Below are 115,343 nucleotides of genomic sequence, written 5' to 3'. Positions count from 1 at the left end.
CTCGCCATCTAAAGATTCAAATCACAGCCGCCAAAAGGTTTGGCTGTTCTAGAAGGCTCTTTAGAGTTCTTAAGAATTCGGCCCCGACGGCACCATCGATCACTCGGTGGTCGCAAGAAAGGGTCAGAGATAAAACCCGGCCAGCTACCACAGCCCCGTTTTCCACAACCGGTTTGTCTTCCACTGATCCGACCGCAAGGATTCCACTTTCTGGTTCGTTGATGATGGCTGTGAACCGACTGATCCCATACATTCCTAAATTGGAAATGGTAAAGGTTCCATTGGAAAATTCTTCGGGTTTCAGTTTTCGTTCGCGGGCACGTTTGGCTAGTTCCTTCACCTCACGAGAAATTTCTAAGATGGATTTCCCATCTGCATTACGGATAACGGGCGTTAATAGTCCTCCATCCAAAGAAACGGCAATCCCTACATCCACTCGACCAAATTGTAAAATAGAATCTCCTTGGAAACTCGCATTGACTTTGGGATGAAGCTTTAGGGCAGCGGCAGTGGCTTTCACTATGATATCGTTTAGGCTCACCTTCACTTGTAATTCTTCATCCAAATGTTTTTGAAATTCCGAAAGTTCTAAACGAAAGGATTCCATTGCTTTTGCATTCACATCCACATTCAAATAGAAGTGGGGGAGATTTTGTTTGGATTCGGTCAAACGTTTGGCAATGGTTTTGCGCATTCCGTTTAGGGTGACCACTTCATCGGCACGGGTTATCGTTTTACTGGCGAAGTGACTAACACCTGAGCCTTTGTTTAAAGTATCCAAAACATCTTTTTTCGTGATCCTTCCCTCAGGTCCCGTTCCTATCACAGTGTGTAAATCGATTCCTTGTTCGATGGCAATGGATTTGGCAAGGGGAGAGGCAAGGACTCGAAGTCCACCTCGGTTTGTCAAATTTACCCCAGTAACCCCAGTGACTCCGACTAACCCGGTAACCGAGTTCATCGAGGTTTTTGTTTCCGTTGGCTGGCCTGCTGTGGCAGTGGGTTCCGAAACGGATGGTTTTGTAGTTTGGGTTTCGGCTTTATTTGCCTGTGGTGTATCCACTTTGGTTTGGCTTGGTGCAGATGCATTTTTTTGTGGAATTCCTGCGAGGAGAGTTGATACGTCTTCCCCTGGTTTTCCAATCACAGCAAGAGCTTGTCCTACTTTTAGTTTGGCGCCTTCGGTATGAAGGATTTTCAAAATCACTCCCGTTTCAAAGGCTTCCATTTCCATCACAGCTTTGTCTGTTTCTACTTCAGCAATGATGTCACCGGGAGAGACGGAATCTCCTTCTTTTTTCAACCATTTCACAATCGTTCCTTCTTCCATAGTAGGAGAAAGTTGGGTCATTTCTTGAATTTTTGCCATTGGCAGTTCTCCTACTGTAATATTTCTCGGATGGTATCGGCAACTCTAGTTGCGTTCGGCAAACTCATACGTTCTAAGTTGGCAGCGTAAGACATGGGTACATCCATTTGTGTGACTCGTTCCACTGGATGGTCAAGGTAAGCAAATGCATTTTTTTGGATGAGGTATGCAATCTGGGCTCCAAATCCGGCCACTGGCCATCCTTCTTCCACAACAACCGCTCGGTTTGTTTTTTTTACGGATTCATAGATGAGATTTTCGTCTAACGGGCGCAAACTTCTGAGGTCTACAATTTCCACAGAGATACCTTCCTTTTCAAGGATGAGTGCTGCTTCTTCGGCAAACCCAAGTGCTCTGGACCAAGTCACAAGAGTGATGTCTGTACCTTTTCTTTTGATTTCTCCAAGTCCTAAAGGAATGGTGTATTCTTGTTCTGGAACTTCCCCTTTAGATCCGTATAACACTTCTGATTCGATAAAAATCGTTGGGTTATTGTCTCTGATAGATGATTTGAGTAGACCGTAGGCATCTTTCGGTGTGGCAGGACAAACGACTTTAAGTCCAGGACAATGTGCATACCAAGACTCGAAGGCTTGGGAATGTTGGGCACCGAGTCTTCCCCCAGCTCCACCGGCACCACGAAAGACAATCGGCATAGGAAATTGGCCCCCACTCATATAATTCATTTTGGCTGCTGAGTTGATGATTTGGTCAATGGCAACAAGGGAAAAGTTCCAAGTCATAAATTCAATGATAGGACGAAGGCCCACCATCGCAGAACCCACACCGATCCCGGCAAATCCATTTTCGGAAATAGGTGTGTCGATCACTCTTTCTTCCCCAAATTTTTCGAGCATGCCTTGGGAAACTTTATAAGCTCCTTGGTAATGGCCAACTTCTTCTCCCATCAGGTAAATCAATGGATCTTTTTCCATTTCTTCTACCATCGCTCGGTTTAATGCTTCTCTATACGTTAGGATGGCCATTTATTTATCCTCCGCATACACATACTTGTGTAATTGGGAAAGGGGAGGTTCTGGTGAGGTTTCTGCATACTCGTAGGCTTCATCAATTTGGGATTGGATTTCTAAATCCATTTTATCTAATTCTTCTGTCCCGATTCCACCTAACTCTAGTTCGTGTCTTGCACGCATGAGGGGGTCTTTCTTTTTATAAGCATCCAATTCTTCTTTGGTTCTGTATTTTGCCGGATCGGACATGGAATGGCCTCGGAACCGGTATGTGGAAACTTCGATAAGAGTGGGTCCTTCCCCACGCCTTGCTCGTTCTACAGCCACTTGGACATGGTCACGAACTTTTCTTACTTCATCCCCTTCAATATGATCCCTTGCCATATCATAAGCATAAGCTCTCACGGAAACATCTTTGACTGCAAGAGCGCGGTATTCGGGGGTTCCCATCGCATAATGGTTGTTCTCGCAAATAAAAACTACGGGAAGTTTCCAAATGGCAGCAAGGTTTAAACCTTCATGAAAGGAACCAATATTGGCAGCACCTTCTCCAAAAAAACAAATGGTGACAGAGTCTTCTTTTTTAAATTTGGAAGCAAAGGCGATACCTGCGGCAAGAGAGATATGGCCTCCCACAATTCCATGCCCACCCATAAAGTGCGCGTTACGATCGAAAAAGTGCATCGAACCGCCGTTACCTTTTGAAATGCCGGTTCCTTTTCCAAATAACTCTGCCATCAAAGGTTTTGGACTTAGTCCTCTGGCCAAAGCATGACCGTGGTCTCTATAAGTGGAAACTATATAGTCTTTAGGAGTGAGGGCAGCAATAGAACCAACTCCCACTGCTTCTTGACCGATGTACAAATGTAAAAACCCACCAATCTTTCCTACACTATAGGCCTTGGCTGCGGCTTCCTCAAACTTTCGTATAAGTACCATTTGTCTGTAGAACTCTTTCAACTCGCTCACTGATTGTGAGTCTTTTGGGATAGAAGAAACCAAAGAGAACCTCCAAAACGACTAAAAAACTACACTATTTAGACGCAGAAGGAAAGCAAAAATCTTGCTCTCAGAAGGATCATAAAAGACAGTTTCCTAAGGACCTTTATGAAAATTACGAATGCGGGAATCGAATTCTTAGAATTCAATGAATTTAAAAATTTTGCTGTTGATTATGATTTGTTAGGTTCTGTATCTCTCAGTGAACCCGTTGTTGATAAAAATGGTAGTATCCTCATCAAAGAAAAAGTTGCCATCAAGGAAAATATTTTAAAGAAACTGGAAGGTATGGAGGGAAACTACATTCCTTCCTTTAAGTTAGCAATGTCCAAAGATTTGATGAGAATGCTTCGGATGGTTCTTTCCAAAGCTATCTTAAGTCGAATAGAAGACAGATCTAACGAATTCATCTATCATTTATATGAACAAAATGCGGAGAGAATGGCAAGTCTCAAAGGAATCATCCAAAACTCCTTTTATTCGAAATCTCTGGCATTATCTTTTTTTCGTATTTTATTAAGTCACAAAGAGTTTTTTAATCATCTTGCCGATTTTGGTCTTTTAAGTTTAGGATCGGTCATTCAAAAACAATATGGTTTTAAAATGGTCAACCGGTTTAGTTTCCTTGCCGGTCTCTGTGCCGATATCTCTGTATCCAAAGAGGGTTTATACAAACAAAGTTTTTTTGGTTCATCATTAACCTCTGCAGTGAATCTTTCTTTGGAGATAGCAAGAAAACTAAACTTACCAGAGGAAGTGATTAGTGCGATTAACAATCATGGCTCGATTGGATTTGAAATTCCAGGTGTCGTTGCTGCTACGGTGAATGTCGAAGATCTTCGAAAACACCAATTGAACCTAGATCTCCTAGCTGGCAGCGGTATGGAAGATGATGCGAGTGATGATGAAGAAGAGGCCGGTGAATATGCAGATGATACAGCCGCAGTTACCTTGGATGCATTGAAAATTGCCCGTTATATTATGGAGAATTTGAAAGTTTCTACAGAGAAAGAACATGTATCAGAAAAACTCCTTGTGATGTTTACTTACAATGCAGAGAAGGGACTTTTCCGAAAAGATCTAGCCGATCCAATGACAAGCAGGTTCAAAGAATTTGACCAAGCCATCAAACGAATCCGCACCATTGCAGAAATTGAAAATAAATGTAAGTTCCAAACTTCTGCCTGGGCCTATCCTAAACCAAAAGCGGCACAAATTCTTTGCCGTGATAAAAATTACCAATGCCCTTGGATCGTAAATGGTTGGGATTTACGAATTATCTCTCCCCAAGATCCTTTTGGTCATATTGGAACTTCGTTAGATATTGGAACCTATCCAAAATGTGCCTTAGAGGAAGAACTTCATGCCAAAATTAAATACACAGAAAGTTAGAGAGGAACGATTCGTATTTTTTGGTTAGATGCTTTGGTGGAGGCTTTTAATGGAAGTTTTAAAGAAGAATTCGATTTTAATTCCTTTTCCTAGAATACAAGAAAACCAACCGAAACTTCGGTTGGTTTTCTTGTAACAGAAAAAGATGATTAGAAACCAGCTGGTTTTTTAATGTCTTTTGTTGCGTCTTTGATCGCGCCTGTTGCTGCTTTTTTAGCTTCTGCTTCTGCCGTTTTTACTGCTGCATCTACTTTTTTCTCTACTTCTGTAGTTACTTTTTTCGCTGCATCTTCAACAGATTCGATTTTTTCTTCAACAACTGGCTCTTCTTTTTTGCAGAAAGCAAGTCCAGAAGCCATAGTCACACCAAGAATTAAAACGAGTAGTTTTTTATTCATTGAAAGTTTTCTCCTAAAATCTTTTAATTCTGCCAAAACTAATAGATTGAGATTTCCATTGAAAGAAATTTCTTAATTTGTTTCGAAAATTATGACTTAGGAACAAATGTAAGAAATTCTTCTACTTCCTTTTTGCTACCAATAATGAGCGTTGTTCTTTCATGAAGTTCCTTCGGGGTTAGGTCGAGGATTCTTTCTCCCTTCACTGTTACCGCCATTCCGCCTGCTTGTTCTGCAATAAATGCCATAGGGGCTGCTTCATACAATAACCTTAGCTTTCCATTGGGGTATTTGGAGGATTTGGTATCGTTCGGATAGAGGAAAATTCCCCCTTTCAGAAGGTTTCTATGGAAATCGGCAACAAGTGATCCTATATAACGAGCTGTTTTTGGTTTTTTTCCACCTTCGATGGATTTGATCTTTTGTAAGTAGGCTTGTACTTCTGGAGACCAATACGAGGCATTTCCTTCATTGGCAGAATAAATATCTCCCGACTCAGGCATTTGCATATTGGGATGAGAGAGTAAAAATTCGCCAACACTCGGGTCTAAGGTAAAACCAGAAACACCTGTTCCCGTGGAAAGTACAAGCATCGTAGAAGATCCGTAAATGATATAACCTGCGCAGCGTTGCAAGTGGCCTTTTTGTAAGAGGTCGCGTTCGTCCCCGGCTTCTTTGGAGTTTGGTTCTAGTCTTTGGTGGATGGAGAAAATCGTTCCGATGGATACGTTGGTGTCGATGTTGGAGGAACCGTCTAAGGGATCGATTGCCATCGTGTACTTCCCGATATTGTATCCACCAGGAATCGGAATGATATGTTCATGTTCTTCGCTGGCAAGGACACAAAGGTGGCCACAAATCTTTAGGGACTGGTTAAAGGCATTGTCTGCATATTGGTCCAGTTTCATTTGTGTTTCACCCTGGACATTGGTATCATCCGTGGCACCGAGAATATCATCCAAAAGTCCGGCTTTTCTGACTTCGCGGCCTACAATTTTGGCTGCATAAACGAGATGGCTGAGGAGAGCTGTAAATTCTCCAGAAGCATGAGGGATTTTGAGTTGCTCTTCTAGAATGAATTGCGAAAGAGAGATGAGTTTTTTTTGTTTCGGTGTTGCGTTCACAGGTTCCCCGAGTCGTTTTTACTCCATTTTGGGGGCATAACGCCAGGGGCAATCCTTTCTCCTTTTGATTGAGCTTTGCTTTACCGATACTAAAACCAGATTCCGATGATAGATCCAACACAAGTAAATCCATCTCCTTCCATGCAAATGACCGATTACCATTCCCGAAGGCTTGGCATCAGTTTTGCCAGTGTCGGTGCTCATTTAGGTTGGATTTATCTTTCCACTGAAATTGTTTATGAATTTGGCAGGACAGAGAAAGAAGAATGGTTACGAAACCTTGTTTCTTCCCAATATTCCGAACTAGTCAGCCATTTAGAACCAATGGATCCAAAATCTTTGGGAACTTTTACAGAAAAGGGAAAAAATTTTAAAATTAACCTGATGCGTCTACCCGAAGGCGAGATTCCAGTTTTTGTACTGGTGGTTCAGGAAATGGAACCAGAACTTTCCAAACGCAATTGGGAAGATCTTTCCAATCAGGTTCTTACTTTCTGTGCCACAGGAATTTCATTGCGGGAAAAGAACATTCTCGATTTCCAAACCATTACTGATCCTATTCGAAAAAAAATGGACCGGGCTTTGTCTGGTGATACGCATTCGGGAGTCATCGCTTTTTTCCACCTCCAAGACCTTTCTCCTTTTTTTAAACCACTAGGTGTGGTCAAAAGCAGGGAAATCCTCCGGGAGGTGACTGCCACTCTGCACAAAGAAACTAAAGAAAATGAATTCAATTTTCAATTGAACCCAAGATCTTATTTCTTATTTTGTCCGGGTGAGACCTTGGATGGGGCAAATCATAGGTTTGGATCTCTTTACTTTCCCTCCAAACATTTGATTTTGGACTACAAATTGAAGATTTTTCCCATCGATCGGGAGATTTTAGCCGATGATTCGCGCTTTTCTTCTATTTTCATCGAAAATTTCTGATTTGTTTTTCGGCTGAATTGACAAATCAGGGCGGTTTCCGATACCGTCAAAACTAGACCATTTTTACAAAAGGACAGTTGTTTGTCTATGACCCCACAAGTAGGGATTTATTTAAAAGAAGGGGAATCCATTGAAGCGGCGCTTCGTAGGTTCAAAAGAGATTGTGCAAATGCTGGCATTATGAGCGAAATCAAACGTAGAGAATACTTTGAAAAGCCTAGCGTTGTGAAAAAGAAAGCTGTGGAAGCAGCAAAACGCAAACGAGACAAAAAGAAAAGACTATTCGCTAAAAAAGATAAACTTTAATCTTTAAGTCGGTTTTCCAATGACCCTGCAAGAGACGATCAATACCGATCTAAAGACGGCGTTAAAGGCCAAGGATGAAACAGTCCTCGGCACTTTGCGTCTCTTGAAAGCGGAAATTCAATATGAATTAACCAAAACCGGTGCTTCCGAACTTTCAGATACTGCTGTGATGCAGATCTTAAAGTCCAATTTCAAACGTAGAAAGGATACGGCTGTCGAATATGACAAAGCCAATCGTCCCGATCTATCGAGTAAAGAAATTCAGGAAGCCGAGGTCATCTCTCGTTATATTCCAAAAGAAGTGTCCGAAGAAGAAATCTCAATCGCAGTCAACGAAGCCATTGTAGAATTAAATGTTAGCGGCGCTCAGGATATGGGAAAGGTGATGGGTAAAGTAATGGCAAAATTTAAAGGACAAAATATAGACGGCTCCAAGGTATCCTCTCTCGTTAAACAAGCACTTACCGCCCGTTAATACTGTTATACTGTGAATCCTTACCAAAGTTTTAAAGAAAGAGTTCGCAGAGAAGTCTCCATTGATTCCTACATCAACCGATTTGTACCTTTACGTCGTATGGGAAGAAACCTCGTTGGAATTTGCCCCTTTCATAATGAAAAAACACCATCATTTAATGTAAATGCCGAAGGTGGATTTTACCACTGTTTTGGTTGTAAGGCCTCGGGAGATTTGTTTCGGTTTGTGATGGACTACCAAAAGGTAGACTTTCTCAAATCACTCGAAATCCTTTCTGATTATTCCGGCATTCCTCTTGTCGAAAGGACCAAAGAGGAAGAAGAATCTGAGCGAAAAAAAGAAGCACTTTACCAAGTTTCCCAAAAAGCTTTGGAATACTTTCAAAGAAATTTAAATACCAGTGCCGGAGAAGTGGCTTTAAAATATTTGGAATCTCGCGGGCTGTACACAGAAGATTTAAAAGTTTTTAAAATTGGATTTGGTCTTCCTGGGTTTGGAAATTTACGGACTGAGCTTTTTAAAACAGAAGCCGAAGTGAAACTTGGGGAGCAGTTGGGGCTTCTCAAAAGACAGGACCAAAACAAAGATCCTTATGATTTTTTTCGAAGTAGGATTATGTTTCCGGTGATTGATACTCGCGGGCGAGTGATTGCTTTCTCTGGACGGATTTTGGGTGAATCGGAAGAAGCCAAATACATCAATAGTCCGAACTCTCTGATCTACGACAAAAGCCGTACTTTTTACAATTTGAATTTAGCCCAGGACAGCATTCGAAAAACAAGAGAAGCCGTCATCGTAGAAGGTGTGTTTGATGCCATTGGACTTTTTCGTAAAGGAATTGAGTTTGTAGTCGCACCCCTTGGAACGGGTTTTACCGAAGGTCATGTTAGGATCTTAAAAAACATGGCGGACAAAGTGTATTTAATGATGGATTCTGATAAAGCAGGAACTAAAGGAGCTTTTCGTGCGGTGAATCTCCTTTCGAAAGAAGGGGTCGTGGTGAAGGTCTGTCATATTCCAGAAGGAAAGGATCCTTTTGATTATTCCCTTCATCACAACAAACAAGAAATTCGAGATTTATTAGAATCGGCAGCCCCTGCGTCCCAATTTATGATTCGTGAGATCCTAGGTGGTGCAGGCCCTTCCTCCTTGGCGGAGGAAAAACAAGCAGGTATCAAAAAACTCTTCGAATTCCTAAAACCCCTGGAAAAAGAAACAGACAAACAGGTCTACTTAGAAGAGGGAGCACGCCAACTCGGACTTTCTTTTTCTTCACTTTTTCAGGATTTTAGAGGTAAGCCGGGTGTAACTTCGACCCCCTCTGTGGTCGATACTAAAAAAGAACGAACTCTTGCCAAGCAGGGGAAACCTTCCCCCATTTTGGTTTGCGAACGTAAGATGATCGCAATGCTCATTCAGAATATGGAACTATTTAGTTTTGCTGATGATTTGTTGTCACTAGAGTTTCGAGATGAGGTATCCGCTTTTCTTTGGGACTATTTATATACGAAATATTTGCAGAATGAGAACCTAACAGCTGCAGAAATTCTTTCGAGGGAAGAAATTCCATCGGAATACCTGGGAATGATTGCCGAACATTTTACGGCCGATGATTCGACAAGCCCAGGAACGTTTAAAGGGATGTTTCTTTACCATGCGGATTTGTTGGATGACGCAAGGATGGAAGAACTTGTCAAAGAGATGGCCAAACCTGATTTAACGATTGAAGAAAAGAACAATCTTTTGTCAGAACTTTCACTCCTTAAAAGTGAAAAAAATAAGAGATCCGTGTATCTCCGAACGATCCAAACGTTAGAAGTATAAAAAGGATATGGGTAGAATGGAAAATCTAGCAAGCCTACCAGAAGTACAAAAGATCATCTCGATCGGAAAAGCAAATCGAGAGGTATCTTATGATGAAATCAATGAAATACTTCCGGATAAAATATTAAATTCCGAAAAGATTGATGATGTCTTTACTTTGTTACACGAGATGGGGATTGAAATCGTAGAAGAATATTCTAAAAAATCCTTGGAAGAATCAAGTTCCCTAACAACTACCAAAGAAGAAACTACGAAAGAAACAAAAGAGAAACCGGCACGTAAAAAAAGAGAGTCCAATGTTTCCTCTAGTTCTGAAGATCCTATTCGCCTTTATTTAAAAGAAATTGGTAAAGTATCTCTTATCTCTGGAGAAACAGAGGTGTTTCTCGCCAAACGGATTGAGAAGGGAGAAAAAATCATTGAAGAAACCATACTTAGTTCTTCGATACTACGCCAAAACTTTGCAAAACTCATTCCCAAAATTAAATCCAAAAAAATCAAAGTTTATGACTTGGTGAAAGTGGATAAAATGTACGCACTCAACCAGGAGCAAGCGGACAAATTAGAAAAAGTATTTTTTGAAAACATGGAACTCATCCAACAGGATGAAAAAGTACTCAACGAATCCACAAACCGCATTCGTAAGTACTCAGAAAATTCTAAGAAGTTCAAAGAACTAAAAGAAAAAATCGATTTATCTACTGGCAAAATTGATGAAGCCATTCGAAAAATTGGAGTTTCTCAAAAAGAAATCCAAAAGATCTCACAAAAGATCAAATCAATGGTTTTCCGAGTTAAGGAAATCGAAAAACATTTCCTAAAAATCAAAGCCAAATACGGACATGATGTTCGTGAAATCAAAGCCCTTAACCGTTTCATCGAAAAAAATGAAAACCTAGATGAAATCGAAAAAATGATGGGTTGTGATATTGATGAAGTTAGAGAAGTCATCAAAGACATTCGCAATAACGAGAGAAAACTCCGTCGTATGGAACAGGAAGCAGGTTCGCCTGTTGGGGAAATCAAAGACTGGGGTGAAAAAATCATCAAAGGCGAAAGGGAAATTGCACAAGCCAAAAGAGAATTAGTGCGAGCAAACCTTCGTTTGGTGGTCTCCATTGCGAAACGTTATGCGAACCGTGGTATGCATTTCTTTGATCTCATCCAAGAAGGAAACATCGGTCTTATTCGCGCCGTAGATAAGTTCGAATACAAAAAAGGTTATAAATTTTCTACGTATGCCACTTGGTGGATTCGTCAAGCCATCACACGTGCCATTTCTGACCAAGCTCGTACAATTCGTGTTCCGGTACACATGATTGAACAAGTCAACAAAGTGATTCGCGAAACAAGACTATTTGTCCAAGAGTTTGGTCGTGATCCATCTAATGATGAAATTGCAGAAAGACTTGGTTGGCCGGTGCAAAAAGTAAAAGCGGTGAAAAACGTAGCAAGGGAGCCAATCTCTCTTGAGATTCCCGTTGGTTCGGAAGAAGACTCGGAACTTGGAGATTTTATCGAAGACAAGGAAGTGATTTCCCCGTTAAACTCAGCGGCGTCTTCTATCCTTTCGGAACAAATCCGTCAAGTTTTACAAACGCTTCCTGCGCGGGAACAAAAGGTCATTCGTATGCGATTTGGATTGGATGACGGATATGCGCAAACCTTAGAAGAAGTAGGTTATCAGTTTAAGGTGACTCGAGAGCGGATTCGTCAGATCGAGGCAAAAGCTCTTCGTAGGCTCCGTCACCCTAGCCGGTCCAAAAAACTCAAAGACTATATCGATTGAGTGAATTTGTTTTTCGCTTGATTGAAGTTTCGTTCAGATTCATGGTTTGAAAGTCCATGAGTCTGAACCGCTCCATTTTTTTTCCTTTAATTCCCTTCATAAGAAATTCTTTTCGAATCTTATTCCCATTCATTCTAGTTTTGGTTTTCCTTTTTCAATGTAAGGGATCCGAAAAACAATTCGATTACAATCGGACACAAAGTGTTGGCCAGGTAAGTCCTGAAGAGCCTTGGAAGTTCAGTCCTGAATTTGCATTGGATAACAAAACTACCACTGCCTTTTGTGCCAATGCAAAAGAAGTTGGTTCTGGATTTACTCTCTATTTACAATCCTACTCACAGTTCTCCGCTTTACAGATACTGAGTGGATTTCATAGATCAGCTCTTGATTTAAAATCAAATGATGCGATTAAGAAACTTCGAATCACAACATTCGATATGGAAACAGAAGATCTAAAATCCAAACTAAAAATAAAATCAACAATCGATTTGGAATTAAACAAACCCAAGTTTGGAAAATCTGGATTTCAAGTAATGGATTTGGATTCCAAGTTCCAAGGAAATGTGATTCGTTTGGAAATTTTAGAAACCTATGGTTTGGGTTCGACTGGACGTGTTTGTATTTCTGAACTTCAATTTGGAGAAATCCAAAAGGAAAATTTTGTATCCTTTCCTTGGGTTTCATTTGATAAAATCAAAAGAACCATTGAACAATTTGGAAAAGCAGAAAGACATTATGCCGGATTTAGGCAACTTATTTTGGCCAATGAAAAGGGTACCATTTTATTTTATGACCAAGGAACCATCCTTCCAGTTTTTTTTAAGGCCGATCAAACCTTTAGTTTTTCAGAGATGTATGGGGAAGGTGATCCTTTAGGTTTTTTACCATCCATTGTGGGAACTTATACCATCCTACAATCTTCGGAAGAAGGACTAGAGTTAAATTTGAGTTATTACGATGGGGGTGGAATCGAAAGAAACATCTCTTGGATTTTTAAACGAGCCGAGGTGGGGGATGAAGATTATGAAAATTTCAAAACCAAACTGGGGACAAGATTTTCTGAGGTGTTTAATCCCAAAACCCATTTTCTGTTAGTTTTAAAAGAAAAGGAATCAGGAAGGACTTTTTATCATTATGAACTTCCTAGACCAAAGTAGATTGGATGAACTAATCCATCCAATCAGGTGTGATTCAAATCTTTTGTTAAGCGATTGTTTTCTTTAGGTCTTTGATATGACTAAGTAGTTCATTTAAAGAGGATTTTTTTTCCGTCTCTTTCCAACCTAATTCTTTGGCAAGCGCATTGGCCACAGGAACCGCTAAAGACTCCGCTAGTTTTAAGTCCAAAAATACAAGTCTCCATCTTCGGGAAAGGACATCGGTAACAGAGAGTGCAAATTCCTTTTTTACAAAATGTTTGATTTCTTCGACAAAGTAACCTGTGCCTTTTTTGATTTCTTTAGGCTGTTTTCCAAGAATAAAAGAAACTTCACCACCGTATGCGTCCACCAAACGAACTGCTGTATCATAGGAAAGGTCATACATGGTTTGGATTTTAGCAACTAAGTGTTTGGAATAACCTTCTGCTCCGGGGAAGGCAAAACTTGCCGTCACACAATTCCTTTTAGGTGGAAGATTTCCCACAGAAATTAGTTTGTCTGTCAGATCTTCCGCCATTTTTCGAAAGGTAGACCATTTCCCTCCCGACATCGTAACAAGGCCAGAATCAGAAACAAGAATGGCTTCTTCTCTTGAGATTGATTTCGTATCTTTTTTATCTCCTGTGGAAATGAGAGGGCGTAAACCAGAGAATACAGATTCAATATCCTCTTTTGTTAATTTAGTATCTAAATAATCATTTCCTGTTTTTAATAAAAATTCTACTTCTGCCTTAAGAGGAAGAGGTTCTTCCTCTATTTTTTGAATGGCTGTGTCTGTGGTTCCTAAGAGAACTTTTCCTTCCCAAGGGATCACAAAAACGACACGTCCGTCTGCGGTTTTTGGGATGATCATGGCAGTGCGACAAGGTAACCTGTCTTTGTCGAAAACGAGATGGATACCTTGGCTTGGGGCTAGGACATTTTCAGCATTGGGATCATCTAATTTGCGAAGAGAATCAATCCAAACCCCTGTAGTATTAGCAACCACCTTGGCTTTGATTGTAATTTTCTTTTTGGTGATTAGGTCTTTTGCTGTCACACCGATGATTTTTCCTTTTGTATCTTTTAAAAAGGAAATCACTTCGATTCGTGAAAGGACATCTGCTCCATTTTCTTTTGCAGCTCTTATTGTTGTGACATTGAGTCTTGAGTCATTGAATTGAGCATCGTAGTAAGATATTCCTCCTTTGAGATTTTCTTTTTTTAAGGAAGCAAAGTAATCTAATGCAGTTGCTTTGGAAATCCTTTCATGTCCTGGTACAACTGACCTACCAGCAAGAATATCATACATGGTAAGACCAATGGAATAAAAAGGTTTTTCCCACCATACATAGGTTGGTAAAACAAATGGGAGTGGCTTAACAAGGTGGGGAGCATTGATGAGAAGCCGTTTCCTTTCTGAAAGTGCTTCGTAAATCAATTTGAAATGGAATTGCGCTAAATAGCGAACACCACCGTGGATGAGTTTTGTGGACCTAGAACTGGTTCCCGCTGAAAAATCTTGTTTTTCTAGGAGTGCTACCTTATAGCCGCGAAGCGCCGCATCGAGTGCCGTGCCGGACCCAGTGGCTCCACCGCCAAGAACTAAGATATCGTAGTCCGTTGCTTCTAATTGTTTTAGGGTTTGTTTTCTTTCATCTAAATGATTCATAAGGGTTTTTACGTACTTTGGTGGTTGCCTATAGAGATTATACGGTTAGTATTGTCAAAAGTCACCATTTCGACCATCGAAAATTTTTGAATTTGTTATGAAAACTGAAAGAGAATTGAACCAAGAATTAGACATCATACGCCGAGGAACTGTTGAGATCATCAGTGAGGCAGAACTTTTAGAAAAGCTTAAATCCAAACCATCCCTTACCATCAAAGCTGGCTTTGATCCGACAGCTCCCGATTTGCATTTAGGCCATTTTGTATTATTACGAAAGTTGAAACATTTCCAAGACCTCGGTCATGAAGTTTGTTTTATGCTCGGTGATTTTACGGCTATGATTGGTGACCCAACAGGAAAATCAGAAACAAGAAAGCGACTTTCAAAAGAAGAGGTATTGGAAAATTCCAAAACCTACCAAAACCAAGTTTTTAAAGTTTTAGATCCTAAAAAAACAAAAATTGTTTATAATTCTCATTGGTGTTCGGAAATGAAATTCGAGGATGTTTTGATTTTAACATCAAAATATACAGTTTCTAGAATGTTGGAAAGAGACGATTTCACCAAACGTCACAAAGCAGGAACTCCTATCTCTATGATTGAATTTTTATACCCGCTTGTCCAAGGGTATGACTCGGTTGCGATGAGAGCAGATGTGGAACTTGGAGGAACCGATCAAAAGTTTAATATGTTAGTCGGTCGCGACTTACAAAGAGAATACGGACAAAAACCACAATCTGTCATTACCCTACCTCTACTTGTAGGACTTGATGGAGTAAAAAAAATGTCAAAGTCTCTCGGAAACTATGTTGGTGTCACAGAGAAACCCATTGACATGTATGGGAAAATCATGTCGATCTCCGATGACCTCATGTGGAATTATTTTGAGTTACTGACCGACCTTCCTGTTACGGAAATGGAAAAAAGAAAGGAAGGGATTCGTTCGAAAACCCTCCATCCGAAAGAAGTCAAAACGGAACTGGCTCTCCTAGTGATGGACCAACTCCATCCAGAAGAAGAAAATAGGAAAGCAGTGGAAGAGTGGACTGCCATCCACAATACGAAAAACAGAGCTCTTCCTGATGAGATACCTACAGAAACTTTGGATCCTTCTTATTTTTCTGAAAAACCGCCACTTCTTGTTTATATTCTTTCTCAATTAAAATTCATTCCCAGTGTGTCGGAAGGGCGCAGGCTCATTCAGGCCGGCGGCTTGTATTTGGATGAGGAAAAAATCACTGATATTGGCTTCACATTGGAACCAGGGAAGGAATACCTAATCCGCCAAGGGAAGAAAGGAAAATTTTTAAAGATAAAGACTTAAGGAATTTCGGCCTGTTTTAGAACGACAGGTCAAAATCCGATATTAGAAAATAAGGAAAACTAAATACCCTCATGTCCCTCGATCCGACAGACGAAGAAAAGGAAATTCAAGATATTGTTCATGAACTTTCCCAGGATATCGAGAAAGACCGGCTGTTTGCAAAAAAGTTAAAGAAACTAGCTCTCATTTCCGCTCTGAGTTTTGTCGGAATCACGGTCCTTGTTCTTTGTGGGTATTTACTTTATTTAAGTCTCAGTGTTACCAAACTAGAAACAGAAGTTAAAGAAAAAGAAAAAAACTTAAGAGAATTAGAACAATCGCTTTTTTCTCTTATGTACCAAGAGCAGCTTCGAGAAGAATATGCACTGGCGGGGGATACCGAACCTGATACAGAACTTGCCAAACAAGTCGAAGAAAACATACAGTTTTTAAAAGAAGTCAGTCAAAATTCGAAAGGCCGAAATATCCTTCGTGGAAATGAATCCCATAAAGAAATTGCCCTTACCTTTGATTTAGCAACCGGAGAAGAGCTCCCTGTCTTATATAACTATATCAAAGATCATAAAATCAAAGTGACTCTTTTTCTTTCGAATGAAAGACCTTCTGATATTAACGGTTCTTTCTTTATTCGGAATAATTTAGATTATATTAAAAAAATGGCAAAAACAGGATCGGTGGAATTTGGCAACCACACTTGGTCCCATTTCAATTACCAGAGATCTGTAACAGAAACCTCGTTAAAAAAGAGGTTGGTACTTGAGTATTTATCCAAATCGGTTTTGGATCTCCCTCGTATGGCAGAAGAGCTAAAACGTGTGGAAGATACCTTCTATTCACTCACCAAACAAGAATTAAAGAAATACTATCGTCTTCCTTATGGAGCCCTTAGTCAATTGATTTTGGATGCTCATGCAAGTCTAGGTTATACCGACCATATTATGTGGTCCAATAACTCTAAAGGATCTCTTGATTTACCTGATTATATTAGCAAACAATTCTTGTATAAAAAAACATCTAAAGGTAAAAAGGAAGTGGTTCGAAATCCGCACTATAAAACAGGTGAGGAAACCTTAACTTTTTTAGACAATTGGGAAAAAGTAGATCCGAACGGAATGAACGGTGCTATCATCTTGATGCACTTAGGTGGACCACGAAAATTTGATAAATTGATTTATATCCTTCCCACATTCATTGAGCGAATGAAGGAAAAAGGATATAAATTTGTAACTTTATCCGAAGTTCTAAACGATAAAAAAGATTAAATTCTAAGAAAATATTTTTCTAAAAATGTAATTAGTTTCTAAATTTTGCAGTTGCCAAATAAGATTTTCATATGCTAGATTTTCTTGGTTTACTGCTGAAGAATTCAATTTAGTTGCAGTAAATTAGTGAAAAAACTTTTTCTTATGCGAATCATTTTTTTCTCGATTGTAATTTTGCAACTATCGCATCTTTAAATGTATATAAGTTTAGGTAGAAAACTGGCACCATAATGAGTGTGATAAAAGTTGCAAAAGCAAGCCCCCATCCAAATGCTAAAGCCATTGGAACAAGGAATGGGTCTTTTCCTCCGATACCATAAGCCGTAGGCAGAAGTCCAAGCACTGTCGTAACCGTGGTAAGCATAACAGCTCTTAGTCGAATACTTCCTGCTTCCACTAGTAATTCAAAAGTTGATTTGTTTGGGTTTTCCAATCGCAATTGATTTGCACAATCCACAAGGACAATGGAGTCGTTGACGACCACCCCGGCAAGCCCAATGATTCCTAGAAAAGCAAGAAAGGAAAAAGGTTGCCCGTGGATTAAAAAAGCAAAAATCACTCCAATGACAGCAAAAGGAATGGCGCTCATTACTATGAGTGGTTGGGCTAAGGAACGAAAGAGTGAGGCAAGAATCATATAGATGATGAGTAGTCCCACAAGAAAGGCTCTTCCGAGGGAGGCCATTGATTCTTCTGTGTCTTTGTTTTCTCCTGAAAAACGTACGGAATAGCCAGGGTATTTGGTAATGATTCCTTCGGTAAGTTTTTTGGCTTCCATATTGACTTGTCTTGATGTTGAAATTGTTTCGTCAATATTGGATGTAACCGTTAATAACCGTTTGCCGTCAAGGTGGTTGATGGAGGCACGTCCGGGGTTTCTATCATAACTAGTAAGTCTAGAAACAGGAATTAAATTTCCTGTTAGGTTATTGACGTATACTTTGTTTAGATGGGCAAGAGAGGAGCGGTATTCTTCTGGAAACCGAACCCGGACATCCACTTCTTCATCAGCACGTTTAATTTTTGTGGAAACGGTCCCTTGTAAGGCAGTATTGATGGCAAGGGAAACCGATTGAACGCTGACACCGGCAAAGGAGGCTAAGGTTTCATCCACTGATACTCGGATTTCATCTTTTCCTTCGTTAAAATCATCTCCTATGTCTGTGACTCCATTGATTTTTGCAAGGGCAGCTTTGTATTCAGCACCAATTTTGAGTAAAGTGGCAAAATCATCTCCTTTGATTTCGATGGCCACAGGTTTTCCAACAGGAGGACCACCTGCTAGTTTTTCAAATTCTAGGTTTACCAGTTTTCCTTTTAATGGAAGATATTCTTTTGGTATTTCAGAAGTAGGTAAGGGTTCCTCTTCTTTTTTACCGAGATTCTCTTTGGCTAATTTTTCTTCTAAAATTTGGAGTGCCTTTTCGTTTAACATAAACTTGGTGTTTTGTCGCACCACTTCGATGATTTTTTCTGTCGACCTATCTCTATTGTCATCAGGGGTTAAATACACCATGACTTGTGCATAATTTTTCCCTCGTTTAGTAAAAGGATCATTGGGATCTTTTTGAATGATACCCACTCTTGAAATGTAATTTTCCACTTCCCCTTTCGGAAGTTTTCCGACGGCATCTTCAATGACACGAATGAAACGGTCTGTTTCTTCCAGTTTCAGTCCTGTTTCTGCTGTAACTCTCACTTGGAAGGTTTCAATCGCTCCTGGGAAAAGTTTGAATTTTCCAAACTTTACTTGGATGGCAATAGAAAATACAAATAGACCCATAAGGAGTCCAACCATCTTCCAGCGATTTTTCAAAGCAAAACTTAAGAGGGGTAAGTAAGTTCTTTCTTTAAACTTAATGAACCAATGTGACTCTTCTTTCACTTCTCCCTTCATATCACCGGCTTTACTCACATCATATAAATGAGAAGGCAACATAAAGAAAGCTTCGAAAAGAGAACTACATAAGGATAAAATCACAACTAGGGGAATGGAGTGGATAAACTTTCCAAAAATCCCTGTCATAAACAACATAGGCCCAAATGCGGCAATCGTAGTAGTAACTGTAGCGGTTACGGGTGCGAGTACTTCGCTTGTCCCACGCATGGCCGCTTCAAAAGGTTCTTCTCCCATTTCCAAATGGCGGTAAACGTTTTCACAAATGATGATGGCATCATCAACTAAAATACCCACAACAATGATAAGTCCCATCATTGAGATTAAGTTTAAAGTAAGTCCCATATAGTTCATGGCAACAAAGGTCATGGCAATGGAGATGGGAATTCCAAGTGCAGTCATTAGTGCCATTCTCCATCCTAGAAAAACGAATAGAGATGCGGTCACAAGGAATAGTCCAGATACAGCGTTGGAAGTTAAAACCCCAAGCCTTCTTCTAATGTATTTTGATAAATCATTTACAAATGCGTGTTTGACAGTTCCGCCTGTAGACTTTATAAATTCTTCAACCACTTGTTTTGAATCATCTACGACTGTGATGGCATCTGCCTTTTCTCTTTTGATAACAGTTAAAGCTATGGCGATGTCACCATTGGATTTGTCTAAATATTCAGAGTCTTCAAATCCTTCCGTTACTCGAGCTACATCTCGAATTCGCACTGACCTTCCTGCATCGTTGGAACGAACAAAAACATTTTCAATTTCTTCTGCTGTATCAAATTCGCCCACTGTTCGGACAATGATTTCTCTTGTTTTTTCATTAATATTCCCTCCGGGAAAATTAATGTTTCGTAACCTAAGGGCATTGATGACTTGAGTAGAGGAGAGAGAAAGGACTCTAAGTTTGTCTGGATCTAAGTCCACTTTCATTTCTCGTTCTCGCCAACCGCGTTTCGTAATCCTTGCGACAGAAGGGAGATCTTTTAATTTCTCTTCTAAAATTTTAGCCTGGTCTCTCAGTTCTTTTGCGTTTAATAACGGTTTGCCATCTCTCGTGGTAGAAGACAAGTGAACTTCTATGACGGGTTGCCTTGCTGTTGTGATTTCTGTTACGATGGGATCATCTACATCTTCTGGTAAATCTTGAATTCGGTCAATGGCAGACTTTAAATCATCAACTACTTTTTGTGTATTCTTTGTATTAGGATCAATGGTAACGATGATACCGGATCTGTTTTCTAAGGAAGCAGAACGAAATTCTTTGATTCCATCCACTTCTTTAATTGCATCTTCCAAAGGTTTTGTAACTAGTTTTTCAACATCGGCTGGAGCTGCTCCTGGATAAACTGTAGTAACACTGACAATGTCAAAGTTGATATTGGGGAATGCTTCCCGATTCATTGTGGCAGCTGTAAACCCACCGACAAGAATGATGAGAAAAGTTAGAAGGTTTACGAATAAACTCTTGGAAAGAAAATACTGAACGATGGATGAGCCCATAAAACTCCTTAAGGAGAAAACTTTTTAATCTAACAATTTACCTGCAGTATCAATGTCTTCGTTATAACCAAATAACTTTGTACTTTTGAGGCGATCTACATAAAGAACACCGAATAGGTGGTCGCACTCGTGTTGTAATACGATGGCCCTGTAACCTTCAATGATTTCTTCATGTTCCTGGAAATTTTCATCCCGCCATTTCATTTTGATTTTACTGGGTCGTTCTACAAATCCGCGCATTCCCGGAACTGAAAGACAACCTTCCCAAAAACCTTCCCCTGGAGGAGAAAGTGGAGTAATTTCTGGATTTAAAATGATTTGGTTTGGAACTTCTGGAGTTCCTGGGTATCTTCCGTTATCATCATCCTGTCCAACAACTACTAGTTTTTTTAAAACACCAATTTGCGGTGCGGCTAAACCAACACCATCTGCATGACGCATGGTTTCAAACATATCGCGGATCAGTTTTTTGAATTCCTTGGTTTGGATTTCGGTTTCAGTTACGTCTTCGCTTGTTTGACGGAGTAAGGGATTACCAATCTTGAGGATTTTTCTAACAGCCATAATCTAATATGGAATAGATTGAAAAAGGTCACTGATTGATCAAGTGATCTCCAATCCAAATGAAAAAGAATTTGACAGGGGAGGCTTTGAACTGTGAAATTCCGGGAGGGATTTTGGAGACGAGGGGAATCGAACCCCCGACCTTTTGAATGCCATTCAAACGCTCTCCCAACTGAGCTACGTCCCCTTGTGCTAATCCAAGGTGAGAGAACGCGTTTGTCTGTCAACAGAATCCCAAATTGGCTAAGGAACCAGAGATGTTATGGGACAAGATACGGTAGAAGAACTGACTAAAAAATTGAAAATCCAATCGGATATCATCAAAGGCTATGAAAAAGTTCTTAGACTCAATGAACAAGAATTAGCCAATGCCGATGAAATCATCCGTATGTACGAACAGATTATTGATTATTCGCGTATGGAACTTCGGGAAGCGAAAGAAACTGTACAAGCCAGTTCCATGGTATCCAATCTTAGTCGAGACGAGCTGATGTCAGCCTTCGACAAAATCAAGTCTTTGGAAGATGCTAATCGTAAACTAAGAGAAGAATCACTCAAATTTAACAAAGATTAAACCATTGAAACCAAGCTCTCTTCCGCCGATCATTCGAAAACATAACGAAGGCGGATTTTACCTTTCCTCATCTTCCGAACTGGATGACTTGTACCATTTTATCCTTGGTCAAGCAAAACGCTTAGTTTCGGCAAAATCTGCGGCTTTTTACTTCCGAAATGAAAGGGGAAACTTGAGCCGTTTGGGTTTGGTAGGTGACAAATCGAGTGCTGGTTCTATTGCTAAACATGTTTTTAAAACCAGAAAAAGTATTTTAATTAAAAAAGGATCTCATATCAAAGATTCGGACGGACCTGTTGCCGAATCGTATATTGCCTGTTATGTGGGAGATGAGATAGGAGATTTGGCGCTCGGAGTTTTGGTTCTTGAGGGAATCAAACATTTCCAAAATTTTTCCGAACAAGATTTAGACTTAATCAACTATTTTAGTGCCAATCTCAATGCTCTTTTTAAAGACACTGTCCTTTCAGAAGCGGAACCTCAGTTTTTTAATTCTCTTACTACCTCAATCCTTCTTCTCATTGATAACGCCAATATTCATAATAATAACAATCGACTTCAGTATTTTTTAGAAGAGATCATTCGAGTGGCTGTTCTTATCAACACCAGTGTTGACTTGGAACATGTTCTTGTAATGGTAATGGAATCAGCGAAATCGGTTTTTAGAACTGAGGCTAGTTCCTTGCTTTTGTTAGATGATAAAAAAGAGTATCTCCTCTTTCATACAGTGACAGGTGAGAAAAGAGAAGAAGTTGCAAAAATAAAGGTTCCTGTAGGTCAGGGAATTGCAGGAACAGTTGCTGTAACAAAACAGCCCATGATCATAAATGATGCGCAAAATGACAACCGTGTCTTTCGGGATGTAGATAAGGCTTCCAATTTTATTACCAGAAATATTTTAGCAAGCCCACTCATTGTGGGAGATGAAGTGATCGGAGTCATTGAAGCGATCAATACCATTGACAGAAATAATTTTAGTCAAGATGACATTGATACATTTTTGTCTTTTTCCAGTGCATGTGCAGTAGCCATTCAAAAAACGAGACTTCTCGATAACCTGAATGTGACAAACCTTGAACTCAAACAAAAACTGAGTACTTTAGAATCCATTTTCGATTTGGGACAGGCAGTACTAGAATCCCATGATGAACTGGGTCTTATGTCAAAAACTCTGAGTATTCTCACCAAAGAATTGTCATGCGAAGATGCGGGTATGGTCATCATTGAGGAAAAAAATAAAAACCGAATCCAAGTGTATGCAAGACAACTTGGCATTGTCCGGGAGTCTTTTTTTCCCATGCAAGAGAGTCGCCTTTTTTTAAGCCTTATGGAAGCTGGAAATCCTCGGATGGCGGTGGTTACTACACAGCTTGAGGAATCTTTTTTAGAACTTGAGTTTTATACCTTAAAGAAAAATTTTTTGATTTTGCCGATCGCTCCCAGAGGAGGGAATTTACGTGCTGCACTTTATGTCAGCGGAAAACAATCGGCCCATTCTTTTAATGAAACTGACCTAAGAATGTTGAAGACTCTTTCCTCTCCTTTAGCGAAAGCTTACGAAAACCTTCGTTTGAACCAGGAAATCATTACAAAAAAATCGATCGAAAAAGAGATCGAAATTACTAGAAAAATTCAAAATAATATTCTACCAAATTCTTTGTTACAATCGCCTTTATTTGATTTGGGAGTTATGTCTGTTGCCGCCAAAGAAGTGTCAGGTGATTTTTACGATTTTCACTCCTTTGGGGAAGATCAGTTCTCTTTTCTAGTTGCTGATGTGTCTGGAAAAAGTTTGCCTGCGGCAATCTTTATGGCAATGTCTAGTTCCATCATTCGAACTTTATCTCGGACTACAGACATTTCTCCCTCTGAACTTTTGTTTCGTGCCAACCAATTGATTTATGAAGATTCGCAGTCCGGAATGTTTGTAACTTTGTTTCTAGTCAATTACCAAAGGCGAACTCGGACTTTAAAATTTGCGTCAGCTGGCCACAACGACCAGATTTGGATTCGTAGCGATGGAAGTTTCGAACTTCTGAAAGGAAAAGGGGCCCCACTTGGAGTCGTTCCTCAAACAAATTACCAAGGTGGAGAAATCCAAATCGAACCAGGCGACATTTTGGTATTTTACACGGATGGTGCCATCGAAGAAAAAAATCCTGATGAGGAAGAGTATGGACTGGATCGTTTTATTGAGTTTATCATCCAAAGAAGGCTTGATTCTTCTCAAAAAATTGTTGAGGCAGTCTACGATGATATCCGGAAATTTTCGAGGTCGGAAGAGCAATACGACGATTTTACTGTAATGATTTTAAAATTTGCAGAAGTCACGAGCTTTGAGGTTTCTAGAGTGTTTCCTGCTCACCCAGATGAAATTCCTCACTTACGCGACTTTATTTCTGAACATTTAGAAGGGAAAATCACAAAACCCTTTGCATTCGATGATATTCTGATATCTTTGGATGAAGCCGCGACCAATATAGTCATGCATAGTTATAAGGATACGGAACTAAGTCATCCAAGTTTTGAATGCAGGTTGGAACTCCTTGGAGACAATCTTAAAGTTGTACTGATTGACGAAGGCAAACCCTTTGACAGAAAAAAAGTTCCTAAACCTTCTGTAGAAGCCAATTTAAAGGGCGAACGGAAGGGAGGATTTGGCGTTTATCTTATGGAGACTCTGATGGACAAGGTGTCCTACGACTTCAACGGGAAACAAAACATAACCTATTTGGAGAAAACTATCGTATGAACGAAGATAAAATTGGAATCCATTCGGAAGCGGTTGGGGAGAAAGTGATTGTTCATGTCCAAGGTAATTTGGATGTACACAACACACATAAAATTGAAAAGGATTTAATGGCTCTTGTGAGTGCTGCAAGAAAACCAGTCGTTTTCAATTTAAGCGATGTGCCCTTTATCTCTTCTGCCGGACTTCGGTTGCTTGTGACAACTCTTCGCCTTTGCCAAGAACAAAAAATAAGCATTTCTATCTGCGGATTACAACCTGCGGTAGAAAAAGTATTCGATATCATTGGAATGCAGCAGCTATTTACAATTTATCCTGATTTAGACTCTGCTCTGAATTAAAAATCACTTTTCTAAGTGATCCTAAACAAAACATTGGAAAAAAACTTATGGAAACCAAGCAGTATTCCCTAAACAACCCGTTCAAAGAATCCAAGGCTCCGGAAACCCAAACCGGAATTTATGATGATGCTCTCAAACTGGGAAAGGAACTCATTGAGAAACCTTTCCTTGGTGGCGGCGAAGATAGAATTCGCGTCCAACACTCCAAAAACCGTATGACGGTTTGGGAAAGAATCAAAGTCCTTACTGACGAAGAACCTAATATCACTTATCAGAACTGGGGACCCAACTTAGATGGGGCCTCCATTGTAACCGGAATTTTAAATATCAAAGGCCGCGATGTGGCGGTCTACGGACACGACTTCACCCTTCGTGCTGGTTCTATGGATGCAACGAACGGAAGTAAACTAGCTCGCCTCATCCAAATGGCTGGAACCCACGGAATTCCACTCATTGGGATGAACGACTCTGCAGGTGCTTATGTTCCTGCGGGAGTGGGTGGACTGGACGGATATTCCGAAGCCTTTACCGCACTTCGTAAAATCAGTGGTGTGGTTCCTTCGGTCATGCTTATGTTTGGTTTTAATGCGGGTGGAGGGGCTTACCTCCCACGCCAAGGATCTTTTATGATCCAATGTGATGGAACTTTCTTTGGTCTTACCGGACCTGGTGTGGTTAAGTCTGTATTGGGTGAAGATATTTCCGCAGAGGATTTGGGTGGGCCAAAAGTTCATGGCCAATCAGGAGTAGTTGATCTTGTTACAGGTGATGAATTAGGATCGCTTCGAACTGCCATTCGTCTTTTATCGTATTTACCAGATAATAACCATAGTTTTGCGCCGTTTTATCCAACTTCGGATCCGGTAGACAGGTTCATTTACGAAGAAGACATTCTTTTCAGAAAAACTTTTAATTCCCCAACAGGGATGAACACTCCTTTTGATATCACGCTTTATTTACAACAAATCTGTGATCATGGTGAGTTCTTTGAATTACAACCGCAAAGAGCAAGAAACATCGTAACTGCTTTTGGTCGTATCGGCGGTCATGTGGTTGGTTTTCTTGCCAATAACTCTGCCGTATCTTCGGGACAGATTGATATTGGAGCATCTCGCAAAGGAACTCGTTTTGTAAGATTCTGTAACTTATACAATATTCCAATGGTTTTTGTAGAAGATACAACGGGATTTTTACCAGGTCGTGACCAAGAACATAATGGTATCGTTCTTGAAGGTAGAAAACTTCTCGATTCAATCATTGACCTTAGAACTCCAAGACTCACTCTCATCATTCGTAATGCGTTTGGTGGTGCTTATGCAACATTTAACTCCTATTTTACGGGAGCTTCTATGGTGTTTGCGCTTCCGACTGCAAGGATTGCGGTTATGGGCCCTGCTGGAAAAGAGTATGTTTATAAAGATGAAATCACCAGTATCCAAAAAGAGTTTTTGGCTAATGTGAAAAAGGGAATGAGTGAAAAAGAAGCCGCCGCCGTTCGCGATGCTAAACTTTTTGAAATCGGACAACGATACGAAAAAGAACTCATGAATCCGAAAGAAGCACTTTCTCTTGGTTCTGTTTCCTCCATCATCTTACCAGGTTATACAAGAAACGTATTATCGAAAAACTTGAATTTCCTAATGTCAAAATACAAACCGGCGGAAATGTCCGGTCCTCAAAGGGAGTTTGAATAATTTCCATGTTAGATAAGAATTTAAAACGCATTCAGTTCCAAGAGTCCGAGTCCGCATGGATTCGTTCCTTTAGTGTGGAATCCATCAAATGCCTCATCGTGTGCCGTGGACCTGTTCGTAAAGAAACTATGGATGTCTTTGATGCCATTGGTGTAAAAGAATATGGAATTTTACTTTCCGAAAAAGATTCTATTGTTTATCCAAAAGCCCTGGCTCCAGAGCTTCGTAACTTTCGATTCCCAGAAAACATCCACCGAGTTCCCGATTATATGGGAGCAGGGAAAGAAGAGAAAGAACAACGCATTCACCAAATCATTGGAATGGCAAAAGACAATGGATACACCCATATCTTTGCTGGTTACGGATTTATGGCTGAAGATGCGGAATTCATTGAAGCCATCGAAAAAGCAGGCATCGTCTTTATGGGACCAAGTTCCCATGTTGCTAAGGGTGCAGGTGCAAAAGATGAAGCAAAAAAACTTGCAAGAAGTCTGAATGTATCGGTAACGCCTGGTGTTGATAATATCACGGCCCTTGCCTTACTTCGTAAAACGGGAAATTCCAAAGATGGACTTCTTAAAGTTGCAAAGGAAAATAATATATCTTTTTCTTTTAACGATTCTCGCTCATTGGAAGACAATGCGGAAGACTTACTCCAACTATCCTATGAAAAAACCATAGACATCACTTCCATTCCAGACTTACAAAAAGAGTCTACCATACTTTGTGAGGATATTTGGAAGAAATATCCTGGCAAACGAATCCGATTCAAATACATCGGTGGTGGTGGTGGAAAAGGGCAACGTGTCATCAGCGATAAGTCAGAAATTGATGCTGCCGTTATGGAAATTCTTGCAGAATCAAAAGTGACTGCTGTTGGTTCGAACAGAAACTTCCTAATCGAACTAAACATTGAAAACACCCGCCATAACGAAATCCAACTTATCGGTAACGGGGAATGGTCATTGTCTCTTGGGGGTCGTGATTGTTCTTTGCAGATGCACGAACAAAAACTTTTGGAAATTTCCCAAACGGTAGAATTACTTCAAAAAGAAGCTGATTTAGTTCGTTCCTCAAATTCAAAAAAAGCGGCCATCCTCGACAAAGATGTACAAACTTTAAAAGATATGGAACACCAAGCTGAAGTGTTTGGTAAAGCCATTCGTTTGAATTCTGTTTCTACTTTTGAGTGTATTGTGGAAGGAAATAGTTTCTTCTTTATGGAAGTAAACACAAGGATTCAGGTGGAGCATCGCGTTACGGAAATGGTGTACAAAATGAGGTTCACCAATCCCAACGATCCAAATGACTTTTTTTACATTGACTCTCTAGTGGAAGCAATGGCAGTTCTTTCTATCCACGGACCTAGGGTTCCAAAACCTGAGAGAATTTTACGAAATGTATCTGGTGCTGAGGTTCGGATCAATGCCACCAACCGTGCTCTTCAACCGCATGCGGGTGGGATCATCCAAAACTGGTCCAAGGCACTTCCTGAGGAAATCAGGGATGACCAAGGTATTTGTACCCGTAACCCGGATACAGGGGCCTTTGTACATTATAACCTAGCGGGTGCTTATGATTCGAACGTGGCTCTCATTGTTTCTTATGGAACTAGCCGAACAGAAAATTTGGAAATTTTGGGAAACATTCTTCGCAAAACAGAGCTTAGAGGACAAAACTTAGAAACCAATTTACTTGTTCATTATGGACTCATCCAATGGATTTTGGGTAAAGACGCGATGTTCAAACCATCTACTGCGTTTATGATTTCCTATTTGGCAGGAATTGGAGCTTTGCAATCCATTATCAATGATTTGGATTTAGAATACCTTTGGTCCGAAAAAACGAAGGCTTCTGACCCAGATCTAAAGAAAATTCTAAACAAAAAGATGACCCTTGTCATTCGACCTTTAGAACGCCTTCTTGCAAACCCTCATCTTCTAGGTGGATTCCTTGGCTATTTCGATGGAAAACTATGGACCCGTACTGGGAACAATGTGGCTTTCTGTGAGAACCCAATCCAATTTTTGGATTCTTTGTATTATTATTTGAATCTAGATACAACGGAAGAAAAAGCAAGTTCGGAAAAAATTTGGGATCATGATGCAAGTTTGCTAAATGAAGCGAAAGCTTTCTATTCCGAACTATCGAATCGAACAGGGCTTAGTTCTTGGAAAGAGTTATCAGAAGCACTTGCTAAAGGTAAAAATCCTTCTAAGTCACTTTCTGATGATCTTTGGAATGCTTCTGTGGCAAGCCATAATGGATTTCAAGCTGGTCTTGAAACACTACTTTTACTTCCCAAAATCGGAATCAAATCCAATTTCTTTGGTTTGGATGTGAATGCTGATTTGGAAGGTGTAGTACCGGATGAATTCAAAAACAAAGATACAAGGGATGCATACATCAAAACATTGAACCCTCCGCCAAAAATGTCTGGAGATGAAATTGTGGCTCCGATGGGTGGAATGTTCTACTCGAAGGAAGCACCAAATCTTCCACCACTCATTAATGAAGGGGATCACTTTCAAGCAGGCCAACCACTCTTTATCATTGAAGTAATGAAGATGTTTAATAAGATCTTAGCTCCAGTGAGTGGTACGGTTGTGAAAAATCTGATGGTAGATTCTGACGGGAAAATTGTGACGAAAGCACAACCCATCTTCAAAATCAAACCAGATGAAATTCTAAAGGAAGAATCACCTGAAGAAATTCGAACAAGAAAAGTAAAAGTGACAAAGGAATTGGGTCTCGGCTAATCAGCCGTAACCCACAATTGTTTTGTAAATTTCCGAAAGAGGGAGGATGTGGTTTACACCTCCTCTCTTGATCGCTTCCCTAGGCATTCCAAACACAACGGATGTTTCTTCATTTTGAGCAATCGTGTCGGCGCCAGCTTCTTTCATCTCAAGAAGTCCCGAAGCACCGTCATCTCCCATTCCAGTCATGATGATCCCTTTCGAATTTTTACCAGCTTGTCTTGCGACAGAGCGAAATAATACATCCACGGATGGTTTGTGTCGATTCACTAGCGGTCCATCTGCCACTTCTACAAAGTACTGAGCACCAGAACGTTTCACTGTCATATGTCGATTTCCGGGTGCAATGAGTGCAAGTCCTCTTACCACACGGTCTCCATCTTTAGCTTCTCTAACGTTAATTTCACAAATGGAATCTAAACGTTTAGCAAAGGTTTCTGTAAATTTTTCCGGCATATGTTGAACGATCACTATCCCTGGCGTTTTATCTCTCGGAAGTTTTGTGAGAACTTCTTCTAACGCGATCGTTCCTCCAGTGGAAGTTCCAATCGCGACAATTTTTTCTGTAGCTTGGAGTTGGGAGATATCTTGTTTTTTATCTGATTTAATAGTGAATTGTTTTTGTGAGGATAATGATGGAAGTGCTTTTAAGGAAACGGATGCTGCTGCCAATACTGCATCTGTGAGTTCCATCGTACTTTCATTTAAAAAGTCTTTTAGTCCTATTTTCGGTTTTGTAATGATATCACAAGCTCCGAGACTCATTGCAAGCATTGCCGTATCGGAACCTTCGGCGGTCAAAGTGGAACAAATAACCACTGGTGTTGGCCTTTCTTCCATAATTTTTTTTAGAAAAGAGAGACCATCCATTCTTGGCATTTCGATATCTAAGACAATCACATCTGGCCAATGATTATTCATTTTATCTAAGGCAAAAATAGGGTCAGAGGCACTTCCCAAAAATTCAAAATTAGAATCTGATTTGAATATTTCTGTTAGAACCTGTCTTACGACAGCTGAATCATCGATGACAAATACCTTGATTTTTTTCATATGATTACTTTTTTTCTACCCAAACTTCGCCGTCCCAGACGCTAAAATAAATCTTTCGCGATAAGTTTCCGCCAGTATCCTCTGAAATAATTTTTATACCTTTATCATCTAAAATCTTTTTAGCAAATTCTGCATTTCTTGCACCTACATGAGAAGCTGAATTATTTTTTAAAATTTCCCTTTCTTCGTGAAGAAACATATTTGATCCACCAAATACTTTCGCGTAATATTCGCTTGGTTGTGATCTGTATTTTTTAATTTCAGATAAAAAAAAGGAAACGGCATCAATGCCATATTTATGCGTTTTTTCTGAGTGAATATCAGCCGGCATGGGGAGTAGGTAGTGACACAACCCCCCAATATGACGATTCGGATGCCATAAAACGATGGATACACAAGAACCAAGTAAAGTCCTTACCCTAAATTCTGGTCCACCGAAGAAAATTTCTCCTGGATTTAGAAAACGGTCAATAACTTCCTTCGGTGCTTCCATTTAATTAACATTAACTGATGTTTCTTGAATTGCCTGTAACTCTGAAAGTTCCAAAATTTGATTCACTTTTAAGATGATTACAAATTTGTTCTCTAATTTTCCAAGTCCTTGGATAAAATCCAATCGAATCTTGGATCCAAAACTAGGAGGTTCCTCTATTGATTCAGGTGGAATATCTACCACTTCGTTTACTGCATCCACTAGTAGGCCAACATCAACAATTTCATTTTCCAATTTTATTTCTGTAATGATGATACACGTCTTGCGATTAGTTTCTGTTTTTCTTTTGTAGAACCTCATATTGAGATCGATGACAGGAACAACATTCCCTCGAAGGTTAATAACACCAGGAATGTATTCCGGCATCATAGGTACATGGGTCACTGATTCATATTCAATGATCTCTTTGATGTATAAGATTCCCAAACCAAATAGTTCCTCGGAAATCTGGAAGGTTAAGTATTGGAGTTCCTGCATATTGGTAACCTACTTAATACTTTTGGAACTTATTATGTTCATCTGCCGGTTCCGTTTTTCTGGCATTTGGAGTTTGTAATCTCGTAGTTGTTTTTACCTGTTTAGAGTGTTTTGAATCTACTACCGATTGGAATCCTGCCTGTTTTCCTAATTTAAAGAAACTAATCGACGAGAGAAGTTTTTCTGCCTGTGCTTGCAATTCTTCTGCAATGGCAGCTAATTCTTCCGAGGCACTGGCTGATTGTTGAGAAACCTGGTCGAGTTGGCCCATTGCTTTATTGACTTCATTGACACCAGAAGATTGTTCCTGGCTTGCTGCAGTGATTTCCTGGACAAGGTCTGCTGTTTTATTGATAGCTGGAACAATTTCTTCGATAAGTTTTCCTGCGGACTCGGCTATTTGTACCGAACTCCCAGCCAAACTTCCAATTTCGTTCGCTGATTTTTGTGAACGTTCTGCCAATTTTCTCACTTCAGAAGCAACTACTGCAAATCCTTTTCCATGTTCACCAGCTCTTGCCGCTTCTATGGCAGCATTTAATGCGAGTAAGTTGGTTTGGTATGCAATGTCTTCTATGATAGAAATTTTATCTGCAATTTCTTTCATTGCAGAAACAGTATTTTTTACTGCTTCTCCACCTTGTTTCGCATCTTTAGCTGATTTCGTTGCAATTGTATCTGTTTGTTTAGCGTTTTCCGCATTTTGGTCTATCGAAGCACCCATCTCTTCTAGTGAAGCAGAAGTTTCTTCTACCGAGGCAGCTTGTTCACTTGCCCCTTGTGAAAGTGTACTTGCAGTGGAAGCAACTTCATCTGCTGCATTGACAAGTGCGTCGGTATTAGTTCTTACATCATTGATGATATCTACCAGTTTTTTTGAAGTATTATTGAAGGAATCTCTTAGTCTTGCAAACCCACCATCGTATTCGTTAGTGATAAGTTGTGTAAGGTCTCCATTTTCTAATGCGGAAAGTCCTATCACAAGATCATCAACAATTCTCGCTGTTTCAATGGCGATATTCTTTTGTTCCGTAATATCTGTTGCAAATTTGATTACTTTGTAAGGTTTCCCGTTTAAATCTAGAATGGGGTTATATGTAGCTTGTAACCAAACCGCTTTTCCCTCTTTACCAATTCGTCTGTATTCAGCCGTTTGGAATTCTCCTCGATTGAGAGCAGCCCAAAACTGACGATATTCTTCCGAATTAACCATAGCCTGTTCCACAAACAATCTATGGTGTTTTCCAACAATTTCTTGTAACCCATATCCCATAGTTTTTAAGAAGATATCGTTGGCAGTGATTATGGATCCATCCATATTGAATTCAATGGTCGCCTGTGCTTTGTTAATTGCTTCGATTTGGCCGATAAACTCTCTTACAATTTTTTTATTTTCTGTGATATCAGTCGCAAATTTGATTACTTTCATTGGCTTTCCATTTGAGTCCAAAATTGGTGTATAAGTTGCTTGGAGCCAAACTTCTTTTCCATTTTTACCAAGTCGTTTGAATTCGGCAGATTGGTATTCTCCCCGATTGAGAGCAGTCCAGAATTGACGATAACTTTCTGAATTTGCCTCTTGGGTTTCCAGAAATATTCTGTGGTGTTGTCCTTTAATTTCTGCCAAACTATAGTTCATTAAATTTAGGAAATTTTCATTGGCCGCAATGATAGTGCCATCCATTGTAAATTCGATGGTTGCTTGGGATCTCTCAATTGCTTTAGCATTAGCATTTGCTTCCGTTACATCGGCCCATTCCACAACACTTCCTAGTCTTTCTCCAGAATTTGTGATGATAGGATTTGCAATTAAATTAAACTCTCTGTTTCCAATCTTTATGCTTGATTTATGTTCTGATGTAAAGTTACCGAGAATTCTTCTTTGGTGACTTGGATCCTTGTGGTAACTATCAATGTTGCTTCCCATTAAGTCATTCAGTGAAAAATTTCTAATTTGTGATTTTATATCGGATTCCGATTTAGCAAACATGGACCGAATAGCTTTGTTCATATAAACAACATTCAAGTTTAAATCAGAAATCATTACATAGGTCGATACACTATCTAATGCAGTTTTGATTTGGATAGCATCTTTTAGCGGCTTATCAACTTGTTTTAGGAGTAATAAAAGAAGGCTTGCTGTGATAATTAGAAATACGGCAGCAGAAATAAAAATAGGGAAAATTTTTTCATTTGATGTCTTATTGTCTTTTGTGACATCATAAATACTTTCTTTATTGAGTTGTGAGTTCCATTTTGAAATAGAACTAGAATAAGGTTTCCAAGACTTAGAGAGATTTGTTTTTAGGTTTTCTTTTTTATTAGAATCCTCTGGTTCGTTTATGAAGGTTTTAATTGAATTTAGATATTCATCTTTTTCTGTTTTTCCAGTTTTTAAGATATTCAACTCTTCTGTAGAGGAGGGAAGAGAACCAGCTTTTTCCCATTCAGTGTTTAGTTTTTCTATATCATATTTAATTTTTGCTACAGATGTTTTATCTATTTCTTGTGACTGAAGGATAGAGGATATATCTGATTGAATCGATTGGCTTAGATTCCAAATGGCTGTTAGATTCTCTGTTTTTTGTAATTGTATTTGTTTTTTTTCCTCCGAAAAACTTGAATCCGTGAGTATTCCCCAGGAGTAGGCCAGAGTCCAAATTACAAATATTAAACCTGTCAAAAAAAAGCCTATTAGCTTTGTGCTTATCTTTATATTTTTCATATCATCCTCTTCTTCATTTATATAATTTTTCGTTTTCTACAGCGATGGTTCTTTCAAAAAGCGAAGGAATGTCTATTATGAGTGCCACATTCCCATCTCCTAAGATACTCGAACCACTCACACCTTTTACATGGCGAAATACAGAGCCCATAGGCTTTATTACCGTTTGGTATTCTCCGAGAAGTCGTTCTACGACGATTCCGGCTTTTTTCTCTCCATTGCGGACAATGACAATATTTTCACGGGGAGTTTCCTCTTTAGCTTCTGTTGGATAATAATCTCCTAGACGAAGGAATGGTATTAAATTCCCGCGTAGCGGAAAGAACTGGTTGGCATCAGTCTTATTTTCTTCCGTAAAGTGAAGGCATTCTAAAACCATATCCATTGGGATAATAAAATGGTTTTTTCCTACTTCCACTAAAAAACCGTCAATGATGGCTAGAGTGAGTGGGAGTCGAATGGTGAAACGACTACCTTGACTTGGTGTGGATTTAACGGTGATTGTGCCGCGTAGGGATTCTATGTTTTTTAGGACAACATCAAGTCCCACACCTCTGCCGGAAACGTTAGTTACCTTGGTTGCGGTAGAAAAACCTGGAAGAAAAAGAAGTTTAAAAATTTCTTCTTCCGATTCAGGTAAAGGTCCTGATACAAGTCCTTTATCAATGCCTTTTTGCCAAATTTTTTCCTTTTGTATTCCATTTCCATCATCAGTTATCTCAATAATAACACTTCCTGCTTCATGGAATGCATTTAGTCTTATCGTGCCTTGTTTTGGTTTTCCTTTTTTGATTCGTTCTTCTGTTGTCTCTAATCCGTGGTCGCATGCATTTCTAACTAAGTGAGTGAGTGGGTCACCTAACTTGTCTACTATGTTCCTATCAAGTTCCGTTTCATTTCCTTCCGTAATTAGCCTAATCTCTTTACCGAGATCTTTACCTAAATCACGAACTGTTCTAGTATATTTTTGAAAAGTATCGCCAATAGGTACCATTCTAAGTTTTAAAGAAATTTCTCTTACTTCATTGAGAAGTCGCATTGTATGCATTGATGATTCTTGTAAAATAGAATCTTCCAAGGTACTTATGAGTTGATTCATGTTTGCACAGGAAACAACTAATTCTCCAACACGATTGATCAAATTATCAATTCGTTTTGAATCTACTTTAATCGTTGCAGATTTATTTTGGTCCTTCAGGTTGGGGATTAATTCTCCATTTTCCTGAACTTGGGTTAATGCTTCTTTCGGAGAGTTTTCTGCATTGATTTGTGAAGAGTTATTTTTGATGCCAGTTTTTCTTGATTTTAACTCTTCAAAGTAATGAATTAAACTAGTATTTGTTAGAATATCGATTTCTTTCCAAAGATTTCCAAGAAGGATTTCTTCTTCTGGAAGTTGCATGGAAAGATCTGCTAAATCTGTTATTGGAGAACCGGGAGGTAAAATATGGAGAAAGGAATCGTTCTCAATAAAGTTAAATACTTTTCGGATTGTATCAATATCTGAATCCGAAACAAAATGAATTTCAAAACCTAAGTAACAGGATTCAGGATCAAACTCATTTGAGTTTGGTATTTCTTCAGTCATTGTTTTTAATGAATGAATAGTTCCAATCTTTTTCAAATATCCAATAAAGGAAATGGGATCTAAGCCTTGTGAAAAAACATTCCGATTGGGTCGAAAAGAAATCAGATAATTCGGAATGGAGTAGGTTTGGCTGTTTTCTCTGCCAGGTTTATCTATTTCGCCAAAACCTAACGAATCCTTTGCCTCCGCCTGTTTTTCTTTCTCTGTAGGGATTTCCTTTTTTAAAGAATTTTCAGGATCAGAATTTTGAAACGGTTTCATTGATGCAAGGATAGAATTCCCTATTTGTATTTTGGATTCAGGAATTGTACCTTTTGTTTCTTCATTTACTAAATAAGAAAGATGGTCTTTTGCATTGAGAAGTATCTCTGTTAAATCCTGATGAAAAGGAATTTCATGGGACCGTAACCTGTCCAAAAGGTTTTCTACTACATGGGTAAACTTTACGGTGGATTCAAAACCAAACATTCCTGCCGTACCTTTGATTGTGTGCACTGCGCGAAAGATAGCATTTAAGTCTTCTTCTGTGGGAGAAGTCTTTTCCGTACGTAAAAGAATAGCTTCCATATCGCGAAGGAATTCTTCGGATTCAACTAAATAGGCATCTATAACCTCTGTTAAATCCATTAACTAATTTTCCTTGTTCCATAGCGGAATTCTACTTCATTCGAATGTTCTTTTTTTACTTTAACTCTATCTCCGAAAAAACTAACAAGACCTAATAAATCGAGTATCTTTAGAATAGGCAGAGAGTGATTTCGTAATTTGATCGAAAAATGATTTTTTTGGCTCAAATTTTTTAGATACACTAAAAGTTGAATACCTGCAGAATCAACCCGTTCGATCCCGTTTAAGTCTAATTCAATGTTTTTTCCTTTGGAGGCGTCGGTCCAAATTTCGGATTGTTTTTTCCATTCTTTAATAAAAGGTACAGTTAAATACCCATTCCAAGTAACTTCAAAACTCGAATTTGTTTCCTTTGTATTTTGGACTGGTTCCATGATTAAGGTAATAGTTTCGAAATAGTATCTAATAATTCTTCTGGAGAAAATGGTTTCGTAAGCCATGCTCTTGCACCGGCATCCATTCCTTGCTGTTTTTTCTCCGGTTGGGATTCCGTTGTTAACATTATGATGGGCGTAAATTTATATTTTGCATTTTCTTTGACCTTTTTGATGAAACTAATTCCATCCATATTGGGCATATTCATATCGGAAACGATCAAATCTACTTCGTTAGATTCTAATTGTTTTAACCCTTCCAAACCATCGCCTGCTTCAATCAAATCAAAGTTTGCATTTTTGAGATGCACTGAAATGATTTTACGGAATACCGCAGAGTCGTCAATGATCAAGATCTTTCTATTCATGTTTTGTTCCTTTATCGTGTTGGATTGGTAAAAATATTTCTGCGATGATACAGTCCTCTTTGACTTCGGTCGTATGATCGATTGCATTTCGAATAAAAAACATTCCGTTATGCCGGTGAAGTATGAAATCTACCATTGTTAGACCTAAACCCAAACTGAATTTTTCTTTTGAGTGAAAACTTTCTACAGGAGGGTGGATTCTGTAAAATGGTTCAATGAGTTTTTTTTCAAACTTTGTTAGGTGTTTAGCATATTCGTCTTCAATGATGTTGTTTTTTGCAGATAAACAAAAATATCCATCTACGAATGTTACAAAAACGTCGAAATGAGATTTTCTTTTGGAATACTTTAATCCGTTTGTAATGATTTCATACAGAGCTAACTTCATCGACTCCATATCGAGGTCTAAATAAACTGATTGTTTTACTACAGGAAGGTTTACCTTTAATTCTTTTTCCGCAATTTCCTCGCTAAAAATATTTACGAGTGTTGGTAGAAGTTGAAGTAGGCTTTCGCTTTTTGTTCTTATTAGTTTTGTTTCGTTTTGGATTACTTCTACAGCATGGTCCAAACCTTTCATCATGCTAGTGTTGTGTTCATGGTTTTCGTACAATAGGTCCCAAAATTCTTTATTAATCAGGTAATCCTTGCCAGAATCTACTTTCATTTGTTGGATAGAATCGATAATGGTCGACATTGCTCCAAGCCCTGATCCCTGCATTAAGGTAGTTTTTAGATTTAAAATAGAATGGAGCTCTGAATTAATTTCGTTTGTTTTTCGGTGTGATTCTTTATAGTTAAGCCATTCCAATTGGCTTTTTAATTCTTTTGATTCTTCGTCAATAAGAAGAGATTCCATTCTCTTTAAATAGACGTATTCTAATGCTTTTTCCAAACGATCCGCCACAATTTCTACATGCAGGGGTTTCAAAAGATAATCATAAACCCCTAACTTCATTATCTCTATGATTTCTTCTGTTTGGTCGACGGCAGTTTGGACTACGAAAACTGCGTTTGGCTCTCTTTTTTTTTGTTCTTGGATGAATGACTTTCCGTCAAGAACAGGCATCATCAAATCCACCAAATAAAGGCTATATGAGTGTTTTGTAGCCATCTCTAAAGCTACTTTGCCGTCACAAGCTATGGCGGTTTCCATACCAATCTTTTTGCAAATGGCTTCTAATAGAACCTGGTTTTCCTTTTTATCCTCGATGATGAGGATTGGTTCTTTGGGACGCCTTAAGTGTTCCTTGGCCTGAGCCGGAGAAGATATATTAGGATTTAAGTTCGATTCCACCATATTGATTATCGGAAATCATAAGGGGGAATTCAACAGGGTTCAATTCCTTTATTTTAATATTTTAGGTAACTTGAGTTTAAAAACAGAGCCTTGCCCCAATTGGGACTGGAGCTCTAAGGTGCCACCAAGCCGAATGGCTAGCCCCAGGGAAATGGTGAGTCCAAGACCCGTTCCTTCAATATTTCCATCGTCGTTTAACCGGGTGAAGGTATGAAAAATTCGGTTTTGGTCTCCTATAGAGATTCCCGGTCCAAAATCTCTAACGGAAATTTCCAGGGAATCAACATTCCATTCACAATCTAATTCAATATAAGGGTGATTTGTATATTTGATTGCATTTGAAAGTAGATTTAAGAGGATTTGCTGAATTTTTCCAAAATCAGAAGTCACAGATTTTGATTCTTTAGGGGGGCGAAATCGGATTTCCATTTTTTTAGCATTTGCTTGAGGTTGGATTAATTCTAAAGATTGGCGACATAGATCTTCTGGTCTAAACGTTGTTATTTGGATCTTGATTTGACCTGACTCAATTTTCATTAAGTTCAGGATTTCGTTGATCATATTAAGGAGTCGGGTTCCGCCCGTGTATATATAATTCAAATATTCTTTTCCCGTTTCATCTGCTTCTGGTAATTGAATGAGTTTCGAAAACCCAATGATTGAATTTAACGGTGTTCTTAGTTCATGACTCATATGGGCTAAAAATTCAGTTTTTGCTTTATAGGCGCGTTCCAATTCTTCTTTGGTCTTTGTGAGAGCTACGGTTCTTTCCAAAACTAAAGATTCTAAAGTCGACTTGTATCGGTTAAGCTCTGTTAGATCCAAATCTCTTTGGACAAACAATCCCATCCAGCGACTTACCGTCTGATAAATTAAGAGATTTTCCTGTTGAATCGGTGAGTTTTTTTTATACTTTATAAAACCCATGATACCCAAGAATTTATCTTCAAACTGAACTGGAATGAGAAGTAAGGTTTCTGCTTTGGTTTCCTTAAAGAACCATTGTTCTCTAGGTAATGCGATGTTCGGAGCTAAATAAATGGTTTTTCCTTTTTTTAGTTTATGAACCCAGCGTCCTAATCCTAGATCATACCAGTTTTCGTTTTCACATTCTTTTGGAATAAGTGGATACTTTGTTGTTTTTCTTTCATTTGCCCAAATTTTAAATTTTTCATTCTCAACCTCTAATTCGTATTTGAGAAAAAAAATCGAATCCATCTCTGTAAAGTAAAGAAGTTGGTGTAATGCATGAGGTAAACCTTCTCTAATGGAATTTTGTTGGATGAGAATTTGAATGGAAGAAGCAACTCCTAATTCAAAGCGCAATCGCCAAGCAATTTCTTCTTCTTGTCTTTGTTTGGTGGTAATATCCTTAATAAAGAACTTAGTATATTCTTTATTTTTAGGACCTTCTGGGAATTGGAACTTACCAAAAGAAGTTTCAAGAATGGTACCATTTGTTTTGTATATAAGTTCTGTAGAATAGTCTGAGTGATTTATTTTTTTTAAGAGAAATTCTTGTAAATCAACGCCTGATTCTAAAACTTCAAAAATCTGGTTTTTAACTATAAATTCAAATTTTTTAGAAGACCGATCGATGGATAAAATGCTGGTCCCTGAATCATCACCTTCTAAAGAGGCCTTTAGTAATGAACAAGGATCCAAATCCATATTAATACTGTTTGAGTAGTTCTTTTGGTAATTTGAAACTCATGGTATCCTCTCGGCTTTCAGGGAATAAGGACACTTTGGCATCAGGAAAATGTTTTAATATTTCTCCCACAATTTCATCCACGAGAACCTGTGGGCTTGAGGCACCAGCAGTAATTCCAAGTGTTTTAATTTTCGAATTTCGAATATGTTCCGGATTTACATCCTCTTTTCGAGAAATCTGGAAACTAGAAGGCCTTGTTTTTTTTGCTAATTGACAGAGCCTTACGGAGTTAGAGGAATTTTCAGCACCAATCACAAGCATAGCATCCACTGATTCTAACATGGACTGGACTGCTTCCTGTCGTTCTGTTGTCGCGTAACAAATGTCATCTTTTTGGGGATGTTCTACAAAGGGGAAAACTTCTTCAATTTTTTTAACTACATTCTTTGTATCTTCCACGGAAAGTGTGGTCTGCATTAGATAAGTAAGAGGTTTTTCTCTAGAAATTTTATCTATCAGGTTTTCTACATCTTCCGGAGATTCGACAAGAAACATCACTGCCTCTCCCATTGTGCCTATGGCTTCGTCGTGGCCTCTGTGGCCAATATAAATGATTTGGTGTGTATCTTTGATATTGCGTGCTTTTTTGTGTACTCTTGTGACTAAAGGGCAGGTGGCATCTCCGATTTTCATCTTCCTTTGAGTAGCTTCTTTTACCACTTCAGGGGAGACTCCATGAGCCGAAAAAACAACGGTGGCCCCGTCAGGGACTTCTTTTAGTTCATTAATGAATTGAATCCCTTTTTTCTTCATTTCTTCCACAACTCTCTGGTTATGTACAATTTCTTTACGAACATAAAGTGGGGTTTCCGGATTTTCTTGGAAGGCAGTCTCCACATAGGAGATGGCATATTTCACACCAGCACAAAATCCACGGGGGTTCGCCAAATATATTGTTTCTAACACTTAAAAAAGCCTGCCTTTTTCTAAAATCCAATTCCATAGAAATTCTAGGACATATTTTAGAAAAGGGGAAGTTCTATTTTTATTCAATTTTTATTTCATTTTCCCTATTATCCTCCCTACCGGAATGACCGATTCTTATCTTGAAAAGGCCAAGGATGGCCTCTTCGAAAATTCATCAATTTCTCGGGCTTTCGGTGAAAACCAAAAGTGGCGAGGGAACGGATTCAAGGAGGAACCCGGATGATTATCAACCACAACGTAAGTGCGATCTTTGCACACAGAACTTTGAAGTCTAACGACGCGAACCTGAGCAAAGATATCGAAAAGTTGTCTTCTGGTATGCGTATTAACAAAGCAGGAGATGACGCATCTGGACTTGCAGTGTCTGAGAAAATGAGAACTCAGATTGCTGGTCTTCGACGTGCAGAACAGAATACTGAAGATGGTATGTCCCTCATTCAAACGGCGGAAGGATATCTTCAAGAAACACACGAAATCGTTCAACGCGTTCGTGTACTCGCGGTGCAAGCTGCGAACGGTATCTACTCGGAAGAAGATAGACAACAGATCCAAGTCGAGGTTTCACAGCTAGTGGACGAGATCGATCGTATTGCTTCTCAAGCAGAATTCAACAAAATGAAACTGCTTACAGGAGCTTTTGCTCGTCTTAACCCAACTGCTAGTATGTGGTTCCATATTGGAGCTAACATGCACCAAAGAGAGCGCGTGTACATTGAAACAATGAACACTGCGGCATTGGGATTAAGAAACCCTACGGTTCTTACTTTCATCTCTCTTTCGACTGCAGGTAAAGCAAACTCCGTGATCGGACTTTGTGATGATGCCCTAAGAGTGATCTCTAAACAAAGAGCTGACCTTGGTGCTTATTACAACCGTATGGAGCATGCTGCGAAAGGACTTATGAATGCTTATGAAAACACACAAGCTTCTGAGTCTCGTATCCGTGATACTGACATGGCTGAACAAATGACCAGCTTCACGAGATACCAAATCTTAACTCAGGCTGCAACATCAATGCTTGCGCAAGCAAACATGAAGTCTCAGTCAGTGATGAGATTGCTCCAGTAATAGGATAAGAGAAACTAAAGGCCTGGGCAGGGTGGTTGGGGCCTGGTCTTTGGTTTCTCGATTTTCTTTTTTTAACTCACATCGATCCAGTTCTGATTGATCTCTTCCTATAAAACATTCTTCCCTTTTAGATTCTTTTTTTCGTTTGACAACGTTAGAATTTGCGAATCTTTTATGATATGAAATCCTTCCTAATATTCCCACTGATTCTTTTGTTTGTTAGTTGCAAGTCTGTTGCAAATTTTCAAATTATTGAAAATGTAAAACCAAATCCAAAATGTAAATTCAGTCAGTTTGTCGTTGTTGAGCCTGATTTTTATATTTCGACTGGCGCTAATACTTTGTCAGGATGTATTGAAAAAATTGATAAAACAAGTGCGATGATGTTTTTTTATTTTAGTCGTACCATAAGTAAAATCAGTGCGAGTGTCAATTTGACAACAGGTGAATCTAGTAAAACGCAATCGTTTTCTGGGGAGAGTGCAACTGCCAGAGGAATGATTCCTTTAAATACTAAAACTTCCTTAGAAATTCCTACTGCTGATAAAAAGGGATCGTTTATGTATAGTATTTTATATACTTACAAAAATAATCAGCCTTCGATTGAAATTTATGATGTAACTCGCGAAGAATCTTATGCACCGAGACTTGCTTTCCAAGCCATTTCAAAAAATGATTTATCCAAATTGAAAGAGCTTTTTGCAAGCGGAGCGGTTCAAAAAGATACCAAAATCATTTTATATGATGGAAATGATACATCGGATTTGAATTTATTTCAACAAGCGTTAAATGTTCGCGCTAATAAAGAAATCTTTGAATACTTATTAGAGAAAAAAGTAGATTTTCAATATAGAGACAAACTTGGATTTACTGCTCTTACATATTCAGTTTTTTTTAATGATTTGGAATTATTAAAATACATAGATTCCCTAAAAAAATGGAATTTAAATGAAACAACAAACCAGGGGGATACCATTTTACATTGGGCTGCAGCAAATAAAAATAAACCAATCGTTGATTATTTATTAAAACGAGGAATTAGTAAGGATATAAAAAACAACCAAGGCCTGACCGCTTACGATATAGCAAAATCCAAACTTTCCTATGAAATCATGGAGATATTACAATAATCATTGAAGATGAAGATATATACTAATCTGTTATTAACATCTGAAAATCTTTTGTCATTGGGATTTGAATTGAATTTTCATCCGGCATAAATTTAGATCCAATGAATTTAGATATCGAATCAGCTTATCAATTCCTAAAGCCAGTTGTAAATAGAACTCCAATACAATTCCATTCTCGTTTATCGGAAATATATGGTGCGAAGGTTTATCTGAAGCGGGAGGACTTACAAGTGGTGCGCTCCTATAAAATTCGCGGTGCCTATTATTTGATCCAGAGTTTGTCTTTGGAAGAACGTAGAAATGGAATCGTTTGTGCAAGTGCTGGAAACCATGCACAGGGCGTTGCATATTCCTGTAAAGTTTTGAACTTACATGGTGTGATTTATATGCCTGCGATCACTCCCAAACAAAAAATTAATCAAGTCAAAATGTTTGGTGATAAGTGCGTAGAAATAGTGTTAGTCGGTGACACGTTTGATGATTGTCAAACTTTTGCTCTAGATTATGCTAAAACTCATAATATGGTATTTGTTCCGCCATTTGACCACATCAAAATTATGGAGGGACAAGGTACTGTTGCTAAAGAAATTTTAGAGGAAGAGTCTAATATCGATTATGTATTTGTTCCCATAGGTGGAGGTGGACTTTGTGCAGGAGTGGGAAGTTATTTCAAAGAAAAGTCTCCAAACACCAAAATCATCGGTGTAGAGCCATTCGGAGCTCCCTCGATGAAAGAAGCTCTCAAACAAGGTAAACCAGTAGCTCTCGAGAAAATTGATAAATTTGTCGACGGCGCAGCAGTGAAAAAAGTGGGTGATCTTACCTTCCCAATCTGCAAGGAAGTCCTCTCCGATATGTTACTTGTCAAAGAAGGAAAGGTTTGTTCCACACTATTAAATTTATACAACGAAGATGCTATCGTGGCGGAACCTGCTGGTGCTCTAAGTATTTCTGCTTTGGATCAGTATGCCGATCAAATCCGCGGGAAAAAGGTCGTTTGTATCCTTAGTGGTGGTAATAACGATATTGATCGGATGCAAGAAATCAAAGAAAGATCACTGCTTTATGAAGGATTAAAACATTATTTTATAGTCCGGTTTGCTCAAAGACCAGGCGCTTTAAAACAATTTGTAAATGAGATACTAGGTCCAAACGATGACATTGTCCGATTTGAATTCATCCAAAAAAATAATAAAGAATCTGGTCCTGCCCTCATCGGAATTGAGTTAAAATCGAGAGATGATTTTCAATCATTGTTAGAAAGAATGGATGCCTTTCATTTGAATTTCACATTGGTCAACCAAGATGAAAATTTATTCGAATACTTGATTTAAGTAATGTACACATAACTACTGAAAGGTGTCATTTTTCTTCCAATCTGGAAAAAAGATTTAAGCTTTACACTGGTTCCATTTTTTTCTTTTTTTATAGGTATTCCCTAAAGGATTTTAAAAACCGTTCGATATCTATAGTGATTGAATGATCGTCGTACAGCTAAAAAGCCCGGGGTGATTGCCGGGCTTTTGTATAACTATGAACTTTTTTAAATAAAAAAATATCCTCGAAGTATTTAAATATTTTTTTTGTCGTCCGTATGGTAAACAGGCGTTATTGGGTGGCGGGTGGTTAACCCCACCCAGTTCGATCTGGGCGGGGATGGAATACCGTTTTATATACCCGACATACGAATCTTTCCATTTCTAAATCCCTCTCGCTTTCAAAAAACTTTGATTGTAATCTCTCGATTCGATTATAGTGTTGCTTCGGTGGAAAACGTTTTCTTAGGTAAGATGAGTATCTATCGTTCAAAAGGGTTTTTTATCCTGGGGATTTTCCTATTCAATCTTTTTTGTTATCAGGAATGGAAACACAATCCGGGGGATCCGTTTACCAAATCATATTGGGAAAATAGATTATTAGAAAATGATATGATTGCTTTCCCTCGTTTCTTTTTTGTAGAGGGCTTGGTCACTGGATTAAACCAAACACCATTAACGATCTTTTCTCCTTAAGATGGAAGTTCGATCACTGTTAATGGAAATGGTCCATTTCAGATGTTCGTATTTGCTTCTCCCAAGCATTTGCAACTAACATTTCCAACACAACCTTCGAATGTGCATTGTATCGTTTGGGAAAGAGGAGATTGGGATGGATTCAAATTAATTAACGTCCGTATTTCCTGTCCTTTTGCTAAATCCATTGTGTCTGGAAAGACGATCCTTTGGGATAGATGTACATATGGTTCTTCTTGGAATCCTTTAGGTAATAGTGTAGGTGAAGGTCTTGGCGACTGTTCCATAGGCAATCCAGAGCCATTAGCATTTTGTACAGCAACAGATGGTTACAATTCATCCACAAATCCCAATGCTTGCAATGGAGGAAGTAATACCGAGTTCGTAAATTCTGGCGCTGTATTTAGGTCCTGCGGAAACCTTAATAAGGCGAAAGCCTACCAAAGAGAGAACTGGAGGCTCCCTTTATATACAGAAATGTTTTCTGTGATTCGTTGTAGCGAAACTAACAATGGTGTCATTACCGGAGAAGACGGTTGCTCTGCAGTGGGAAATGGAACAAAATATCTAGGGGCAACAGCAGACCCGATCCTATATCCTAACACGCAAGCTACCCATTATTGGGGACCTCAAACATTTCCTGGTTTAGGAGATGTCCAAGTAATTACTGTCAATTTTGGTCCTGGGAATGAATCCTATTTGAACAAAGATTTGAACGGTTTTGTTCGCTGTGTTTCCGATTTATAGATTGTTAACCTTGAATTTGTGATGGTTCAAATTTTATATTTTAAATGGAACCGAAGAATTGAAAATGATACTTCCTACCTAAGCTCTGATTACAAATAAAGCTAAAGTGGCAAATAAGTTCGGAAAAAGTTTGATTTGTCTTGTCCGATTAAAAAAAGCTCTGTGTAAAACTTTTATCCTTTCAAACTCGCAAAAATCCTCAAAATCCTTGCCTGACAAATAATGTAGGTTAGGTGTATCATACCAATGGAATGGCATTAAATCGGTGACAGGCGTTTTCCCACTGAGTAGGATGGAGGCACGAATTTGCCAATGAGAGAAATTGGGAAAGACGATGATTACTTGTTTACCAATACGTAAACATTCTTTTATAATCTCACCTGGATTTAATGTCTGTTGAATGGTTTGGTTGAGTATGACAAAATCAAAACTATGATCTAGATGGTGTTTTAATCCATCATCAATATCACCATGATGCACATATAAACTTTTTTTAACACATTGGATAATACATTTATCATCCTTTTCAATCCCTTGGACACGAACTCCTTTGTTTTTTAAGATTAACATGAGTTCGCCGTATCCACAACCAAGATCTAAAACTCTCTCTCCAGGTTTGACTAGATTGGCAATATAAGAAATGTCTGGTCTATTCTTTAAATCTAAACCAAGGGCCTCGTTAGTATGAATATTCAAAGGAAAACTCCTTCGTCAGTAGAACTTAAGAAATCCCTAAGGATAGAATCTTGTTGTTCACTCGGTAATAAAAAACTATCATGACCCGCAGGATTGTTGAGTTCTACAAAACTTACAGGTACTGCATTTACTTCTAAAGATTTGACAATCTCTTCTGATTGATATGGTGGATATAGCCAGTCCGATGTATAAGCGACTACCAAGAATCGACATCTAACCTTTGCTAGGACTTTTGTTAGTTCTTTTCCTGTTCCTAAGCTAAAGTGGTCTAGTGCTTTGGTTACATAAATATAAGAGTTTGCATCAAAACGGTCAACAAAGGATTCCCCTTGATAAATCAAATAACTTCCTACCGCAAAATCTGTGGACTGAATATTCCCTTTGGGTGGTTTACGACCAAACTTTTCCCTCATCATTTCATCACTCAAATAAGTGATGTGTCCCATCATCCGGGCAAGAGCTAACCCTTTCGAAGGTCTATTTTCCTGAGTGTACAATCCTTGGTTCCAGTTTGGATCAGAAAGTATGGCTTGTCTTCCCACTTCGTTAAAGGCAATTTGTTGTGCAGAGTGTTCCGATGACGATGCCATCACAATGCAGTTTTTCAGTCGGTCTGGATAGGCCACTGACCATTGTAAAGCTTGCATTCCACCCATAGAGCCACCGGCTACAGCAAATAATTTGTGAATTCCAAAAAAACTAATTAATTTCTCTTGTGCGTTTACCATATCTCCAATGGAGACAAAAGGAAAGGTGGATTGGAAAGGTTTCCCCGTTTTGGCATTGGTTGTTAGGGGACCGCTAGAACCCTTGCAACCTCCAATTACATTGGATGAAATAATAAAATATCGATTGGTATCGAATGCTTTTCCTGGACCAACGTAAAAGTCCCACCATCCGGGTCGTTTGTCACCTTCGTGAAAACCAGCAGCATGCGCATCGCCCGATAAGGCATGACAAACAAGGATGGCATTATCCTTTTTTTCGTTGAGTGAGCCATAGGTTTCGTAGGCTATTTCAAGAGGAGTGATGGTCTCACCCCCCTCTAAAGTAAAAGAGTCAAATCTGACGACTTGCGTCTGTACGACACCTACGGATCCGCGGGAAAACTCGTTCTGTTCGGAGGTAGGCATAGTCTTAATCAGATATTTTTTAATGCCTCTTCCAAGTCTACCAGAATGTCATCAATGTTTTCAAGTCCTACACTTAACCGAACAAATCCTGGGGTTACTCCCGCTGAAATTTGCTCAGGTCCAGTCAACTGTTGGTGCGTTGTGGATGCTGGGTGAATTGCAAGAGACTTCGCATCACCGATGTTAGCGAGAAGACTAAAAAGCTCCAATCCATCAATGAATTTCTTTGCCTTTTCAACCCCACCTTTGATTTCAAATCCAACGATGGCACCAAAGAGTCCACGTTCATGGTATTTTTTGGCAACGGAGTAGTTCTTATCCGATGGAAGACCAGGATAATTGACCCATTCAATTTTGGGATGTTTGGATAAAAAATCTGCTACTTTTAGTGCATTTGCAGAATGGCGCTCCATTCGGAGAGGGAGAGTTTCCACACCTTGTAAAATTTGCCAAGCGTTGAATGGAGAAATGGCGGGGCCAAGATCTCTTAAACCTTGCACTCTTGCTTTTAGGATAAAAGCGATATTTACTCCGCCAAATGGCTCGAACTTCCCGAAGACTTCCCAAAATTTTAATCCGTGGTATGAAGGATCAGGTTCAGTAAAGTTTTTAAATTTTCCATTACCCCAATTGAAACTTCCACCATCGATAATGATCCCGCCAATCGAAGTTCCATGTCCTCCTAAAAATTTCGTGAGTGAATGGACTACAATATCAGCACCGTGTTTGAGTGGGTTCACTAAATATGGAGATGGCATTGTGTTATCGATGACCAGAGGCACTCCCACCTCTTTCGCCACTTTGCTCACCGCGGCAATGTCTAAAGTATCTAACTTGGGATTTCCCAAAGTTTCTGCATAAAACGCTCTTGTTTTATCGTTGGAAGCTTTGCGAAAGTTTTCTGGATCAGATTGGTCAACAAAGTGGACTTTGATTCCGAGTTTGGGAAACGTATAATGAAGTAAATTGTATGTCCCACCATATAGGGAAGAAGAGGCGACGATTTCTTGGCCAGCTTCTACAATGTTTAAGAGTGCTAACATTTCCGCACTTTGTCCTGATGCTGTGGCAAGGGCCGCAACACCACCTTCCAAGGCCGCTACTCGTTTTTCTAAAACGTCAGTGGTTGGATTCATGAGGCGTGTATAGATATTTCCAAACTCTTGGAGACCAAAAAGCCGTGCAGCATGATCGGTGTCTTTAAATACATATGATGTGGTTTGGTACAAAGGTACGGCTCTCGATGTAGTGGTCGGGTCCGGTTCTTGCCCCCCGTGGAGTGCGATGGTTTCTGGTTTAAAATTACGTGGCATAGATTCCCCCAAATGGTCTGACCTAGTGTGATCCTCCTATCCAATTCGTCAAGAAAATATCCAATAAAATAGAAACTTGTTCTGTTTTATTGGATAAGGTGGTGCCCAATAGATTATTTCTTATTTTCAGGGTTAAACCTTACGATAATGATCGTATCGTGATGCAATACCGTCTGATCCAAGGCCTGGGAATTTTTTTCCTTCTGCCAATCCTTGCACTGGAAGCCCAAGTTTGGGTGCCCACGGGAACTGAGTCTAGACGTGCTTCCGCCTTACAGTTTGATGCCGGTGGAACGAGTTTCCAGAAAGACTATTACGGTTATGTTTCCCCTAATTTCACCTACAACCACGGTAGTAACTTTGGATATTCATTTTCTCTTCCGATCAACGCACTTGCTGTGGATAAAGACCCTTTGCAACTTGATAGTAAAGCTGGAAAAATTCGGGAGATGGATTATAACAGTAGAAATGATTACTCGCGAGTATTGAACTATATTTCTTATGGGACTTACAACCAACAGATTCCAGGAAAGGTAACTTATTCAGCTTATACAGGTAAGATGGTCGATGGGTATATTGGTCATGGAACCATCGTCAACAAATACCAAAGTTCTTCTCGTTTCGATGCTTACAATCCCGGTGTTATGGCTGATTTAAATACGGATTACGTGGGAGTGCAATATTTTGCTAATTCCGTTGTGAATTTTGAAGTAAACGCAGCACGAGTTTATATAAAACCTTTAGCAATTGGTAAATCGCTTTTTTCGTTATTTGATAAATCATCTGATTTAGTTTATTTGATGAATCTGAGAGGAAATGTCTTAGATGAGTCAGGGCGACTTAGCGTTGAGGAAGAAGCAGGAAGTGAAGAATTAAAAAACAAAAAAGCAGAAGAGGCAAGAAAAAAAGAAGTTCGACCCATTAGTAAAGATTCTCGTATGGAACTTGTCGATAACGACCCTTGGTACAATCGATTAACAATTGGTTATACAAAAGCTTGGGACAGGGCTGCTCCTGTTCAAATGTCTTATAATACGAATGGATCACCTGTTACAGAAAAACATTTAGACAATCCCAAAACGGCTCAAGTGACTCGAGCCTCCATCGAAGGAATGGATATCGAATACCGACTACTCAATTTACCTTTTGTGGAATTTACACCTTATTTAGACTTTAACAAAATTAAAGGTCTCGATGGGGCTCAAGGTACACATTATGGAAGTATATTTCGGTTAGGGACAAAAGATTTAAATATCATTTTGAAACCAGAGTTTCGCCAAATGACAGCCAACTATGCTCCCATGTATTTTGATAGTTTTTATGAAGTAGAACGATTTCAAAAATTTCCCATTTCTTCGCCTCTTCGCCCTAAATATGAATACTTAGAAAACCAGTCTAACTCCAAAGTAACGGGTTATTATCATACAGTTTATATCAATTTTTATCACCTTGGTTTTGAATTTGCACTTGAAGATTATGGTTTAAAAGGAAACAAACGTGTGTTTGCTGCCGCTTATATTCCACTAGGATCCTCTTTTTTAATGTCTTTTTACTATACTAAAAAAGGATTCGAATCTCAGGGAAAAGCCTTTGATTTGGACAATAACACACAGGCTGCTGCGGAGATTTCTAAGTCGTTTGGTCCTATAGTTTTGCGATTACAAAATTATAGAAAATACTATTTAGATAGCAGCGAAAAATCTTTCGTAAGCATAGATGAAATTCGATTTTTAGTCTCAGGTGGAATTAGTTTTTAATCGAAAACAATTGGTGTAATAGAGCTGAGTAAGCAAATTCTGTCCTAAGATTGATTTTTCCCAAACTGATCAGAGGGAAATTGTTTTCGCGGAAGAATAAAAGATCCTCAGGTTTCCATCCTGATTCGGGACCAAATACGAACAAAGATTGATTTGAAAACTCGGTTTGAGTTTTTATAATGGACTGGAAATCTATCCCTTCACGGTCTAAAACAAAAATTTTTCCATCCCAATCTTTTAGAAAAAATTTCCATGAAATAGTCCTCTCCCTGACCACAATAGGAAGCCGAGAGTTTCCTGTTTGGCTAAGGCCTGTCTCTAAATGAGATAAGGTTTCTTTCGTGTAAACTGGCGAGGTCCAGTATTCCTTATTTTTTGTTTCCGTAGCGTAAAAAAATACGGACTGTACTCCATACGCCCCGGCCAAGTGGAGAAGTTTTTTTCCAGTTTGGGGTCTAGGTAAAGAAAAGAAGGTATGGATGGGGAGTGGTTTTAAAGTTTCAGGAAGTAAAGACAACTTTTCCAGAGTTGTAAAAGAGTCTGATATGGTTTTAATTTTAAAAAGAAAATTACCTAAGTTTGGGACGACAACTTGAACCTGGTCTTCCGATTTCTTTTTTAAAACCGTTTGAATATGAGTATGTCTTTGGTCTGTTAGGTTTACAAAAAGGTTTTGTTGTAATTCTCTTTCATAAACAAGAATCCAATTCAAAGTTTATATCTCATAACTGGGTTTTGCACCTGGATCTGATTCTTCCGTTGAATCTTCTGGTATGGATTCTTCGTCTGGTCCTATCATTGGAGCTGGAAGTTGTTGTTCTTCTCTTAATTCCGGGTTAGGAGACTCAGGATAGGTTGACCACTTCCAAAAATACAAAAGTAAGATTGTAATTAATAGTATGGGAATGAATTTAATTTCTCTTTTTCTTTGACCTTGTTTCGATTTCAAATAATCAATAGGTGCATAGAGTAAATCAAGGATTAGTTCTTTATAACTTTGAAAAGAAGGTTTGAACTGAAAGGAAGGAATTGGCTCGGAGGCGTTTTGAAAATCCTCAGTCGAATCCAAATCGGGTACATAAGTAAAACGATGAGAACAAACAGGACATTGTACCAAAATGGTTCCCTGTGTGGCAGGGAACCGTAACATCGTGGAACAATTCGGACATTGTTTAACGAGATTCAATGAAGAACCTTCGTTTTTAGTATTTTAAAGAACTCTTCAATGCTTCTACGTTTTTCTTGTAGTGTTTATTCGAGTCTCGGTCGTTATAATCGAAAATCTTTGTAAAAAGTTTATCGAAGTAGTCCAAGTTTTTGAAATAGAATTGTTTTTTGAAATTATTTCTAATTGGGTTTGTTTTTGTATTCTCTACGTTTGCAAGAATGTATTTACCAACACCTTTTTCAGAAGGAGTTTCTGGAGTTCCCCACACTGGATAATCATCATGTTGGTAGAAGAGTTCGATTTTATCATCATGTGCTGGCGTTCCGTTAGGTGCAACGTCTGCAATGACCGAAATGATTTTATCTTCTAAAACAAAATTGTTTTGGTAAATATAAGTTCTTATTTTTGTAATATTTCTTGGTTGTTCTTTTCTTGGATCTGGATCAGCATTGTTAGCACCTTCATAAAAGAGTTCCATCTTTTTAAATTTGGCACCAAGGTTTTTTCCTGATCTTCCATCTTCACTACCAACAAAGTCAAAAACTTCTAAATGCAAACAAGTGTTATCTTGTGCTTCTTGTTTATCAGTGGCTTCACATCTTTCTCCATCAGCACTTGGTTTTCCTTTGTAAAGGACAGTGCGGTGAGGAAGAGTTCTCACTTTCATCTTAAATAAAACTGTGTGCAAACGAAGGCGTTTGTTCACTTCAGAAATATTATCATCTAGTTCTTTTTCCGTCTCAGTAATGGATTTACCGGATTGAGTGGGATCGATTCCAGCAGAAGTGGAACCTGTTTCCGAACTACCAGTTTGAGCGAAAACCCCAAAGTTGAGCAAAAGGATGGGGAGAATTAATTTTATTTTCATGTCCGAATCTTCCTAAAAGGTTAATTTGAGGATACCAAAGAACGACCAATGGTCGTAAACAACTATCCTGTAAAAATTATCGGTAAATCACCTAGAAGATTGAAGCCGAAACTCTTACTTTTTAGCGTTTCCATCCAAAATCCGGGAGGGACTCTAAATAAAAAGAAATTTCGGGGGGATGCAGAATTTCACCCGATTCCCAGTTTTTTGTGATCCATCTGCGTTCCACATAGTCACAATAGTCCTTTAGGTTTCGGCCAGAAGCTCCCTCCAAGGCCTCTGCCAGTTTTCTGTGGTCATTTTGACTTAATTGTTTGGCATATCCTTCCAAAATCTGAGCCCGCTCCTCTTTATTTGGCAAAGGAAAGTAAATTTTTCTGTCAAATCGGGACAAAAGGGCAGAGTCTAGGTCATGTTTTCTGTTGGTGGCACCAATCGTAATGGTTCCACTTCGTTCGGCAAACCCATCTAGTTTACGGAGGAGAACACTCAGTAGGTTTCTTGTCGCCTCAAAAAGCCCGTCCTCTCTTGAGGTTGCTAAAGAATCAATTTCATCTAAAAAGAGCATACATTTCGGGAAAAGTGCCGCTGCATCAAAGACCATTGCTAGGTTCTGTGAAGATTCTCCATAGTATTTGCTTAAGATGGATTCAATCGGCACATAAACCATAGGAACTCCACAGAGATGGGATACAATTTTGGCCATACTTGTTTTTCCCACTCCTGGTTCCCCTTCAAAAAGGACGGCACGGGGGAGGTTGGGGCTTGGTTTTTTACGGGTGAGTTTGGTGATCTCAAAAAAAGGTTCCGGTTTCAAAATGGGAAATACCAAACTTTCTAAAATCTGGGCCTTCACCCCATCATAACCAAAAATAGAATCAAAACCTAAATCATTTCCTTTTACTTTTTCTATATGGGGATCGTAAACTTCCGCACCGAGTTGGTGGAGGATGATTTTTGGATCTTTTGTACCTGTCCCTTCGGCTTTTAGAAACTGAAAAAGACTAAGAATGGTTTGGATTTCCTTGGTGGAAAAATCTCCCTGTTTGGAACATTCCATTTTTAAATCCGATTTAAAGGAAAACCGAATCCGAAATTTTCCAGATAGGTTCTTTTGGGGTTCAAATAGATTTTCATTTAATGCTTGGATACTAATGTATCCTTCTTCAAAATTATAAATTCGGAAGTTTTCGATGTAGTTTCTCACAATTCCAAGGCAGTCTAGGATTCGGTCTTTACCGACATTTTCAGTCCGAAACCGAAAAAGGGTTTCCTCTTTCTCCTGAACAAACTGGTAATTCGCATTCTTTAGTTCGGAAGCGAAGAGTTCCTTGGCCTTAAAGTAATCCAGAAGGGATTGTGAATTGGACATAAGGAACAAAATGCGGATCTTTCCCTTTTTTTTCAAGGAAGGATTTTGATTTCCTCCGACGAATACATTGGAGAGGTTGTACTGAAAATGGGTGAAGGTTCACTATCACAAGAAGACATAGACGCATTACTCGGTGGATTTAGTGGTGGAGCCAGTACCCCTGCTGGAGGTGGCTCTGGAGGAGGCGGTGGACTTGATGATTTGGATGCCCTCGTTGGTGGTGGCGGAGGCGACGACAATGGCCCATCTTTTGCTGATATTGCTGCTGCCTTAGGTCCGAGTGCCACTCCCGCACCGGCTAGATCCGGTGCAAAGGCGCAATCTAGTTCAGGCAATAATACCGCAAACCTTAATCTACTTTTAGATGTTACACTTCAGTTAACCATTGAACTTGGTCGAACCACAATGTTCATTAAAGATGTTCTCCAGTTGACAGAAGGAACTGTTGTCGAGTTGGATAAAAATATTGGGGAAGAATTGGATATTCTTGCCAACGGAAAACTGGTTGGAAGAGGAAAACTCATAATCTTGGATGATTATTACGGAGTTCAAATCACACAAATCGTGGATCCAATGGAAAGACTAGGTGGTCCAGCCTTCTTATAACGATTTGATACAAAGTTGGGATATGAAGAAGTAGGAAAGATTCCAAATTACCCTGAAGGACAGAATTGTTACTTTCTATGCAAAAAATTGACTGTTGATTCTCCTTGACACCAATCCTTTCCCTATCAAATTGTTCTATATGTTACTTCTAGCCATTGTGTAGACCGCCAAAACGGTGAACTTGTTTTGGATACCCCGCCTAAATTTAATTAGGAGGCGGCTATCTTCGCACAGGCGGTCTAATCCCTCTCATCCACTGTTTTGGTCTCCTCTTTTTGTTTTGCCGCAAAAACTGGATATGGTACGTGAATCAGAACTATCTAAATTTCAAAAGTTCTCAAAGAAAAAACGTTTTGATGAGGAAGACGAGGAATTTTCATCTTTAAAACCAAAAATAAAATCCCATCGTTTCCGTTCTGACGTAGATGAATTTCGTTGCATAGAATGCAAACAAATGGTTTTTCCCCCTGGGTTTGGAACTGACCAAAGAAACCACTGTCCGAACTGTTTGACGAGTTTACATCTCGACAACTCACCTGGTGATCGAGCGGCCACCTGTGGAAGTAAGATGGAAGCCATATCCATTTGGGTCAGAAGAGGGGAATGGGTGATTTTGCATCGCTGTAAAGGATGTGGGGTGATCCATGCCAATCGAATCGGGCCAGATGATAACGAAGCGCTACTTCTTTCACTTGCGGCCCAAGCGATGGCAAAACCTAGTTTTCGATTGTTTAGAGAAAATCCGGTGGAAGACCCACCGGATGACAAGTGCTAGACTGTGAATTGGGCACTCTTCGTTTTTGATTACTGTGCCTTTGTTTTTTTCCCTTCCGTTAAGTTGGCAATGAGATTTGGTAGGTTCATCACATCCGCAGGGATGAGGATTTCCGTATTCTCTTTGGCAACATTGAGGAAGTTATGGATAAAGGCTTTAGTGATTTGGAGTTTGATCGCTGAGGCACCACCTTGGTCAGAGATGGCCCCTGCGATGGATTCAATTCCTTTTGCTGTCGCTTGCGCAAGTGCTTCAATTTCTTTTGCCTTTCCTTCCGCAGAGTTAATCCTTCTTTGTTTTTCTCCTTCCGATTTGTTCACGGCTTCCTCCTTAAAACCGAGGGAACGGTTGATTCTAGAATCTCTTTCCCCTTCAGAAAGAAGCACTTGGGAACGTTTGGCGATTTGTGCTTTTTTTTCTTTTTCCATTGCATCGAGAACGGACTTCGGTGGAACAATATTCAAAATTTCATACCGATTGACTTTGATTCCCCAAGGTTCAGAGGCTTGGTCGATCGCCGCTACAATTGTGGAGTTGATTAAATCTTTTTCCCCGATGGTTTTGTCCAGTTCCATAGTTCCAATCACGGAACGCATCGTGGTTTGTGCTAGTTGGATTGCAGCAAATTGAAAGTCTTCGATTCCATAGGAGGCACGAACTGGATCAATGATTTTTAAATAAATTACTCCATCCACTTTCACCTGAACGTTATCATGTGTGATACAAATTTGTGGTTGTACATCTATCGATTGTTCTTTGAGAGTATGGTAATATGCATCCCGATCGATAAATGGAATGAGGATATGAAATCCGGCCCGCAATGTACGCGAGTATTTTCCCAATCGTTCCACAATTAAAACATCCTGTGCCGGGATAATACGGATGCAGCGAAATATTTTATAAATCAAATAAATGGCTATGATCGACCAAAAGGCTAAGTATACAAATTCCATACTATTCTCCTACCTGTGGGATTTTTGTTGTTATTTTGGATAGGCCTTCAAACACTCCACCGATGTTTGCCAAAGTTTCCGGAACCACTGTGGTTTTCGATGTTTTTAGAATTTGACCGAGAGCATCCAAATACTCTTGTGTGATTTGTAAACTAACGGCTTCTTTCCCACCTTTTTTGCTAATGGCTTCGGAGATGAGTTGTAAACCTTTTGCTGTTGCATTAGAAATGAGTGTAATTTCCTGTGCTCTACCATCTGCTTCGTTGACCAATCGAATTTTTTCCCCTTCAGAAATGTTAATTGATTCTTGTCTTTCTCCTACAGAATGATTCACCCGAGACTCCTTTTCCCCTTGGGAAATGGTGATCTCTGCTCGCCTTTCTCTTTCTGATTTCATTTGGTTTTCCATCTCAAGAAGGATTTGTTTAGGTGGAGTGATATTACGAATTTCGTATCTTGTGACTTTGATTCCCCAAGGATCGGTAGCTCGATCGATATTGGAAACCACTCGTCCATTGATTTCATCTCTTTCGGAAAGTAGATTATCAAAGATTAATTTTCCAATTTCGGAACGAAGAGTGGTTTGCGCAAGTTGTGTTGTTGCCAACATAAAGTTATCAATTCCGTAAGATGCTTTTTCTCCATCGATTACTTTTAAATATAATACTCCATCTACTTCAACAGATACGTTGTCTTTAGTGATACAAACTTGTGGATCAATATCAATAGTTTGTTCTTTTAAGTTTTGACGGTAACGAATTTGGTCTACAAAAGGGATCATAAAATAAAATCCCGATTTTAAAACCCCATTGAGTACACCTAATCTTTCTTTAACATAAACACTTTGTTCTGGAACAATGATGATTGTCTTTTTGATGATATATACAACGATCAAAAAGACAACGATGACGGTCGCGCCCATAGTTTCTCCTTTGTGACGTTTGAGCCTATTCGAAGAACGAAAAAGAGAAAAGGGTTTTTTTATCTAAGTTTGAAAAAAATGAAACCTTTCTTAGGACTCTACTCTTTCTACAGTGAAGGTAAGGTTTTCCCGAGACAAAATTCGCACATAATTTCCTTTGGGAATTTTTGAATCTTTAGAGACTGCATCCCAAAGGGTTCCTTGAAATCGAATTTTTCCTCCATGTCTTTCTACTAAAATATCAATTTCAACAGGCACGATCTGATTTAGATAGTCATCTTGGATAAAAGGATCTACAGAGGATTCGGATTTAAAAAAACGTTTTACGGCAGTTCCGCCAACTAAGATAGAGACAAAACTAGAAATGACCCAAACAATCACTTGGGTATAAAATTCGATAGGCAATAAACGAGCTAAAATTCCTGTAAATATGGCTCCTATTCCTAAAAACATCACAAAAGTTCCCGGAAGGAGAAATTCAGAGAACAACAAAGTAATTCCAAGGAAAATCCAGACATAAGGTGAGTTTGCAAAAATAAAATCCAATGGGAACCTCTAAAGAAAAGGAATATCGAATTCTGGATAAGGCAAGAAAAATAATACTTTGATTTCGGAGGAAGGCATGGAACCTGTCTTGTGTGAAACGAATTTTCCTTATTTTACTAGGAGTCTTTCTCCTCCTTCAATTTTTCCCCATCAATCGCTCGAATCCCCCAGTCAAGTCTGAGATCCAAACGACTAATGAGATCAAAGAAATCTTAAAGCGCAGTTGTTATGATTGTCATTCGAACGAAACAGTTTGGCCGGCTTACTCCTATATTTTCCCTGCCTCCTTACTTATTTCTCACCATGTGGAAGAAGGAAGAGACGAATTGAATTTTTCGGAATTTGGACTTCTCTCAGAAAAGAAACAAAACAAAAAAATCTTCGAAATTTGGGAACAAGTTGAGGAAGATGAGATGCCTCCTAAAGACTATCTTTTATTGCATCCAACGGCAAAGTTATCAGACAAAGATAAAGAAGTTTTGAAAAAATGGTCGGACCATTTAAGTGAGGATTCCGAATGAAAGAGAAAAAATTGTGGGGTGGCCGTTTTGAAGCACCTCCTTCTTCTCTTATGATTCGGATTGGGGAGTCGATTAGTTTTGATAAAGAACTTTATGCTCATGATATTGAAGGTTCCATTTCTCATTCTCGAATGTTAAAACGAATTGGAATTCTTTCCGAATCGGAACAACGAAAAATCGAAACGGGTCTAGGCCAGATCAAAAAGGAAATAGATTCAGGGAAGTTTGAATTCAAAATCGAAAACGAAGACATCCATATGTCTGTTGAGTCTCGCCTAACGGAGCTTCTGGGTGATTTAGGTAAGAAACTGCATACGGGGCGAAGTCGAAATGATCAGGTTTCCCAAGATGTGCGATTGTACATTAAATCTGAAGTTGAAGGTATTTTGGTTTTATTATTGGATTTACTTTCTTCTTGGATTGTGAAGGCAGAAGCCCATACTAAAACCATTATACCTGGTTATACCCATTTACAAATTGCCCAACCCATTCGTGCTTCTCATTATTTTTTGTCTCATTTTTGGGCAAACGTTCGGGACTTTGAAGATTTTTTTGCGGCTTATGAAAGGGCTGACGAACTTGTGTTAGGTTCTGGTGCTTTGGCCGGTGTAAACTATGCCACCGATAGGGATTTTTTGAAAAAAGATTTGTCTCTTTCTCGGATTTCCGAAAATTCGATGGATGCGGTGAGTCAAAGGGATCATATTTTTAAATTTCTTTTTGCGGCATCGCAGTTTATGATCCATGTCTCTCGTTTTTGCGAAGAGATCATTCTTTATACTTCTCAAGAATTCAGTTATTTTAAATTGCCTGACCATTTAACGACAGGTTCTTCCATTATGCCACAAAAGAAAAATCCTGACGTGGCAGAACTCATTCGCGGGAAAGCGGGGCGTGTGATTGGAAGTTTGACCCATGTTCTCGTAATGCTCAAAGGTACTCCTTTATCCTATAATAGGGATTTCCAAGAAGACAAACTCCCGTTATTTGATACTGTCAAACAAATCAGGCTTAGTATTGAAGGGGTTCGAGATATGGTTCAAGGCATTCAAGTTTTTCCTGAAAATGCAACAAGAAGTCTTCGTTCTGGATTTTCTACGGCGACAGACCTTGCCGATTGGCTTGTCAGTGCAAAAGGAATTCCGTTCCGCTCGGCACACGAAATTGTAGGCGAGTTAGTTAAAAATTGTTCGAGTAAGGGTTATGATTTATTCACCATCCCGAGTGGCGAAAGGGGCCAAATCCATGCAGTCCTTACTGATCCAGGTTATGAAGCGGCTATATCACTTGAAACCTCTTGTGACAAAAAAGACGTGATGGGAGGAACTGCATTCCCTCGTCAAAAAGAACAAATCAAACGTGCTAAGGCAAAAGTAAACGAATTGACCAAAAAGCTAAAATCAATAGAATCTAAGGTTAAAAAGTAAATATGAAATCCAAGTGTATCAATAAAGTCATTTTCTTCTCCATTTTCTTTTTGTTTGTTTCGCAAACAATTCAGTGCAGTGACCAAAGATTTAAAAAAATTACATACGAACCGATTTCGTATTCGCCTGCGAAGGTCATTGTGAAACGCCAAGATGTGACTTCAGTCAAGCTGCCTGAGAAACCAGCCATTTACGCTGTATTCAATACCACAGTCGGTGATTTAGTGTTAGAACTTTATGATACGGCTGCTCCGAAAACGGTACAAAATTTTATCGATTTGGCCCAAGGGGAAAAAGAGTTCAGAACCGACAAAGGTTCCGAAAGAAGACCCTTTTATGATGGTCTTAAATTCCACCGTGTCATAGATAACTTTATGGCACAGGGCGGATGTCCAAGAGGCGACGGAACAGGTGGTCCGGGATACCAAATCGAAGATGAAATCAATGCGAAGGCTCTGGGTCTAGATAAATTAAAAATCAAAGATGCTCCCCAATACCAGTCGCAATTACAAAGGGCAGTCCTTGCTGAATTTAAAATACAATCCAGAGCTGAGTTTGAAGAAAAAAGAACCGAGGTAGAAAAAGCATACCAAGAGGCTATGGAATTACCTGTTTTAGAAGTCTTACACCGAGTCGGATACAGGTATAACGAAGTCCTTCCTAGTAAAAAAGCACTTCGTGGTTCTCTTGCTATGGCCAATGCAGGACCCAATACCAATGGATCACAATTTTTTATCAACCAAGTGGACACTCCGCATCTGGACGGCCTTCATACGGTATTTGGATTTTTGGTTTCGGGATATGATGTCCTGGATCGAATCATTGAAAAAGGAAACCTGCAGACAACCATTCGTAAGGTTGTCGTTATAGACAAACGCCAATGAACTACTTAGAAGGAATTGAAGTCATACAGAAATACACATCCGGTTCCTCAGTGGAACCGGTGTTAAAATTTATTATGACTGTTCCTCATAATGAAGAAGCCTTTGCAAATGCTTTAGATGAAATTGGGGGAATCAATCGTTATCCGGATACCTTTGTTGGGCTTCTTAGTTTTATCAGTTTTATCCTTGGCCAAAAGTCAAAAATGAGTCAACTCTACGAGACGGCCCTGGAACGATACGAGTCTTTAAACCAAGTCACATCCAAAAGGCGGCCTACCGAGGAAGAATCAAAAATCAAACGCACTTTAACTGACTTTATTTTAAAAATTGAGAAGGTTTTTGAAATTCAGGATTTGACGGACGAAAGTTTGGTAAAGGAACTTAACCGTTTTGTTTCCGAGGCAAACCTCTATGGGGTCACGGAAAATGAGATCAAAAATCTGAAGGTATCTTCAAAAACGGTAGCCCTTGTGGAACCGCATTTGGACAAACAGCGGGAAAACTACTACCAGTACAAAAAACTAAGTTCTGTAATGACAAGACTCATTCGAATTGCCGATTACATTTTGGCAGAAGCAAAAATGGGTGCTAGTTAGGGTTTTTATGTCCTAAAAATTCTTTCGGAAAATCAAAGTCCTGCCGAAATCTTTAAGTGTATGCGGTCTTTCCGAACATCTGTTATTTTAGGCATTTTTTTGGTCAGGTCCCTTGCGGCCTTTCCTGATCGTGATGCACGAGGGGAAAGGATCGATAATTTTGTCTCCCTCCAATCCAAAATTAACCTTTCGCTTACCAAAAGGAGTTACCAATCAGGAGAAAGAATTCCGCTTACCTTTACTGTCACCAATACAGGAAAGGAAGTTGTCCGCATATTTCCTTCTTTTGATTTCCGTTTTTCTTTCCAAATCATAGTGAAAGATGAAAATGATCGTATCCTTACACCCATAGAAGACCCTGAATTTCCGGATCCAGTCCTCAAACGTAGGACGACCATCGTTAATTTAGTGGGTGATGAAAATAAAGAAATTAGTCTTCATCGCAATGAATCCTTTTCTAAAACCATTTATTTGGATGAACATTATAGTTTTTTACCTGACCAAAAGTTTTATGTAACTGGTTATTTTTATCCTAATTATACAGAAGATAAATCCGCCTTCCTCCGTTCGCAGAATACAGTAGGATTTCTATTTCAAAATCCTAAAGCAGATAGAAAAGAAACCGTCACTCGGCAAATTACGGAAAATGGAGGACTATCTCCAGAAGAGACCATTTTTCTTTTCCTTGGTGCCGAAATGAAAAAACATTGGGAATACCACTTTAAGTGGATCGATTTTTCGGAATATATTTTGGCGTATGATCGTTTTAGCAGTGCTTATACCGAAGCTGGAGTAGGAGAGCGTGAAACAATCATTGAGGATTTTAAAGAGTATTTGACGGAGACACCCTCCGGTGTTTTAAAATACTTTAAGGTGATGAATGTGGACTATCCTTCTAAACGAGATGCGAGAGTCCAGGTCTATGTCGAAAGAATGATGGGTCGGTTCAAAACAAGGTACGAATATATATACACCTTGCGACAAGAAGAAGGAAGCCGTGTTGGATTTTGGCAGATTAAAAACTTACTCGTAAAGGTAAAAAAATGACGGAAATCCTTTCCCAAGACGAAATTGATGCCCTGTTAAATGCCATCTCCTCAGGAGAAGTCTCCGAGGATGAATACTCATCGGTTGGGGAACAAAAGAAAGTCAAAATCTACGACTTTAAACGTCCGGATAAATTTTCAAAAGACCAAATTCGTACATTGCAGATGATGCACGAGACATTTGCTCGTTTGGCAACAACAGGTTTATCTGCTCAGTTACGCGCTTTAGTTGTGGTGCACGTGGCATCGGTGGATCAGTTAACTTACGAAGAATTCATTCGTTCCATTCCTAATCCTACCACTCTTGCTGTGATCAATATGGACCCACTACGCGGTTCTGCTATTTTGGAAATTGACCCTTCGATTTCCTTTACCATCATCGATCGTTTGTTCGGTGGTAAGGGGGAATCTTCTAAGGTCAACAGAGAACTTTCTGATATCGAGTTGTCTGTAATGGAAGGTATCATCGTCAGGATTCTTGGAAACTTACGAGAATCATGGTCTACTGTAATCGATTTGCGTCCAAGACTTGGAAACATTGAAACAAACCCACAATTCGCGCAAGTAGTGCCTCCCAATGACATGGTGGTATTAATTACCTTAGAAACCAAGGTGGGCGAAGTGGAAGGGATGACAAACCTTTGTATTCCCTATATCACAATTGAACCTATCATCAATAAACTTTCTGCACAGTATTGGTATTCCTCTATCCGTAAAGGGGAAGTGGACGAAAACCGTGCTGTCATCCAAGAACGACTCGACCAAGTGAAAATCCCTCTAATTTCCGAAGTAGGCAGTGTTGACATTTCTCTCAATGATCTTATGAACCTTCATGTGGGGGATGTAATTAAATTGGAAAACACTCCAATCAAAACTGACCTTATGGTAAAAGTTGGGGATCGTAGTAAGTTCAAGGCCACACCAGGCCGTGTCGGGAACCGACTTGCCATCCAAATTGGCGATAGCATTGAGGACATTCCTGATGAACTTCTTGGATCCACAAGATCGGAACAAGAATATTAATTTTCGCTAAACAGAGTTTATGCGAAAAAATATTCAATTTGTAGTATTATTAAAGATTTTTACTTCTCTTCAATTTGTGACTCGTATCATCTCCGCTTTCGGGATTTTGGTATTTTTCATCTTTAGCGTTTCTATTGATGCTAAAACCAAAAACACTTCGGAAAAACGTGCGAGGAAATCCGCTAGGGTTCACCAAACCATTGTTCTTTCTATTGATGGATTTCCTGCTTACTACTTATCTGATTCCAAATACCAAGCTTATTTTCCCCATCTAAGCGAAATCTTCCAAAAGTATGGAGTTTCTGAAATTAATACCATAAATCCGTCTGTCACTTATCCCGCGCATACTTCAATGGTGACGGGAAAAGATCCGGCAGAACATGGAATTTATAACAATACCTTATCCGATCCTTTTGAAAAAAATGATGGGGGATGGATGTGGTATACCGAAGACATCGTTAGTCCAACACTTTGGGATTTGGCAAAAGAGAATCACAAAACGACTGCCAATGTATTTTGGCCCGTCACTGTGGGTGCTCATATAAATTGGAACCTTCCCCAATATTGGAGAAAAAAAATTCCAGAAGATGACAAACTCCTCCGAGTTCTTTCCACAAAGGATCTTCACAAAGAAGCGGAACTCGCCGTTGGATCTCCGTTAAACGACGTCTCTAAAGATGAAGTGAAATTAAAAACAGCCACTTGGCTTTTTCAAAATAAAAAACCGGATCTGATGTTTGTATACACTACTGATTTGGATACCAACCACCACGGGTTTGGCCCTGGGTCTGACAAAGCCCTTAAACGGCTTTCGGAATTGGACAAAGCCATTTTTGAATTTTTACAGTCTGTGGGTGCTTTTACACCCAAAGGTCCGGGACTTGTGATTGTTTCTGACCACGGGTTTCATTCCGCTGAATCTGTTTGTGCACCAAATGTGGTTTTAAAACAAAAAGGTTATATTCAAGACGAGGCCGGTACTTACCAGCTTACTTTTAAAAGTTCTGGTGGAACCGCGATACTTTTGCCGGGGACAAGGGCAGAGATTTCCGTAGAGGAATTGAATTCGATTGTTTCTGAAATTCTTACTGCCTGTCCAGGATCTGAGTGGATACCTACCTCCGCCAATGGAATGTTAAGTGATACTTCTTTCTCTCCAGAGGATGAGATTAGTTCTATTCAAAAAAAAATCCATCCGAAAGCTTTGGGACTTTTTCGTACTAAGCAGTCCATGTTTTTTAGTGGAACCAGAAAAGGGGATGTGTTTACCAAGTCCCAAACCAAGATCCACGGACACGGGTATTGGAATGAAAACCCTGAGATGAAAACCATTGGATTTGTGTATGACCCAACGGGGAAAAAACACGAGTTCCTATCGGTTAAAGATGTTTTTGGGATCGTTAAAGATATGTTAGGTCTTAATGAGAAAAAAAACAAAGGGATTCGTGTTTCCAGAAAACCCTGATCTAGAATCAAACTGAATCGGATAAAACAGTGGTTCTTATTTTCTTAGTAAACTAAGAATGGCCTCTCCAACGGCCTTTGCCGACTGCGGATTTTGTCCCGTCACAAGCCTATCGTCCACTTCTACATGAGAGTTCCAAGGAGCTGATTTGGAATACTGACCACCGGCAGCGATCAGTTTTTCTTCCAAAAGAAATGGAACCACTCCTTCTAGTTTCACAATTTCTTCTTCTTCGTTGGAAAATCCATTAACTCGTTTCCCCGCAATTAGTTTGGAGCCATTGGACAAAGTGACATTGACGAGGGCCGAGGGACCGTGACAAACGGCTCCCACAATCCCACCTGATTCATAGATGGATCTTGTGAGGCCTTGTAGTTCCTCATTGTCTGGAAAGTCCCACATGGTCCCGTGTCCCCCAGCAAAATATATGGCAGAGTAGTCACTAGGATTAATTTCTTTTGGAGACTTGGTATGAATCCGTTTTTCCCGGTAAAGGGGATGGTTCCAAAATTCTTTGTTGGCTGCATCCTCCAAATCAAATCCATCCACAGGAGGTTCACCCCCTTTCGGACTGACCAAATCCATTTCCACTCCGGCATCGTGTAAGACCTTCCATGGGTGAGCTACTTCACCCAAATGGTAACCAGTGGAACCGGCGTTCCCTTTTTCTCCGTGGCTTGTTAATACAAATAATACTTTTTTCATTGGGTCCTCGCTTTGTTTGCAGTCTCTAAATACCTGCGATTGGGAAAATTTTTTCCTACCTGATTTTTTAGACAAGAGAAACAAGTTATTAGAATAATGATGGTGCTTATTGTTAGGTATTATAAAATTAATAGCAAAACAAAATGAATCCGATCGAATTGTACCAAAGTTTTTATTTTATCTATCGCGAGAGGAATTTAACAAAGGCAGGGAAAATTCTTGGTTTGTCCCAACCGGCACTCAGTTTGCATTTACAATCTTTGGAAAGGCATCGAAAAGAAGTTCTATTTCGCCGTACATCTAGGGATTTAATTCCCACTAATGCCGCCAAACGGTTGTATGTTCAAATCGCAGGCCCAATCGAAGAATTAGAAAAAATGGAGGGGCAATGGAAACCGAAAGAAAATATTCGTAAGTTAAGGATTGGTTCCGCCAAGGAAATTTTTTTAGAGAAAATTTTGCCTAAACTTTCTGCATCGAGGGAAAGATTTCATGTTCAATATGGTCATCCTCCCGAACTTTTGGATTCTTTGGAAAAAAAGGAAATCGATCTAGTCATCACCAATCAAAAGTTAAATGTTCCTGGAATTTTGTTAGAAGAATTATACAGTGAAAAATTTGTTTTTGTCGCGTCAAAATCCATCAGTTCTGAGGCGAATTTTCCATTTCGTGGAGAAACCAAACCTAAAAGCGAAATGATCAAAACTTGGATGGAAAACCAACACTGGTTTGTGTATAGCGAAGACTTTGCGATTGTTCGAAGGTTCTGGATGGTGAATTTTGATTCTCGGCCGAAATTAAAAGAGTATTCCGTTTTACCGAACCTTCATGATATCCTGACTGCTTTAGAACTCGGAAGCGGTGTTTCTGTTTTGCCTACGTATTTACTTGGAAAAAAAACTTCATTGTATACGAATCAAAAGGATTGTCTGAGTTTTGAGAATCAACTGTACCTTGTTAGTCGAGAGGAGGACGTCGATTATTTAGAGGAAAAATTCCCAAAACTGTATGATTGGATGAATATTTAAAGGTCTAAATTAATTTTTTTTCCAGTGGATACATTCCCCTGGGCATTCATCCATTTCCTTTTGTACCTTTTTTTCATCTTCATCTGGGATCAATGCATCGTTGATCGACGCTCCTCCGATATGTGTTTGAGAAACATCATCTTCATCCATCATAAAGTATTTGGGAAGATTATCAGCACATTGGTTACAAGAAGTACAATTGTCTTTGTCTACATAAGCCTTTCTCATGTTTTGTCCTCAGTTTTTAGTTTATAATATAAAATAATAGATACAAAAAAAATAGTGACCGCATTTGCGAGAATGATGGGAAAATCGGACTTTAATATTCCATAAATAAACCATAAGAGTACACCTAAAAAAAACAGAATGTACATATTCCTACTGATATCTCTCGTTTGTTTCGTCATCACCACTCGTAAAACTTGGGGTAGAAAAGATACGGTAGTCAAAAAAGCTGCGATATAGCCAATGAGATTTTCCATTTAGGCTTTGTACTCTCGTTTCACAATGGTTTTTACGCCACCTCGAACATTATAATCTCCCACTACTTTGACATACACTGGATCCACTGCTAAAACAAAGTCTTCAAGGATTTTGTTCACAACATTTTCATGGAAAATTCCTACATTGCGGTAAGACATCATGTATTCTTTCAGTGATTTGAGTTCTACGCATCTCTCTCTGGGGATATATTCGATATAAATCGTTCCAAAGTCGGGAAGTCCGGTTTTGGGGCAAACGGCGGTGAATTCTGGAATGGTAAATTCGATATTGTATTCTTTTCCAATATACACATTGGCAAACCATTCAATTTCCGGGGTTTTCCAGGACGGGATATGGTCTTGTTTGTCCTCATAGGAAGATTCTGATTTTTTTTCCGACATTTGTTTACCCTGACAATTGCAAAATTATTTTGGAATCATCCCATGAAAAGTGATAAAAAAATTGCAGTCGTCGATTTCGGCGGTCAATACGCTCACCTCATCGCATCCCGAATTCGTAGGCTTGGTGCCTATACGGAAATTCTCTCCAACGAAGAACCTTTGTCTGTCTACGAGTCCTATGCTGGAATCATTCTATCTGGTGGCCCAAGTAGCGTTTATGAAAAAGGTGCTCCACTTCTACCGGATGGATTTTTCCAAACGACAGTTCCCATTCTCGGAATCTGTTATGGCCATCAACTTTTAATGAAGGCTCTTGGTGGCGAGGTAGTCTCTTCTAATTCAAAAGAATATGGTCCGGCCATTTTAGAAATTGAAAATCCAAATTCTTTACTTTCCAAATCGCTTTCTCCTAAAACAAAAGTTTGGATGAGCCACGGTGATGAAGTAGTTCGTATGCCGAATGGATTTCAAATTGTGGCTTCTTCCGATAACTGTCGTTATGCGTTTGTTTCAAATGAGTTGAAAAAACAATTTGGAATCCAATTCCATCCAGAAGTCACTCATTCTGAAGAAGGAGAAGTTTTACTTCGTAACTTTGTTAATCTTTGTAATGCCGGTGCTAGTTGGAGTATTTCTCAGTTTTTAGAAGAACAAATTGCTGAACTCCAAAAGAAAGTTCCGCCTGGTAAAAATGTTTTTTTACTCGTTTCCGGTGGCGTGGATTCATCCGTTGCTTATCTACTCCTTGCGAAAGCTCTTGGGAAAGACCGAGTGAAAGGTCTTCTTGTGGACACGGGGTTTATGCGTAAAAACGAAGTGAAGGATCTTATGGACAACCTCCACCACGTTGGATTCGACCTCACCATTTGGGATGAAAGTGCCATTTTTTATAAACACCTAGAATCTGAGTTTGAACCAGAAAGAAAACGGCGTATTGTTGGAGATTTGTTTTTAGAAGCACAAAGTAAGGCAACAGATTCCCTTGGCTTGGATTCAGAACATTGGCTTCTTGGCCAAGGAACCATTTACCCTGACACCATTGAATCTGGGGGAACCAAACATTCCCATAAAATAAAAACCCATCACAACCGTGTCCCTCAAATTGAAAAACTCATCCAAGAAGGTAAAATCATCGAACCTATCGCTGATTTGTATAAAGATGAAGTGAGAGAACTGGGAAGACTTCTTGGTCTTCCTGAACGTTGGATCGAAAGGCATCCTTTTCCGGGGCCAGGGCTTGTCGTACGAATGATTGCAAGTCCAGAAACCAAACCGCCAGTCATCGATTTTTCTGATTTAGCACTTTCTCGCAAAAAGGCAGAAGTCAAAATTTTACCAATTCTTTCCGTGGGAGTCCAAGGCGACCAAAGAAGTTACGCTCACTGTGCTGTGTTGAATGACTTTACTACCAATTGGAAAGAGTTAGATGAATGTGCCGTCGAAATCACTAATTTTAAAAAAGATATCAATCGTGTGGTTTTTGCACCTGGGATTAGTCAGTTTAATGGAGCCTTTCATTATACTAAACTGACTTTAGACAAAGAACATTCAGACATTCTACGGGATGCCGATGCCATTGTGAATCGAATCCTTTATGAGGAGTCCATCCATACATCCATCTGGCAAATGCCTGTAGTTCTTGTTCCCGTAGGTTTACGCGCCAATTCTTATGGAGTAGTGTTACGGCCAGTGGAATCAACAGAAGCTATGACAGCTAACTTTTACGAGATGGATCGAAATATTTTAGATCGCATCACCAAAGAACTATTGGCATTGCCACAAATTTCTTTGGTGTTGTATGATCTAACTCACAAACCGCCCGGAACGATTGAGTGGGAATAAGTTTAGATTTTTCTAATACTTAAATGGATACCAAGATTTAAGGAAGAAGAAGCCAAAGCAGCGCCATTCCCCCCATAGCCAGTTCGGGAAGTTTTCTTCTGAAAAAACTTTGGTTTTCTGGATTTTCCTTAGACTCTTCGGATTTTGTTTCCGGAGCCTTTGTGGTCTCCTTTGTTTCATTAGAAGCAAAGAGAGCGCCAAAAAGGCCCGGTTTCTCTTCCTCTTTTTGCGGTTCCCAAACTACAGGAAGACTAACGACTTCGACGGAATTCTTTTTATAGGCTTGTTTCGTGCCGTCTTTCGATTCCACGAGAACATAATTGGCTGTCGGCGAGGAAGTTTTTACGTTTTCCAAAACCTCTTTTGTTGCTTTCACAGTCACAGTGTCGGCATAGGAAACTTGAGATAAAATCATTAAAAAAGATAAGGTTAGGATGTTCTTTACATTCATATCTACAGCCCAAACGTAAGAAAGGGATAAGCAATTTGATTTTTGAGCGAAATGTTACAATCCGATGAAAATTGAATTTTACTTTCCATTTGACACCAGACCTTCCTATTTTAGCCTATCCAAAGTCACGATTGGCGTCGTGGCCAAGTGGTAAGGCATGGCTCTGCAAAAGCTTGACCGCCGGTTCGAATCCGGCCGACGCCTAATCACGGATCATTCGCCTGGATGGTGGAATTGGTAGACACACAGGACTTAAAATCCTGTGGGAGTAATCCCGTGCGGGTTCGATTCCCGCTCCAGGTATAAATCGAACGTTGGCTACATTAAAAAAACGTAGCGACTCAGTAACAGTTAGCTAATCACAGTTTTCTGATATTTCAATTCTTGGAAGGATTGGTTTTTCACCTTGCCAAGAAAATAAAAATCCAAAATCAACAAATTCAATTCCCTTTCCTAAATACTCATTCGGATGGACTTGGATCTTTTGGATTTGTCTTGGATTGAAAAAAATATCCCTTTTCACGATTCTCTCTTTTTGGACACGATATTCTTTGTCCTGGTCGAAACTCTCTCGTTTTCGAATTTCCAAGTTTAATGTTTTTGGGAGGTTACCTTCCGGACTATCTTCCCAATGAATATGAAGCTGAATGGGTGAAACTCGCAGCTTAGGATTCGAATCAAAATTAACCTCATGGTCTAAACAGCCAACGAGTTTAAAATAAATTTCCTGAGTTCCCTCTGGTAGTGGCACGGCATTGTTAGCATTGTTAGCATTGATGGCAGATTGTGCTATTGGCATTGGAAAGTTATGTTCTGTGCGAGCCCTATGAAAAAAAAGTTCCTTAGCTGGGATTTTTGTTAAATATAAAGCTCCTAAACTAGAAGTGAACATCCATAAAAGAAGAATTCCAAACACTTTATTTTGGTTTCGTAGGTAAGGATTTTCAGTCCTTGTTTTTTTTTCTTTCTGAGTCGCAGGCAGTAAAACTAAAAGTCCCAAAAAAGGAAGTAGAACTTCGTCATCTAACAGAAAACATTGGAAACTTCCGGCAAAAATGATACTGAAAAAACCTAAATAAAAAAGATTACTTTTTCCAACTTGTAATATTTTTTTTGTGATCAAATACAAAAAACTAAGATAAGCAAATACTGAAGTGAACCCGCCTAAAATCCAAAAATGTAGAAAATCAAAATGTGCATGTGATTTGGGAGTGATCGACAAATCATAATATAGTTCTGGTGCTTCGAAAACCAAGAATGTTGCTCTTTTGATGAATTCTGTTGGATAATTTCCACTGCCAACTCCCAATAAAAATGAATCTTTTAAAATTTCAAAATTCATTTTATGAATCCAAATCCTTTGGTTTTCTAACGAACGTTTAGCGAATAATTCATCAATGGCTCTTTGGAATAACCAGTTGTTGTGGTAAAATAGATAGAGAAGAACCGCTATAAGAAAAAAGCCAATGCCTAACCAGGGTAGATATTTTTTTATCGATACTTTTTTTTGGAAAGATAGAAGGAATAAACCAAATAATAAACCAAACCAAACCGATCGGCTTTGGTTCAGAAAAAGTAAAACTAAACCTAAAAATGCTAGGATTAGTAAGAAAAAAAATAGAAACTTAAATTTTTTTTTCTTACTAAGGGTTGGAGCACTTCTGTATGCCGTTAAAAAAATGGATGGAAGATAAATAGCAAACATCCCCCCATATGTTAGGTGAGTGCTTTGAAATCCAATCGGTAAATAAAAAGGGAAAATCCCGAAAAGAGTTCCCAGCTGATGGGGCAAACGGCGACCTTCTACGTATTGGAATCCATCCATCACAAAAGGGGCTAATCGGTAAGGGGAAAAAAGGGATAAAATCCCTGAAAGGATAAGAAATACGGCACCGATCAATACGGCTTTTTTTAAATTTGTTTTTTCAATGCGAGAAAGTCTCGTATGGTGTAATAGCAAAAATGCCATCCATACATCCCCGAATTCTGTTTTTAAAAAGATATGTTTCCATCCAGAAGGTGAGGGATTTAAGAGAGGGTAAATTAAGAAACCCAAATAAAGAAGGATCCAAAAAAAGAAATATGTTTCAGGCCTCGGAGTTTTTTTTTGCCAAAGAAAATCGAGTAACCTAAAAAATACGGATGCACCGGCAAAAATTTGAGAAAGGCTAATGGAAAATGGAGATAGAACAAAGAAAAGGTAGAGAAAAACAATAGAAATCTTATGAAATGTTTCTTTCCCAATCATATTTGGTTCTCAGAATAGGTTTTAACTCCTATGGAAGGCAAGAGAAAAAGAAAATTGTCGGTGGCAATTATCACCTTCAATGAAGAAAAAAATATTGCGGACTGCATACGCTCTGTCGAAACAGTCTCCGATGAAATTATTGTTTTGGATTCCTTAAGTACAGATCGTACAAAAGAAATTGCCAAATCCTTTTCCAAAGTCAAATTTTTTGAATCGCCATTTCCTGGACATGTAGAACAAAAAAATAAAGCCATCGGTTTTTGTTCTAATGATTGGATTCTCTCTTTGGATGCTGATGAACGAGCTGACGATAGTCTTATCCAATCGATTGAAGCCTTTTTAGAGTCAGAAAATGTTTTGGCAGATGGATATAAAATTGCTAGATTGACCTATCATTTGGGACATTGGATTCGTTACAGCGGTTGGTATCCTCTTCGTAGGTATCGATTGTTTCGAAAAAATGCTGCCACTTGGGTGGGAGAAAATCCACATGATTACATCGAATTAAAATCTGGCTCTGTAGGCAAAATAATGAAAGGAGATATCCTTCATTATAGTTTTATAGATTTTAGTCACCAAATTACCACGATCAATCAGTTTTCTAGTATTGTTGCTTATACTCGTTATGCGAAAGGTGAACGTTTTTCTTTTTTTAAGACTATCTTTAAACCTTTCGGGAAATTTTTCGAAATATATATTTTTAAGTTCGGGTTTTTGGATGGAATTCCTGGTCTTTGGATCGCGATTGCATCTTCGTTTTCTACATTTCTCAAATATGCAAAATTATATGAACTAGACAGAAAACAAATTGAGCGCCCGTCCAATATAAGAAAAGAGTATGGCAAAAACTAAAAAGACGTCCCAAAACAGTTTGTTTGCTCGGATCTTTGCATTTTTTAGGTCCGAACGAAGGGTAAATGATAAGGACGCTGTCACTAGAAAAAAAGAACCCAAATCTTTTGCTATAGAATGGTCGATTGCCATTGAAAATTGGAAAAAAAAACTTCGTACGAAACAAGTTTCATCTGGTGTAGTCATTGAAATACCCAAATTTCGCCTAACAAAAACAAATGAAAAATTATTTCGTGCAGAGGGTGAAAACTACTCATTGATTTTGATTACAGGAAACCATTTATATAGAAACAAGGAAGATAAGTGGGGTGGGGTTTTGTTTGTTGACGAAGGTGTCTTAAACCAAAATCTCACGAAAGATTTGGCTTCCCTTGATACCTTACTCTCTGCTTTTTCAATTCCGAAAACAGACTTATTTTTAGATGCGGATGCACCCAAAGAAGATTGGAGATTGGTTCTTACATGGGAACGTTTTTGGAAAGAACAAATTATTTTGCAAATGAAACCAAATTCTATGGCTCTAGTACTACTTGCCATCGGTGAAGAATGCCGAGAATTTTTTGAATCTGTGGCAACGGAAAGACAAAAACGATTGGTGAGGGACGAACTGTTTTATTTGAATTTAGGAAATGGGGTGGAAAAGAATCCCTATACGAAAGCTAAAAACCTATTTGGCTTTGGTTCTGCACTAGTTGAATTTGGAAATACAATCAATACCATAAAAGAAAGAAGGGAAAAGGAAATGAATCATGGATCATAAATCACTCATACAAACTCAAATTGAGGATTCAATTGCTGTTAAACAAAAGTTATTACCACTTCTTTTGCCATCCATTGAATCTGCAGGAAAACTCCTTACAGAGTCTCTCAAACAAGATGGACTTTTATATTTTTGTGGTAATGGCGGATCCAGTTGTGATGCTTCCCATATCGCAGCTGAACTTGTCGTTCGTTATAAATCAGGGAACGAAAGAAAAGCAATTCCAGCACTTGCCTTAAATAGTGATCAGGCCGTCCTTACTGCTTGTTCTAACGATTATGGTTACGAATATGTTTTTCAAAGACAAGTGCAAGCCTTTGGAAAACCAAAGGATGTTTTCGTGGGTCTTACCACTTCTGGAAATTCGCAAAACATTGTTTTGGCGGTTGAAGAGGCTAGAAAAATAGGAATGAAGGTTGTCCTTTTTTTAGGTGGTGATGGTGGGAAATTAAAGGGTAAAGGTGATGTGGAAATCATTGTTCCATCGAAAGTAACTGCGAGAATCCAAGAATGTCATATTCTCATTGGTCATATCCTTTGTAGTATCATTGAAAAGGAACTCTTTGGGCTCGATTGATCCAAATGTGATCCAAATCAAAAATGCGACCATCGGAACAAAGGATGGGCAAAAGATATGGAAAGGGATATCTTTACAAATTCAAAGAGGGATCGTTCACGGTATCATCGGTGAATCGGGGTCGGGAAAGTCAACTTTAGGATTCTCTCTATTTGGAATGGTTCCGAAAGGTTGTACTTTATCCTACGAAAAATTTTTGGTCCTGGGTGAAGATGTTCTTTCCAAACGGCTCGGTACAAAGCTCTTTATGGTTCCCCAAAATCCCAATTCAGCCTTTCATCCTTTTCGAACCATCCGGGCACAGATCCAAGATTTTTTTAAATTATCTGGTTTGAAAAACATTTCTTATGATTCCTTATTTTTGATTTGGGATGAATTGTCGATTCCTCGGACCCATTGGAAAACTTATGCAAGAACTTTGTCTGGTGGTGAAAAACAAAGAATTCTGCTTTCCTTAGCTTTTTTAAGAACACCTGAGATTTTAGTATTAGATGAGCCTACTACGGGTCTCGATGCCTTTTCTGAAAAAATTGTCTTGGAAACAGTCCAAAACCTTGCAAAAATGGGGATGACAATAGTTTTTATTACACATGAACTCCGGATCGTCGAAAGTCTGGCATCCCAAGTTACGATAATGAAACAAGGGGAAGTTTTAGAAACCATTTCGGTTCTAAACCAAAACCTGGAGCCAAAAACAGAATATGGAAAACAACTTAAGGAAGCCTCTCTACTTTTTCAGTAATTGGACACTTCTGTTTTTAGTTCTGATTCCTGCGGTTCTTTCCGCGAATCCAAATTTGAATCTTCGTTCAGTGGATACGGGTTCGTATCCAGAAGTCAAAATTCGATTTCACTCTAACCGATCTTTTGATCCCCAAGGATTAGTGATTTCAGAGCAGTTGGGTTCAAATTCTCGCCTTACAGATTCCTTTCGGCTTCAAAAAACTGAGGCGAAAAATCCAGTGCATTTATACATTTCAATTCCCAGTTATTCCAATGCAGAAGATCGTCGTTGGCTTGTCCAATTGGCAAATCAGCTTGTGAAAGTGAGCGAACAAAGTGGTGGGACTTCCAAGCTACAAATTCAAGCCGATGAAAATAAACATTCTATTGAACGTATCCGCTCAAGTGTACTTGACGTTTCCTTTCCTTTTCCGAAGGTACCTCCGCCTAACTATCCCATTCGAAACTGGGAAAATTTCCTTACGGGGATAAAGAAAAACCAAACTACAGAAGACAATATCCTTGTTTTTGTAAGTTTTTCACCTGAATGGCAAGATCGATTTGAAATTCCAGAACTTGCCAAAAGAATTCGGGAAAAGAACTTACAATTGATAGTGCTTGCACCCAGCAGTTTGGAAGCGACAAAACTTGCTAGTTATGCGAATGGAAGGCATTATCCAATTTCCAAACCAGATAGTTATTCTGAGTTGTTTTCCTATTTACGTGCGTTGGGTGAGGAAGATTACGAACTTATTTATCTTTCCCCTTGGAAATTATCCAGATGGAAAACAAACATACTTTCGGGAGGTTTTGCATTTGGCGACCAAGGGTCCCACTTAGAATTTCAATACGAACTTTCCTTTTTAAAAAGTCTATACTTACTGATATCTGATCCAATGTTTTTTTTTCCTGTTAGTTTTTTTCTCATTTTTCTTTGTTTGGCGGCACTTTATTATTTACGTGGGTATGAAGAACCAAATTCTAGTTTGGCAAAAGTTATAAACATTGAATCTGATTTTTCGGAAAGGAAGGAAGAACTTCAAGTTTACGATAGGATGTATGGAGAGACCTTAGAAAAAGCAGCGAAGGATCGAGAAATCGCAGTCGCCATTGCTGAGAAAGAATCGCTTCCTGGTGTTTCCTATTCCTATGCCGTTCTTATGCGAAAAGATTCCAATCATAATCCCATTCAGTATGCTTTGCAGTTTGATGAAGTGACCATAGGGAGTTGGGAATCTAACCACTTGGTGCTTGATGACCCTAATGTTGCAGGAATCCATGCAAAGATAAAAAATAAAAAAGGGAAATATATATTGTTTGATTGTGTTTCAGAAAGCGGGGTATACTTAAACGGAAAAAAATTACTTCGACCAAAAGTTCTTCATAATTTAGATGAAATTCAGATCGGAAAAACAATCCTTTCGTTTCGAGGCAGGTAGAGATATGATTCGGTTGATACAAATAAAACTCGTTTTCCTGTTAGTTTTTTATTTGATTCTTTCTACACTGTTTTGTTCAGGAAAAACAGGGAATAACGATGCCACAACTTCACTTTTACTTGCCAAAGAATCTGGTGAAAATGGATGTACTGTAGCGGGACTTGGAACACAAATTAAAGCAGGGTATACTGGAATTACAACTACTGCTAAAACTGTCTCCTTCGCAGTTTCAGGTGATACTCATTATGCAGTGATGCAAATTGCTGGAGCTCAAATTGCAACTAGGGTCGTACTTTCTCGTTATGCGAAAGTTGCTGTTTATGTTTCGAGCAGTTGTCCTTTGGATTTATCCTCAGCCGTTTTAGCTAAAGAAGGCACAGAATATACAAAGGTGGACTCACCTGCTACCATCATCAATTTTACAAAATCAGGAAGTTATCTAATTTACCTTTACCAAAAGGAAGATCCGAAGTCCAATCCTCTGACTGTACTTACCGATGGGACACCGGTTCAGGCAATTTCCGATTCGGATTTGACGGACCTTTTAAACGGAGGCTCCACAAAAACATTTAAGTTTGCTTGTAATTTAGGTTCGGGTGTCTGCCAAAATTACTATGGGTTTCTCACTAGTTGTCTTTCGGGAACGAAACAGACATCCAAATGTACGGAGACTAGTGCTGTCGGTTCTTGTAAGGTCACTCAGTCCAGTGTAGGATTTATCATTAGCGTATACACGGCTCCTTTAACTGGCGGCGGCGGTGGGACTGCGGCAACCCATTGCACGGGTCTTTCCGGAACCTATGTGGATGGGGCTACCATCCAAACCCCTTAGAACTTATCTATTTTTTCAAATTCCCTGGACATACCACCCCATGTCCGAGTTATGACTGGAAGTGGGGGAGTCTAGTTATGAAAACCATGTTTGAGAAGATTTGGAATGACCATTTGGTCCACGAGGAAGATGGAACCTGCCTTATTTATATTGATAGACACCTTGTTCACGAGGTAACAAGCCCACAAGCTTTTGAGAGTTTAAAACTAGCCAACCGGAAAGTGCGCCGTCCTGATGCAACTTATGCTACGATGGATCACAATGTTTCGACAAGAACTCGTGATTGGAAATCTGTCGATCCCATCTCTGTCCTTCAGATGCAAACTCTTATGGACAATTGTAAAGAAAACGGAATTACATTATTTGATATCAACCATCCTGACAATGGGATTGTACACGTGGTGGCTCCCGAACTTGGACTCACCCATCCCGGGATGACCATTGTCTGCGGGGATTCTCACACGGCAACTCATGGTGCTTTTGGAGCACTCGCATTTGGGATTGGAACTTCGGAAGTAGAACATGTTCTTGCAACACAAACTCTTGTTCAGAAGAAACCAAAAACTTTAGAGATTCGAGTGGATGGTAATTTATCTCCTCTTGTTTCTGCAAAAGACATTGTTCTTGCTATCATCGGTAAAATTGGAACGGACGGTGCCACCGGTTATGTGATCGAATTTACAGGAGAAGCCATTCGGTCTTTGAGTATGGAAGGTCGTATGACCATTTGTAATATGGCCATCGAAGCCGGTGCACGCGCGGGCCTCATTTCTCCAGATGACACTACAATCAATTACATCAAAGGTAGAGACTTCGCTCCTAAGGGTGAAGCATTTGAAGTGGCAGCTGCAAAATGGAGAGCTTATGCTACCGATGCTGGTGCTAAGTTTGATAAAACAGTGATACTCAATGCAAGTGAAATCGCACCTATGGTTTCTTGGGGAACGTCTCCCGGCCAAGTGATCCCTGTGACAGAAACAGTACCAAGTCCAACTGATTTCACAGATCCAGTGCAAAAGAAATCGGCAGAGTCGGCTCTTGCTTATATGGATTTAAAACCTGGCCAGAAACTTTCCGATGTCAAAGTGAATAAAGTGTTTATTGGTTCCTGTACGAACTCTAGGATCGAAGACCTTCGCGTAGTGGCAAGTACCGTCAAAGGAAAGAAAGTCAGTAAGGAAGTAGAAGCTATCATTGTTCCTGGTTCTGGTCGTGTGAAAAGACAAGCAGAACAGGAAGGACTAGATAAAATCTTTTTAGAAGCTGGATTCCAATGGCGAAACCCAGGTTGTTCTATGTGTCTTGCTATGAATGATGACGTTCTCTCTCCGGGTGATCGTTGTGCCTCTACTTCTAACAGGAACTTTGAAGGAAGACAGGGAAAAGGAGGTCGAACGCATTTGGTTGGACCTGCAATGGCTGCCGCAGTTGCGGTGGAAGGACATTTTGTAGACATTCGGGAGTGGAATTAAGATGAAAGCATTTACAAAGTTAAAAGGAATCGCTGCACTTTTAGATAAGGCAAACGTAGATACGGACCAAATCATCCCTAAACAATTCCTTCGTAAAATTGAAAGGTCAGGGTTTGGCCAACATCTCTTTCACGACTGGCGATTTTTAGATGACGCCGGAAAAAAGCCGAATCCAGAATTTGTTCTCAATGCAGAAAGATACCAAGGTGCCAATATCCTTGTTACAAGAGATAACTTTGGCTGTGGATCTTCCAGAGAACACGCTCCTTGGGCCTTAGAAGATTACGGATTTCGTTCCATCATCTCTCCGTCATTTGCAGATATTTTTTATAATAACTGTTTTAAAAATGGAATGTTACCTATCGTTTTACCGGAGAATCAGGTAGAAGAAATTTTCCAAGCCATTGATAAAAAACCAGGTGCGAACTTGGAAATCGATTTAGAAAATCAAGTGGTTGTGACCGAAGAAGGTAAAAAATACCCATTTGAAGTGGATGCTTTTCGCAAACATTGCCTTCTGAATGGACTTGATGATATTGGACTCACTTTACAAAAGGCAGATTTTATTCAAAAATTTGAAGAAAAGAACCAAAAAGAAGTTCCCTGGTTGTATGCAAAGACTGTATAATCGCCGTATGAAACTGTTTTCAATTTTACTCGGATTTTTACTCGTATCAACCAGTCTTTTTGCTGATGAACTTTTGATCCAGGACACCAAACAGGGGTTAGGGAGAGAAGCCATTCGCGGAACTACGGTTGTGGTTCATTACACAGGAAAGTTAACCAATGGAAAAGTATTTGATTCTTCTCTTGATCGCGGCGAACCTTTTAGTTTTCAATTGGGCCAAGGACAAGTCATCCAAGGTTGGGAAAGAGGCATCGTGGGAATGAAAGAAGGTGGGAAACGAAAACTGACGATCCCTCCACAATATGGATACGGCGCACGCGCAGTTGGTCCCATTCCTGCCAACTCAACTCTTGTATTTGATGTGGAACTGATTAAAGTAAAATAAATGATAGATCCAATTTCCAAAGGCATCGATGACTTAGGCAACAGCTTACTTCAGGCTTTGAACAATGTACAAGGTATCTTTGGAAAGGAACTTTCTGTTGCCAAACCCATTGTAGACAATGTCCTCCAACTGATTGGCAATACCCCTCTCATTCGGTTGAATCGGATTGGTTCTGAATATACAGGGGTTCAGTTTTATCTAAAAGCTGAATTTTTAAATCCTACTGGCTCTGCGAAAGACAGAACTGCTATTGCGATGTATTTGGATGCCGAAAAAAGAGGGAAACTAAAAAAAGGAATGTCTGTAGTGCTTGTTGGTGCTGGATCTTCCTCGGTTAGTTTCACTTGGATTGGAAAAGTAAAAGGATATCCTGTATTCTGTTTGGTTCCACTCCAAACTTCCCCAGAGCGCATCCAGTTATTACGTAGTTACGGGGCAGAAGTGACTGTCACCAATGAATCAGATTTGGGCCGTCTTTCTGAACTTGCAGAAGATAAAGCTAAAAAGTTAGGTGGATGGATTCCTGATGAAGCATCCAATCCAGCAAATCCCAATTTTCATTTCAAAACGACAGGTCCTGAGATCTGGAGAGACTTACAAGGGAAAGTGGGAGCTGTGATTTCGGCACCGGGATCCGGTGGAGCGATCACTGGAATTGGGCGATTTTTAAAATCACAAGACCGCCGGGTGAAAGTCATTATTGCGGGAAAACAAAACTCGCCTTTTATGGAATATGGAAAAACTGACAATCCAAAAGAAAGAGAAAGAATCCAACTTCCTGCCGTTTATGATCCCAAATTAATTGATCATTATTTTCATGTGACGAAAGATGAAGCCTTACACCTGCAAGCTGACCTTTACGAAAAGGAAGGAATTTTTGCAGGACTTACCACGGGGACAGTCATCACAGGAGCTCTTAGGTTTTCGGAATCTATTCCTGAGTCCGAAAGAAACGAAAGAAATCCTTTTAATATCGTGATTTTATCCCCTGATCGGGATTAAGGTTTTTCGCTAAACAGTTTTTTTAGTTCTTCAAGAGAACTTTTTGCTACGGTTTCGCCTAATTGGATAAATTCCGCACTCCGCCAAAACTCAAACCAATTGGAATTGGGTAGAATTGGATTCAAATACACATCTGCTTCCTGTGCACTGTATTTTCCAATTCGATACTGCAGGGAATACAAACTATTTACAATAATATCGAGAACATTCAAATTTAATAGTTTGTTTGTTTTCATCTCATCTTTGGAACTAGGCATGGAATTGATGGCGATGATTTTCTGAATTCCTTCCTGGGTAAGAGCAGAAACGGGGAGAGGATTTACGATCCCTCCATCTACATAGGTTTTTCCGTTTTCTTGGGGTTGGGGTACAAACACTCCTGGGATAGAGATACTTGCCATCACTGCATCTAATACCTTTCCTTCGGAGAGGACAATCTCTTGTCTTGTGGAAATATCACAACTAATGAGTCTTAGTTTAATCGGTAGGTCTTCAAAATATAAATCCCCCAAATATTTTTCGAGAAGTGACCTAACATGTTTTCCATGTAAAAGTCCTTGGCCTGGAAAGGATAAGTCTACGAGTTTAAACATTTTAAAAATACTATCAATTTCACCAAGCAGTGGTAAAATTCCTTTATAACCAAGGCCACTGGCCCAGAAAGCACCAATGATTGCACCAATACTTGTTCCTGAAATCATATCTGGAATGATCCCTTCTTCTTCCATGGCTTTCATGATTCCCACTTGGGCTAGACCTAGTGCGGCACCGCCCCCGAGGGCCACACCCATTTGGACTCCGGAAAGTTCTCTTGCTTTTCGTCGGATATAAATTTCCCATTTTCCGTGATCGACGATATCTCTAATATTTGTTTCATGGTAGAGAATTTCGTTTTCTTTCGATTCTTTGGTAATCGAGTTACAAAGATTAATGGTTTTGTCACTAGAGAGATAGTTTTCAATATGATCGGCTTCTTCGATTAACAGTCGTTTGAGTTCTTCATCCGTTTCAGGAAAAACTTCCAAAAAAATAAAAGAGTGACTGGCATAATGTTTTCCTAAGGTTTCTTTAATACGTTCCGAATCTTTAAATTTATAAGACTTTTGGTATGGATTTTCAGTTTGTCCATTTTGCGTAAAATGGAGAACCACAGATTTTTTTCCTGATTCCTCTTCGATGGATTTTACTAAATCTTTTGCTAAATGGTCTTTTGCCATCGGGTCAGAATGCACCAAACAAACGACGGAATTACGAAAGTATTCCCTTCCTCCAAGTAGTTCACCTCGAAGAGACTTGGTTAACATTTTAGAAAAGGTGATCGATAAATAAGGTATTTTTTGGATTAACTTTTGAAACTCTGTTTGGGATAAAACTAAAAACCTAGATTCGGAAACTGTAACTGCTGTATGACTATGTTTTTCTCCAGTGAGTAGGGATTGGATTCCAAAATACTCCCCTTTTTTCAGGTATTGTACTTCTTCTTCGCGTTTGCCTTCTCCTTTTTTGGGAAGAAACAGTTTAATCCCACCAGACAAAATTAAAAATAAACTTCGGTTTCCATCTCCCGCACTGAAAAGAACCTCTTCGCGTTCGGATTCGACAATATGAACCGCCTCGGCCACCCAAACCTTTTCTTTTTTCGATAAACTTCGGAATAGGGGTAAGCTGGAAACGAGGTGAATTTTCCCTTCTAAATCTTTCATAAGGACCTTTTCCACCAGAGTTTCAGATAGGAAAGAGAGAGAAATTTCGTTTTTTATACGTTTCTAAAAATTTTCGTTGACTATCTATATGTTAAGTAGTAGATATATGTTTAGTAAACAGGAGTCTATATGATCACACATTTGAAAATTAAAGATTTTGCACTCTTCGAATCCTTAGAACTTTCCCTTTCGGATGGTCTCACTGTCTTCACTGGTGAATCCGGTGCAGGAAAATCCTTAATTTTCGATGCATTGGCTTCTCTCTTTGGGGGACGGTGTTCGACAGCGAACATTCGCCAAGGAAAAGATCGTTATTCATTACAGGCAGTCCTTTCCCTTGCGGGGCAAAACTTGGCCAAAGATTATTTGATGGAACAAGGCTTTCGTTATACAGGAGATGAAATTGTCATCACCAAAGAACTGATGAAAGATGGAAAAGCAAGGGTTAAAATTGGTGAGAGTTTAGCATCTACCTCTCACTTACGTGAGCTTGGGAAAACTATGGCAGAGATTCATTGTCAGAATGAACAACTCTTTCTACTAGAAAAATCCAACCAATTAGAATTTTTAGATCGTTATGGCAATTTGGAATCTTTAAAATTTAAATTCAAATCTGCCTTACAGCAATATCGACATTGGAAACAGAAACTCATAGATTTTGAAGAAACCAGAAGGACTATGCTTAAACGGAAAGAAATCCTCGAATATGAAATCGAAGAGATTGAATCCGTTTCTCCCAAAGAAGGCGAAGACGAAAGTTTATCTACTGAAGAATCTCTATTAGCAAATGGAGAAAAATTAGCAGAAAACTATCGTTTGGTGTTAGAGGAGTTGGTAGAAAAAGAAAATTCCATTTTGAAAGTTTTTCCAACCTTAATCCACGCCATCCAAAAAGTTTCCATTTTAGTTCCAGAAAAAAAGGAAATGTTAGAAGAATGGGAAGAGGTATATGACAGATTAAAATCCCTGAAATCAGTCATCAGGGAGGAAGAAGAAGAACTTTTTTTTAGCCCGGAGAGATTGGATATGGTTCAGTCTAGACTCCAAGACATAAAAAAGCTTAAGAAAAAATACAATGTTAGTCTTGCTGAAATTAATCTTTTGTTAGAGGAAAAAAAATCCGAATTGGAACGTTGGAATGAGCAGGCTGGGGATGAAGATTTTTTGCGAATCAAAAAAGACCAATGCTTAGCCGAGTTGAAGGATCTTGGATTTCAACTATCTAAGCTACGCCGAAATGTGATTTCCCAATTTGAAGAAGATGTCCAGAAAGAGATGGCTGATTTGGGACTAGAAGGTGGAAAACTCCAGGTAGTCCTTCGTTGGGAAGAGAACCCTGAAGGCGAGGTCGAAGAAGGTTCCAAGTCTTATTTCCTTTCTGAATCTGGACTAGATCAAATCGAGTTCTATTTTAGTGCCAATCCGGGAGAAAAACCACGCCCACTCAGAAAAGTGGCTTCGGGAGGGGAGTTATCTCGGGTTATGCTTGCTCTTCGCAGTGTCCTTGGAAAACAAGCACCTTCTCCACAAATGTTAGTTTTGGATGAGGTGGATACCGGACTCGGCGGTGAGGCAGCTGAGGCAATGGCAACAAAGCTTAAAAAACTAGCAAGAAACTCGCAAATTCTTCTCATCACTCATACACAGCAAGTGGCGGCCTCCGGCCACCATCAAATCAAAATCGAAAAACGTCAGGAAGGTGGTAGGACTGTGTCGATTGCCTCAATTCTTGATTTTGAAGAACGTAAGAGGGAACTGGCTCGGATGATCGGTGGTAAACAACTGACCTCTGCGGTGCTCAAAGCCGCCACCGATTTGCTAATGAAAAAAGCGGGGTGATGTCGTAAAAATAGTATTTGGCGAAAAAGGGAAGACTGAAAACTCTATTCGTAATCCTTCAATGGGGTCCCATTCATGTTTTTTCCTTTCGCCAAATCAGACTCAATCATTTCTTCGGTTCCTCCGCAAACCATCCCTATTTTAATTATCTTTGTATCCATCGTAGGTTTTACGATCATTGTGGAGCGACTTGTTTATTTCTTTCGACTGAAAGCCATTCCTCAGGATCACTTTCGTCGTGTCAGGGAGCTTGCTCGTGAACAAAAATGGGATGAAGCCAAGGACATACTGGGTCATGACGTTCAGTCTCCAGCAGCAGTTCTCTTACGTATGGCATTTGATCTGAAAAGACGCGGAGTCCAGTTTTGGGAAGAGGATATTCGCCAAGAAGGCTTTCGCCAAATTTATCTAATGGAAAGATATTTAACTGGTCTTGGAACCATTGCCACTATTGCTCCATTACTTGGAGTTCTTGGGACAGTGATCGGGATTGTCCGTTCCTTTGCTGAAGGTGCTGGAACCCAAGGTGCGGAAGTTGGAATTTCAGAGGCTTTAATTACCACTGCGATGGGACTTGGAATTGCCATTCCAGCCTACATTTTTTATAATCTTTTCTCTCGTATGAAAGAGGAAAGAATTACGGAAATGGAAAACGTAACAGATTTGGTGTTACCACACCTGAACAAATAAACAAATCAAATGAAATTTCGCAAAACGCAAAAATCATTTAATAACATCGAGCTTGCGCCTCTCATTGATGTTATCTCCTTTATAGTGATTTATTTTTTGATGAATGCAACTTTAGAAAAAAACACTGCTTTGAAGGTAGAGTTGCCTCGCTCCTCAAGTGTTGCTAAAGAGAAACAAAAAGACGAACTCGTGATAACTGTGGATAAACAGGGAAAGATATATTTAGATCAAAATGCGGAAGCTGTTCCTCTGGAAGGACTTACCGAAAAGATCAATGGATTTCTTGGTCCAGAAAAGGAAAGAGATCCCAAAAAAAACAAAGTCATTATTCGTGGAGATGGTGGTGCGTCCTACCAAGTTGTTGTTAAGGTAATTGATGCAGTCAATGCTGCCGGTGTTAGCCGCTTTAACTTAGCGATGGTAAAAGGCACATCTAAGTGATTCTTTGAATATTCGAAAAAAAATTAGATCAGTTAGTTTTTTTGTTTTATCTCTCCTATTACTAGTTTCGGCAGAGTGGGTTTCCCTTTGGTCAAATCGAACTGTATATTTAGATAAAGTCATTACTAAGATTGAGTTTAAAGGAAATATCAATACTTCCTCAGACGATATTTTGGATTTGATGGATATGCGTCCAGGGATTCAACTTTCTCAAGGATTATTAAACGCTGATATGCGTACCTTATTTGTTTCTGGATATTTTTATCATATTGATATCCAAGGGGAAGCCGACGGTGACGGTGTAAAAATCCTTGTTGTTGTAAAAGAAAGACCCCGTGTTAAAGATATTGATTTTATTGGTGCTGACGAAGTGTTTCCGTCTGACTTAAGAGATAAAATTCCCTTAAAAGAAAATGAAGTCATTACGCCGAAAAAAGTTACTCTTTCAAAAGAAGTAATTCTAAAAAAATACCGTGATGAAGGCTTTTTTCTTGCTTATGTTCGTTTTGAGACTGAACCGGTAAATCCAGAAACTAATACTGTAAAGGTGAAGTTTATTATCGATGAGGGTGAGGAAATCCCTGTCAGTAAAATTAACATTTTTGGAAACAGTGAAATAGATACTTATGATATCCAAGGTATCATGGATCTAAAAGAAAGTGGTATTATCGAATCGGGAGTATTTAAAGAATCTGCTTTTGAATCTGATAAACAAAAAATTGCTGCCTATTTGAAATCCCGAGGGTATGTCGATGCTGAGCTAAGTAATGAAGGTACTAACTGGGAAATACGCTGGGAGAATCCTCAAAAAAAAGACAAACGAGTTGTTATCGTTAATTTTAAAATCATAGAAGGTGAACAGTATTTCTACAACGGTTATTCCACAAGTCATGATATGACTATAGCGCCCAATGGGATGCCGCAATTTTTGAATAAAGAAAATAACCCTGTTGGTACACCGAAAGAAGAATGGTCGCCGGTTTACCCTATTAAATATTTGGAAGACCAGTATGAGTTTGCACCTTCCGATGTGGGGGAGGTATTCGATGAAACAAAATTTCAGAAAGATCGTGCCTCTATTAACGAAGCTTATTCGGCTAAAGGTTATTTATTTGCACAGGTAATTCCAAGGAGAAAAGTAGTCGAGCTAAGCGACGGCTCTTTGTCTCGTTATGAAAATTGTGACAAACGAGGCAGTGCCGATGCCATTGCAGATTGTCATGAAGAACATAATCGCCTGAACGTTGCAAAACTAAGAAAGATCTATGAAGAGGAACCGAAGTTAAGAGGAAAAAAATTCATTCATGTGGATTTTACGATTCGTGAAAATAACTTAGCATTCATTGAAAATATCATCATCAAAGGAAATAAAAAAACTCAGGATAGAGTTGTTCGTCGGGAACTTTTATTTAAACCAGGCGACCTTTTTAACTCCACACTTGTAAATAGATCAAGGGAACGTATTTTTAATTTGGGTTATTTTAAAGAAGTAAACTTTAATATGCGCCCCGGTTCTGATGAAACCAAGATGAACTTGATCATTGAGCTTGTGGAACAACCTACAGGAACTGTCTCAATGGGTGGTGGTTATGGAACCATAACTGGATTTTCCATTTTTACTCAGTTAGGCGAAAATAACTTAAACGGAACCGGTCAACAAATCAATGGTCGCGTGGAATTTGGACCGATCCGAAGATATTTACAAATTTCTTGGACAGAACCTTGGTTTATGGATAAACCTTGGTCCCTTACACTATCTGCATTTTATTCTTCCAGAACATTGTTTGTGGGTGCTACTTCCATTACAGAAAACAACAACCAAGGGATCAAAGAAGTCGCATCTTATGAACGCTCTGGTGTGGGTGTTAGTGCTGGTCTTGGTCACCGTTTTCTCATTAACTGGACTCACTTTCATCGTTATTCTCCTTCCTTTTTTGCTTCAACGAGGCCAACGTCACTTGTATCAGATCAAGTGTTAGCAGAAGTGGATCGTGGTTGGCAATTTCGTTCTCAGTTAACCAATGGTATTGCTTATGATAGTCGCGATAACGTATTTAACTCTACCCAAGGTTTTAATTTAATTTTTTCTGTAGATAACGTAGGGCAATTTCTCGGTGGAGAATCCCACTTCGACCAATTTAGTCCGATTTTAGAATATTATCATACCTGGTTTGATTATACGTTTTTTGGTCTCATTCGCAAAAACGCTCTTAGGCGGTGGCGTGTGGTCCAACAGTTCAGAACTTCTTCTGTCTTTACTTTTGAAAGGACACCGAAATACAAAGTGCAAGATAAAGAAAGAATTCCTTATATTCAAGTTCAAGATCGTTTGTTCTTAGGTGGATATGAATCTCTTCGTGGTTGGTTCTTTGATGACAAATATTACCCAGACGAATGGAAGGATGGGGCTTCAAGTAGGGTACTTTTCACTTCGGAACTTCGGTTTCCTATTGAACCTTCGTTACTATGGTTTGTCGTTTTCTTCGATGGCGGTGCAATGTATGAACAAATCAACAGGGCTGTAGGGGAAAGAAAAGAATTCTTTAAGAACTATGACTCCCTTGTTCGCGCACAGCGGGCTTCTGAGCCAGTAGAAACTTATTTATATGAAAATTATAATTCATACGGACAAAAACTTCCCGAATCGCCACTAGTGGTCAACGATCCTGGAAATTTGGTGCTTTCCAGTAAAAACTTATCTATGCAAAACTTCCGATTTTCTTGGGGTTTTGGACTTAGGATTCAGATTCCCGTATTACCGCTACGTTTGTATTTTGCTCAGCGAATTCGTTATACGGGTGTTGAGGACAGACCCTTCGGACTTTATCCCGACAATAACAGTTTTCAATTTGTTTTCGGTATTGGGGATATGCGGTTTTAAGTGGAGTTAGTTGGACTCAATTCAGAACAAAAAAAGGCTGTTGAGGTAGTAGAAGGGCCACTTCTGATTCTTGCTGGTGCGGGTTCGGGAAAAACTCGGGTGATTACTTATCGGATTGCCAATTTAATTTTGAACCATAAGGTTTATCCCAATCAAATCCTTGCTGTAACCTTTACAAATAAAGCCGCCGAAGAAATGCGTAGTCGGTGTCGAAGTTTGTTGCCCGAAGGAAACAGCGAACCCTTTGTTCGAACCTTTCACTCACTTTGTTTATATTTGTTAAGGCGAGAAGGAAAGGTTTTGGGACTCGGAAATAACTTTACTGTTTACGACAGTGATATGCAAGAATCCTTGATCAAAGAAATCTTAAAGTCCAAAGACATGGACACAAAAGAATTTCGTCCATCGAGTTTATCTAATATTTTTTCCCAAGCAAAGGATTCTTTTTTAACTGCAGAAGATTATGCTAAAAAAAAGGCCGACGATTCTTATACAAAAACCATTGCTTCCATTTTCTTAGAGTATGAAAAACGAAAAACCTTACGAAATGCTTTAGATTTTGGAGATTTGATCCTAAAAACTGTAATTTTGTTTCGTGATTTCCCGGTCATTTTGGAAAAATACCAAAGACTTTGGAAATACATTATGGTTGATGAATACCAAGATACTAATAAAATCCAATACCATTTAGTCCAATCACTCTCTTCTTTACATAAAAATTTATGTGTTGTTGGGGATGATGACCAATCCATTTATTCCTGGCGTGGTGCCGATATTTCGAATATTCTAAATTTTAAAAAAGATTATCCCGACGCAGTTGTTGTAAAATTAGAAGAAAATTACCGGTCTACTAAAACCATCATAGAAACTGCGGCTGCATTAATTTCCAATAATAAACAAAGGACAAATAAAACCCTTCGGACAGAAAATCCATTGGGAGATAAAATCAAACTAACTTCTTACCAAAATGAAATGGAAGAAGCGGAAGGGATTGTTCAGAAAATCCAAATGGGTGTTCGAAAAGGGCAAAAATATTCCAACTTTGCTGTTTTCTATAGGACCAATTCCCAATCCAGATACTTTGAAGAATCACTTAGAAAAAGAGCCATTCCCTATAAGATTTTTGGTGGTTTTCGGTTTTTTGACAGAAAAGAAGTAAAGGATTTAATTGCTTATCTTTCTGTAGTTGTGAATCCAGTGGACTCCACATCTCTTCTTCGAATCATAAACTCACCACCTCGTGGTATTGGTGAAACTACTGTAAGTCGGTTGTTATCTCATTCGGTAAACGAAGGTATATCCTTATTTGAATGTTTAGGAAAGGCAGTGCCGGATATCAAAAAAGGAACACTGCAAAAATTAGTTTCATTGCATAGAATGTTTGATTCCGCAATGGAAGACCTTGGTAAAAAAACTCCTTCAGAGATTGCTTATGAAGTTTTGGAACACTCAGGCTATAGGGAATTTTTAGAAAATGAAGGAACAGAAGATTCCTTTTCTAGGCTTTCCAATTTAAATGAATTTGTAAATGCGCTGAAAGAGTTTGAAGAAAATAATCCTGAAGCGACACTTGAAGAATATCTTGCTAACATTTCTCTCATCACAAGCGAAGATAATACGAAAGATTTACCAGATTATGTAATCCTTATGACGGTTCATAATGCTAAAGGACTCGAATTTCAACATGTTTTTATGGCAGGAATGGAAGAGGGTACCTTCCCCCATTTTTTGTCCATAGATTCGCCTGATGGATTAGAAGAAGAGCGTAGGTTGGCTTATGTAGCGATCACTCGAGCTCGTAAAAATTTAGAGATTAGTTTTTCTAGATTTACCAGAAAATTTGGAGATGTAGAAGCAAGACTTCCGTCACAATTTTTAGAGGAATTACCGAGCGAATTCATCGATGGTGAGTTTACCGAAAATCGTTATGGTGTGAGAAGGCCGGAATTTTCACCAAGGGCGGAAAGGTTTCAGAGAACGGAAGAGAAGTTTGAAACTGTGCAGGCAAAGGTGGGTGATGGAGAATACCAAGTTGGAACCAAGGTTCGTCATAAAGTTTACGGAGAAGGACGAATCCTATCTGTTTCGGGTTCAGGAGACAATCGAAAGGTGGAAGTTCGATTTGGATCTCATTTAGATAAAAAATTCTTATTGGCATATACACCATTAGAGATAATTTCATAAACTAGAAGAGGAAAAACGATGAAAAGATTTTGGATTTTAAGTATGTTTGTATTGTTTCCTGTAACGACGGTTTTTGCACAGCAAAACTCTGGTTTGGCGGAAGAGTTTACAAAGTTAGAAGACTATCTTAGAAATCCAAAACTTACGGAAGAACAAAAGAAAAAGAATTTTGAAGCCAATATGGTTAGTTCTGTTCGGAGTACTCTTTCTAAACGATTGGCGAATCCAAAAAAGGATTTAAAAGATCTTAAATTTCAAGATTTACAAACGGAACGTCCAGAAGGAACGAACACATTCTTTGTAAAATATAAGAATTATTATTTTCAATACCAATTTCCTGTTGATCCAGAAACTTACGTTACTTCCCCATCTGAAGAAATTGTCTTAGAAAAACCAGAAGGTTTGGATTTAGGTTCCAACGCTCATAAAGAAGAAAAAAAGAACTAAAGTTAGTATCAGGACGGAATGGAAGAAAACGATTTTAGGGAAGTTTGGCGGTGGGTTCTATCTGTTGGAGACTCTATTCTTTCCATTTACAAATCGGACTTCCAGATTCGTGATAAAGGTGGCAATGATCCAGTTACCGAAGCGGATTTATTTGCCAGCGAATTTTTATTTGAGAAAATTTCCTCAAGGTTCCCAACTCATGGTTTTTTGTCAGAAGAAAAAACTGATTCAGATATTCGTTTGGATAAAGAATGGGTTTGGATTCTTGATCCAATTGATGGCACACGCGAGTTTGTCAAAAAGAATGATCAGTTTGCTCTCAGTTTGGGTCTTGTTCGGAATGGGGAAGCCATTTGGGGAGTGATCTTCAATCCGGCAACGGGAGAGTTTTTTTCTAAAAATCAAAATACATTTTTTGCAAAACTTCAGCCGCCTTTTGCAACAGAAGAGAATTTTAGAGCTTTGGTTGTTGGAAGTACCTCCGTATTACATCCGTTAGAAGAGGCTAATCCGGTTGCAAATAAGCCTGTATTACTGGTTTCTTTATCAGAAATGAAAGAGGGTTTGTTTGCTGATTCATTTTGGAAAGACGATTTCCAAATTCGTTCTATGGGTAGTATTGCTTATAAGTTAGGTTTGCTTTCTGCTGGTTTTATCGACCTGATCGTTTCCTTAAAACCGAAAAACGAATGGGATATTTGCGGCGGAATCGCTCTACTAGATGAAGACAATTTTACTTGTTTTCCATTGAAAGATAATGAATATCATTTTAATCAACCGAATACACTTTCCTTTGGTTTGGTTGCGGGGAAAAAATCTGCGGTTCAATATTTAGAATCGAAAATTGACTTTCACCAATTGTCACTCAAGGTAAAGGAACGATGGTAAAGACAAAACGTATTGGCTTAGATGCAAGACCTCTCTCCACCCGAGTCTCTGGTGTTGGACGGCTCATCGCAGAAACCTTAAAGGCATTTCCACATAAAGAGGAATATGATTTCTTTCTGTTTTCCCATTTACCGATTCATGATGACCATAAAACTGTTTTGGATCTTCCTAATGTAACTTGGGTATCGGGTGGAGGTTTTTTGAAATGGAAAGGCGGTTTGTATTATAATCTTTTTGTTCCTTTCTATTTACTAAAACATCGATTAGATTTGTTTTGGGGTTCCCAACAGGTGTTACCGCCTTTTTTGCCTAGTGCACTTCGTGCGGTTTTAACTTACTGCGATTTAGTTTTATATTTATACCCCGAAACTATGCGTTGGATTGCTAAATTCCAACAAAGACTTTTTCAGAGTTATTCTGTTAGACGGTCAAGTTTCATTCTTTCCATTTCTAAACAGACGAGTGATGATATGTGTCGTAAGTTTGGATACCCTATAGAAAAAACAGGTGTATCTTATCCTGGTGTGAATCCAAAGGAGATGTTGAAACTTTTGGAAGTAGAGCCTTCTAATTGTGTAAAGGATTTAGGTAATGATTTTTTGTTATCTGTTTCAACAATAGAACCAAGAAAAAACTATCCATTCTTATTAGATGTATTCCGCGAATATCGTAAATTGGATCCTCATCATTATCGTCCTTGGGTGATCGTAGGAAAAATTGGTTGGGAGTCGCCAGAATTTATTGAGGAATTGTTGCAGGAACGCGCTTTATACAAAGACATTCATATTTTGGATTCAGTGTCTGACTCCGATTTACAGCATATTTACAAAAAGGCAGGTCTGTTTGCCTTTGCCAGTAAATATGAAGGTTTTGGGATTCCTATGGTAGAAGCGATATTCCACGGATTGAATTGTATTGTCTCGGATATTCCTACTTTCCACGAAATTGGAAAACAAGGTGTTGTCTATTTACCTTATAAAACTCATGAAGATGCAAAACTTTGGGCTGAATCCATTAAAAAATATTTTGCAGATCCGAAACCTCAAGAAGTAACGATTTCTGAATTTACTTGGGAAAATGCGGCCAAAATTACTGAAGAAGTTTTTAGAAAGGTTTTAAAGGAAGGAGAGTAGACCAGTCTTCTTTGTGACCACACCCGAGTATAGAATTTTCGATTTATCTGATTGGGGAAGTACGTGCAAATGGAATCTATCCTTTGTCATGGCTTGGATTTCGCATTCCCAGTCAGCATCTTTTGCAATTAATTTGATTCGATCACAAAGGACATCTGATTCCAATAACCAAATGAAAGAAAATTCTGATTTACCACGTTTAAAATAAGACTTGATTTCCTTTGTATTGGCTTTCCAGATAACGGTTGTTTCATCTCCTGATTCATAAGGTTGGACTGTAGACGGAATCATAGAAATTCCTTTTCCTCTCCAGTTTCCCTTTACGTAATCATTCCATTCGTCTAAGTTGGAAAAGTAATTATAAATTAATGAATTCAAATAGGATGACCCAAACTTTGCGACACGTTAAATCCAGTTTTTATCTGATCTTTCTTCTTTCTCTCTTTTTTTGTAAACCAGAAGGGGAACAGAACGATTTTTATACAGGACCCTTAACCACAGTGGGTGGCGATGTCGAACGTTTGGAATCTTTTCAAGGGAAGGTTCTTGTTTTGGATTTTTGGGCCACTTGGTGTGAGCCTTGCGCAAAAGCGGTTCCCACCATCAACCAATGGAAGTCTTCCGTATCCGAAAAGGATTTTGTCTTTCGAGGGATTAACACTGATACTTCGGAACCCATAGAAAAAATCAAAAAAGATATGGAACGACTTAAGATGAGTTACCCCACCTTACTGGATAAAGACTGGAAATTGACAGATTTTTATCACGTCGAAGGAATTCCTTGCCTCCTTGTCTTCGATCGGTCAGGTAAGATTGTATACCGCCAGTATGGACTTGTTGGATCTGACCTATCGGGGCTTGTCATTCGCTCTCATGTGTGGGCTGCGTCCGAACTGCCATAATTGTGCAATGCGAAACAACATTTTGAATTTCCTTTGATTTCAATGACAAGATTGAAAATGTCTTGACTCATGTTCTTTAAAAAAGTCCATTAAAGATACCTTTTTACGTTTTCTTTTGAGAAAGGAGTCAGAATAATGCCAGCCAATTTGCCCGAACTCTTCCAGCAGAGTGCTGAAAAATTTGGGAACCGCCCCGCGTTCGTCAGTAAAGACGAATCTAAATCCTATCAACCCGTCACTTTTAAAGAAGTATATGATCTTGGTATCAACTTAGCAGAAGCTCTCATTGATTTGGGTGTTGCTGCCAAGGAAAATGTTGCCTTGCTTGCTGATAACCGATTGGAATGGATCGTTTCCGATTATGGAATCCTCATGGCAGGTGCAGCAGATGTTCCTCGTGGAACTGACATTACCGATTCAGAAATTGCTTATATTCTAAACCATTGTGAAGCAAAAGTGATTTTTCTTGAGAATGATAAAATGCTCGAGAAATTTCAAAAGAACCGCTCTCAATTAGAATTTGCCAAAACACTCATCGTTATGGATAAAAAATCTACTGCGACTGGTGTTCTAAAGCTGTACGACTTAATCGAAAAGGGAAAAGAGCTTCGTGCTAAGGGGTCTAAAAAAGCAGAAGAGCGAATGAAAGCAATCGCTCCTGATGACCTCTTTACCATCATTTATACTTCTGGAACCACAGGGATGCCAAAAGGTGTTATGTTGAAACATAGCAACATGATTCACCAAACGTCTGTCATTTTAGGAAGTATGATCGATATTAAGGAAGACGAAAGAATGTTGTCTATCCTTCCTGTGTGGCACGTATTTGAAAGGGTTTTTGAATACTTAGCCATTGCGGCTGGTTGTGCTACATATTATACCAACGTTCGTGACCTTAGAGATGACATGAAAAAGGCAAAACCTACTTTTATGGCTTCTGCTCCAAGACTTTGGGAAAGTATCTACAACGGAATTTACACAAGAATTAATGATCCAAAACAAACTCCGGCGATTCGTCGTGGTTTGTTCAACATGGCTTATTTTTTCTCGAAACACTTTAATGCAGCTACAAGGTTTTTAAAAGGAAACCAAGTCGACTATGTAGGAAGAAATCCAATCGTTTCCCTTTTCAAAGGTTTCTACTACTTGGTTGTAGCTATCGTTTTGGCCATTCCATACTTCTTATTGGATTTAGTGGTTCTGTCTAAAATCCGTGAGGCTACTGGTGGGGAATTAAAAGCCTCTGTTTCCGGTGGTGGAGCTCTCCAAAGACATGTGGATGCTTTCTTTAATGATATCGGAATCAATGTTTTGGAAGGGTATGGAATGACGGAAACTTCTCCGGTAATCTCTGTTCGAACTTTCAAAAAATTAGTCCAAGGTTCTGTTGGGGTCATCACTCCTGAGACATCTGTGCAAATCCGGGATGATTTGGGCAATGTTCTCACTCACATTGATGCTAACCAAAGACTCATTTCGGGAAAATACGGTGCTCGTGGAGTCATCCATATCCGTGGACCGCAGGTGATGAAAGGCTATTACAAAAATCCTGAAACTACGGCTAAGGTTCTAAAAGATGGTTGGATGGATACAGGAGATATTGGAATGTTCAATTTCAAAAAGACCCTTACCATCACTGGCCGTGCGAAAGATACTGTAGTTTTACTCGGTGGAGAAAACGTGGAACCGGTTCCGATCGAAGACAAACTCACAGAGTCTCCTTTCATAGCGCAAGTTATGGTGATTGGCCAAGACCAAAAGAATCTAGGTGCTCTTGTTGTTCCTGATTTTGACAAGTTGACAGAATGGGCAAAAGAAAACGGAATTTCCGAGACTGATAAACAGAAACTCATTGAAAATCCGAAGGTTCTTGATTTCTACAAAAAGGAAATCAAAGCTTTGAACAATACCAAAACGGGATTTAAGTCTTTCGAACAGGTAACACCTTTTATCCTCATTACCAAACCGTTTGAAGTTGGTGATGAATTGACAAACCTTTTCAAAATGAAACGACACTTGATCACAGAAAAATACAAAGATAAGATTGCTGCTTTGTACGCTGCAGATTAAGAAAATTTAATCTTCAACCGCCTGTTCTCAGGCGGTTTTTACTCTTCTCTTTTTTATCTTCCGTCGATATTCTAATTGTGAATCGATCGGATGGATCATTAGTTTCGTCTTCTACAGGCGTTTTTTACCCCTACCAACACCAGGACTTTTATGCGATGGATTCCTTGTTTTTATCTCCGTTGAAACAGGAAGAAGTTTGGGATTTTCAATCAGTGACCCAAGTTCATTTGGGTTTTTTAGGATTTTTAACTTTGAGAGGTTTTTTAAGAGAGAGTTTGTCTTTGCCTAAACTCCAGGTGAAAGGACTTTCTAAGTTTTGGAAAACTTACTTAGCCAAAGTGAATTTTTTAGGTAAAGGAGTTCCTTGGGAATCCCAAGAATTCATTCCGAATTTGGTTTCTGATTCTCTTGTTCCCGCCCTTACTTTCAGTGGAAAAGGACACTGGACTAGCGAGTTCCATTGGGAGAGGCAAGATAAAGATACTACTTCTGTCTTTTTTTCCGCTACCAACAAACAAAGTGAAGGCGATATTGCGATCAGTGATTTGATGAAAGATTTTTTGCAATATTCTCAGGCTCATCACTACTTGGAACGTGCTTATATTCGAAAAGAAAACTCTAGTTATTTGTATCTAAATTCTAAGGAAACAAACCCGCGGGTTTTCTTTCGTGAAAATCCTACTGATTTACCTGAATTTCTATTTTTGGTAGCAGAGTTAAAAATAAAATCACCTACTCACCCAAATTAAGCCCAAGTAAAACCGATTTTAAAAGATCGGCTTTGGTTTCTAAATGAGTTGTTTCTAAAATGTTTTGTTTAGTTTTGAAGTCAAAGTAGATGAGTGATGCTATAAAATCTACAGGATAGGGATGAACTAAAATTTGGTTCATTTTTAAGATCAAATCTTCTTCGGCACCTTCGGCAAGTAAGATCCGTTTGGTGAGAACAAGTAATTCTTCAATTTTTTCTTTTAATGCTTCTGAAACGTTTTTGTTTCTTTGGTGTTCCCTGCGAACAATTTGTGCGATATAAAATGGATCTGTGGAATCCAAACTTACAATTTCTGCGGTGCCAATTCCTTCAAGGATGATATTAGACCTCCCATCCGGTAAGGATTCTTTTTGGATGATATGACCATATCCCACAACTTCTGGGATGGGTGGAAGTCCTGCACCAACCCAATTTTTGGGATAGGGAGCCATACCCATTTCCCCACCATTTTCCATACAAAAATCGAGCATCATCCGATATCTAGGTTCAAAGATATGGAGAGGCAAAAACATTCCCGGAAACAGAAATACATCTGGTAGGGGGAAGAGAGGTAAGGGGAAGGTTGACACAGAGAAAGGTTTTAGATTCTATGTTTAGTTGTAAACCAAATCAAGGATCTGGCTTTGTTGAAAATAAAGAAAACTTCACTTCATAAATCTTTTGAGGATTTAGGCAAAATCAAAGTGCTTGTGATTGGTGATTTGATTTTAGATGAATATTTAATTGGTTCAGTAGAACGAATTTCCCCGGAAGCTCCCGTGCCTGTAGTTTGGGTTCGAAACGAAAAACAATCCTTAGGTGGATCTGGGAATGTGGTTCAGAATTTATCAGCGATTGGAGTCTCTGGAGTCGTTTTTGGAAGGATTGGAGAAGACAAAGCAGGGGATTGTTTAGAAGGACTGTTGCTCTCCCATTCCGTTTCCAAAGAAAATTTAGTATTATTAAAATCCAAAAACTTACCTACCATTTTAAAAACAAGGATCATTGCCTCTCACCAACAGATATGTCGGGTAGACCGGGAAGAGGTGGTTCCCCTTACGAAAGAAGAAGAAAATACCATTCTTAACCAATTGGAATCCAAATTAAAAGAATGTTCTGCTGTAATTTTATCAGATTATGACAAAGGGTATCTGACTCCATCTCTCATTCAGTCGGTGATTCGTCTTTGTAACCGGGAAAATAAAATTGTGACGGTAGATCCACAGGTAAGTCATTTTTTTCTATATCAAAATATCCATATTATGACTCCCAATCATCATGAAGCAGGGAAGGCTTTGGGTAGAAAACTGAATAGTGATTCCGAAATTGAAACCGCTTGCAAAGAAATCTCGGAAAAACTCACACCCGATGCCATGATGATCACCAGGGGCGAAAAAGGAATGTCTATTTATGAAAGAAAAACAGATTCCTTTTATCATATCCCAACTGTTGCCAAAGAAGTATTTGATGTAACCGGTGCAGGAGATACAGTGATTACCACTTACACTGCCTTTGTGGCTACGGGAATGTCCATTGCCGATGCGGCTCTCATTTCTAATGTCAGTGCAGGTATTGTTGTGGGTAAGTTAGGTGCCGCAACAGTTTCACAAAGCGAAATTGAGGAAGCTTTACAGACATTGGGATATTTGGAGGGATAACATGAGTTTTTACGATCAATTAAATTCCAAAATCATCCCTTGGGATCAGATTGAATCCAAAAGAAAGACTCTCGAAGGGAAACGAATTGTTTTTACTAATGGTTGTTTTGATATTTTACATCCAGGTCATGTAAGTTACTTAGCACAAGCAAGGGATTTGGGAGACTTGTTATGGATTGGGGTCAACGAAGATGCAAGTGTTAGGCGACTCAAAGGCGAATCTAGACCAATCAATTCTTGTGAAGATAGAATGATCGTTCTTGCCGGGCTTTCCTCTGTGGATTTTCTTTCTTCATTCGGAGAAGATACACCACTCGAAATCATAAAAAAAGTAAAACCTTCTGTTCACTCCAAAGGTGGAGACTACCAAGTAGAAACCCTGCCGGAATACCAAATTTTAAAAGGGATGGGAGCGGATATTCAAATTTTGCCTTTTGTCAAAGGAAAATCCACTACCAAGATTTTAGAAAAAGCCAAATCACCTTCCTAAACGTATTGATTTTGGACCCAAATCCCGCCACTCTGTAAAAAACATTCATTTTTGAGGTCCATTTTGTCCAAGACCAGATACATTTTTATTACCGGTGGTGTTTCCTCTTCTTTAGGAAAAGGCGTTACCGTAGCAGCTCTCGGTTGTTTGTTAGAAGCCAGGGGTTATACCGTCTCTTTACAAAAAATGGATCCCTATATCAACATTGACCCAGGTACAATGAGTCCGTACCAACATGGGGAAGTGTATGTAACCGAAGACGGTGCAGAAACAGATTTAGATTTAGGTTATTACGAAAGATTTACAAAATCTAAATTTTCTAGAAAAAATTCCGTATCCACAGGCCAGATTTATCATGCGGTAATCGAAAGAGAAAGAAAAGGTGATTATTTAGGAAGAACCGTTCAGGTTGTACCACATATCACCAATGAAATTCGTAATCGGATTTATAACCTAACACGCGATCAAGAAACAGATTTTGTGATTGTGGAAATCGGTGGAACGGTTGGTGACATTGAGTCAGTTCCCTTTCTCGAGGCCATTCGGCAAATGCGTTATGAACATGGTGCAAGCCAAGTATTGTTTTTACATTTAACTCTTGTTCCAACGATTACGGCTGCTGGGGAAGCAAAAACAAAACCAACCCAACACTCGGTGAAGGAACTTTTAGCTCTTGGAATCCAACCAGACATTTTAATTTGCCGAATCAATAAACCTATGTCGAAAGAGATGAAAAACAAAATTTCTCTTTTTTGTAACGTAAAAGAACAAAACGTAATCTCTGCGGTTGATATTGATACTTCGATTTATGAAATTCCTCTCATGTATCGGGAAGATAAATTAGATGAAGTGGTTTTAAATGCACTTGGTATGGATCTTCGAAAACTCAATTTTTCCCAGTGGGAAAATATGGTCAAAAAGATTCGTAATACAAAAAAGACCGTAAAAGTGGCGTTAATTGGTAAGTATATTTCCTTACAAGATGCTTATCGTTCTGTTTATGAATCTCTAGCTCACGGTGGGATTGCAAATGACGTAGAGGTAAACGTTGTTAAAATCAATCCAGAAGATATTGATTCTAAAAATATTAAAGAACTTCTTAAAGGGGTTCATGGAGTTTTGGTTCCTGGCGGTTTTGGAGAACGTGGAATTGAAGGAAAAATTGCGGCGATTCATTATGCAAGAACCAAACAAATTCCATTTTTCGGAATTTGTCTAGGAATGCAATGTGCGGTAATTGAATTTGCAAGAAATGTTCTTGGTTTCAAAGATGCAAACTCTACAGAATTCAAACCCAATGTAGAATATCCTGTGATTTCTATGATTGAAGAACAAAAAGAAATCGAACGTATGGGTGGAACCATGCGTCTAGGTGCTTACCCTTGTATTCTCAAAAAAGGAAGTCTTGCCTTTTCGGAATATAAAGCAGAACGGATTTCTGAAAGACATAGACATAGGTTTGAATTCACTTTGCGTTACAAAGATGATTTTGAGAAAAAAGGTATGTATTTAACCGGATTTTCGCCTGACGGAAGTTTGGCGGAAATTGTGGAAGTGGCTAACCATCCTTGGTTTGTAGGTGTACAGTTTCATCCTGAATTTCAATCGAAACCGACGGACCCACACCCATTATTTGCCGGATTCATTCGAGCCGCATCCAAACTAGCTAAAAAAACGGAGGATTAAGATGTACGATTTAATTGAAGAAAGAGATTTTTTCGGAAAAAAAATCGGAGGTCGCAATCCCTTCTTTTTGATTTCCGGACCTTGTGTCATGGAAAACAAAGACCTACTCGACAGAGTTTGTGGAGAGATGAAAGCCATTTGTGATGACTTGGGGATTGTGTATATCTTTAAGTCTTCGTTTGATAAAGCCAATAGGTCTTCTATAAATTCTTACAGGGGGCCTGGGTTGGAAGAAGGAAGGAAACTTCTCGATTTTATCAAAAATAAATACAATGTTCCTGTTCTTACCGACATTCATGAAACCATCCAAGTGGATCCTTTAAAAGATACGGTTGATATTTTCCAAATCCCCGCTTTTCTTAGCCGCCAAACGGATTTAATCGCAAAAGCAGCAGAAACCGGAAAATGGGTGAATGTTAAAAAGGGCCAATTTATGGCACCGGATGACACCCGTCATATCAAAACAAAAATCCAAGAGTCTGGTTCTGAAAAGTATATGGTGACAGAAAGGGGAGCCAGTTTCGGTTACGGAAACTTGGTGTTTGACTTACGTGGGATACCTATGATGCATAAACATGGGATTCCTATCGTATTTGATGGAACTCATTCGGCCCAACTTCCAGGAGCGGCAGGAAATATCACCGGGGGTTTAAGGGAATTCATTCCTCATATGATGCGAGGGGCCGTTTCAGTTGGTGTGGAAGGACTTTTTATGGAAGTCCATCCTGATCCAGAAAAGGCACTTTCCGATGCCACCACGCAGTTTCCACTAGCAAAGGCAAAAAATCTTTTAACACAGCTTCTTGAACTTGATCGTTTGGTTAAAACCAAATTTTTAGAGGACTAAAGATTCCTTTATGTTGCGAAGGGTTCTTGTTCCGTTATTTCTTTTGGCAGTGGTTCATTGCAAAGATAAGGAATACCTTCGCATAGAAGTTGAAAAAGAATCGGGTTCTATGATCTCCATGAGAAATTTTTCTCGGGCTTCCTATAAAGAATCAGGGGAGCTTGAGTGGAAATTGAAAGGTACAGAATCATATATATTTCCCAAAGAAAATAAAACGATCGTTTATGGATTTGAGTTTAAACAATTTGAAAAAGGGAATGTGACTTCTGCGATGACAGGAGATCGAGGGGAAATCAATCATTCTACAAAAACAGTGGTTTTAAACGGGAAGGTAAAATTAAAAACCAATGATGGCAAATATATAGAATCAGAATCGTTAACGTATAATTTGGATGAAAAAACCTTATCATCTGAAGATGATGTATTAGTATATTCTGATGGAACTACCATTCGAGGAAAAGGTTTAAGGGCTGATAAAAGTTTGAATAAATTTACCATCATTCAACCGAAAGCGGTCACAGTTGGTGGGAGTAATCCACTGAAGGATAAACCATGAAGAAAATTATATTTCTATTTTTTCTTTCCGGTTCTTTACTCCAAGTAAATCCTTCACCTATACCCTTGTTATTTGGCTCGGAAGATCTTATGAAAAAAGAAGATTCTATCCTTACCCCAGATAAAAAAAAAGAAACCAAAGATAAGATACCTGTGATGTGGGGTGGGAGTAGTCTTACCCAAGAAGAGAGGACCATCAATGGAATTCCTATGAAGGTTTTTATTCTCGGTGGCGGTGCTTACATCATGCATAAAAGTATAAAGCTCAGTTCCAGAGAAATTGAAATTATAGGGGAAGATGCCCTTGTCGGAAATTTAAAAGGTCAAGTGGTAGTGGAAGATTTTCAGAATGGGGTTACTTTAACTGCTTCAAAAGGCATTTATAATAAAATGGCTGGAACGGTTAGCTTAGAGAATAACCCGGTTCTTCTGCAAAAAAAAGATGGCAAGATAGTTAAAATTCAATGCCAATCCATTGTTCGGTATTTGGAAGAAGCCAAAACGAATTTAGCAGGGAAGGTTGTGGTAACATCTGACGAATTTCAAGTATTTGGTGAGGATGCGGTATTTTTAGAAAAAGACGATCGTATGGATTTATCGGGAGAACCATTTCTATTTTCCGACAATCGTTTTTTAATTGGTCAAACATTGACCTACTTTGTTAAAGAAGGTAGCATCCAACTAGATGGAGATGCCTCCATTTACCAAGTGTCATATGAAAATAAAAAAGATAAAGAAAAGGATACGAGTACAAAAGAACGAGTAGTCACTCTCTTCACTGGAAAAACTTTGACCCATCAGAATAAAGGGAAAGAAACCGTAACTTCTATGAACGGGGATGCTTTTATGTATCGAAAAAATTCGGAATTTAGAGCTAACACTTTAGAAAGTCGACGTAATAATAAAGATATTAAAGCGACTGGAAATGTGAGTTTTTTAGATAAGGAAAACGGTTATCGTATGGAGGGGGGACTTTTATCTTATGATAAAGATAAAGGTTATTCCTATTTAACAGATAATCCTCGTATTGTTTTTTTAGATAAAAAAGAAATGAGTGAACGTGGGCAGCTAACGGCTGTCTTTCTGGAGAGATTTGATGAACGTTTTGAGACCGTCGCTCGTGGTAACGTTCAAGTGGAAACCCAAACTGCAACGGCAACTGGTGAGTATGCAACTTATTATGAAAAAAGAGATGAATTAGTTTTGGAAGGTAATCCGACACTGGTAAAAGACAGCACAAAAGTTTCGGCGGGGAAAATCATTCTTTTTCCTAAATCAGATAGAGCCTACCTGACAGATGGACTCAAGGTAATACCGAATGGCGAAAAAAAGTAAGACGCAATCTGTAGAGAAGGTAATAGATCCGAATGTAAAAACATTTCGGATGGAAAATTTAGTAAAAATTTATAACAAACGCAAAGTAGTAGATGGTGTTAGTTTTTATATTAGAAAAGGTGAAATTGTAGGACTGCTTGGTCCTAATGGAGCCGGAAAAACAACCAGTTTTTATATGAGTGTTGGTTTTGTGACTCCTGATGAAGGTCACGTCTTTATTGATAATGAAGATCTGACGAAAGCCCCCATGCATATCCGAGCGCGAATGGGTGTGGGTTATTTGGCACAGGAAGCCAGTATTTTTCGTAAACTGACTGTTGCAGAAAATCTAGAGGCCATTTTAGAAACGATGAATCTCCCTGGGGATGAAATCATTCGCCGTAGGGACGAACTACTAATGGAGTTACAGATCATGCGAGTGGCCAATCAAAAAGGGTACACTCTGTCCGGTGGAGAAAGAAGGCGATGTGAAATTGCACGGGCACTGGTTACCAATCCCGACTTTATTCTCTTAGATGAACCTTTCGCAGGTGTGGATCCTATCGCTGTAAAAGATATACAAAATGTTATTCAATCATTAAAAGAGCGTGGTCTTGGGATATTAATCACTGACCATAACGTGCGAGAAACTTTAAAAATTACTGATAGAGCCTACATTATGTATAGTGGAAGGATTCTTATTTCCGGTACTGCTGATGATTTGATTAACGATCCAGAAACAAGACGAATTTATTTGGGTGAGGATTTTAAACTCTAAATGAAACTCGGGGCCTCACTTTCACAACGCCAAACGCAGAAATTAGTGATGACCCAGGACTTACGTCAGTCCATTGAACTTTTGTCATTATCCACTTTAGAACTTTCCGATAAAATACAAAATGAATTATTGGAAAACCCTCTTTTAGATGAAGTGGGTGTAGATGAAAAAACAAAGATGCCAGAACTTTTTTCTATCGATGAAGTGAAACGTTTAGAAAAATTAAATCATGAAAAAAGCACAGATGTCAATTGGCAAGATACCTATTCCTTAGAGGGTCCCCGCTCTTACGATACAGAAGCAAGTGATAGAAACCAAAAGTATATAGAATCTTCTACCCGTGGAGAAACTCTAGAAGAACATCTGCTGAGCCAATTAAGAATGATCAAACTGACCAAGTTGGAGTTCGAAATTGGAGAAGTCCTTATCAGTATGATCGATGATAAAGGATTTATTACGGATGACCTAGGTTTGGTTTCTAAGGAAATGGGTTACCCAGAGACAAAAGTTAGGCGAGTATTGCAGGTAATTAACGAACTTGATCCCATTGGGATTGGTGCTCGCGATATGCAAGAAACCTTACTGATCCAAGGTAAAATTCTTTTTCCCGATAGTATACTTCTACACCAATTGATTGGGGAATTTCTGTCGGATCTAGAAAAGGTCGATTATAAAAAAATTGCGAAAAATCTTAAGATTACAGAGGAAGAGATACTCTCTTTAGCAAGGCTCATTAAAAAATTGGAGCCTTATCCTGCAACAACCTACCAAGGAAGAAAAATCGATTACGTAGTGGCAGATGTTGTTGTGAAAGAAGTGGGAAATGAGTTTAATATATTTATCAACGATGAGTGGTTGCCTAAACTATCGATCCAAGAAGAATATAGAGAGCTTTTAAACCATAAACTGCCTCCCAAAGAAAAGGAATATTTCCAAACAAAGTTTAGCTCTGCACAGTGGCTCATTCGTTCTATCCAACAGAGAAGACAGACCTTACAAAGAGTAGTAAGCTGTATTATTGATTTCCAAGTGGATTTTTTCCGAGGCGGAATCGGATTTATTAAACCACTCACTTTAAAAGAAGTTGCTGAAAAGTTAAATTTACATGAGTCTACTATTTCTCGCATAACAACGAATAAGTATATTCAAACCAATTGGGGAATATTTGAACTCAAATGGTTTTTCTCATCTGGAGTTAAGTCGGCCGAAGGCGGGAAGGAAAGTTCCAAAAAAATCCATGAAATCATTCGTAATTTGGTCAAAGATGAAGATGAAAACAATCCTTTGTCCGACCAAGACATCGTTGAACTTATGGAAAAAAAAGGAATTGAAATTGCCCGTCGTACGGTCGCAAAGTATAGAAAGGTCTTAAGAATCCTGCCTTCGAATGAAAGAAAGCGGATTAGTTCTCTAAAGGGGTAACCTATGCCAGTTCCTGGGATCACTGTTGACACAATTTTAAAAGATCATGAAGATCTCCAGCTGGTTTTGATTACTGGCGAAGCCGGCCTTACGAACCGTATTAACAATGCAGAAATCAATCGGCCCGGTTTATCACTTACTGGATTTTTTGATTTTTTTGCTAATGATCGAATTCAGATTTTAGGCAAAGGTGAATGGGCATATTTAAATTCGCTTTCGGAAGACAAACTACAAGAAATCACTGATAAGTTTTTTGAGTTTCATTTAAATTGTATCATTTACACACACGGAAATGAACCGCAGATTCCTTTCGTTGAAAGAGCAAAAGCAAAAGGAATTCCCCTTTTTAAAACGGAAATCGCCACACATAGATTCATTACACTGATCTCACAAATTTTGGACCGTGCATTGGCGCCACGTACGATGCGTCATGGAGTTCTGATTGAGGTGTTTGGAATTGGAACTTTACTCACTGGCAGGTCCGGTGTAGGGAAAAGTGAAACCGCTCTGGAACTCATCGAACGCGGTCATAGACTTGTTGCCGATGATATGGTTGAGATTCGCCGGTTAAGCGAAAGTTATCTGATTGGGTCCTGCTCTGATTTACTGCGGCATCATATGGAAATTAGAGGTCTTGGAATATTGAACATAAAAGATTTGTTTGGTGTTGGTTCTGTAAGAGATCATAAACTCATTGAACTCATTATCAATTTAAAAGAATGGGAAGAACAAACTGCGGGCGAATATGAAAGAACGGGAATCGAACAAAGTATGGAAGAAATTCTTGGTGTTTCGGTTCCTTATATTGAAATCCCCGTAAAACCAGGAAGGAACATTCCTATCATTGTGGAAACTGCAGCTATGAACCAACGATTGCGCAAAATGGGAAAAAATAGTGCAAAAGAATTTTCGAATAAACTAAATACCTATATCCAGCAGAGCACCATTGAAACAAATCCAATTAAAGATTAGAGAAGATAGTAGTGGGCTTCATGCAAGGCCCGCTTCCTTGTTTGTAAAGATGGCAGCAAGTTTTCCTTGCGAAATTTTTGTAGTCAAAGATGATATAGAAGTCAATGGAAAGTCGATTATGGGACTTATGATGTTGGCGTTGGGGCCTGGCTCTATTTTTTCTGTAAAAGCTGATGGGAAAGGAGAAGAGGAGGCTCTTCTTGCTTTAGAAGCTTTGGTTGATAGAAACTTTGACACCAATGCCAATTAGATTTTTTAAGTTTCTCCCTCGGTTGTCTGATGAAAACAGGTATTACTTACGAGATATTTTTATTTTTTTTCTGACCATTGGAATCTCTGTCGGATTTTCTGAGTTAGTTTTCTTTAGACAAGAAGAGGATATTTCTTTTTTCTCAAAATTAGATACCTACTTATTTATACTAATCCCTTTTTTTATACTATCCTTAATACTTAGTTATGTATATAGGAATCGTCGGAATAGGGAAACTGGGAAAATTCGAAGTTCCATTCGATATCGCCTAACTTTAGCCTTTCTCTTTGTTGCTTTGGTGCCATCATTACCCATTTTTATTTTGTCTTCAAATCTTACGGGACGACTCATCGAAGGTTTTTACCGAGTCGATATATCCAATGCCCTTCGTTCAGCTAATTTAATTGTGCAATATGAAGAAAAGGAAATCGAATCGGAGTTCTTAGAAAAAATAAATATTTTGCATTCACGGTTAGGTGATGGAGAAAAAAACGATGGGTATACTGTTTTTCAAAAGGCATTAGAAAACGGACTCCTCGAAAAGAATGAATACTACTTTGGATATGTGGATTCAAAGAAACTACGTTTTGAGTCAAGGGGACTGTTTCGTAGTATCGAGAAACTGGAGTTTTTAAATTCAAAATATAAAGATATTTTTGTGAGTCGTCTCTATCTACAAGATAGGTCTTATATACTTTCTAAATTTAATTTAAAAGATGGAGTAGAGGTTTACGTTGGGCAACGTATCCACCAGGGGATGGAGGCAGATGTTCAAAACATTGTAAATGCAACCTCCACCTATGAAAAAGTAAGCCTTTGGAAAGAAAAAATCCCTTTTAGTGTTCGCATTACGATTGCTACTTTTTCTGCAGCAATGTTTCTAATTGCGATATTGTTCTCGTTTTTGTTTGCAAGACGGATATCGAAACCTATTATTAATTTGGCGAATGCGACAAAAAAAGTCTCTTTGGGTGAATCAGATATTCGTTTGGAAAAAACGGAAGAGGGCGAGATGGGAATTTTGATTGATAGTTTTAATCAGATGGTGAGTGATTTGAACGCAAAATCGGAAGAACTGATGCATACCCAAAGGATCGCTGCTTGGAAGGAAGTTGCGCAGCGGATGGCTCATGAAATCAAAAATCCTCTGACTCCCATTCAACTTTCTGCGCAGAGGATCCAAAGAAAGTTTCAGAATCCAAAATCCGAAAATTTAGAATCGGTCATTTTTGATGCAACAGAAACTATCATTGGTCAAGTAAGAGTTTTAGAACATTTGGTCAAAGAGTTTAGTGAATTTGCTCGTATGCCTGTTCCTGTACTTATCAATCAAAAATTAAATCCTATTTTAGAAGAAGCTGTGGCTCTTTTCCGAGATACTACTGATATTGAGTTTGAATTAAAGTTAGCTGATAATATACCAGAGGTATTTCTTGATAAACGTTTGTTTCTTGGTGTGGTCAATAATCTGATTAAAAACGCAGTTGAGGCGATCCAGTCAGCCGAAAATCCCAAAGAGGAAATGGATATTCTTAGTCTCAAACGTAAAAAAATTCGAATCATGTCAAAATTACAAAAGAAAGCGCTTAGAAAATCCATAGTAATTGAAATTGATGATTCTGGGCCTGGTCTGAAGCAGGAATGGAAAGAAAAAGTTTTTGAACCGTATTTTTCCACAAAAGAAAATCATGGATCAGGAATCGGACTTGCGATTGTTCAAAAAACTATTATAGATCATCATGGACATATCGTTGTAGAAGATTCTAAGTTGGGTGGTTGTAAGTTTCGAATTGAGCTCCCATTGGATAGTCATTGATGCAAAAAAATATTTATATACTGGATGATGAAAAAGAAATTCGGAAATCGCTTCGTGTTATTTTGGAAGATGAGGATTATATCGTTGAAGATTTTGCTAATGGTAAGTCTTTATTAAAAGCATTAGCAAAAGAAAGGCCGTCACTTGTTTTACTCGATGTTTGGGTTGATAAAGAAGATGGACTTACAATCCTAGATGAGTGCAAAAAACTTTATCCGGGATTACCGATTGTGATGATATCTGGTCATGGGACTATAGAACTTGCAGTCAGTGCTACCAAAAAAGGCGCAGTCGATTTCCTCGAGAAACCCCTCTCCATAGAAAAGGTCATTCAAACTATTGAATCTGCTATGGAAAAAACCAAAGATCATGAAATTCCAGAGTTTCAATTGGAAGTGGATGAGATTTTAGGTGAATCGTTATCTATCAAACGAGTTAAATTTGCCATTTATCAAGCAGCTCAAACAAATGCTCGTGTTTTTATTACTGGTGAAAATGGAACAGGAAAAGAGTTAGCTGCAAGGGCCATTCATCAAAATTCTAAGAGGAAAAATGACCCATATATAGAATTTAATTGCGCCTCTGTTTTGGAAGAAACCTTAGAACAAGAGTTATTTGGACTAGAAATCAGTGAAAACCAAAAAGGTGAGATTAAAATTGGAAAATGGGAATCTGCGCAAAATGGTACTTTATTTTTAGATGAAGTCTGCGATTTACCTCTCTCGATCCAATCCAAAGTATTAAAAGTAATCCTTGAACAGAAGTTGGAACGTATCGGAGGAAATAACTCTGTTCGCGTAGACGTTCGGATCATTGCAGCAACAAATTCCAATGTGGAGGATGCCATTCGAGAAGGACGGTTTCGAGAAGATTTATATTATGCCTTAAGTGTCATTCCACTTGAATTACCTCCACTGCGTGACCGAAACCAAGACATTCCTTTGTTAGTAGAGTTTTATTTAAAAAAATCCATTTTAGAGAATAAACTTCCACCCAAAACCATTGATAGGGATGGACTTGATGCTCTCACATCCCATTTCTGGCCAGGAAATGTGAGAGAATTAAAAAATATTTTAGAACGATTGAGTATTCTGGTTCCTGGAGAAACCATCCGTGCTAAAGATGTAAAGGAAGCTCTTCATGGATTTAAAAAGGCCAATGAAATGGTTGCCCGGGGTGATTTAAAGCACGCCAAAGAAGAATTCGAACGCCAATATATCATCAAAACCTTACAAATTTGCGAAGGAAACGTGACAAGAGCTTCGAAGGCTTTAGGGATTGAAAGAACTCATTTATATAGAAAATTACGTTCCTTAAATATATCTGTGGAACAGTTGAACGAAGGTTAGTATGAATCAAAAATCAATTTTAGAAAGATTTACTGACATTCTTAAAGAAACTAAATTTTTAATCCAAAACAATTCTATTTCTGTTTATAGGTTTCAAGAGGAACAAGATCCAAACGACTTTGTTTTTCCTTGGAAATCAAAAGTTCCTGAATCTATAGAAATTCAAAAGAAACAACAAAAAGAAAACCAAAGAAACAATAGAGACCTTGTTAATTTTTCATGTACCCTTTGCCAAGGGAAACTCAGCGGAGTCCGCCAGTTTCTTCATAAAGGAAGAAAACCTGTTCTCGTTTTGCATTATTCAGGTGCAACAGGTCCAAAAGAAAAACCTTTTACTAAAACAAAACCCAACCAAATTTTTAAAGACAAATTAACTGAACTTAGCTGGGGAGAGCTTGTTCAAAAAGTATTTGGTTTCTCTTTTGAAGAGTTTTATTACCAAGAGTATCCTGCCTGTAACTTTTCTAATACCGATTCGAAGGAAATCGATTGGCAGTCTAGAGTAGAAAATTGTAAATTTCATGTAAAGGAAACAGTGGAAGAATTTGGAATTAAAGCCATTGTAATTTTAGGTTCTTCCGCTAAATTGTTGTTTGGTGCTGAGAAAGCAAAAGAATTTCTTGGAAAACAAACAACGTGGGATCTGTCAGGACTTTCCATCCCCATTGTCACCACAAGGTCTCCAGAAGCTTTAGTTTTTCTTGGTGAAAAGGCTAAAAAAACGGATTCGGAAAGTAATCTTTTTCAATATGGAAAAGAAAAACAGGAATTAGAAGAAAGTTTTATTTCTCACTTATCTCTTGTGAAACCATATCTCTAGTATGATCCAATTTGCGGAAGTCGCCCTCAATTTATCTTGGGAAAGTAGAACGTTAACCTATGAAATTCCCCACGAGATCCGTAGTTTAGTTAGAGGGGTTCGTGTCCTTGTTCCTCTCAACGGAAAGGAGTGGGAAGGTGTGGTGATCGAGGTCCATTCCAATGAACCAAATTATGAAACTTTATCTATTTTAAAACCAGTGGATTCAGAACCGGTTCTAACCGAAGAACAACTTGAACTTGCCCATTGGATGGCGGAAAATTATTTGTCTTCTCTCGGAGAAGCTCTGTTTCTTATGGTTCCGAAAGGAAAAAAAAGGAAACAGGAAAAATCAACTCCAGTTCATATCCAGTTTGATCTATTACATCCTTTAAATCCGTCTCAAAAAAAGGCTTTGGATGAAATAAGATCTAATCAAACATCTAACACACATTTGTTATATGGGATTACGGGGAGTGGAAAGACCGAGGTGTATTTGCATCTGATGGCAGAGGTTCTTTCCAAAACCAAAGGGACTATTATTTTTCTTGTCCCTGAAATCTCCCTGACTTATCCTACCATCACAAGGATTGAAAGAATTTTCCCTGGTCAAGTTGCCGTATTACATTCTCATCTCAGAACTTCAGAAAAATTTCAAAACTATTTGGATTTAAAGGAAGGTAAAAAACGAATTTGTATAGGAACTCGTTCTGCGGTTTTTGCCCCTTTGTCCGATATAGCTTTAATTATTTTAGATGAAGAACATGATGGTTCTTATAAAGAACATAGCTCTCCGCGTTACCATGCGCGCCAAATTGCTTTACAAAGAATTTTAAAATCAAACGGCAAGCTATTGTTAGGTTCTGCTACACCGAGTGTCGAAATTTATTATTTGGCAAAAGTGGGGCAGATTGGGTATTCGGAATTAAAAGAAAGAGCCAATCCTTTTGCTTCCCTTCCTTCGGTAGAAATCACAGCGAAAAAAGAAGACAGTGAATTATTATCAGGAGATTTACAGTTCAAAGTTGCTGACAGATTAAAAAAGCAAGAACAAACTATCATTCTTCTCAATCGTCGGGGTTATAATCCCTTTATTTATTCCACTGTCACGAAAGAATTCATTCATTGTCCTAAATGTACGGCAACACTTTGTTATCATTCTGACAAAACAGTTCGTTGTCATCTTTGTGGATACAAATCTACCTTACAGAATTTAAAACAGATTCATGGCGAGGAGCTGGATTTGTTTGGCGCAGGAACTCAAAAATTAGAAGAATATTTGTTGTCACATTTCCCAAAAGCTCGGATCGAACGACTAGACCAAGATAGTTCCAAAAATAAAGAAGTTACCCGTGATGTACTCGAAAAGTTAGGGGAAGGAAATTTAGATATCCTTACTGGAACCCAAATGATTGCGAAAGGCCTCGATTATGCGAATGTTACACTTGTTGGAATTTTAAATGCTAATCATGGTCTGGGAGTTCCGGACTTTCGCAGTAGTGAAAGGACTTATTCCCTTATTTCTCAGGTAGCAGGAAGAGCCGGTAGAGGTGAAAAAAAAGGCGAAGTCCTCATCCAATCCAATGATCCCGAACACCCCGTTCTTAAGATGGCTATGGAACAAAATTATCCTGCTTTTTTCGAATGGGAGCTAAATTTTAGAAGGGATTTGTTTTATCCGCCTTATTCTCGTTTGGCGAGACTTGTTTTCAGGTCAAAATATGAAGAAATTGCGAATAAACAATCTGTGGTTTATGCGGAAACTTTAAAAGAAAATATGGATTCATCCATTACCCTTCTTGGACCGAGCCAATGTCCATTTTATAAAATTGATAATAACTTTCGGTTTCACATTCTTTTAAAATCCAAATCCATCACTGCTTTACGGAATCTATTGCGAGAAACCAAAACTAAATTTAAAGTCGATTCCAAATGTTATATTGAATATGATTTGGATCCTTTAGAACTTGTGTAATAGGATAAAAATATGAAACTTTCAATTGGATACTTTGGATCCCCTGAACACTCAAAGGAACTACTTTCCATTTTACTAGATGCTGGAATCAAAGTGGATTTTGTCGTTACCAATATTGACAAACCCGTGGGAAGAAAACAAATCATCACACCAACTCCTGTAAAAGAATTGGCAGTGTCGAAAGGCATCCCTGTCATTCAATCTCCGAAACTCCGAACTGATGAAGAAGCTCAAAAACAAATTTTATCTTACGGTTCTCCTGTTCATATCGTTTATGCTTATGGATCGATCGTTCCAGAAAATGTGTTCCAAGATCCGAAATTTGGCAGTATCAATCTTCATGGAAGTTTGCTCCCGAAATACCGCGGCGCTTCTCCGGTGCAAAGTTTTTTACTCAGTGGGGAAGAGTACTCAGGATTTACGATTCAGTTTTTAGCCAAGGAAGTTGATTCAGGAGATATCATCTCGCAAAAATCCTGGAAAGTGGATCCCACTGAAACTACTGCTTCGCTTTTGCAAACCATCACCAAGGAAGGAGGAGCTGAACTCATTCGGCTTCTATGGGAACTAGAATCTAAAGAATCCCCTTGGGTGGCAAAACCGCAAAATGTTACGGAAGCGACCCACTGCAAAAAAATCACAGCAAACGACCGTCCCATCAATTGGTCGGAACCGGCAAAAAACATCCATAACCGTATCCGAGCCCTATTTCCCGATCCTTTGGCTGTGACCGAATTTCGAGGGAAAAAACTGATCCTTGTCACCTCTTTTCTTTTGAAAGAAGGTGAGGAACCAGTGCCGATACCAGCGGGCCTCAGTCCTGGTTCCTTTTTCCTATACCAGAAAAAAAGGCTTTTCTGCCTCTGTGGAGACGGAAACCTGCTTGGTATAGATACCTTACAACCCGAAGGGAAAAAACCCATGAAAGGATTTGAGTTTTTCAATGGGGCGCGGGTTTTAGCCGGAGAATCATTTACGTGAAAGAAAAGTTTCTAAAAATCCTACCTTACAGTGGTTATGTTCTATTTGTTGGTTTGGGACTCCTTGTTTTTTTTGTGGCAGCCTTTTTGGTAGTGGTTGTTCGTACCAAAGAAGAGCAAAAAGTCATGATGCCTTATGTGATTGGCAAAAACTACATTGAAGTTCATAATGAATTACAAAGACTCCAACTCAAAGTCCGATTAGAAACGCAAAGGATCCCTGAAAAAACAGATGGGATCATCCTCGCACAATCCATTGATCCCGGTAAGGAAGTGGAAGCAGGATCCAAACTCTATCTCACTGTCAATATTGGATTTGATCGGGTCACAATCCCTGATGTGAAAGGCCAAGATCTGAAAAGAGCCAAAGCCATTTTAGAAAAAGTTCTTTCTGGTGAAGTGTATGTACCTCTCCAAATTGGTGGGATCACTTATGTTCCTGCAGTGGGTGATGAGCCACAAGAAACCATCATAGACCAAATACCTGCGCCTGGAAAGGAAACGCATTCCGGTGAAAAAATTTACTTACTCGTAACAGAACCGAATACAGAAAAAAAATCCAACCAGTCAGCAAATGATCCATTGGATTCCACAAAGTTTGTAGGAACTCCCGTTCCTTTTGTTGTCGATTTTTTACAAAGAAAAAAAATTCCATACCATTTGAAAGAAGCCACCAAACCAGAGTTTCGTGATTCACATGGCCTTACTTCCTCTTTTGAATTAAAACAAACAGGTGCGGAAGTGGGTGCTTTCTTTTTAAAACCTTCTGAGTCTCTCGTTCAGGATTACGAATTTTTAGAATATGAAGTGGATGATGATGATCTTTACTCAGCAAAAATCAGTTATACAAAACCTGGGGAGGATACAGAAATCGAAAAAGAAATTTTAACCAACCAAAAATTAAAAGAGGATGAACCAGTACGTTTTCTCATTCATAGAGCGGGAAATGTAAAAGTGACTCTAATCGGAAAAGAAACCGGTGTGGCCAAGGTTTGGAAATTAAAAGGTACTTATTAATATGAAAATTTCTGCATCCATCCTTGCGGCAAAACTTACGGGACTCTCACAAGAGCTTCCCACTTACAAAAAAGAAAATATCGATCTCATCCATATTGATGTGATGGACGGAAACTTTGTCCCTCAAATTTCCTTTGGAGAGGCATTTACCAAAGAAGTCAAATCCCATACGGAGATTCCTCTAGATGTACACCTTATGGTCTCAAACCCAGAGCTCCACGTTCCCAAATACTTTGACCTAAATCCTTATTGTATTACTTTTCATATTGAAACCACAAACTTCTCGGTAAGGCTTGCAGAAGAGATCCGAAAGGCCGGAATTAAAGTGGGAGTTTCGCTCAACCCGCAAACTCCACCGGAATCCATCTCCCAAATCCTTCCTTATTTGGATCTTGTCCTCCTGATGACTGTTGACCCTGGCTTTTACGGACAGTCCTTTGTAAAATCAGGATTTGATAAAATTGCTGCCGTTAGGAAACTTACCAAACCTTATAATATTGAATTGGAAGTGGACGGTGGGGTAAACGAATCCAATATGGAAGAGCTCGCAAAACTCGGTGTGGACATCACGGTTGTGGGTTCAGGGCTCTATAAAACAGGGGATCCAAATGCTCAGGGTAAAAAATTAAAGGATCTCGCTGCCAGTGTCAGAACTCGCTCTTGACATATCGTCCCTATTTAAAAAACTCGCTATAAAAGGGGTATTTTTCCTTGGTTAAATTAAGATTACAAAGAACGGGAACAAAAGCAGACCCGCACTATCGTATTGTAGCAGCAGATATTCGTGCTCCTCGTGACGGAAAATTCATTGAAGCGATTGGGCATTTCCACCCATCCACTTCTTCTGTTAAAAAAGCAACTTTCAATGAAGAAAAAACTCTTTCTTGGCTTAAGAAAGGTGCACAACCTACTGATACAGTTCTTGCTCTTTTGAAAAAAGACGACGTTTGGT

General features: G+C 38.9%; 106 protein-coding genes, 3 tRNA genes and 1 pseudogene (1 of these 110 cut by a window edge). 72 read left to right on the top strand and 38 right to left on the bottom strand.

Annotated features, from left to right (window positions below):
• Positions 1 to 16 precede the first annotated feature (16 nt).
• From ND811_RS06610 to pdhA, 3 genes are read right to left on the bottom strand one after another with little or no spacing between them, the layout of a single operon-like run.
• Positions 17 to 1,369, bottom strand: a complete 1,353-nt coding sequence (locus ND811_RS06610; protein ID WP_265351306.1) for a pyruvate dehydrogenase complex dihydrolipoamide acetyltransferase — start codon at positions 1,367 to 1,369, stop codon at positions 17 to 19.
• Positions 1,370 to 1,380: 11 nt separating this feature from the next.
• Entirely contained in the window at positions 1,381 to 2,355 is a 975-nt protein-coding gene (locus tag ND811_RS06605; protein ID WP_265351305.1) for a pyruvate dehydrogenase complex E1 component subunit beta, read from the bottom strand.
• Positions 2,356 to 3,342, bottom strand: a complete 987-nt coding sequence (gene pdhA, locus ND811_RS06600) for a pyruvate dehydrogenase (acetyl-transferring) E1 component subunit alpha (protein ID WP_265351304.1) — start codon at positions 3,340 to 3,342, stop codon at positions 2,356 to 2,358.
• A gap of 105 nt (positions 3,343 to 3,447) precedes the next feature.
• Between pdhA and ND811_RS06595 the strand changes: the two genes are divergently transcribed.
• Entirely contained in the window at positions 3,448 to 4,731 is a 1,284-nt protein-coding gene (locus ND811_RS06595) for a hypothetical protein (protein WP_265351303.1), read from the top strand.
• A 149-nt stretch (positions 4,732 to 4,880) separates the two neighbouring features.
• Here the strand turns inward: ND811_RS06595 and ND811_RS06590 are convergent, their stop codons facing one another.
• Together ND811_RS06590 and fbp are read right to left on the bottom strand one after the other, a co-directional pair.
• Positions 4,881 to 5,129 carry a hypothetical protein gene (locus tag ND811_RS06590; RefSeq protein WP_015681059.1) on the bottom strand — a complete coding sequence of 83 codons (249 nt, stop codon included), beginning with the start codon at positions 5,127 to 5,129 and terminating at the stop codon, positions 4,881 to 4,883.
• Between the two features lie 89 nt (positions 5,130 to 5,218).
• Positions 5,219 to 6,253, bottom strand: coding sequence for a class 1 fructose-bisphosphatase (gene fbp, locus ND811_RS06585; protein ID WP_265351302.1), 1,035 nt, complete (start codon positions 6,251 to 6,253; stop codon positions 5,219 to 5,221).
• A gap of 105 nt (positions 6,254 to 6,358) precedes the next feature.
• Here fbp and ND811_RS06580 point away from each other — a divergent pair, with 105 nt between their 5' ends.
• The 6 genes from ND811_RS06580 (at position 6,359) to ND811_RS06555 (ending at position 12,734) form a co-directional block, all read left to right on the top strand.
• Positions 6,359 to 7,183, top strand: coding sequence for a hypothetical protein (locus ND811_RS06580; RefSeq protein ID WP_265351301.1), 825 nt, complete (start codon positions 6,359 to 6,361; stop codon positions 7,181 to 7,183).
• 87 nt (positions 7,184 to 7,270) lie between these two features.
• Positions 7,271 to 7,489, top strand: a complete 219-nt coding sequence (gene rpsU / locus ND811_RS06575; RefSeq protein ID WP_002973784.1) for a 30S ribosomal protein S21 — start codon at positions 7,271 to 7,273, stop codon at positions 7,487 to 7,489.
• A gap of 19 nt (positions 7,490 to 7,508) precedes the next feature.
• A complete protein-coding gene (locus tag ND811_RS06570) occupies positions 7,509 to 7,964 on the top strand; it encodes a GatB/YqeY domain-containing protein (RefSeq protein ID WP_265351300.1) in 456 nt (151 codons plus the stop codon).
• Between the two features lie 12 nt (positions 7,965 to 7,976).
• Entirely contained in the window at positions 7,977 to 9,788 is a 1,812-nt protein-coding gene (gene dnaG, locus ND811_RS06565) for a DNA primase (RefSeq protein WP_265351299.1), read from the top strand.
• A gap of 16 nt (positions 9,789 to 9,804) precedes the next feature.
• The gene (gene rpoD, locus ND811_RS06560) at positions 9,805 to 11,577 is read left to right on the top strand and encodes an RNA polymerase sigma factor RpoD (RefSeq protein WP_135744157.1); all 1,773 of its coding nucleotides are present in this window, start codon (positions 9,805 to 9,807) and stop codon (positions 11,575 to 11,577) included.
• A gap of 56 nt (positions 11,578 to 11,633) precedes the next feature.
• Entirely contained in the window at positions 11,634 to 12,734 is a 1,101-nt protein-coding gene (locus tag ND811_RS06555) for an NADase-type glycan-binding domain-containing protein (RefSeq protein WP_265351298.1), read from the top strand.
• 46 nt (positions 12,735 to 12,780) lie between these two features.
• Here ND811_RS06555 and ND811_RS06550 read toward each other — a convergent pair whose 3' ends face one another.
• A complete protein-coding gene (locus tag ND811_RS06550; RefSeq protein ID WP_265351297.1) occupies positions 12,781 to 14,388 on the bottom strand; it encodes a glycerol-3-phosphate dehydrogenase/oxidase in 1,608 nt (535 codons plus the stop codon).
• A 97-nt stretch (positions 14,389 to 14,485) separates the two neighbouring features.
• On the opposite strand from ND811_RS06550, the gene tyrS reads away from it, so the two are divergent.
• Positions 14,486 to 15,712 carry a tyrosine--tRNA ligase gene (gene tyrS / locus ND811_RS06545; protein WP_265351296.1) on the top strand — a complete coding sequence of 409 codons (1,227 nt, stop codon included), beginning with the start codon at positions 14,486 to 14,488 and terminating at the stop codon, positions 15,710 to 15,712.
• Between the two features lie 71 nt (positions 15,713 to 15,783).
• Positions 15,784 to 16,974, top strand: a complete 1,191-nt coding sequence (locus tag ND811_RS06540; protein WP_265351295.1) for a polysaccharide deacetylase family protein — start codon at positions 15,784 to 15,786, stop codon at positions 16,972 to 16,974.
• A gap of 151 nt (positions 16,975 to 17,125) precedes the next feature.
• Here the strand turns inward: ND811_RS06540 and ND811_RS06535 are convergent, their stop codons facing one another.
• The 3 genes from ND811_RS06535 to ND811_RS06525 form a co-directional block, all read right to left on the bottom strand.
• On the bottom strand, positions 17,126 to 20,371 hold the full coding sequence (locus tag ND811_RS06535; protein WP_265351294.1) for an efflux RND transporter permease subunit: 3,246 nt from the start codon (positions 20,369 to 20,371) through the stop codon (positions 17,126 to 17,128).
• 24 nt (positions 20,372 to 20,395) lie between these two features.
• Entirely contained in the window at positions 20,396 to 20,935 is a 540-nt protein-coding gene (def, locus tag ND811_RS06530; RefSeq protein ID WP_135744163.1) for a peptide deformylase, read from the bottom strand.
• A gap of 114 nt (positions 20,936 to 21,049) precedes the next feature.
• Positions 21,050 to 21,122 (bottom strand) — tRNA-Ala (locus tag ND811_RS06525).
• A 75-nt stretch (positions 21,123 to 21,197) separates the two neighbouring features.
• Here ND811_RS06525 and ND811_RS06520 point away from each other — a divergent pair.
• The 5 genes from ND811_RS06520 to ND811_RS06500 are packed head-to-tail and all read left to right on the top strand — an operon-like array spanning position 21,198 to position 29,052.
• Positions 21,198 to 21,509: a hypothetical protein gene (locus tag ND811_RS06520; RefSeq protein WP_004788640.1), complete on the top strand. Its 312-nt coding sequence runs from the start codon at positions 21,198 to 21,200 to the stop codon at positions 21,507 to 21,509.
• A gap of 4 nt (positions 21,510 to 21,513) precedes the next feature.
• A complete protein-coding gene (locus tag ND811_RS06515) occupies positions 21,514 to 24,261 on the top strand; it encodes a SpoIIE family protein phosphatase (protein WP_265351293.1) in 2,748 nt (915 codons plus the stop codon).
• Positions 24,258 to 24,599: an STAS domain-containing protein gene (locus tag ND811_RS06510; RefSeq protein ID WP_265351292.1), complete on the top strand. Its 342-nt coding sequence runs from the start codon at positions 24,258 to 24,260 to the stop codon at positions 24,597 to 24,599. Before ND811_RS06515 ends, ND811_RS06510 begins: the two co-directional genes overlap by 4 nt.
• Positions 24,600 to 24,646: 47 nt before the next feature.
• Positions 24,647 to 26,293 carry an acyl-CoA carboxylase subunit beta gene (locus tag ND811_RS06505; RefSeq protein ID WP_265351291.1) on the top strand — a complete coding sequence of 549 codons (1,647 nt, stop codon included), beginning with the start codon at positions 24,647 to 24,649 and terminating at the stop codon, positions 26,291 to 26,293.
• 5 nt (positions 26,294 to 26,298) lie between these two features.
• Complete coding sequence (locus ND811_RS06500) at positions 26,299 to 29,052, top strand: ATP-binding protein (RefSeq protein WP_265351290.1); 2,754 nt, start codon at positions 26,299 to 26,301, stop codon at positions 29,050 to 29,052.
• Here ND811_RS06500 and ND811_RS06495 read toward each other — a convergent pair whose 3' ends face one another.
• The 10 genes from ND811_RS06495 to ispH are packed head-to-tail and all read right to left on the bottom strand — an operon-like array spanning position 29,053 to position 40,677.
• A complete protein-coding gene (locus ND811_RS06495) occupies positions 29,053 to 30,105 on the bottom strand; it encodes a protein-glutamate methylesterase/protein-glutamine glutaminase (protein WP_265351289.1) in 1,053 nt (350 codons plus the stop codon). It lies immediately after the preceding gene.
• Positions 30,106 to 30,109: 4 nt separating this feature from the next.
• Complete coding sequence (locus ND811_RS06490; protein WP_265351288.1) at positions 30,110 to 30,598, bottom strand: chemotaxis protein CheD; 489 nt, start codon at positions 30,596 to 30,598, stop codon at positions 30,110 to 30,112.
• On the bottom strand, positions 30,599 to 31,075 hold the full coding sequence (locus tag ND811_RS06485; RefSeq protein WP_265351287.1) for a chemotaxis protein CheW: 477 nt from the start codon (positions 31,073 to 31,075) through the stop codon (positions 30,599 to 30,601).
• Positions 31,076 to 31,088: 13 nt separating this feature from the next.
• Positions 31,089 to 33,800 carry a methyl-accepting chemotaxis protein gene (locus tag ND811_RS06480; RefSeq protein ID WP_265351286.1) on the bottom strand — a complete coding sequence of 904 codons (2,712 nt, stop codon included), beginning with the start codon at positions 33,798 to 33,800 and terminating at the stop codon, positions 31,089 to 31,091.
• Positions 33,801 to 33,813: 13 nt separating this feature from the next.
• Positions 33,814 to 36,015 carry a chemotaxis protein CheA gene (locus tag ND811_RS06475; RefSeq protein WP_265351285.1) on the bottom strand — a complete coding sequence of 734 codons (2,202 nt, stop codon included), beginning with the start codon at positions 36,013 to 36,015 and terminating at the stop codon, positions 33,814 to 33,816.
• Entirely contained in the window at positions 36,015 to 36,389 is a 375-nt protein-coding gene (locus ND811_RS06470) for an STAS domain-containing protein (protein ID WP_265351284.1), read from the bottom strand. The genes ND811_RS06475 and ND811_RS06470 overlap by 1 nt, the downstream gene beginning before the upstream one ends.
• Positions 36,390 to 36,391: 2 nt before the next feature.
• Positions 36,392 to 36,757, bottom strand: coding sequence for a response regulator (locus ND811_RS06465; protein ID WP_265351283.1), 366 nt, complete (start codon positions 36,755 to 36,757; stop codon positions 36,392 to 36,394).
• Entirely contained in the window at positions 36,750 to 38,057 is a 1,308-nt protein-coding gene (locus ND811_RS06460) for a response regulator (protein ID WP_265351282.1), read from the bottom strand. Before ND811_RS06460 ends, ND811_RS06465 begins: the two co-directional genes overlap by 8 nt.
• A 48-nt stretch (positions 38,058 to 38,105) precedes the next feature.
• Positions 38,106 to 39,728, bottom strand: a complete 1,623-nt coding sequence (locus tag ND811_RS06455; protein WP_265351281.1) for a sensor histidine kinase — start codon at positions 39,726 to 39,728, stop codon at positions 38,106 to 38,108.
• 1 nt (position 39,729) lies between these two features.
• Positions 39,730 to 40,677 carry a 4-hydroxy-3-methylbut-2-enyl diphosphate reductase gene (gene ispH / locus ND811_RS06450; protein ID WP_265351280.1) on the bottom strand — a complete coding sequence of 316 codons (948 nt, stop codon included), beginning with the start codon at positions 40,675 to 40,677 and terminating at the stop codon, positions 39,730 to 39,732.
• A gap of 240 nt (positions 40,678 to 40,917) precedes the next feature.
• On the opposite strand from ispH, the gene ND811_RS06445 reads away from it, so the two are divergent.
• The 4 genes from ND811_RS06445 (at position 40,918) to ND811_RS06430 (ending at position 45,655) form a co-directional block, all read left to right on the top strand.
• Positions 40,918 to 41,766 carry a flagellin N-terminal helical domain-containing protein gene (locus tag ND811_RS06445; RefSeq protein ID WP_002974229.1) on the top strand — a complete coding sequence of 283 codons (849 nt, stop codon included), beginning with the start codon at positions 40,918 to 40,920 and terminating at the stop codon, positions 41,764 to 41,766.
• Between the two features lie 179 nt (positions 41,767 to 41,945).
• Positions 41,946 to 42,896, top strand: a complete 951-nt coding sequence (locus ND811_RS06440; protein ID WP_265351279.1) for an ankyrin repeat domain-containing protein — start codon at positions 41,946 to 41,948, stop codon at positions 42,894 to 42,896.
• Between the two features lie 101 nt (positions 42,897 to 42,997).
• On the top strand, positions 42,998 to 44,230 hold the full coding sequence (gene ilvA / locus ND811_RS06435; protein WP_265351278.1) for a threonine ammonia-lyase IlvA: 1,233 nt from the start codon (positions 42,998 to 43,000) through the stop codon (positions 44,228 to 44,230).
• Positions 44,231 to 44,950: 720 nt separating this feature from the next.
• Positions 44,951 to 45,655: an Lcl domain-containing protein gene (locus ND811_RS06430; RefSeq protein WP_265351277.1), complete on the top strand. Its 705-nt coding sequence runs from the start codon at positions 44,951 to 44,953 to the stop codon at positions 45,653 to 45,655.
• Between the two features lie 78 nt (positions 45,656 to 45,733).
• On the opposite strand, the gene metW is transcribed toward ND811_RS06430, so the two are convergent.
• From metW to ND811_RS06415, 3 genes are read right to left on the bottom strand one after another with little or no spacing between them, the layout of a single operon-like run.
• Positions 45,734 to 46,351, bottom strand: a complete 618-nt coding sequence (gene metW / locus ND811_RS06425; RefSeq protein ID WP_135744179.1) for a methionine biosynthesis protein MetW — start codon at positions 46,349 to 46,351, stop codon at positions 45,734 to 45,736.
• Entirely contained in the window at positions 46,348 to 47,484 is a 1,137-nt protein-coding gene (gene metX, locus ND811_RS06420) for a homoserine O-acetyltransferase MetX (protein ID WP_265351276.1), read from the bottom strand. Before metX ends, metW begins: the two co-directional genes overlap by 4 nt.
• Before the next feature lie 8 nt (positions 47,485 to 47,492).
• Positions 47,493 to 48,797 (bottom strand): O-acetylhomoserine aminocarboxypropyltransferase/cysteine synthase family protein, encoded by a 1,305-nt coding sequence (locus ND811_RS06415; protein ID WP_265351275.1) that lies wholly within the window; start codon positions 48,795 to 48,797, stop codon positions 47,493 to 47,495.
• A 161-nt stretch (positions 48,798 to 48,958) separates the two neighbouring features.
• On the opposite strand from ND811_RS06415, the gene ND811_RS06410 reads away from it, so the two are divergent.
• Entirely contained in the window at positions 48,959 to 50,554 is a 1,596-nt protein-coding gene (locus tag ND811_RS06410; protein ID WP_322113451.1) for a hypothetical protein, read from the top strand.
• Here the strand turns inward: ND811_RS06410 and ND811_RS06405 are convergent.
• From ND811_RS06405 to ND811_RS06390, 4 genes are all read right to left on the bottom strand, one after another.
• Entirely contained in the window at positions 50,544 to 51,266 is a 723-nt protein-coding gene (locus ND811_RS06405; RefSeq protein WP_265351273.1) for an RsmE family RNA methyltransferase, read from the bottom strand. The two genes, ND811_RS06410 and ND811_RS06405, sit on opposite strands and share 11 nt — an antisense overlap.
• 3 nt (positions 51,267 to 51,269) lie before the next feature.
• The gene (locus tag ND811_RS06400; RefSeq protein ID WP_265368895.1) at positions 51,270 to 51,704 is read right to left on the bottom strand and encodes a hypothetical protein; all 435 of its coding nucleotides are present in this window, start codon (positions 51,702 to 51,704) and stop codon (positions 51,270 to 51,272) included.
• Between the two features lie 52 nt (positions 51,705 to 51,756).
• Positions 51,757 to 52,590: a flagellar-coiling protein FcpB gene (gene fcpB / locus ND811_RS06395; RefSeq protein WP_265351271.1), complete on the bottom strand. Its 834-nt coding sequence runs from the start codon at positions 52,588 to 52,590 to the stop codon at positions 51,757 to 51,759.
• Positions 52,591 to 52,711: 121 nt separating this feature from the next.
• Positions 52,712 to 53,962: an AAA family ATPase gene (locus tag ND811_RS06390; protein WP_407658879.1), complete on the bottom strand. Its 1,251-nt coding sequence runs from the start codon at positions 53,960 to 53,962 to the stop codon at positions 52,712 to 52,714.
• Positions 53,963 to 54,049: 87 nt separating this feature from the next.
• Between ND811_RS06390 and fliN the strand changes: the two genes are divergently transcribed.
• The 3 genes and pseudogenes from fliN (at position 54,050) to ND811_RS06380 (ending at position 55,343) form a co-directional block, all read left to right on the top strand.
• Positions 54,050 to 54,568 (top strand): flagellar motor switch protein FliN, encoded by a 519-nt coding sequence (gene fliN / locus ND811_RS06385; protein ID WP_265351610.1) that lies wholly within the window; start codon positions 54,050 to 54,052, stop codon positions 54,566 to 54,568.
• Positions 54,569 to 54,676: pseudogene (locus ND811_RS19570) on the top strand (GNAT family N-acetyltransferase); the annotation flags it as partial.
• A gap of 190 nt (positions 54,677 to 54,866) precedes the next feature.
• The gene (locus ND811_RS06380) at positions 54,867 to 55,343 is read left to right on the top strand and encodes an RNHCP domain-containing protein (protein ID WP_265351269.1); all 477 of its coding nucleotides are present in this window, start codon (positions 54,867 to 54,869) and stop codon (positions 55,341 to 55,343) included.
• Between the two features lie 29 nt (positions 55,344 to 55,372).
• Here the strand turns inward: ND811_RS06380 and ND811_RS06375 are convergent, their stop codons facing one another.
• From ND811_RS06375 to ND811_RS06365, 3 genes are all read right to left on the bottom strand, one after another.
• Positions 55,373 to 56,296 carry an SPFH domain-containing protein gene (locus ND811_RS06375; protein WP_265351268.1) on the bottom strand — a complete coding sequence of 308 codons (924 nt, stop codon included), beginning with the start codon at positions 56,294 to 56,296 and terminating at the stop codon, positions 55,373 to 55,375.
• A gap of 1 nt (position 56,297) precedes the next feature.
• Complete coding sequence (locus tag ND811_RS06370) at positions 56,298 to 57,218, bottom strand: SPFH domain-containing protein (RefSeq protein WP_265351267.1); 921 nt, start codon at positions 57,216 to 57,218, stop codon at positions 56,298 to 56,300.
• A 90-nt stretch (positions 57,219 to 57,308) separates the two neighbouring features.
• Entirely contained in the window at positions 57,309 to 57,764 is a 456-nt protein-coding gene (locus ND811_RS06365; protein ID WP_265351266.1) for an NfeD family protein, read from the bottom strand.
• A 92-nt stretch (positions 57,765 to 57,856) separates the two neighbouring features.
• Between ND811_RS06365 and ND811_RS06360 the strand changes: the two genes are divergently transcribed.
• The 7 genes from ND811_RS06360 to ND811_RS06330 are packed head-to-tail and all read left to right on the top strand — an operon-like array spanning position 57,857 to position 64,726.
• On the top strand, positions 57,857 to 58,285 hold the full coding sequence (locus ND811_RS06360; protein WP_265351265.1) for a heme-binding domain-containing protein: 429 nt from the start codon (positions 57,857 to 57,859) through the stop codon (positions 58,283 to 58,285).
• A complete protein-coding gene (argH, locus tag ND811_RS06355; RefSeq protein ID WP_265351264.1) occupies positions 58,282 to 59,712 on the top strand; it encodes an argininosuccinate lyase in 1,431 nt (476 codons plus the stop codon). Before ND811_RS06360 ends, argH begins: the two co-directional genes overlap by 4 nt.
• A 2-nt stretch (positions 59,713 to 59,714) precedes the next feature.
• Positions 59,715 to 60,596: a peptidylprolyl isomerase gene (locus ND811_RS06350; protein ID WP_265351263.1), complete on the top strand. Its 882-nt coding sequence runs from the start codon at positions 59,715 to 59,717 to the stop codon at positions 60,594 to 60,596.
• A complete protein-coding gene (locus tag ND811_RS06345; RefSeq protein ID WP_265351261.1) occupies positions 60,593 to 61,192 on the top strand; it encodes a hypothetical protein in 600 nt (199 codons plus the stop codon). The genes ND811_RS06350 and ND811_RS06345 overlap by 4 nt, the downstream gene beginning before the upstream one ends.
• A 60-nt stretch (positions 61,193 to 61,252) precedes the next feature.
• Positions 61,253 to 62,239, top strand: coding sequence for a hypothetical protein (locus ND811_RS06340; RefSeq protein WP_265351260.1), 987 nt, complete (start codon positions 61,253 to 61,255; stop codon positions 62,237 to 62,239).
• On the top strand, positions 62,236 to 63,261 hold the full coding sequence (fliM, locus tag ND811_RS06335) for a flagellar motor switch protein FliM (protein ID WP_002974265.1): 1,026 nt from the start codon (positions 62,236 to 62,238) through the stop codon (positions 63,259 to 63,261). Before ND811_RS06340 ends, fliM begins: the two co-directional genes overlap by 4 nt.
• A 19-nt stretch (positions 63,262 to 63,280) precedes the next feature.
• Positions 63,281 to 64,726 (top strand): alkaline phosphatase family protein, encoded by a 1,446-nt coding sequence (locus ND811_RS06330; RefSeq protein WP_265351258.1) that lies wholly within the window; start codon positions 63,281 to 63,283, stop codon positions 64,724 to 64,726.
• A 36-nt stretch (positions 64,727 to 64,762) separates the two neighbouring features.
• Here ND811_RS06330 and ND811_RS06325 read toward each other — a convergent pair whose 3' ends face one another.
• Positions 64,763 to 65,431 (bottom strand): type 1 glutamine amidotransferase domain-containing protein, encoded by a 669-nt coding sequence (locus ND811_RS06325; protein ID WP_265351257.1) that lies wholly within the window; start codon positions 65,429 to 65,431, stop codon positions 64,763 to 64,765.
• A 143-nt stretch (positions 65,432 to 65,574) separates the two neighbouring features.
• Here ND811_RS06325 and ND811_RS06320 point away from each other — a divergent pair, with 143 nt between their 5' ends.
• Positions 65,575 to 66,459 (top strand): LysR family transcriptional regulator, encoded by an 885-nt coding sequence (locus ND811_RS06320; RefSeq protein WP_265351256.1) that lies wholly within the window; start codon positions 65,575 to 65,577, stop codon positions 66,457 to 66,459.
• Positions 66,460 to 66,468: 9 nt separating this feature from the next.
• Here the strand turns inward: ND811_RS06320 and ND811_RS06315 are convergent, their stop codons facing one another.
• Genes ND811_RS06315 through queF form a run of 3 tightly spaced genes read right to left on the bottom strand, consistent with a single transcriptional unit; the run spans position 66,469 to position 67,343 of the window.
• A complete protein-coding gene (locus tag ND811_RS06315; protein ID WP_265351255.1) occupies positions 66,469 to 66,687 on the bottom strand; it encodes a ferredoxin in 219 nt (72 codons plus the stop codon).
• Positions 66,684 to 66,941 carry a SemiSWEET transporter gene (locus ND811_RS06310; protein WP_265351254.1) on the bottom strand — a complete coding sequence of 86 codons (258 nt, stop codon included), beginning with the start codon at positions 66,939 to 66,941 and terminating at the stop codon, positions 66,684 to 66,686. Before ND811_RS06310 ends, ND811_RS06315 begins: the two co-directional genes overlap by 4 nt.
• Positions 66,942 to 67,343, bottom strand: a complete 402-nt coding sequence (queF, locus tag ND811_RS06305) for a preQ(1) synthase (RefSeq protein WP_265351253.1) — start codon at positions 67,341 to 67,343, stop codon at positions 66,942 to 66,944. It abuts the gene before it with no gap.
• Positions 67,344 to 67,385: 42 nt separating this feature from the next.
• Here queF and guaA point away from each other — a divergent pair, with 42 nt between their 5' ends.
• The gene (guaA, locus tag ND811_RS06300; protein WP_265351252.1) at positions 67,386 to 69,185 is read left to right on the top strand and encodes a glutamine-hydrolyzing GMP synthase; all 1,800 of its coding nucleotides are present in this window, start codon (positions 67,386 to 67,388) and stop codon (positions 69,183 to 69,185) included.
• A 37-nt stretch (positions 69,186 to 69,222) separates the two neighbouring features.
• Here the strand turns inward: guaA and ND811_RS06295 are convergent, their stop codons facing one another.
• Positions 69,223 to 69,636, bottom strand: coding sequence for an LIMLP_04285 family protein (locus ND811_RS06295; protein ID WP_265351251.1), 414 nt, complete (start codon positions 69,634 to 69,636; stop codon positions 69,223 to 69,225).
• A 133-nt stretch (positions 69,637 to 69,769) separates the two neighbouring features.
• On the opposite strand from ND811_RS06295, the gene ND811_RS06290 reads away from it, so the two are divergent.
• Positions 69,770 to 69,840 (top strand) — tRNA-Cys (locus tag ND811_RS06290).
• 15 nt (positions 69,841 to 69,855) lie between these two features.
• Positions 69,856 to 69,939: transfer RNA gene (locus tag ND811_RS06285), tRNA-Leu, on the top strand.
• A gap of 52 nt (positions 69,940 to 69,991) precedes the next feature.
• Here the strand turns inward: ND811_RS06285 and ND811_RS06280 are convergent.
• The gene (locus ND811_RS06280) at positions 69,992 to 71,884 is read right to left on the bottom strand and encodes an O-antigen ligase family protein (RefSeq protein WP_265351250.1); all 1,893 of its coding nucleotides are present in this window, start codon (positions 71,882 to 71,884) and stop codon (positions 69,992 to 69,994) included.
• A gap of 30 nt (positions 71,885 to 71,914) precedes the next feature.
• On the opposite strand from ND811_RS06280, the gene ND811_RS06275 reads away from it, so the two are divergent.
• The 10 genes from ND811_RS06275 to ND811_RS06230 all read left to right on the top strand — a co-directional run bounded on the left by ND811_RS06275 (position 71,915) and on the right by ND811_RS06230 (position 80,554).
• Positions 71,915 to 72,736: a glycosyltransferase family 2 protein gene (locus ND811_RS06275; RefSeq protein WP_265351249.1), complete on the top strand. Its 822-nt coding sequence runs from the start codon at positions 71,915 to 71,917 to the stop codon at positions 72,734 to 72,736.
• Positions 72,723 to 73,496, top strand: a complete 774-nt coding sequence (locus ND811_RS06270; protein ID WP_265351248.1) for an LBBP_01157 family protein — start codon at positions 72,723 to 72,725, stop codon at positions 73,494 to 73,496. Before ND811_RS06275 ends, ND811_RS06270 begins: the two co-directional genes overlap by 14 nt.
• Positions 73,486 to 74,073, top strand: coding sequence for an SIS domain-containing protein (locus tag ND811_RS06265; RefSeq protein WP_265351247.1), 588 nt, complete (start codon positions 73,486 to 73,488; stop codon positions 74,071 to 74,073). Before ND811_RS06270 ends, ND811_RS06265 begins: the two co-directional genes overlap by 11 nt.
• Positions 74,060 to 74,815, top strand: coding sequence for an ATP-binding cassette domain-containing protein (locus ND811_RS06260; RefSeq protein WP_265351246.1), 756 nt, complete (start codon positions 74,060 to 74,062; stop codon positions 74,813 to 74,815). Before ND811_RS06265 ends, ND811_RS06260 begins: the two co-directional genes overlap by 14 nt.
• On the top strand, positions 74,775 to 76,235 hold the full coding sequence (locus ND811_RS06255) for an FHA domain-containing protein (protein ID WP_265351245.1): 1,461 nt from the start codon (positions 74,775 to 74,777) through the stop codon (positions 76,233 to 76,235). Before ND811_RS06260 ends, ND811_RS06255 begins: the two co-directional genes overlap by 41 nt.
• Positions 76,236 to 76,239: 4 nt before the next feature.
• Positions 76,240 to 77,067: a hypothetical protein gene (locus ND811_RS06250; protein ID WP_265351244.1), complete on the top strand. Its 828-nt coding sequence runs from the start codon at positions 76,240 to 76,242 to the stop codon at positions 77,065 to 77,067.
• A gap of 77 nt (positions 77,068 to 77,144) precedes the next feature.
• On the top strand, positions 77,145 to 78,539 hold the full coding sequence (leuC, locus tag ND811_RS06245) for a 3-isopropylmalate dehydratase large subunit (RefSeq protein WP_265351243.1): 1,395 nt from the start codon (positions 77,145 to 77,147) through the stop codon (positions 78,537 to 78,539).
• A 1-nt stretch (position 78,540) separates the two neighbouring features.
• Positions 78,541 to 79,167 carry a 3-isopropylmalate dehydratase small subunit gene (gene leuD, locus ND811_RS06240; RefSeq protein ID WP_265351242.1) on the top strand — a complete coding sequence of 209 codons (627 nt, stop codon included), beginning with the start codon at positions 78,541 to 78,543 and terminating at the stop codon, positions 79,165 to 79,167.
• 7 nt (positions 79,168 to 79,174) lie between these two features.
• Positions 79,175 to 79,552 carry an FKBP-type peptidyl-prolyl cis-trans isomerase gene (locus tag ND811_RS06235; RefSeq protein WP_135744209.1) on the top strand — a complete coding sequence of 126 codons (378 nt, stop codon included), beginning with the start codon at positions 79,175 to 79,177 and terminating at the stop codon, positions 79,550 to 79,552.
• Positions 79,553 to 80,554: a PLP-dependent cysteine synthase family protein gene (locus ND811_RS06230; protein ID WP_135744210.1), complete on the top strand. Its 1,002-nt coding sequence runs from the start codon at positions 79,553 to 79,555 to the stop codon at positions 80,552 to 80,554.
• Here the strand turns inward: ND811_RS06230 and ND811_RS06225 are convergent.
• Positions 80,551 to 82,257: a patatin-like phospholipase family protein gene (locus ND811_RS06225; protein WP_265351241.1), complete on the bottom strand. Its 1,707-nt coding sequence runs from the start codon at positions 82,255 to 82,257 to the stop codon at positions 80,551 to 80,553. The two genes, ND811_RS06230 and ND811_RS06225, sit on opposite strands and share 4 nt — an antisense overlap.
• Before the next feature lie 129 nt (positions 82,258 to 82,386).
• On the opposite strand from ND811_RS06225, the gene recN reads away from it, so the two are divergent.
• The 8 genes from recN (at position 82,387) to ND811_RS06185 (ending at position 92,760) form a co-directional block, all read left to right on the top strand.
• Positions 82,387 to 84,096, top strand: a complete 1,710-nt coding sequence (gene recN / locus ND811_RS06220) for a DNA repair protein RecN (protein ID WP_265351240.1) — start codon at positions 82,387 to 82,389, stop codon at positions 84,094 to 84,096.
• A 75-nt stretch (positions 84,097 to 84,171) separates the two neighbouring features.
• Positions 84,172 to 84,786 (top strand): MotA/TolQ/ExbB proton channel family protein, encoded by a 615-nt coding sequence (locus tag ND811_RS06215; protein ID WP_265351239.1) that lies wholly within the window; start codon positions 84,172 to 84,174, stop codon positions 84,784 to 84,786.
• Positions 84,787 to 84,795: 9 nt separating this feature from the next.
• Positions 84,796 to 85,227: an ExbD/TolR family protein gene (locus ND811_RS06210; RefSeq protein WP_265351238.1), complete on the top strand. Its 432-nt coding sequence runs from the start codon at positions 84,796 to 84,798 to the stop codon at positions 85,225 to 85,227.
• Between the two features lie 4 nt (positions 85,228 to 85,231).
• Positions 85,232 to 88,108 carry a BamA/OMP85 family outer membrane protein gene (locus tag ND811_RS06205; RefSeq protein WP_265351237.1) on the top strand — a complete coding sequence of 959 codons (2,877 nt, stop codon included), beginning with the start codon at positions 85,232 to 85,234 and terminating at the stop codon, positions 88,106 to 88,108.
• On the top strand, positions 88,109 to 90,292 hold the full coding sequence (locus ND811_RS06200) for an ATP-dependent helicase (RefSeq protein WP_265351236.1): 2,184 nt from the start codon (positions 88,109 to 88,111) through the stop codon (positions 90,290 to 90,292).
• Between the two features lie 18 nt (positions 90,293 to 90,310).
• The gene (locus tag ND811_RS06195) at positions 90,311 to 90,739 is read left to right on the top strand and encodes an LIC11625 family surface-exposed protein (protein ID WP_265351235.1); all 429 of its coding nucleotides are present in this window, start codon (positions 90,311 to 90,313) and stop codon (positions 90,737 to 90,739) included.
• An 18-nt stretch (positions 90,740 to 90,757) separates the two neighbouring features.
• Entirely contained in the window at positions 90,758 to 91,627 is an 870-nt protein-coding gene (locus ND811_RS06190) for a 3'(2'),5'-bisphosphate nucleotidase CysQ (protein ID WP_265351234.1), read from the top strand.
• Positions 91,621 to 92,760 carry a glycosyltransferase family 4 protein gene (locus ND811_RS06185; protein ID WP_265351233.1) on the top strand — a complete coding sequence of 380 codons (1,140 nt, stop codon included), beginning with the start codon at positions 91,621 to 91,623 and terminating at the stop codon, positions 92,758 to 92,760. Before ND811_RS06190 ends, ND811_RS06185 begins: the two co-directional genes overlap by 7 nt.
• Here the strand turns inward: ND811_RS06185 and ND811_RS06180 are convergent.
• Positions 92,743 to 93,138 carry a hypothetical protein gene (locus tag ND811_RS06180; protein WP_265351232.1) on the bottom strand — a complete coding sequence of 132 codons (396 nt, stop codon included), beginning with the start codon at positions 93,136 to 93,138 and terminating at the stop codon, positions 92,743 to 92,745. The two genes, ND811_RS06185 and ND811_RS06180, sit on opposite strands and share 18 nt — an antisense overlap.
• Between ND811_RS06180 and ND811_RS06175 the strand changes: the two genes are divergently transcribed.
• The 3 genes from ND811_RS06175 to ND811_RS06165 all read left to right on the top strand — a co-directional run bounded on the left by ND811_RS06175 (position 93,129) and on the right by ND811_RS06165 (position 96,481).
• Positions 93,129 to 93,662, top strand: a complete 534-nt coding sequence (locus ND811_RS06175; RefSeq protein ID WP_265351231.1) for a TlpA family protein disulfide reductase — start codon at positions 93,129 to 93,131, stop codon at positions 93,660 to 93,662. The genes ND811_RS06180 and ND811_RS06175 overlap by 10 nt on opposite strands.
• Positions 93,663 to 93,797: 135 nt before the next feature.
• Entirely contained in the window at positions 93,798 to 95,732 is a 1,935-nt protein-coding gene (locus ND811_RS06170) for an AMP-dependent synthetase/ligase (protein WP_265351230.1), read from the top strand.
• A gap of 77 nt (positions 95,733 to 95,809) precedes the next feature.
• Positions 95,810 to 96,481, top strand: a complete 672-nt coding sequence (locus ND811_RS06165) for an LIC11631 family protein (protein WP_265351229.1) — start codon at positions 95,810 to 95,812, stop codon at positions 96,479 to 96,481.
• Here ND811_RS06165 and ND811_RS06160 read toward each other — a convergent pair.
• Entirely contained in the window at positions 96,465 to 97,016 is a 552-nt protein-coding gene (locus tag ND811_RS06160) for an LON peptidase substrate-binding domain-containing protein (RefSeq protein ID WP_265351609.1), read from the bottom strand. The genes ND811_RS06165 and ND811_RS06160 overlap by 17 nt on opposite strands.
• A 111-nt stretch (positions 97,017 to 97,127) precedes the next feature.
• Here ND811_RS06160 and rfaE1 point away from each other — a divergent pair, with 111 nt between their 5' ends.
• The 18 genes from rfaE1 to rpsP form a co-directional block, all read left to right on the top strand.
• Entirely contained in the window at positions 97,128 to 98,141 is a 1,014-nt protein-coding gene (rfaE1, locus tag ND811_RS06155) for a D-glycero-beta-D-manno-heptose-7-phosphate kinase (RefSeq protein WP_407658873.1), read from the top strand.
• 1 nt (position 98,142) lies between these two features.
• On the top strand, positions 98,143 to 98,631 hold the full coding sequence (gene rfaE2 / locus ND811_RS06150; RefSeq protein WP_265351227.1) for a D-glycero-beta-D-manno-heptose 1-phosphate adenylyltransferase: 489 nt from the start codon (positions 98,143 to 98,145) through the stop codon (positions 98,629 to 98,631).
• Positions 98,632 to 98,694: 63 nt separating this feature from the next.
• The gene (locus tag ND811_RS06145; RefSeq protein ID WP_265351226.1) at positions 98,695 to 100,317 is read left to right on the top strand and encodes a CTP synthase; all 1,623 of its coding nucleotides are present in this window, start codon (positions 98,695 to 98,697) and stop codon (positions 100,315 to 100,317) included.
• A gap of 1 nt (position 100,318) precedes the next feature.
• The gene (gene kdsA / locus ND811_RS06140; protein ID WP_265351225.1) at positions 100,319 to 101,164 is read left to right on the top strand and encodes a 3-deoxy-8-phosphooctulonate synthase; all 846 of its coding nucleotides are present in this window, start codon (positions 100,319 to 100,321) and stop codon (positions 101,162 to 101,164) included.
• Positions 101,165 to 101,174: 10 nt separating this feature from the next.
• Positions 101,175 to 101,720, top strand: coding sequence for an LPS export ABC transporter periplasmic protein LptC (gene lptC / locus ND811_RS06135; protein WP_265351224.1), 546 nt, complete (start codon positions 101,175 to 101,177; stop codon positions 101,718 to 101,720).
• Complete coding sequence (locus ND811_RS06130) at positions 101,717 to 103,054, top strand: LptA/OstA family protein (protein ID WP_265351223.1); 1,338 nt, start codon at positions 101,717 to 101,719, stop codon at positions 103,052 to 103,054. The genes lptC and ND811_RS06130 overlap by 4 nt, the downstream gene beginning before the upstream one ends.
• Before the next feature lie 49 nt (positions 103,055 to 103,103).
• Entirely contained in the window at positions 103,104 to 103,811 is a 708-nt protein-coding gene (gene lptB / locus ND811_RS06125) for an LPS export ABC transporter ATP-binding protein (protein WP_135592366.1), read from the top strand.
• Positions 103,812 to 105,233, top strand: coding sequence for an RNA polymerase factor sigma-54 (gene rpoN / locus ND811_RS06120; RefSeq protein ID WP_265351222.1), 1,422 nt, complete (start codon positions 103,812 to 103,814; stop codon positions 105,231 to 105,233).
• Between the two features lie 3 nt (positions 105,234 to 105,236).
• A complete protein-coding gene (gene hprK / locus ND811_RS06115; protein ID WP_265351221.1) occupies positions 105,237 to 106,205 on the top strand; it encodes an HPr(Ser) kinase/phosphatase in 969 nt (322 codons plus the stop codon).
• Positions 106,180 to 106,455, top strand: a complete 276-nt coding sequence (locus ND811_RS06110; RefSeq protein WP_265351220.1) for an HPr family phosphocarrier protein — start codon at positions 106,180 to 106,182, stop codon at positions 106,453 to 106,455. The genes hprK and ND811_RS06110 overlap by 26 nt, the downstream gene beginning before the upstream one ends.
• Positions 106,445 to 108,271, top strand: a complete 1,827-nt coding sequence (locus tag ND811_RS06105; RefSeq protein ID WP_265351219.1) for an LIC_11548 family sensor histidine kinase — start codon at positions 106,445 to 106,447, stop codon at positions 108,269 to 108,271. The genes ND811_RS06110 and ND811_RS06105 overlap by 11 nt, the downstream gene beginning before the upstream one ends.
• Entirely contained in the window at positions 108,271 to 109,620 is a 1,350-nt protein-coding gene (locus tag ND811_RS06100; protein ID WP_265351218.1) for a sigma-54-dependent transcriptional regulator, read from the top strand. Before ND811_RS06105 ends, ND811_RS06100 begins: the two co-directional genes overlap by 1 nt.
• Position 109,621: 1 nt before the next feature.
• Positions 109,622 to 110,440, top strand: coding sequence for a hypothetical protein (locus tag ND811_RS06095; protein ID WP_265351217.1), 819 nt, complete (start codon positions 109,622 to 109,624; stop codon positions 110,438 to 110,440).
• Position 110,441: 1 nt separating this feature from the next.
• Complete coding sequence (gene priA / locus ND811_RS06090) at positions 110,442 to 112,394, top strand: replication restart helicase PriA (RefSeq protein ID WP_265351216.1); 1,953 nt, start codon at positions 110,442 to 110,444, stop codon at positions 112,392 to 112,394.
• 12 nt (positions 112,395 to 112,406) lie between these two features.
• Entirely contained in the window at positions 112,407 to 113,375 is a 969-nt protein-coding gene (gene fmt / locus ND811_RS06085; RefSeq protein ID WP_265351214.1) for a methionyl-tRNA formyltransferase, read from the top strand.
• On the top strand, positions 113,372 to 114,391 hold the full coding sequence (locus ND811_RS06080) for a PASTA domain-containing protein (RefSeq protein ID WP_265351213.1): 1,020 nt from the start codon (positions 113,372 to 113,374) through the stop codon (positions 114,389 to 114,391). Before fmt ends, ND811_RS06080 begins: the two co-directional genes overlap by 4 nt.
• Before the next feature lies 1 nt (position 114,392).
• Entirely contained in the window at positions 114,393 to 115,055 is a 663-nt protein-coding gene (gene rpe / locus ND811_RS06075; RefSeq protein WP_265351212.1) for a ribulose-phosphate 3-epimerase, read from the top strand.
• Positions 115,056 to 115,102: 47 nt separating this feature from the next.
• Positions 115,103 to 115,343, top strand: partial view of a 30S ribosomal protein S16 gene (gene rpsP / locus ND811_RS06070; protein ID WP_002973959.1) — the 5' portion only. The gene runs 17 nt beyond the window's last position; only the first 241 of its 258 coding nucleotides appear in the window; the start codon lies at positions 115,103 to 115,105; its stop codon lies beyond the right edge, outside the window.

This window comes from Leptospira soteropolitanensis, assembly GCF_026151655.1.
Taxonomy (GTDB): Bacteria; Spirochaetota; Leptospiria; order Leptospirales; family Leptospiraceae; genus Leptospira_A; species Leptospira_A soteropolitanensis.
Note: the sequence above shows the minus strand (reverse complement) of the source record. Positions and strands in the feature narration are given on the sequence as shown.

What these genes read in the sequence shown, in the direction of transcription:
- ND811_RS06610 (WP_265351306.1), bottom strand. Translation starts at nt 1,369, where the DNA reads ATGGCAAAAATTCAAGAAATGACCCAACTTTCTCCTACTATGGAAGAA.
- ND811_RS06605 (WP_265351305.1), bottom strand. Translation starts at nt 2,355, where the DNA reads ATGGCCATCCTAACGTATAGAGAAGCATTAAACCGAGCGATGGTAGAA.
- ND811_RS06595 (WP_265351303.1), top strand. Translation starts at nt 3,448, where the DNA reads ATGAAAATTACGAATGCGGGAATCGAATTCTTAGAATTCAATGAATTT.
- ND811_RS06590 (WP_015681059.1), bottom strand. Translation starts at nt 5,129, where the DNA reads ATGAATAAAAAACTACTCGTTTTAATTCTTGGTGTGACTATGGCTTCT.
- ND811_RS06580 (WP_265351301.1), top strand. Translation starts at nt 6,359, where the DNA reads ATGATAGATCCAACACAAGTAAATCCATCTCCTTCCATGCAAATGACC.
- rpsU (WP_002973784.1), top strand. Translation starts at nt 7,271, where the DNA reads ATGACCCCACAAGTAGGGATTTATTTAAAAGAAGGGGAATCCATTGAA.
- ND811_RS06570 (WP_265351300.1), top strand. Translation starts at nt 7,509, where the DNA reads ATGACCCTGCAAGAGACGATCAATACCGATCTAAAGACGGCGTTAAAG.
- rpoD (WP_135744157.1), top strand. Translation starts at nt 9,805, where the DNA reads ATGGAAAATCTAGCAAGCCTACCAGAAGTACAAAAGATCATCTCGATC.
- ND811_RS06555 (WP_265351298.1), top strand. Translation starts at nt 11,634, where the DNA reads ATGAGTCTGAACCGCTCCATTTTTTTTCCTTTAATTCCCTTCATAAGA.
- ND811_RS06550 (WP_265351297.1), bottom strand. Translation starts at nt 14,388, where the DNA reads ATGAATCATTTAGATGAAAGAAAACAAACCCTAAAACAATTAGAAGCA.
- tyrS (WP_265351296.1), top strand. Translation starts at nt 14,486, where the DNA reads ATGAAAACTGAAAGAGAATTGAACCAAGAATTAGACATCATACGCCGA.
- ND811_RS06540 (WP_265351295.1), top strand. Translation starts at nt 15,784, where the DNA reads ATGTCCCTCGATCCGACAGACGAAGAAAAGGAAATTCAAGATATTGTT.
- ND811_RS06535 (WP_265351294.1), bottom strand. Translation starts at nt 20,371, where the DNA reads ATGGGCTCATCCATCGTTCAGTATTTTCTTTCCAAGAGTTTATTCGTA.
- def (WP_135744163.1), bottom strand. Translation starts at nt 20,935, where the DNA reads ATGGCTGTTAGAAAAATCCTCAAGATTGGTAATCCCTTACTCCGTCAA.
- ND811_RS06520 (WP_004788640.1), top strand. Translation starts at nt 21,198, where the DNA reads ATGGGACAAGATACGGTAGAAGAACTGACTAAAAAATTGAAAATCCAA.
- ND811_RS06510 (WP_265351292.1), top strand. Translation starts at nt 24,258, where the DNA reads ATGAACGAAGATAAAATTGGAATCCATTCGGAAGCGGTTGGGGAGAAA.
- ND811_RS06505 (WP_265351291.1), top strand. Translation starts at nt 24,647, where the DNA reads ATGGAAACCAAGCAGTATTCCCTAAACAACCCGTTCAAAGAATCCAAG.
- ND811_RS06500 (WP_265351290.1), top strand. Translation starts at nt 26,299, where the DNA reads ATGTTAGATAAGAATTTAAAACGCATTCAGTTCCAAGAGTCCGAGTCC.
- ND811_RS06495 (WP_265351289.1), bottom strand. Translation starts at nt 30,105, where the DNA reads ATGAAAAAAATCAAGGTATTTGTCATCGATGATTCAGCTGTCGTAAGA.
- ND811_RS06490 (WP_265351288.1), bottom strand. Translation starts at nt 30,598, where the DNA reads ATGGAAGCACCGAAGGAAGTTATTGACCGTTTTCTAAATCCAGGAGAA.
- ND811_RS06485 (WP_265351287.1), bottom strand. Translation starts at nt 31,075, where the DNA reads ATGCAGGAACTCCAATACTTAACCTTCCAGATTTCCGAGGAACTATTT.
- ND811_RS06480 (WP_265351286.1), bottom strand. Translation starts at nt 33,800, where the DNA reads ATGAAAAATATAAAGATAAGCACAAAGCTAATAGGCTTTTTTTTGACA.
- ND811_RS06475 (WP_265351285.1), bottom strand. Translation starts at nt 36,015, where the DNA reads ATGGATTTAACAGAGGTTATAGATGCCTATTTAGTTGAATCCGAAGAA.
- ND811_RS06470 (WP_265351284.1), bottom strand. Translation starts at nt 36,389, where the DNA reads ATGGAACCAGTCCAAAATACAAAGGAAACAAATTCGAGTTTTGAAGTT.
- ND811_RS06465 (WP_265351283.1), bottom strand. Translation starts at nt 36,757, where the DNA reads ATGAATAGAAAGATCTTGATCATTGACGACTCTGCGGTATTCCGTAAA.
- ND811_RS06460 (WP_265351282.1), bottom strand. Translation starts at nt 38,057, where the DNA reads ATGGTGGAATCGAACTTAAATCCTAATATATCTTCTCCGGCTCAGGCC.
- ND811_RS06455 (WP_265351281.1), bottom strand. Translation starts at nt 39,728, where the DNA reads ATGGATTTGGATCCTTGTTCATTACTAAAGGCCTCTTTAGAAGGTGAT.
- ND811_RS06445 (WP_002974229.1), top strand. Translation starts at nt 40,918, where the DNA reads ATGATTATCAACCACAACGTAAGTGCGATCTTTGCACACAGAACTTTG.
- ND811_RS06440 (WP_265351279.1), top strand. Translation starts at nt 41,946, where the DNA reads ATGAAATCCTTCCTAATATTCCCACTGATTCTTTTGTTTGTTAGTTGC.
- ilvA (WP_265351278.1), top strand. Translation starts at nt 42,998, where the DNA reads ATGAATTTAGATATCGAATCAGCTTATCAATTCCTAAAGCCAGTTGTA.
- ND811_RS06430 (WP_265351277.1), top strand. Translation starts at nt 44,951, where the DNA reads ATGTTCGTATTTGCTTCTCCCAAGCATTTGCAACTAACATTTCCAACA.
- metX (WP_265351276.1), bottom strand. Translation starts at nt 47,484, where the DNA reads ATGCCTACCTCCGAACAGAACGAGTTTTCCCGCGGATCCGTAGGTGTC.
- ND811_RS06415 (WP_265351275.1), bottom strand. Translation starts at nt 48,797, where the DNA reads ATGCCACGTAATTTTAAACCAGAAACCATCGCACTCCACGGGGGGCAA.
- ND811_RS06410 (WP_322113451.1), top strand. Translation starts at nt 48,959, where the DNA reads ATGCAATACCGTCTGATCCAAGGCCTGGGAATTTTTTTCCTTCTGCCA.
- ND811_RS06400 (WP_265368895.1), bottom strand. Translation starts at nt 51,704, where the DNA reads ATGTTACGGTTCCCTGCCACACAGGGAACCATTTTGGTACAATGTCCT.
- fcpB (WP_265351271.1), bottom strand. Translation starts at nt 52,590, where the DNA reads ATGAAAATAAAATTAATTCTCCCCATCCTTTTGCTCAACTTTGGGGTT.
- ND811_RS06390 (WP_407658879.1), bottom strand. Translation starts at nt 53,962, where the DNA reads ATGTCCAATTCACAATCCCTTCTGGATTACTTTAAGGCCAAGGAACTC.
- fliN (WP_265351610.1), top strand. Translation starts at nt 54,050, where the DNA reads ATGGGTGAAGGTTCACTATCACAAGAAGACATAGACGCATTACTCGGT.
- ND811_RS06380 (WP_265351269.1), top strand. Translation starts at nt 54,867, where the DNA reads ATGGTACGTGAATCAGAACTATCTAAATTTCAAAAGTTCTCAAAGAAA.
- ND811_RS06375 (WP_265351268.1), bottom strand. Translation starts at nt 56,296, where the DNA reads ATGGAATTTGTATACTTAGCCTTTTGGTCGATCATAGCCATTTATTTG.
- ND811_RS06370 (WP_265351267.1), bottom strand. Translation starts at nt 57,218, where the DNA reads ATGGGCGCGACCGTCATCGTTGTCTTTTTGATCGTTGTATATATCATC.
- argH (WP_265351264.1), top strand. Translation starts at nt 58,282, where the DNA reads ATGAAAGAGAAAAAATTGTGGGGTGGCCGTTTTGAAGCACCTCCTTCT.
- ND811_RS06350 (WP_265351263.1), top strand. Translation starts at nt 59,715, where the DNA reads ATGAAATCCAAGTGTATCAATAAAGTCATTTTCTTCTCCATTTTCTTT.
- ND811_RS06345 (WP_265351261.1), top strand. Translation starts at nt 60,593, where the DNA reads ATGAACTACTTAGAAGGAATTGAAGTCATACAGAAATACACATCCGGT.
- ND811_RS06340 (WP_265351260.1), top strand. Translation starts at nt 61,253, where the DNA reads ATGCGGTCTTTCCGAACATCTGTTATTTTAGGCATTTTTTTGGTCAGG.
- fliM (WP_002974265.1), top strand. Translation starts at nt 62,236, where the DNA reads ATGACGGAAATCCTTTCCCAAGACGAAATTGATGCCCTGTTAAATGCC.
- ND811_RS06330 (WP_265351258.1), top strand. Translation starts at nt 63,281, where the DNA reads ATGCGAAAAAATATTCAATTTGTAGTATTATTAAAGATTTTTACTTCT.
- ND811_RS06325 (WP_265351257.1), bottom strand. Translation starts at nt 65,431, where the DNA reads ATGAAAAAAGTATTATTTGTATTAACAAGCCACGGAGAAAAAGGGAAC.
- ND811_RS06320 (WP_265351256.1), top strand. Translation starts at nt 65,575, where the DNA reads ATGAATCCGATCGAATTGTACCAAAGTTTTTATTTTATCTATCGCGAG.
- ND811_RS06315 (WP_265351255.1), bottom strand. Translation starts at nt 66,687, where the DNA reads ATGAGAAAGGCTTATGTAGACAAAGACAATTGTACTTCTTGTAACCAA.
- ND811_RS06310 (WP_265351254.1), bottom strand. Translation starts at nt 66,941, where the DNA reads ATGGAAAATCTCATTGGCTATATCGCAGCTTTTTTGACTACCGTATCT.
- queF (WP_265351253.1), bottom strand. Translation starts at nt 67,343, where the DNA reads ATGTCGGAAAAAAAATCAGAATCTTCCTATGAGGACAAACAAGACCAT.
- guaA (WP_265351252.1), top strand. Translation starts at nt 67,386, where the DNA reads ATGAAAAGTGATAAAAAAATTGCAGTCGTCGATTTCGGCGGTCAATAC.
- ND811_RS06295 (WP_265351251.1), bottom strand. Translation starts at nt 69,636, where the DNA reads ATGAATGTAAAGAACATCCTAACCTTATCTTTTTTAATGATTTTATCT.
- ND811_RS06280 (WP_265351250.1), bottom strand. Translation starts at nt 71,884, where the DNA reads ATGATTGGGAAAGAAACATTTCATAAGATTTCTATTGTTTTTCTCTAC.
- ND811_RS06275 (WP_265351249.1), top strand. Translation starts at nt 71,915, where the DNA reads ATGGAAGGCAAGAGAAAAAGAAAATTGTCGGTGGCAATTATCACCTTC.
- ND811_RS06270 (WP_265351248.1), top strand. Translation starts at nt 72,723, where the DNA reads ATGGCAAAAACTAAAAAGACGTCCCAAAACAGTTTGTTTGCTCGGATC.
- ND811_RS06265 (WP_265351247.1), top strand. Translation starts at nt 73,486, where the DNA reads ATGGATCATAAATCACTCATACAAACTCAAATTGAGGATTCAATTGCT.
- ND811_RS06255 (WP_265351245.1), top strand. Translation starts at nt 74,775, where the DNA reads ATGGAAAACAACTTAAGGAAGCCTCTCTACTTTTTCAGTAATTGGACA.
- ND811_RS06250 (WP_265351244.1), top strand. Translation starts at nt 76,240, where the DNA reads ATGATTCGGTTGATACAAATAAAACTCGTTTTCCTGTTAGTTTTTTAT.
- leuC (WP_265351243.1), top strand. Translation starts at nt 77,145, where the DNA reads ATGAAAACCATGTTTGAGAAGATTTGGAATGACCATTTGGTCCACGAG.
- leuD (WP_265351242.1), top strand. Translation starts at nt 78,541, where the DNA reads ATGAAAGCATTTACAAAGTTAAAAGGAATCGCTGCACTTTTAGATAAG.
- ND811_RS06235 (WP_135744209.1), top strand. Translation starts at nt 79,175, where the DNA reads ATGAAACTGTTTTCAATTTTACTCGGATTTTTACTCGTATCAACCAGT.
- ND811_RS06230 (WP_135744210.1), top strand. Translation starts at nt 79,553, where the DNA reads ATGATAGATCCAATTTCCAAAGGCATCGATGACTTAGGCAACAGCTTA.
- ND811_RS06225 (WP_265351241.1), bottom strand. Translation starts at nt 82,257, where the DNA reads ATGAAAGATTTAGAAGGGAAAATTCACCTCGTTTCCAGCTTACCCCTA.
- recN (WP_265351240.1), top strand. Translation starts at nt 82,387, where the DNA reads ATGATCACACATTTGAAAATTAAAGATTTTGCACTCTTCGAATCCTTA.
- ND811_RS06215 (WP_265351239.1), top strand. Translation starts at nt 84,172, where the DNA reads ATGTTTTTTCCTTTCGCCAAATCAGACTCAATCATTTCTTCGGTTCCT.
- ND811_RS06210 (WP_265351238.1), top strand. Translation starts at nt 84,796, where the DNA reads ATGAAATTTCGCAAAACGCAAAAATCATTTAATAACATCGAGCTTGCG.
- ND811_RS06195 (WP_265351235.1), top strand. Translation starts at nt 90,311, where the DNA reads ATGAAAAGATTTTGGATTTTAAGTATGTTTGTATTGTTTCCTGTAACG.
- ND811_RS06190 (WP_265351234.1), top strand. Translation starts at nt 90,758, where the DNA reads ATGGAAGAAAACGATTTTAGGGAAGTTTGGCGGTGGGTTCTATCTGTT.
- ND811_RS06185 (WP_265351233.1), top strand. Translation starts at nt 91,621, where the DNA reads ATGGTAAAGACAAAACGTATTGGCTTAGATGCAAGACCTCTCTCCACC.
- ND811_RS06175 (WP_265351231.1), top strand. Translation starts at nt 93,129, where the DNA reads ATGAATTCAAATAGGATGACCCAAACTTTGCGACACGTTAAATCCAGT.
- ND811_RS06170 (WP_265351230.1), top strand. Translation starts at nt 93,798, where the DNA reads ATGCCAGCCAATTTGCCCGAACTCTTCCAGCAGAGTGCTGAAAAATTT.
- ND811_RS06160 (WP_265351609.1), bottom strand. Translation starts at nt 97,016, where the DNA reads ATGTTTTTGCCTCTCCATATCTTTGAACCTAGATATCGGATGATGCTC.
- rfaE2 (WP_265351227.1), top strand. Translation starts at nt 98,143, where the DNA reads ATGAGTTTTTACGATCAATTAAATTCCAAAATCATCCCTTGGGATCAG.
- kdsA (WP_265351225.1), top strand. Translation starts at nt 100,319, where the DNA reads ATGTACGATTTAATTGAAGAAAGAGATTTTTTCGGAAAAAAAATCGGA.
- lptC (WP_265351224.1), top strand. Translation starts at nt 101,175, where the DNA reads ATGTTGCGAAGGGTTCTTGTTCCGTTATTTCTTTTGGCAGTGGTTCAT.
- ND811_RS06130 (WP_265351223.1), top strand. Translation starts at nt 101,717, where the DNA reads ATGAAGAAAATTATATTTCTATTTTTTCTTTCCGGTTCTTTACTCCAA.
- lptB (WP_135592366.1), top strand. Translation starts at nt 103,104, where the DNA reads ATGGAAAATTTAGTAAAAATTTATAACAAACGCAAAGTAGTAGATGGT.
- rpoN (WP_265351222.1), top strand. Translation starts at nt 103,812, where the DNA reads ATGAAACTCGGGGCCTCACTTTCACAACGCCAAACGCAGAAATTAGTG.
- hprK (WP_265351221.1), top strand. Translation starts at nt 105,237, where the DNA reads ATGCCAGTTCCTGGGATCACTGTTGACACAATTTTAAAAGATCATGAA.
- ND811_RS06105 (WP_265351219.1), top strand. Translation starts at nt 106,445, where the DNA reads ATGCCAATTAGATTTTTTAAGTTTCTCCCTCGGTTGTCTGATGAAAAC.
- ND811_RS06100 (WP_265351218.1), top strand. Translation starts at nt 108,271, where the DNA reads ATGCAAAAAAATATTTATATACTGGATGATGAAAAAGAAATTCGGAAA.
- ND811_RS06095 (WP_265351217.1), top strand. Translation starts at nt 109,622, where the DNA reads ATGAATCAAAAATCAATTTTAGAAAGATTTACTGACATTCTTAAAGAA.
- priA (WP_265351216.1), top strand. Translation starts at nt 110,442, where the DNA reads ATGATCCAATTTGCGGAAGTCGCCCTCAATTTATCTTGGGAAAGTAGA.
- fmt (WP_265351214.1), top strand. Translation starts at nt 112,407, where the DNA reads ATGAAACTTTCAATTGGATACTTTGGATCCCCTGAACACTCAAAGGAA.
- rpe (WP_265351212.1), top strand. Translation starts at nt 114,393, where the DNA reads ATGAAAATTTCTGCATCCATCCTTGCGGCAAAACTTACGGGACTCTCA.